This window comes from Chryseobacterium sp. JM1, assembly GCF_000737715.1.
GTDB lineage: Bacteria > Bacteroidota > Bacteroidia > Flavobacteriales > Weeksellaceae > Chryseobacterium.
The window spans coordinates 1-110,690 of the sequence record NZ_JPRN01000015.1 but is presented as its reverse complement, the minus strand read 5'-3'; the positions used below and the strand labels follow the sequence as shown (position 1 = coordinate 110,690).

The 110,690-nt window shown below is 38.7% G+C and carries 101 protein-coding genes; 38 read left to right on the top strand and 63 right to left on the bottom strand.

Annotation, left to right across the window (positions count from 1 at the left end):
• Positions 1 to 192: 192 nt before the first annotated feature.
• The 9 genes from IW22_RS20205 to IW22_RS20165 are packed head-to-tail and all read right to left on the bottom strand — an operon-like array spanning position 193 to position 13,899.
• The gene (locus tag IW22_RS20205; protein WP_034730360.1) at positions 193 to 1,377 is read right to left on the bottom strand and encodes a PepSY-associated TM helix domain-containing protein; all 1,185 of its coding nucleotides are present in this window, start codon (positions 1,375 to 1,377) and stop codon (positions 193 to 195) included.
• 1 nt (position 1,378) lies between these two features.
• Positions 1,379 to 3,817, bottom strand: coding sequence for a TonB-dependent receptor (locus tag IW22_RS20200; RefSeq protein WP_034730358.1), 2,439 nt, complete (start codon positions 3,815 to 3,817; stop codon positions 1,379 to 1,381).
• Complete coding sequence (locus IW22_RS20195) at positions 3,804 to 5,192, bottom strand: AMP-binding protein (protein WP_034730356.1); 1,389 nt, start codon at positions 5,190 to 5,192, stop codon at positions 3,804 to 3,806. The genes IW22_RS20200 and IW22_RS20195 overlap by 14 nt, the downstream gene beginning before the upstream one ends.
• Positions 5,193 to 5,196: 4 nt before the next feature.
• Positions 5,197 to 5,442 (bottom strand): acyl carrier protein, encoded by a 246-nt coding sequence (locus tag IW22_RS20190; protein WP_034730354.1) that lies wholly within the window; start codon positions 5,440 to 5,442, stop codon positions 5,197 to 5,199.
• A gap of 1 nt (position 5,443) precedes the next feature.
• The gene (locus IW22_RS20185) at positions 5,444 to 6,847 is read right to left on the bottom strand and encodes an MATE family efflux transporter (RefSeq protein ID WP_034730352.1); all 1,404 of its coding nucleotides are present in this window, start codon (positions 6,845 to 6,847) and stop codon (positions 5,444 to 5,446) included.
• Positions 6,844 to 8,658: an IucA/IucC family protein gene (locus tag IW22_RS20180; protein WP_034730349.1), complete on the bottom strand. Its 1,815-nt coding sequence runs from the start codon at positions 8,656 to 8,658 to the stop codon at positions 6,844 to 6,846. Before IW22_RS20180 ends, IW22_RS20185 begins: the two co-directional genes overlap by 4 nt.
• Before the next feature lie 7 nt (positions 8,659 to 8,665).
• On the bottom strand, positions 8,666 to 9,982 hold the full coding sequence (locus IW22_RS20175) for a lysine N(6)-hydroxylase/L-ornithine N(5)-oxygenase family protein (RefSeq protein ID WP_081873991.1): 1,317 nt from the start codon (positions 9,980 to 9,982) through the stop codon (positions 8,666 to 8,668).
• The gene (locus IW22_RS20170) at positions 9,975 to 12,401 is read right to left on the bottom strand and encodes a GNAT family N-acetyltransferase (protein ID WP_034730346.1); all 2,427 of its coding nucleotides are present in this window, start codon (positions 12,399 to 12,401) and stop codon (positions 9,975 to 9,977) included. Before IW22_RS20170 ends, IW22_RS20175 begins: the two co-directional genes overlap by 8 nt.
• The gene (locus IW22_RS20165) at positions 12,373 to 13,899 is read right to left on the bottom strand and encodes a pyridoxal phosphate-dependent decarboxylase family protein (RefSeq protein ID WP_034730344.1); all 1,527 of its coding nucleotides are present in this window, start codon (positions 13,897 to 13,899) and stop codon (positions 12,373 to 12,375) included. The genes IW22_RS20170 and IW22_RS20165 overlap by 29 nt, the downstream gene beginning before the upstream one ends.
• 217 nt (positions 13,900 to 14,116) lie before the next feature.
• On the opposite strand from IW22_RS20165, the gene IW22_RS20160 reads away from it, so the two are divergent.
• On the top strand, positions 14,117 to 15,214 hold the full coding sequence (locus IW22_RS20160) for a TauD/TfdA family dioxygenase (protein WP_034730342.1): 1,098 nt from the start codon (positions 14,117 to 14,119) through the stop codon (positions 15,212 to 15,214).
• Between the two features lie 567 nt (positions 15,215 to 15,781).
• Here IW22_RS20160 and IW22_RS20155 read toward each other — a convergent pair.
• The 7 genes from IW22_RS20155 to IW22_RS20125 form a co-directional block, all read right to left on the bottom strand.
• Positions 15,782 to 16,594, bottom strand: coding sequence for an alpha/beta hydrolase (locus IW22_RS20155; protein ID WP_034730340.1), 813 nt, complete (start codon positions 16,592 to 16,594; stop codon positions 15,782 to 15,784).
• Positions 16,595 to 16,741: 147 nt separating this feature from the next.
• The gene (locus IW22_RS20150; protein WP_034730338.1) at positions 16,742 to 17,311 is read right to left on the bottom strand and encodes a Crp/Fnr family transcriptional regulator; all 570 of its coding nucleotides are present in this window, start codon (positions 17,309 to 17,311) and stop codon (positions 16,742 to 16,744) included.
• 12 nt (positions 17,312 to 17,323) lie between these two features.
• The gene (locus IW22_RS20145) at positions 17,324 to 17,848 is read right to left on the bottom strand and encodes a GNAT family N-acetyltransferase (RefSeq protein WP_034730336.1); all 525 of its coding nucleotides are present in this window, start codon (positions 17,846 to 17,848) and stop codon (positions 17,324 to 17,326) included.
• Positions 17,849 to 17,860: 12 nt separating this feature from the next.
• Complete coding sequence (locus tag IW22_RS20140; RefSeq protein WP_034730334.1) at positions 17,861 to 18,439, bottom strand: nucleosidase; 579 nt, start codon at positions 18,437 to 18,439, stop codon at positions 17,861 to 17,863.
• A 386-nt stretch (positions 18,440 to 18,825) separates the two neighbouring features.
• On the bottom strand, positions 18,826 to 19,527 hold the full coding sequence (locus tag IW22_RS20135) for a DsbA family protein (RefSeq protein ID WP_034730332.1): 702 nt from the start codon (positions 19,525 to 19,527) through the stop codon (positions 18,826 to 18,828).
• An 85-nt stretch (positions 19,528 to 19,612) separates the two neighbouring features.
• Positions 19,613 to 20,785, bottom strand: a complete 1,173-nt coding sequence (locus tag IW22_RS20130; protein ID WP_034730323.1) for an MFS transporter — start codon at positions 20,783 to 20,785, stop codon at positions 19,613 to 19,615.
• Positions 20,782 to 21,726: an alpha/beta hydrolase gene (locus IW22_RS20125; protein WP_034730378.1), complete on the bottom strand. Its 945-nt coding sequence runs from the start codon at positions 21,724 to 21,726 to the stop codon at positions 20,782 to 20,784. The genes IW22_RS20130 and IW22_RS20125 overlap by 4 nt, the downstream gene beginning before the upstream one ends.
• A gap of 159 nt (positions 21,727 to 21,885) precedes the next feature.
• Here IW22_RS20125 and IW22_RS20120 point away from each other — a divergent pair, with 159 nt between their 5' ends.
• Positions 21,886 to 22,266: a winged helix-turn-helix transcriptional regulator gene (locus IW22_RS20120; RefSeq protein WP_034730321.1), complete on the top strand. Its 381-nt coding sequence runs from the start codon at positions 21,886 to 21,888 to the stop codon at positions 22,264 to 22,266.
• Here the strand turns inward: IW22_RS20120 and IW22_RS20115 are convergent.
• Entirely contained in the window at positions 22,256 to 23,452 is a 1,197-nt protein-coding gene (locus tag IW22_RS20115) for an MFS transporter (RefSeq protein WP_034730319.1), read from the bottom strand. The genes IW22_RS20120 and IW22_RS20115 overlap by 11 nt on opposite strands.
• 958 nt (positions 23,453 to 24,410) lie before the next feature.
• Between IW22_RS20115 and IW22_RS20110 the strand changes: the two genes are divergently transcribed.
• Together IW22_RS20110 and IW22_RS20105 are read left to right on the top strand one after the other, a co-directional pair.
• Entirely contained in the window at positions 24,411 to 25,160 is a 750-nt protein-coding gene (locus IW22_RS20110) for an NUDIX hydrolase (protein WP_034730318.1), read from the top strand.
• A gap of 75 nt (positions 25,161 to 25,235) precedes the next feature.
• Entirely contained in the window at positions 25,236 to 25,967 is a 732-nt protein-coding gene (locus IW22_RS20105; protein ID WP_034730317.1) for an MBL fold metallo-hydrolase, read from the top strand.
• 19 nt (positions 25,968 to 25,986) lie between these two features.
• Here IW22_RS20105 and IW22_RS20100 read toward each other — a convergent pair whose 3' ends face one another.
• The gene (locus IW22_RS20100) at positions 25,987 to 26,328 is read right to left on the bottom strand and encodes a helix-turn-helix transcriptional regulator (protein WP_051891323.1); all 342 of its coding nucleotides are present in this window, start codon (positions 26,326 to 26,328) and stop codon (positions 25,987 to 25,989) included.
• Between the two features lie 636 nt (positions 26,329 to 26,964).
• Here IW22_RS20100 and IW22_RS20095 point away from each other — a divergent pair.
• Positions 26,965 to 27,558: a Crp/Fnr family transcriptional regulator gene (locus tag IW22_RS20095; protein ID WP_034730316.1), complete on the top strand. Its 594-nt coding sequence runs from the start codon at positions 26,965 to 26,967 to the stop codon at positions 27,556 to 27,558.
• A gap of 50 nt (positions 27,559 to 27,608) precedes the next feature.
• Here IW22_RS20095 and IW22_RS20090 read toward each other — a convergent pair whose 3' ends face one another.
• Positions 27,609 to 28,241, bottom strand: coding sequence for a chloramphenicol acetyltransferase (locus IW22_RS20090; protein ID WP_034730315.1), 633 nt, complete (start codon positions 28,239 to 28,241; stop codon positions 27,609 to 27,611).
• A gap of 251 nt (positions 28,242 to 28,492) precedes the next feature.
• On the opposite strand from IW22_RS20090, the gene IW22_RS20085 reads away from it, so the two are divergent.
• The 4 genes from IW22_RS20085 (at position 28,493) to IW22_RS20070 (ending at position 31,632) form a co-directional block, all read left to right on the top strand.
• Positions 28,493 to 29,338, top strand: a complete 846-nt coding sequence (locus tag IW22_RS20085; RefSeq protein WP_034730314.1) for an NAD(P)-dependent oxidoreductase — start codon at positions 28,493 to 28,495, stop codon at positions 29,336 to 29,338.
• Positions 29,339 to 29,386: 48 nt separating this feature from the next.
• Positions 29,387 to 29,842, top strand: coding sequence for a PPC domain-containing DNA-binding protein (locus IW22_RS20080; RefSeq protein ID WP_034730313.1), 456 nt, complete (start codon positions 29,387 to 29,389; stop codon positions 29,840 to 29,842).
• A gap of 48 nt (positions 29,843 to 29,890) precedes the next feature.
• Positions 29,891 to 30,472 (top strand): Crp/Fnr family transcriptional regulator, encoded by a 582-nt coding sequence (locus IW22_RS20075; protein WP_034730312.1) that lies wholly within the window; start codon positions 29,891 to 29,893, stop codon positions 30,470 to 30,472.
• 83 nt (positions 30,473 to 30,555) lie between these two features.
• Positions 30,556 to 31,632 carry an SDR family oxidoreductase gene (locus tag IW22_RS20070; protein ID WP_034730311.1) on the top strand — a complete coding sequence of 359 codons (1,077 nt, stop codon included), beginning with the start codon at positions 30,556 to 30,558 and terminating at the stop codon, positions 31,630 to 31,632.
• 206 nt (positions 31,633 to 31,838) lie between these two features.
• Here IW22_RS20070 and IW22_RS20065 read toward each other — a convergent pair whose 3' ends face one another.
• From IW22_RS20065 to IW22_RS20025, 10 genes are all read right to left on the bottom strand, one after another.
• Positions 31,839 to 32,642, bottom strand: coding sequence for a helix-turn-helix domain-containing protein (locus tag IW22_RS20065; RefSeq protein WP_034730310.1), 804 nt, complete (start codon positions 32,640 to 32,642; stop codon positions 31,839 to 31,841).
• An 18-nt stretch (positions 32,643 to 32,660) separates the two neighbouring features.
• Entirely contained in the window at positions 32,661 to 33,062 is a 402-nt protein-coding gene (locus tag IW22_RS20060; RefSeq protein ID WP_034730309.1) for a GlcG/HbpS family heme-binding protein, read from the bottom strand.
• A 3-nt stretch (positions 33,063 to 33,065) separates the two neighbouring features.
• The gene (locus tag IW22_RS20055) at positions 33,066 to 33,857 is read right to left on the bottom strand and encodes an SDR family oxidoreductase (protein WP_034730308.1); all 792 of its coding nucleotides are present in this window, start codon (positions 33,855 to 33,857) and stop codon (positions 33,066 to 33,068) included.
• A gap of 710 nt (positions 33,858 to 34,567) precedes the next feature.
• Complete coding sequence (locus tag IW22_RS23830) at positions 34,568 to 35,206, bottom strand: hypothetical protein (protein ID WP_051891322.1); 639 nt, start codon at positions 35,204 to 35,206, stop codon at positions 34,568 to 34,570.
• A 261-nt stretch (positions 35,207 to 35,467) separates the two neighbouring features.
• Positions 35,468 to 35,821, bottom strand: coding sequence for a hypothetical protein (locus IW22_RS20045; RefSeq protein WP_034730306.1), 354 nt, complete (start codon positions 35,819 to 35,821; stop codon positions 35,468 to 35,470).
• 11 nt (positions 35,822 to 35,832) lie between these two features.
• Positions 35,833 to 37,923: an RHS repeat domain-containing protein gene (locus IW22_RS23825; protein WP_051891321.1), complete on the bottom strand. Its 2,091-nt coding sequence runs from the start codon at positions 37,921 to 37,923 to the stop codon at positions 35,833 to 35,835.
• 36 nt (positions 37,924 to 37,959) lie between these two features.
• Positions 37,960 to 39,252, bottom strand: a complete 1,293-nt coding sequence (locus tag IW22_RS23820) for a DUF6443 domain-containing protein (RefSeq protein WP_051891320.1) — start codon at positions 39,250 to 39,252, stop codon at positions 37,960 to 37,962.
• Between the two features lie 10 nt (positions 39,253 to 39,262).
• Positions 39,263 to 39,553: a hypothetical protein gene (locus tag IW22_RS20035; RefSeq protein ID WP_034730303.1), complete on the bottom strand. Its 291-nt coding sequence runs from the start codon at positions 39,551 to 39,553 to the stop codon at positions 39,263 to 39,265.
• 41 nt (positions 39,554 to 39,594) lie between these two features.
• Entirely contained in the window at positions 39,595 to 42,483 is a 2,889-nt protein-coding gene (locus IW22_RS20030) for a hypothetical protein (protein ID WP_034730301.1), read from the bottom strand.
• Between the two features lie 6 nt (positions 42,484 to 42,489).
• Positions 42,490 to 44,055 carry a T9SS type A sorting domain-containing protein gene (locus IW22_RS20025; protein ID WP_034730373.1) on the bottom strand — a complete coding sequence of 522 codons (1,566 nt, stop codon included), beginning with the start codon at positions 44,053 to 44,055 and terminating at the stop codon, positions 42,490 to 42,492.
• Positions 44,056 to 44,412: 357 nt separating this feature from the next.
• Here IW22_RS20025 and IW22_RS20020 point away from each other — a divergent pair, with 357 nt between their 5' ends.
• From IW22_RS20020 to pdeM, 4 genes are all read left to right on the top strand, one after another.
• A complete protein-coding gene (locus IW22_RS20020) occupies positions 44,413 to 45,435 on the top strand; it encodes a ligase-associated DNA damage response exonuclease (protein ID WP_034730299.1) in 1,023 nt (340 codons plus the stop codon).
• Positions 45,432 to 47,012: an ATP-dependent DNA ligase gene (locus IW22_RS20015; protein WP_034730297.1), complete on the top strand. Its 1,581-nt coding sequence runs from the start codon at positions 45,432 to 45,434 to the stop codon at positions 47,010 to 47,012. Before IW22_RS20020 ends, IW22_RS20015 begins: the two co-directional genes overlap by 4 nt.
• Position 47,013: 1 nt before the next feature.
• Entirely contained in the window at positions 47,014 to 49,464 is a 2,451-nt protein-coding gene (locus tag IW22_RS20010) for a ligase-associated DNA damage response DEXH box helicase (protein WP_034730295.1), read from the top strand.
• Between the two features lie 185 nt (positions 49,465 to 49,649).
• Positions 49,650 to 50,294: a ligase-associated DNA damage response endonuclease PdeM gene (gene pdeM, locus IW22_RS20005; RefSeq protein ID WP_034730294.1), complete on the top strand. Its 645-nt coding sequence runs from the start codon at positions 49,650 to 49,652 to the stop codon at positions 50,292 to 50,294.
• 223 nt (positions 50,295 to 50,517) lie between these two features.
• On the opposite strand, the gene IW22_RS20000 is transcribed toward pdeM, so the two are convergent.
• Positions 50,518 to 51,738, bottom strand: coding sequence for an MFS transporter (locus IW22_RS20000; RefSeq protein WP_051891318.1), 1,221 nt, complete (start codon positions 51,736 to 51,738; stop codon positions 50,518 to 50,520).
• Positions 51,739 to 51,891: 153 nt separating this feature from the next.
• On the opposite strand from IW22_RS20000, the gene IW22_RS19995 reads away from it, so the two are divergent.
• From IW22_RS19995 to IW22_RS19980, 4 genes are all read left to right on the top strand, one after another.
• Entirely contained in the window at positions 51,892 to 52,482 is a 591-nt protein-coding gene (locus IW22_RS19995; protein WP_034730293.1) for a TetR/AcrR family transcriptional regulator, read from the top strand.
• 69 nt (positions 52,483 to 52,551) lie between these two features.
• Positions 52,552 to 53,010 carry a hypothetical protein gene (locus IW22_RS19990; RefSeq protein ID WP_034730292.1) on the top strand — a complete coding sequence of 153 codons (459 nt, stop codon included), beginning with the start codon at positions 52,552 to 52,554 and terminating at the stop codon, positions 53,008 to 53,010.
• 2 nt (positions 53,011 to 53,012) lie between these two features.
• Positions 53,013 to 53,315 carry a DUF3817 domain-containing protein gene (locus IW22_RS19985; RefSeq protein ID WP_034730291.1) on the top strand — a complete coding sequence of 101 codons (303 nt, stop codon included), beginning with the start codon at positions 53,013 to 53,015 and terminating at the stop codon, positions 53,313 to 53,315.
• Positions 53,312 to 53,665: a rhodanese-like domain-containing protein gene (locus IW22_RS19980; RefSeq protein ID WP_034730290.1), complete on the top strand. Its 354-nt coding sequence runs from the start codon at positions 53,312 to 53,314 to the stop codon at positions 53,663 to 53,665. The genes IW22_RS19985 and IW22_RS19980 overlap by 4 nt, the downstream gene beginning before the upstream one ends.
• 165 nt (positions 53,666 to 53,830) lie before the next feature.
• On the opposite strand, the gene IW22_RS19975 is transcribed toward IW22_RS19980, so the two are convergent.
• The 3 genes from IW22_RS19975 to IW22_RS19965 all read right to left on the bottom strand — a co-directional run bounded on the left by IW22_RS19975 (position 53,831) and on the right by IW22_RS19965 (position 56,891).
• Positions 53,831 to 54,787 (bottom strand): nitrilase family protein, encoded by a 957-nt coding sequence (locus IW22_RS19975; protein ID WP_034730289.1) that lies wholly within the window; start codon positions 54,785 to 54,787, stop codon positions 53,831 to 53,833.
• 62 nt (positions 54,788 to 54,849) lie between these two features.
• Entirely contained in the window at positions 54,850 to 55,650 is an 801-nt protein-coding gene (locus IW22_RS19970; RefSeq protein ID WP_034730287.1) for a helix-turn-helix domain-containing protein, read from the bottom strand.
• Positions 55,651 to 55,652: 2 nt separating this feature from the next.
• Positions 55,653 to 56,891, bottom strand: a complete 1,239-nt coding sequence (locus IW22_RS19965) for a Na+/H+ antiporter (RefSeq protein WP_034730285.1) — start codon at positions 56,889 to 56,891, stop codon at positions 55,653 to 55,655.
• A gap of 271 nt (positions 56,892 to 57,162) precedes the next feature.
• On the opposite strand from IW22_RS19965, the gene IW22_RS19960 reads away from it, so the two are divergent.
• Positions 57,163 to 57,669 carry a pyridoxamine 5'-phosphate oxidase family protein gene (locus IW22_RS19960; protein WP_034730281.1) on the top strand — a complete coding sequence of 169 codons (507 nt, stop codon included), beginning with the start codon at positions 57,163 to 57,165 and terminating at the stop codon, positions 57,667 to 57,669.
• A gap of 130 nt (positions 57,670 to 57,799) precedes the next feature.
• Here IW22_RS19960 and IW22_RS19955 read toward each other — a convergent pair whose 3' ends face one another.
• Positions 57,800 to 58,684, bottom strand: a complete 885-nt coding sequence (locus tag IW22_RS19955) for a dihydrodipicolinate synthase family protein (RefSeq protein ID WP_034730278.1) — start codon at positions 58,682 to 58,684, stop codon at positions 57,800 to 57,802.
• Between the two features lie 201 nt (positions 58,685 to 58,885).
• The gene (locus IW22_RS19950) at positions 58,886 to 59,341 is read right to left on the bottom strand and encodes a cupin domain-containing protein (RefSeq protein WP_034730275.1); all 456 of its coding nucleotides are present in this window, start codon (positions 59,339 to 59,341) and stop codon (positions 58,886 to 58,888) included.
• A 101-nt stretch (positions 59,342 to 59,442) separates the two neighbouring features.
• On the opposite strand from IW22_RS19950, the gene IW22_RS19945 reads away from it, so the two are divergent.
• Positions 59,443 to 60,888, top strand: a complete 1,446-nt coding sequence (locus IW22_RS19945) for a PLP-dependent aminotransferase family protein (protein ID WP_034730272.1) — start codon at positions 59,443 to 59,445, stop codon at positions 60,886 to 60,888.
• Between the two features lie 212 nt (positions 60,889 to 61,100).
• Here IW22_RS19945 and IW22_RS19940 read toward each other — a convergent pair whose 3' ends face one another.
• Complete coding sequence (locus IW22_RS19940; RefSeq protein WP_034730269.1) at positions 61,101 to 62,246, bottom strand: NAD(P)H:quinone oxidoreductase; 1,146 nt, start codon at positions 62,244 to 62,246, stop codon at positions 61,101 to 61,103.
• Between the two features lie 68 nt (positions 62,247 to 62,314).
• On the opposite strand from IW22_RS19940, the gene IW22_RS19935 reads away from it, so the two are divergent.
• Positions 62,315 to 63,121, top strand: a complete 807-nt coding sequence (locus tag IW22_RS19935) for an AraC family transcriptional regulator (protein ID WP_034730266.1) — start codon at positions 62,315 to 62,317, stop codon at positions 63,119 to 63,121.
• On the opposite strand, the gene IW22_RS19930 is transcribed toward IW22_RS19935, so the two are convergent.
• The 9 genes from IW22_RS19930 to IW22_RS19890 form a co-directional block, all read right to left on the bottom strand.
• Positions 63,118 to 63,798, bottom strand: a complete 681-nt coding sequence (locus IW22_RS19930) for a DUF6766 family protein (RefSeq protein WP_228384079.1) — start codon at positions 63,796 to 63,798, stop codon at positions 63,118 to 63,120. The two genes, IW22_RS19935 and IW22_RS19930, sit on opposite strands and share 4 nt — an antisense overlap.
• Before the next feature lie 61 nt (positions 63,799 to 63,859).
• The gene (locus tag IW22_RS19925) at positions 63,860 to 64,360 is read right to left on the bottom strand and encodes a CinA family protein (protein WP_034730260.1); all 501 of its coding nucleotides are present in this window, start codon (positions 64,358 to 64,360) and stop codon (positions 63,860 to 63,862) included.
• Between the two features lie 39 nt (positions 64,361 to 64,399).
• Positions 64,400 to 66,535 carry a catalase gene (locus tag IW22_RS19920; RefSeq protein ID WP_034730257.1) on the bottom strand — a complete coding sequence of 712 codons (2,136 nt, stop codon included), beginning with the start codon at positions 66,533 to 66,535 and terminating at the stop codon, positions 64,400 to 64,402.
• 55 nt (positions 66,536 to 66,590) lie between these two features.
• A complete protein-coding gene (locus tag IW22_RS19915) occupies positions 66,591 to 66,977 on the bottom strand; it encodes a hypothetical protein (protein ID WP_034730254.1) in 387 nt (128 codons plus the stop codon).
• A gap of 14 nt (positions 66,978 to 66,991) precedes the next feature.
• A complete protein-coding gene (locus IW22_RS19910) occupies positions 66,992 to 67,294 on the bottom strand; it encodes a hypothetical protein (protein ID WP_034730251.1) in 303 nt (100 codons plus the stop codon).
• Positions 67,295 to 67,613: 319 nt separating this feature from the next.
• Positions 67,614 to 68,228 carry a Crp/Fnr family transcriptional regulator gene (locus IW22_RS19905; protein ID WP_228384078.1) on the bottom strand — a complete coding sequence of 205 codons (615 nt, stop codon included), beginning with the start codon at positions 68,226 to 68,228 and terminating at the stop codon, positions 67,614 to 67,616.
• 61 nt (positions 68,229 to 68,289) lie between these two features.
• A complete protein-coding gene (locus IW22_RS19900; RefSeq protein WP_034730246.1) occupies positions 68,290 to 68,886 on the bottom strand; it encodes a Crp/Fnr family transcriptional regulator in 597 nt (198 codons plus the stop codon).
• Between the two features lie 317 nt (positions 68,887 to 69,203).
• Complete coding sequence (locus tag IW22_RS19895; RefSeq protein WP_034730243.1) at positions 69,204 to 69,416, bottom strand: hypothetical protein; 213 nt, start codon at positions 69,414 to 69,416, stop codon at positions 69,204 to 69,206.
• A gap of 86 nt (positions 69,417 to 69,502) precedes the next feature.
• Positions 69,503 to 70,390 carry a DMT family transporter gene (locus IW22_RS19890; protein ID WP_117616596.1) on the bottom strand — a complete coding sequence of 296 codons (888 nt, stop codon included), beginning with the start codon at positions 70,388 to 70,390 and terminating at the stop codon, positions 69,503 to 69,505.
• Positions 70,391 to 70,483: 93 nt separating this feature from the next.
• Here IW22_RS19890 and IW22_RS19885 point away from each other — a divergent pair, with 93 nt between their 5' ends.
• Positions 70,484 to 71,896, top strand: coding sequence for a PLP-dependent aminotransferase family protein (locus tag IW22_RS19885; protein WP_034730237.1), 1,413 nt, complete (start codon positions 70,484 to 70,486; stop codon positions 71,894 to 71,896).
• Positions 71,897 to 71,898: 2 nt separating this feature from the next.
• Here the strand turns inward: IW22_RS19885 and IW22_RS19880 are convergent, their stop codons facing one another.
• From IW22_RS19880 to IW22_RS19860, 5 genes are all read right to left on the bottom strand, one after another.
• A complete protein-coding gene (locus IW22_RS19880; RefSeq protein WP_034730236.1) occupies positions 71,899 to 72,492 on the bottom strand; it encodes a Crp/Fnr family transcriptional regulator in 594 nt (197 codons plus the stop codon).
• The gene (ytxJ, locus tag IW22_RS19875) at positions 72,492 to 72,869 is read right to left on the bottom strand and encodes a bacillithiol system redox-active protein YtxJ (RefSeq protein ID WP_034730233.1); all 378 of its coding nucleotides are present in this window, start codon (positions 72,867 to 72,869) and stop codon (positions 72,492 to 72,494) included. The genes IW22_RS19880 and ytxJ overlap by 1 nt, the downstream gene beginning before the upstream one ends.
• Positions 72,866 to 73,327 (bottom strand): DUF1569 domain-containing protein, encoded by a 462-nt coding sequence (locus tag IW22_RS19870; RefSeq protein ID WP_228384077.1) that lies wholly within the window; start codon positions 73,325 to 73,327, stop codon positions 72,866 to 72,868. Before IW22_RS19870 ends, ytxJ begins: the two co-directional genes overlap by 4 nt.
• Positions 73,321 to 73,857, bottom strand: a complete 537-nt coding sequence (locus IW22_RS19865; RefSeq protein WP_034730231.1) for a YfiT family bacillithiol transferase — start codon at positions 73,855 to 73,857, stop codon at positions 73,321 to 73,323. The genes IW22_RS19870 and IW22_RS19865 overlap by 7 nt, the downstream gene beginning before the upstream one ends.
• Positions 73,858 to 74,408: 551 nt before the next feature.
• Complete coding sequence (locus tag IW22_RS19860; protein ID WP_034730230.1) at positions 74,409 to 75,551, bottom strand: DEAD/DEAH box helicase; 1,143 nt, start codon at positions 75,549 to 75,551, stop codon at positions 74,409 to 74,411.
• A gap of 176 nt (positions 75,552 to 75,727) precedes the next feature.
• On the opposite strand from IW22_RS19860, the gene pncA reads away from it, so the two are divergent.
• Positions 75,728 to 76,333, top strand: a complete 606-nt coding sequence (pncA, locus tag IW22_RS19855; protein ID WP_034730366.1) for a bifunctional nicotinamidase/pyrazinamidase — start codon at positions 75,728 to 75,730, stop codon at positions 76,331 to 76,333.
• 361 nt (positions 76,334 to 76,694) lie between these two features.
• A complete protein-coding gene (locus tag IW22_RS19850) occupies positions 76,695 to 78,257 on the top strand; it encodes an amidase (RefSeq protein ID WP_034730227.1) in 1,563 nt (520 codons plus the stop codon).
• A 454-nt stretch (positions 78,258 to 78,711) separates the two neighbouring features.
• Here IW22_RS19850 and IW22_RS19845 read toward each other — a convergent pair whose 3' ends face one another.
• Positions 78,712 to 79,635, bottom strand: a complete 924-nt coding sequence (locus IW22_RS19845; protein WP_051891325.1) for a pseudouridine synthase — start codon at positions 79,633 to 79,635, stop codon at positions 78,712 to 78,714.
• A gap of 366 nt (positions 79,636 to 80,001) precedes the next feature.
• Here IW22_RS19845 and aroB point away from each other — a divergent pair, with 366 nt between their 5' ends.
• Complete coding sequence (gene aroB, locus IW22_RS19840; RefSeq protein WP_034730220.1) at positions 80,002 to 81,048, top strand: 3-dehydroquinate synthase; 1,047 nt, start codon at positions 80,002 to 80,004, stop codon at positions 81,046 to 81,048.
• Positions 81,049 to 81,179: 131 nt separating this feature from the next.
• On the opposite strand, the gene IW22_RS19835 is transcribed toward aroB, so the two are convergent.
• Positions 81,180 to 81,932 carry a hypothetical protein gene (locus tag IW22_RS19835; RefSeq protein ID WP_131401769.1) on the bottom strand — a complete coding sequence of 251 codons (753 nt, stop codon included), beginning with the start codon at positions 81,930 to 81,932 and terminating at the stop codon, positions 81,180 to 81,182.
• A gap of 400 nt (positions 81,933 to 82,332) precedes the next feature.
• On the opposite strand from IW22_RS19835, the gene IW22_RS19830 reads away from it, so the two are divergent.
• The 4 genes from IW22_RS19830 to IW22_RS19815 all read left to right on the top strand — a co-directional run bounded on the left by IW22_RS19830 (position 82,333) and on the right by IW22_RS19815 (position 85,954).
• Positions 82,333 to 82,968: a porin family protein gene (locus IW22_RS19830; protein WP_034730213.1), complete on the top strand. Its 636-nt coding sequence runs from the start codon at positions 82,333 to 82,335 to the stop codon at positions 82,966 to 82,968.
• Positions 82,969 to 83,295: 327 nt separating this feature from the next.
• Entirely contained in the window at positions 83,296 to 83,985 is a 690-nt protein-coding gene (locus tag IW22_RS19825) for a porin family protein (RefSeq protein WP_034730210.1), read from the top strand.
• A 181-nt stretch (positions 83,986 to 84,166) separates the two neighbouring features.
• A complete protein-coding gene (locus IW22_RS19820) occupies positions 84,167 to 84,859 on the top strand; it encodes a porin family protein (protein ID WP_034730206.1) in 693 nt (230 codons plus the stop codon).
• Positions 84,860 to 85,246: 387 nt separating this feature from the next.
• Entirely contained in the window at positions 85,247 to 85,954 is a 708-nt protein-coding gene (locus tag IW22_RS19815; protein ID WP_051891324.1) for a porin family protein, read from the top strand.
• A 344-nt stretch (positions 85,955 to 86,298) separates the two neighbouring features.
• On the opposite strand, the gene IW22_RS19810 is transcribed toward IW22_RS19815, so the two are convergent.
• From IW22_RS19810 to IW22_RS19780, 7 genes are all read right to left on the bottom strand, one after another.
• Positions 86,299 to 87,246 carry a glycerophosphodiester phosphodiesterase family protein gene (locus IW22_RS19810; RefSeq protein ID WP_034730202.1) on the bottom strand — a complete coding sequence of 316 codons (948 nt, stop codon included), beginning with the start codon at positions 87,244 to 87,246 and terminating at the stop codon, positions 86,299 to 86,301.
• A gap of 144 nt (positions 87,247 to 87,390) precedes the next feature.
• Positions 87,391 to 88,890: an amidophosphoribosyltransferase gene (gene purF / locus IW22_RS19805; RefSeq protein ID WP_034730199.1), complete on the bottom strand. Its 1,500-nt coding sequence runs from the start codon at positions 88,888 to 88,890 to the stop codon at positions 87,391 to 87,393.
• 64 nt (positions 88,891 to 88,954) lie between these two features.
• On the bottom strand, positions 88,955 to 89,314 hold the full coding sequence (locus tag IW22_RS19800) for a four helix bundle protein (RefSeq protein WP_034730197.1): 360 nt from the start codon (positions 89,312 to 89,314) through the stop codon (positions 88,955 to 88,957).
• A 36-nt stretch (positions 89,315 to 89,350) separates the two neighbouring features.
• The gene (gene purC, locus IW22_RS19795; protein ID WP_034730194.1) at positions 89,351 to 90,070 is read right to left on the bottom strand and encodes a phosphoribosylaminoimidazolesuccinocarboxamide synthase; all 720 of its coding nucleotides are present in this window, start codon (positions 90,068 to 90,070) and stop codon (positions 89,351 to 89,353) included.
• 33 nt (positions 90,071 to 90,103) lie between these two features.
• On the bottom strand, positions 90,104 to 90,799 hold the full coding sequence (locus IW22_RS19790; protein ID WP_034730192.1) for a DUF3307 domain-containing protein: 696 nt from the start codon (positions 90,797 to 90,799) through the stop codon (positions 90,104 to 90,106).
• A 2-nt stretch (positions 90,800 to 90,801) separates the two neighbouring features.
• Complete coding sequence (locus IW22_RS19785; RefSeq protein WP_034730188.1) at positions 90,802 to 91,407, bottom strand: SatD family protein; 606 nt, start codon at positions 91,405 to 91,407, stop codon at positions 90,802 to 90,804.
• A 171-nt stretch (positions 91,408 to 91,578) separates the two neighbouring features.
• Positions 91,579 to 93,444, bottom strand: a complete 1,866-nt coding sequence (locus tag IW22_RS19780) for an endonuclease (protein ID WP_034730185.1) — start codon at positions 93,442 to 93,444, stop codon at positions 91,579 to 91,581.
• 193 nt (positions 93,445 to 93,637) lie between these two features.
• Here IW22_RS19780 and IW22_RS19775 point away from each other — a divergent pair, with 193 nt between their 5' ends.
• The 9 genes from IW22_RS19775 to IW22_RS19735 all read left to right on the top strand — a co-directional run bounded on the left by IW22_RS19775 (position 93,638) and on the right by IW22_RS19735 (position 104,035).
• Positions 93,638 to 94,777 carry an acyl-CoA dehydrogenase family protein gene (locus IW22_RS19775; protein WP_034730182.1) on the top strand — a complete coding sequence of 380 codons (1,140 nt, stop codon included), beginning with the start codon at positions 93,638 to 93,640 and terminating at the stop codon, positions 94,775 to 94,777.
• A gap of 238 nt (positions 94,778 to 95,015) precedes the next feature.
• Entirely contained in the window at positions 95,016 to 97,943 is a 2,928-nt protein-coding gene (locus IW22_RS19770) for a reprolysin-like metallopeptidase (RefSeq protein WP_034730179.1), read from the top strand.
• 232 nt (positions 97,944 to 98,175) lie between these two features.
• A complete protein-coding gene (locus IW22_RS19765; RefSeq protein WP_034730176.1) occupies positions 98,176 to 100,410 on the top strand; it encodes a reprolysin-like metallopeptidase in 2,235 nt (744 codons plus the stop codon).
• 463 nt (positions 100,411 to 100,873) lie between these two features.
• On the top strand, positions 100,874 to 101,587 hold the full coding sequence (locus IW22_RS19760; protein ID WP_034730172.1) for a glycohydrolase toxin TNT-related protein: 714 nt from the start codon (positions 100,874 to 100,876) through the stop codon (positions 101,585 to 101,587).
• A gap of 10 nt (positions 101,588 to 101,597) precedes the next feature.
• Positions 101,598 to 102,017, top strand: a complete 420-nt coding sequence (locus IW22_RS19755; RefSeq protein WP_034730170.1) for a hypothetical protein — start codon at positions 101,598 to 101,600, stop codon at positions 102,015 to 102,017.
• A gap of 179 nt (positions 102,018 to 102,196) precedes the next feature.
• Entirely contained in the window at positions 102,197 to 102,664 is a 468-nt protein-coding gene (locus IW22_RS19750; protein ID WP_034730168.1) for a nucleoside triphosphate pyrophosphohydrolase family protein, read from the top strand.
• A gap of 1 nt (position 102,665) precedes the next feature.
• The gene (locus IW22_RS19745) at positions 102,666 to 103,232 is read left to right on the top strand and encodes a TlpA family protein disulfide reductase (RefSeq protein ID WP_034730165.1); all 567 of its coding nucleotides are present in this window, start codon (positions 102,666 to 102,668) and stop codon (positions 103,230 to 103,232) included.
• 2 nt (positions 103,233 to 103,234) lie between these two features.
• Entirely contained in the window at positions 103,235 to 103,840 is a 606-nt protein-coding gene (locus IW22_RS19740) for a DUF4230 domain-containing protein (RefSeq protein ID WP_034730162.1), read from the top strand.
• A 12-nt stretch (positions 103,841 to 103,852) separates the two neighbouring features.
• Positions 103,853 to 104,035, top strand: coding sequence for a hypothetical protein (locus IW22_RS19735; RefSeq protein ID WP_034730159.1), 183 nt, complete (start codon positions 103,853 to 103,855; stop codon positions 104,033 to 104,035).
• 475 nt (positions 104,036 to 104,510) lie between these two features.
• Here IW22_RS19735 and leuB read toward each other — a convergent pair whose 3' ends face one another.
• Genes leuB through IW22_RS19715 form a run of 4 tightly spaced genes read right to left on the bottom strand, consistent with a single transcriptional unit; the run spans position 104,511 to position 108,809 of the window.
• Entirely contained in the window at positions 104,511 to 105,635 is a 1,125-nt protein-coding gene (gene leuB, locus IW22_RS19730) for a 3-isopropylmalate dehydrogenase (RefSeq protein ID WP_034730155.1), read from the bottom strand.
• Positions 105,616 to 106,221, bottom strand: coding sequence for a 3-isopropylmalate dehydratase small subunit (leuD, locus tag IW22_RS19725; protein WP_034730152.1), 606 nt, complete (start codon positions 106,219 to 106,221; stop codon positions 105,616 to 105,618). Before leuD ends, leuB begins: the two co-directional genes overlap by 20 nt.
• Positions 106,222 to 106,235: 14 nt before the next feature.
• Complete coding sequence (leuC, locus tag IW22_RS19720; RefSeq protein ID WP_034730149.1) at positions 106,236 to 107,624, bottom strand: 3-isopropylmalate dehydratase large subunit; 1,389 nt, start codon at positions 107,622 to 107,624, stop codon at positions 106,236 to 106,238.
• Between the two features lie 21 nt (positions 107,625 to 107,645).
• The gene (locus IW22_RS19715) at positions 107,646 to 108,809 is read right to left on the bottom strand and encodes a 2-isopropylmalate synthase (RefSeq protein ID WP_081873989.1); all 1,164 of its coding nucleotides are present in this window, start codon (positions 108,807 to 108,809) and stop codon (positions 107,646 to 107,648) included.
• A gap of 146 nt (positions 108,810 to 108,955) precedes the next feature.
• Between IW22_RS19715 and IW22_RS19710 the strand changes: the two genes are divergently transcribed.
• Complete coding sequence (locus IW22_RS19710; RefSeq protein ID WP_034730146.1) at positions 108,956 to 110,500, top strand: hypothetical protein; 1,545 nt, start codon at positions 108,956 to 108,958, stop codon at positions 110,498 to 110,500.
• Positions 110,501 to 110,690 lie beyond the last annotated feature (190 nt).

Sequence of the window (110,690 nt, the reverse complement as noted above, 5' to 3'; positions counted from 1 at the left end):
GTAGGATTAAAATTTCAGTGAGAAAAAACAGTTTTGTTTTATTGTAAATAAAAATGTAAAATTAACCACAGATGACACGGATTTTCACAGATGTTTGCGTTTTATGAGTTTATGAATTTGTGAATTCTGGAAGATCTTAGGGATAAAAAAAAGTGCAACGGTTAGGTTACACTTATCTATTTTTTTTGTTTTTTAATTTGTGGAGACCAATATCTTCACTTTCTTTTTCTTGGGTTTCTTCTTTTTTCTATTGATATAAATAATGAATCCTGTGATAGGAAGTGAAGCGGCAATCATACCTGCAAATAGATATAAAATCCTGCCTGTCATTCCAAAGATACTTCCTGTATGAAGGTCATAATTTCTTTCTCTTAACGCAGTTCCATTGCCAATGTTTTTGTCATTGTAGGATTGATGTTTTAAGATTTTTCCTGAGTATTGGTCAAAACTGAACTGCTCATTCTGGTATTGCTTATTTCCGTACGTCACCTCAGCATAATAAGTTCCTTCTTCTGTCTTCGGAAAGCTGATGAGTGCAGATTTTTTATCTGCGAGGCTCTGTTCTACCCTGTTTCCGACCATATTCAAAATATTTCCTTTGTCTGAAGGTTCTTCGGAAGGAATGATGCTTTTGGCTTTCTGTTCGGTTTTTGTTGTTCCGTTCAGTGTTTTTTTGACCCATTGATCTACATCCTCAAAATTCCATATCAAAGCAGCGTATGAAATAAGACATAAAGGAATGACTGCATAAAATCCCAGGACATTGTGCATGTCATAATTAACCCTTTTCCATTTGGCGGATGTTTTAATAAAAAACATTCCTTTCAACGCGTTCTTATTCATTTTGCGGGGAAACCAGATCACCAGTCCTGAAAAAAGCATGATCGCTAATATCAGTGTAGAATATCCTGTAATAGTTTTACCAATTTTCTCCCCCAATAAAAGCCTGCGGTGAAGATCCATAACGATCTCAAAAAAATCATTTTTGGCATTTTCCACCTCAAGAACTTTTCCGGTGTAAGGATCTACATACACTCTGTAATAATGAATATAAGAACCCCAATACGTCAGAGCCTCTTTATTCATTTTCAAAGACCTAAAAGTATAGCTTCTGGATGGGTCTGAGGATATTTCTACCCTGCTTACCTTTAAACTGTCCGGAAGTGCCTGTTCAGCTTTTAACTTAAGAACGGAAAACTGCAGCTTTTCTTTTTTTATGGTTTTGACGAAATATTTTTCGGGGTGTATGGCATGTTTCAGCTCTTTTTCAAAAGCGAGAATACATCCTGTCACCGCCATTATGACAACTATAAGCCCGGACGTTAGTCCGAGCCATAGATGTAATTGATATGCTGTCTTTCTTAGTATAGAATTCATATTAAAACTTAAGAGTAACCTCTGCCACAAAGTTACGAGGCATTTGGGCAACTATAACACCCTGCCCTGCGAAATACTGCGCATTTCCTAAATTATTCATTTTAAATCCTAGTCTGTATCTTTCTTTTTCAAGAGATACGGAAGCATTCACTAAAGTATAAGAAGGGAATATAAACTGACCGGTAGTCACGGTGTCTACGCTAACCTGCTCACCCACACGGTTTACCCCAAAACCTAATCCAAGACCTGAAAGTCCCTGGATCGGCAATATGTAGCTCACCCAAGAATTGAATACATTAGCCGGACCTGAAGAAGACGGACGACGGCCATCTACATTGGCAGCAGCTTTTACAAACTTACTGTCGTTATAAGAATATCCTGCCATAATATTCAGACCCTGAATAGGGTTCAGGATGGTTTCAATTTCAATCCCTTTACTTCTCTGCTCTCCGTCCTGGATGGTGACATTGTAGTTTGTTCCGCCACGATTCACAATATCTGCTCTTAACATATTGTTGACTAGAATATCGTAATATCCTACTGTGAAATTCACTCTGTTTCTCCAAAGATTTCCTTTGAATCCTACTTCCCACTGATTAGACCTCTGCGGTTTGAAATCTCCACTATAGTCAGCAAGTGGCTGCGCAACCGGAGCTAAATTACTGAAACCATTCATGTAGTTAGCGTATGCTGACAAACGCTCTTTAATGATCTGATAAGATAAACCAAATTTTGGAGACAATGCATTCTGATTGAATGGCCCCGAATTAGAATTCTTAACCAAATCAAGCTGTCCTTTGCTTTCATAATGGTCAAAACGTAAACTCAACAAAGTAACCAAACGGTCTGTAATATATACTGCATCGGAAATGTAAGCGCCATAAATATTACTTGATGCCGTATTTCGTACTAAAGGTGCTGTAGAAGTCTGAATCTTCTGTAACGCCAAATCTCTGGTTATATTACCATATGTACCTGTTATCGGCGGAGCTATAGGCGCTGTAGGATTTTTAGGATCAATGTAATCATATACAACAATTGGAGAAAGGTTATTATTCATAGACTGGTTTAAATAATCCAGTCCTACAAGAACTTTATTTTTAATTTTTCCTATTTTAAATTCTCCGTTAAAGTTCTGCTGAACGCTGGTAGACGCTCCTTCACCATTCTGCCACTGTACATTACGTTCCAGAAGGTTATCTGTAGCTCCTCTCATGAACTGATACTGATACAATCCTTCCGTTTTCCTGTAATTTCTTGAGATCAAAGTCTGAGAGCTCCACTGATCTGAAATTTTGTAATTAATCTCAGCTTTTACATTGATGGAAGGCGCCTTTAAGCTCATATCATTATTGGAATATGATTTTTTCCAATCGTACCCAAGCTCATCCGGAGTGGTTGCGATGAATGGTCTGGTTCTCGGCAAAAAGATGATCGGCGTATTGGTTCCTTCATAGGTGTAAATCTGAGCTCCCAAATTAAACTTTAACCTGTCATTCACCTGGTAGCTGAATGTAGGCGCCACAAACATGGATTTTCTGAACTCAGAGTCTCTGAATCCGTTTTGGTACTGATAGGCAGCATTCAAACGGAATAAAGTCTTTCTTGATTCCGTGATTGGACCGTATACATCAGCCGTCACACGGTTCAGGTTATAACTTCCCAAAAGATAAGAAGCTTCTCCGCCGAAATAATCTTTAGGCTTTTTCGTCACTACATTTATTAATCCTCCAAAAGAATTCACCGCACCACCGTAAAGCGTTCCGGAAGGTCCTTTAATCACGTCGATACGCTCAATATCCGCAGGATCAATTTCTGAGTTGGTGGTCGCAGGAACACCATCTACCATAGAAACCCTGGTAGGAAACCCTCTTAAATTGTAGTAGAAACTTCCGTCTCCCGCTCTACCCGCACTTCCCTGCATTTTTACAATACCCGGAACGTTTTTTAAAGCATCTGACATATCATATACCAACTGCTCTTTCAGGATCTGCTGGTTGATGCTTGTATACATCTGCGGATTTTCAATGTTTCTCAAAGGCATTTTAGAGATCGAAGTACTGTCTCTGTCCAGAAACTTATTTCTGCTGAAGGCATATACCGTAATCCCTTCAATCACATTGTTTTCTGTTTCAGGATAAATCACCGGAATTTCAAAGACATCTTTTTCAATACGGATCTGCTCACGCATCAATTCAATGTCATTTAAAACTACCTGAAGCGTATATTCTCCCGGTGGCACATTATCAAAATAGTATTCTCCTAAACTGTTGGTCTTAGCCTGATACGGCGTATTAACTAATCTTAAAAGTGCATTCTTCACGGGAACCTTTTCAGACAACATAATCTTTCCGTTAACACGTTCACTCTGCTGGGCAGAAACAAATAATGGAAGACCGACAAGAAATAAAAGTAATATAGGGGTTTTAAATATTTTCATGCTGTAAATTTTGTAACAGGGGATAATTGATTTTGCCGTTTTGTGATAATGGAAATGATTCTATGTGCTCGGTGTGTACATACTGCGGATTAATGCGCAGCTTATTTTTAATGGTTTCTTTAATGGTCTGGGGATCAATTTCGATGTTGTCATACAGAACAATGATCTTTTTGTCATTGCCGTTCAGACAAACCACTGTATTCCCTTCCAGTTCATTCTTAAGGATAAACTCTACCTCATCCAGGTTAAGACGGATTCCGAAAAGCTTCATGATGCGTTTGATTCTTCCTGTGATGTAATACAGTCCGTTCTGCCCTCTTCTTCCCGTGTCTCCTGTATGAAGAAGCTTAGGCTGTTCGTAGGTAGACAGATCTTCAAGCTTGTTGGCATAACCTCCGCTGATGCTTGAATGTAAAAATAGGAGTTCATCTGTTTCTTCATCAATCTGGAAGCTTCCTCCGTGTACAGGAGTACCAATAGACGTTTCCTCTTCAAGAAGTCCGTCTGTGGTAAGATAAGCCATTCTTCCGCCTGCTTCGGTTTGTCCGTATTGGGCAAAGAACTGTTTATCGAACTCAAGGCAGTAATTGAAGATGGTTTTTCTCAATTCTGCATTGATCACCCCTCCCGTATGGGTCATGTATCTCAGGCTGGTGCTGTCTTTTCTGAAGAATCCGATTCTGTTCAGGTTTTCATACAGATACGGAACGCCTCCCAGCGTGCTGTAGCCGTACTCTTCCATTTCATCCCAGAATGCTTTCTGCATGATGTCTTTGTCCGTACAGACTATTCTTCCCGCACGCATACAGTTGGTGGTAAAAATAGAAAAACCGTACACGAAATTAATCGGTACGTTGAGCGGAACTACATCAGATTCCAGGATAGGCATGTATTGAAGGATGCTCACGGCATTCTGATAAAGGTTTTCATCCGAAAGCTTCACCAGTTTTGGAACCCCGGTGGTTCCGGAAGTACTTAAAAGGATTTTGATATCAGGATGAATGGTCACTTCCGGCTGGTAATCTTCTTTAGCAAAAATTTTCACCGTTTCCGAAAACTCCTTCAACGAATATCCCTGAACCTCATCTCTTGAGGGATCAAAGATATATTTGGGACGGTATTCTGCTTCCAGACGTTCTTTAAATTCCGGATGCAATTTCTGTCCCAAAACAGCAATGGCATGTGCGGTTCCATAGAAATTGAGGATCACTTCAATACTGGGCACCTGATTGTCATTGTACAAAAAGATCAACCCTTTTTCTACAGGATTGAGGCCTAAAGAACGGTACAGGGTTCCAACCGGCGTGGAAACACCGGTGGAAGCATCTGTAAACAACAAGTTCTTGTTGGCAATTACATTTTCTAAAATTTTCATATACTTAGTTTTCTACGAGTACATCGTATTTTTTCATTTTTTCGCGGATCTTTCCGACGGTTCCCATTTCAAGGATGTCGTTAAAGTCAAACTTGACACGGTAGAACTGCTCCAAAGCTTCTACAATAAGCAGATGCGACATAGAGTCCCACTCAGGAATCTCCTGATAGGTAAGGTTTTCGTCTACTATTTCTTTTTTCACAGCGATTGCTGATGCGATAATTTCATAAAATTCGTCTGTTGTGTGCATTTTAAATTTTTATAGTTTTCCATTTACCATTTTTGAAGATCATGAGGAACAGTACAGCCAGTACGATTTCCGAAGAAACAATGGCCGTAAATATTCCTTTCAGTTCCCATTGAAGTCTTACCCCAAGCAGGTAAGCCAAAGGAAGCTGAATCACATAGAACATGATCATGTACAGCAGGGTTACCTGCATAATATTGCCGGCTGCATTAAGCGCACGGCTGATCACCATTGTAAAACCGAGTAAGAGATAAGCCATAGATACCACATGGATGTATTGTACCGCATATCGTGCTACCTCAGCTTCCTTGGTGAAGAACGTCACCACATATTCCGCAGCGAACTGCCAGAATATAGCAACTACTACCAGATAGGTCATATTAATTCCTCCGGCTCTCCATACCGTTTTCTCAGCGCGGTCCGGATTTCCGGCTCCTAAATTCTGTCCCGTAAGAACGCCTGCAGCATTTCCTATTCCCCAGGCAGGCATCGTGGCAACAGAAGCAATTCTCTGCGCAATAATGTATCCTGCAAGAGCAGTAGTCCCGAAGGTTGCGATGATTTTAACCATAATCAGCCAGCTTGAAGCAGGAATAATATACTGAACCAGCCCGCCAAAAGTAATTTTCAGGATTTTCTTAATTAAAGGCAGATCAAGATGAAATTTCACAAGGATATTCACACTGGTTTTGCGTGTCAGAAGAATAAAGAACTGATATAAAACTGCCAATAATCGTGATAGTATGGTAGCATAAGCCAATCCCATCAATCCGTAAGCGGGAATAAAACCCAATCCGAAAACAAGAATCACGGCAAAGACCATACTGGAGATATGACAAAGCCAAAGCGACTTCATCGCCAGATCTGCATCCCCTGCTCCTCTGAAAAGACCATTGATGGACAGACGCAAAATCACCAGACCGATACTAAGAAAGACCAGTTTGGAAAAAGGAAGTCCGTTATCTACCATCCCTGTATTGAATCCAAGGAAACTGATGATCTCGCCAGCAAAAAGGAATGACAGACCGCCAATCAGTAATGCAAAAGCAGAGGCCAGCAATATGATATAATGTGCCGTGCGGCTCATACCTTCCTGGTCTTTTTCTCCGGCTCTCCTGGCCGTAAGTGTTGCAGCAGCGATACCTAAACCAATGGCAATCGCATTGGCAAAATTGATATAGTTATCTGCAATTCCCACGAGTCCAAGAACCTTATCTCCTAATCTTGCTATGATTAAAAGATTGATACTGACAAAAACAGATTCCATCACGAGCTCCATCACCATCGGAATGGCAAGGCTGAAGATAGAACGGTTGATACTCCCTGAGGTAAGTTCTACTTTTTTTCCCGCTAAAGCTCCGTACGCAAATACAGAGCCTTCTTTTACAAGATGCAGAAACTTTCTCATACCGTCGCTACAGAGTTTTTATTCGCAATCTGATACAAAGGATTCGGCAGTGCACCGTCTTTCTTTGGAATAGCAAATGCTTTATTTTCACTGTAGCCGTTGTTTTTCAAACGAAGACTGTTGATGTAGAACCTTTTGAATGTAGGAACATACAGGTCATATTTTTCATACCGCTCATTCAGATGAGGATTATGGTTTTTGTAGTTCTCTATACACTCATGAACAAGCGTCCAGAAGGTCTCTTCCTCAAAGTTGGAATGGGTATGCAGAACATTGGATAAATACCTGAAGAATGCATCAAAAACCCCTAAAAGTATAGACAAAGGAACATTTTCCTTGTTGGAAGACTGGATCAGTCCGTCTGCCAGATGATCAGGAAGTTTCTCCCTTGCTTCTGTTGTCAGGACAATATCATCCACAAAATCTTTGATGACAATTCTCTGTGGCACTCCGTTTTTTAATACTACCATGATGTTTTCTCCATGAGGGGTTACACAAAGAGAATGGGTGTAATAAATGTGAAGCAACGGCGTAAGATAAGCATCCAGATAATCTCTGATCCACTGTTGAATACTGATTCCTGCCTGCTCTGCAAAAGCCTGTACCAATGGAATTCCATTCTGATCTACAAAAAGTAAGGAAGCCATTGTAAACATTTCTTCGTCTTCCTGTAAATAGTTGGAAGCACTTTCGCGCCATAAAGCTCCCAGAAATTCGTTATACTGATAAGGAACACCGGCAATCGCGCTGTATTGAGGATGCAGATAAGCAATAGAAGCTTCTTCTCCTAAAAATATGGTTCCTTTTGTTTCAAGATATGCATCACCTTTGATCAGTCCTTTCACCCAGTCTGTAATGGATGGGGCAATTTTCATCTGCTTAGGCGACAGTCCTCTGATATTTCCTGTACTTAAAATAGAAACAGCGGTTTTCAGATATCTTTTTCCAGGATGATCTGTATTGAACAAAGTTCTGATGCTCTGTTGCGGGCTATACACATCATTTCCTTCTCCTAAAAGAATTAAAATACCGGATGCAATATCACCTGCAAAGTGAATTTTCAGTTTATGTTCCCACTGCCATGGATGTACAGGAATTAAATTATAATCCTCAGGAGACTTTCCGGAATCAATCAACCTTTGTTGAAAAGCCTGATACAATTCGTCTCCAATTTCAGAGCGGTAAAATCCTTCCTGATCTATGTGCTCCAGCGACTGGAACGCTGATCTGTCCTTATGAGCAGCCAGCCACAACACTTTTAAATCCTCTCCCGCTTCCGGAGCAAACGTTTCAAGATCAGTAGGAGAAAATCCTAACCTGCTTTTGTTAACGATCACCCAAGGATGGCCCGTCATCTGATGTTCTACCGTTTGGTAATTACTTGATGCCAATTCTTTTGAAGACATAACACCTCTGGATAAGATCAGTGCATCACAATATAACGTATGAAGCAATTCTTCGGTATATCTCGCCAGCGTATTGGCATCTAAATCGAATACGGTCTGCATTTCAAGGAAGAACTGGGGAATATTCAGCGCTGAGGTTGGTACTCCATTCTCTATTTTCGCGATACTGTCTGTATCAATATGCCAGTAATCCATCATCCTTTCCTGTCCGCGGAAATTGTATACTATAGTTTCAATCCCGGTTTCCAGTTTGAAGACTGTAAATCCAGCTTCGTCCTGTGAAACGGCAACAGGTTTTAACCGTTCTTCATGCATTAATTCTGCAATCGTCTTGGCCATAAGATCTCTGTTGGCCTGTAGCCAGATTTCCTGGCTGATTGTATTATTTTTTAAGTTGGTGTTCATTGTTCTGTTATATTTTGACAGTTGATACAGCAGCGTGTTTCTCTACATCAAAATCCTGGAAAGCAATTTTCTTTTCGATTTTATAATGTTCTCTTCCCAAAATGTCATTGATGATATAGGAATTACGGTAGGCCGCCATTCCAAGATCGGTAGAAATGTAACTGTGGGTGTGTACTTCTGCATGAAGCACATAAATTTCACCGCCGTTATGGTCTATGGAATAATTCCTGTTGACCGCAAATAGTCCTGTCGAATCTCTTTTAATTCTGGACTGAATATTTTTCAGGAAAGCAGGTTCATGATAACGGTATCCTGTTCCTACCACCAGATAATCAGCTTCCTGTTCGTACGGAACCTCTTGTTCCAATTGTGTGAATTCAAGGGTCAAATGATCAGGATTGCTGTTGTCTACTCTATCCAACTGACTGTTTGGAATGATGGTAAGGTTTGGATCAGCATTATCAATATTCAGGTCGTAGATGAAATCATAGATCTGGTTGATGAGGTCGTAATTGATTCCTTTGAACTGTGCCTGTTGCTTGCTTAATATTGATTTTCTCGCCGCTTCATCCCTGCTGTAGAAATAATCTACATAATCAGGAGAAGTCAACTCCAGTGTCAGTTTTGAATATTCCATCGGGAAGAAACGGTCCGGACGTGAATACCAGCCCAATTGGGTGTTTTCATCACGGCTTTGCAATAAATCATAAAAAACCTCAGCAGCACTTTGTCCTGAACCGATCACAGCAATTTTTTTACCTTGAGCTAAAAGTTCTTCCTTACGGTATAGATAAGAGCTTGTATGAAGAATACGCGAATCCTCTTTCGGAATAAACGAAGGAATATGAGGCTGTGTCCCTGTTCCCAGGATCAGTCTTTCTGTTCTGAAAACTTCTGTTTCCTTGGTTTTGGTATGAATGGTTGTGATTAAATACAGTCCGTCTTCATACACAATATCAACCACCTGCGTTGAAAAACGGCACTGTGGAAGCTGGCTCACTACCCATTGACAGTAACGGTTGTATTCTTTACGTGGAATGAAAAAATCTTCCCTGATAAAGAATTTGTACAGCCTGTTCGTTTCTTTCAGATAGTTCAGAAGGCTTAAAGGATTCGTAGGATCTGCCATAGATACGCAGTCGCACAGAAAAGGCGTCTGTAGGGTTACGTGGTCAATCATTAATCCCGGATGCCAGTCGAAACCATCTCTCTGGTCAAGGAAAAGTGTTTTTAATTCAGAAATCGGATTGGATAAAGCGGCAAGTCCTAAATTAAAAGGACCAATACCTATTCCGATCACGTTATATATCGTGTCGTTATTCATGTTCAGTGATTTTTACGGTGAATTCTACATCTTTGTTTTGCGGGAATTTTTCCCAGTACCATTCCCTGTAGCAGAAATTAAGATTGGCTTTTTTATGAGGCATTTCTATAACTTTATCTACTTTGAAGCCTACATGGGCTTTATTCATCATAGAAGCCAGAGAATCTACCGAACCTTCTCCTACCATTTTTCCAACCTCAGGCTGGGCAAATACATAATCTACCATAGACTGTGTGGAAGGAGAAACGTATTTCTTCTTCGGATCTGTAGGTGCAATAAATTGGTGGGTTCCGTAATCGGTAGGCAGTACATCATAATAGTCGCCTACAATGTCTCTGCACGGCCAGTATACTTCGATATTGCATGTAGGTTCGTCGTTGCTCATGACGATGTAGCTGTGTGCTTCATCACCCGGCAACATTAAACGGTAATAAGTTTCCAGCTCGTCAATCGGCCAGTTCATCTGCCAGATTTTGATCGCGTGTTCACGGTTGAACCACTCATGAAGCATCTCAAGGTCTTCATCAAGATTAACAGGTCTCATGGTAACCGTGACATCATCTTTCTGGAAATAACGCTTGAAGAAAGTTTCTTTTCCTTTTGGATGGATCAGCTGATCTGAGAAGTAATGGTAGTGAAGAAGATTTGGAACTTTAGCATAAGAAATGGCTGCAGCGCTTGTAATTCCGTCAATTTCATTGGCAACCGCCTTAAAGTTAGTTTTTGTTCCCCAATGACGGTTTTCAAGTGCATAACGCGTAAAATCTGAAGGCATTTCTTGATGAACCTGTTCAAATTCGCTGTGCAGGATATTGATCAGAGTTCTTTCTTTCACCCATCCTGTCTTTCCTAATGACGCCACAAGTGCTGAAAGATTGCTCACCAGAACATGGTAAGAGATAATATCTAAAAGACGCTCATCCCTGATGAAAAGATCTTCAATCTCAGGATACGTTTTGGAAAGCTCTGTATATTGTTCTCTTGCACTTTCTCTTAATAAATATCCCTGTGCATCTCTTACAAAAAGAGTCGTCGGCAGCAACTGATCATCCAGTTGGATCAGAAGATTCTGTTGATGCGCCTCAGGAGCCATGCCGTATTGGCTGTATAAATGGTTTAAAGGAGCAATCAGCAGATGAATATATTTTGAAAACCAAGTGGTCACCGATTCTTCCGGACTGGTTCCCAGTTTTTCAGAAACATCCGTAAAGAACTTTTGGATAAAATTCTGTTCGTCTGCAGGTTCGTCCTGACATAATCTTGCTAAAAGAAGGATTTTGTCTTCCGGCTGGAATGGGTTTTCGCGGATCAGAAGATTAAGGCTTTCAATATTTTTATCCTGATGATAAACGCCTAATGTTACAGGTTCCAAAAGCAGTTTAAACTGGTTGAAATCCTTTTCAAATGCTGCGCCTGCATGTTTTCTCCATAAAGCCGATGCGTAGCCTCTTTTGAGATCTTTCTCCGTATTGATCCTTATCGATCCTGTTAAAAGAACATTTAATGAAAACTTAGGCATCCACGGAATTTGAGGACTGTACATACTTCTGATGGAAGAGGTTGAATAAAATTCTTCCCCAAAAGCCCCGATATGGATTAACGTACGGTCTTTGATCATTTCCGCTCCTTCTTCGATAGACAAAAGATAAGTAGCTTCCCACGGATGACACGGAACCGTATAGAAATCAGAAAGTTTTTCACCTTCTTTAAGGTATTTTGCTTCCAGATCTTCCGGTAATGAAACGATACTCTTCAGAAATTCATGATAAGGCTGCTCTAAAACCGACTGTTCCTGAACACAGCTTTTGTGCACCAGAAAATACTCCAGCTGAATGCCTTTATTGAATTCCGGGCCGTAAAGAAGCTGTTCTGCTCGGGAGAATCCCATTCTTGCTTTTGTGAAAGGATGAAGATTGTGTCCTACAGGAAGCTGTTGTTCAGATTCCAGGAAAGAATACGTCAAAGCATCCTGATCCTGTAAACCTTCTTCCATGATCATTTCCAGATTTCTTAGGCTACTGTGAATCCTTTTGGTAAATAATTCAAGGCCTTTTTCACTGAACTGCTCAGAAAGTTCGCGGTATACCAATTCGGTAAGCTGATCAACATCCGGTTCATAAACCTTCTGATTGTTATGATCAACCACCGACAAAGTCATTCCATAATTGTGGAAAGCACTTTCAGAACGGTAAGAAACCGGAGCGAATAAAAAGATATCGCTTTTCTTTAATTCAAATCTTATATGAAGTGGATAGGTACTGTTTTCCAGCGCCTGAGCCGTAAGGGCGTCATATTTCGGAACTCCCTGATAGAACTTTCCATTTCCAAGCTCACGAAGCATTCCGTTGAGCAGGATTCTGACCGTGATTTCCTGTGCTTTTTCCGTAAGCTTAGTTTGCTGTACCAAAGTCTTCTCCATGCGATTGTATTGTATTTAAAATTTGGTGAACATCTTCTGTCGTGGTGATCGGGTTCAGGAAGGTAAACTTCAGGTAGAAATTCCCATCTACTTTGGTACTTGCCACCAGAATTTCCCCGCTGTAGAAAAGCTTCATTTTGATGTGCTGATTCAAAGCATTCAGGTCTGCAATATCAGGTCTGATATAACGGAAAACCAGAACGCTCAGATCCGTATCGGAAAGCAGTTCGAAATGAGGATTTTCAGTGATCATAGACGCTACGTCTTTGGTAAGGTCTATCACCGTGTCTGTATATTCTGAGAGCTGTTCTTTGCCCATCATTCTTAAAGTAAACCACAGTTTCAGAGCATCGAATCTACGGGTACTCTGAATAATGGATTTGTTGATCTGTGCAGGAATTTCCTCTTCATCCATTTCCGCAGGATTCAGATAGTCTGCATGGTGTTTCAGGATTCTTAATTCCCTTTTGTTTTTAACGATAAAAGCACTGCTGCTGATCGGCTGGAAGAAAGATTTATGATAATCTATCGTCACAGAATCCGCTCTTTCGATACCATTCAGAAGATGACGATACTTTTCGCTCAATAATAAAGCACATCCGTAAGCCGCATCTACGTGCATCCAGATATTGTACTGCTCAGCAATATTGGCAATATCTTCCAGTGGATCTACGTTTCCAAAGTCTGTGGTTCCGGCCGTAGCCACAATTCCGATAGGAATATTTCCCATCTGCTCTTCTCTCTTAATGTATTTCTTCAGTAAACCGATGTCCATACAGAATCTTTCATCTGTAGGAACTTTAACGATACATTTTTCGCCCAATCCCATGATAGAGGCATTCTTTAAGTTGCTGAAATGAGACTTATCAGAAACAAAAATTCTGAATCTGCCCGCTTCCTGTGGAAGGCCATCCAGCTTGATATTATGATTGTATCTCTTCTGGGAAAAGCAGTCGCGCATCATCACAAGCCCCATCAGATTGCTCTGTGATCCACCTGCTGTGAAAACGCCATCGCTTGTTTCTGCATTGTATCCTAACTGCTCTGCGGTCCAGTCGATCAGTTTTCTTTCCATGAAAGTTCCTCCTGCACTCTGGTCGTACGTATCCTGTGAAGAATTGATGGCACTTACAAGGATTTCTCCTGCCAATGCAGGAATAACGATAGGACAGTTAAGGTGTGCCACGTATTGTGGAAGGTGAAAAGCAGTCGCATGCTTTACATATATAGTATCTACCTCTTCAAGTAGCTCCTGGTATGAAGATAGTTTTTGATTAAGGTCTATCTGCTGTACCATGCCTTTCATTTCTTTGGCTTCTATTCCGCTGAAGGGTTTGTCATTTCTGTGAAGAAAAGTTCCTACAAGGTCTAAAGTTTCTTCTACAGCGGAACGATAATGATCATAATTGTCAGTATGAAAAATATTTCCAAAATTCCCCGAAATGTGAGGTAATGAGGCACCCAGGATCTCTCCGGCGGGCATTTGATTGTTGTTCATATGGTATTTGTAAGGTGATTTTTTAAATCAATAAGTTGTGTGAATATTGTATAGTATATAGATGTATATACTTGAGTGTCAAGTTTTTATTTTTTGCATTTTTTCAAGTTTTTTTTTGGTGATTGATAAATTATTCCTAAATTTGACCAAGCTATTGTTATTTAGAATAATTAAAAACAAATATAAAAATTATATTAACACACCAAATATTTTTTTAATGAATTCGCTAGAAATTTTAGATAACGACAGTATTACTGCGGTAAAACTGCTTCCAAGAGTCATTGAGATCACCTCTCAGGAAAGAAGAATGATACAAGATGCGGCGGTGCATCTTCAGAGAAAATATGGCAGCTATGAAAATAGAGACTTCATTACTCACGTTCATCAACTGGCCTCTTATTTTTTGCCGGAAAGAATTCTACATATAGCCGCTGACTTTGCCAGCGACTTCTCAATAAATCAATATGGAGCTCTGGTATTCAGAGGATTAATGGATATCGATCAGGAAAGTATCGGGAATACACCACCGAACTGGCAGTCTGCGGATTATTCTAAATTCAACATCTATGGTTTTGCGTGTGCTTTGATTCACGGAGCACTTCCATCGAAACCTGTACAATACTATTCTCAGCGTAAAGGAGGAGGATTAATGCATGCGATTATCCCTGACGAGAAAATGAGAGAAACACAGACAGGATCGGGGTCTGCAACAGATCTTTATGTGCATACGGAAGATGCCTTCCTGAAACACCAGGCAGACTTTTTAAGCTTTATGTATATCCGTAATGAAGAGCAGGTACCTTCTACCCTATACTCTATCCGTTCTCACGGAGCTATCGGGGAAAATTTCAGACCTCTTTTTGAGCGTATGTATAAAATACCGAAAGATGCCAATTTAGAGACCGGTATGGAGGAAGAAGAGAAACTGGATGCCGTGTTGTATGGTAATTATGAACTGCCTTTTATGAGGTTTGATGCTGCCGAACAGCTATTCAACCCAAGCATTAAGCAGACTGATGATGCCCACAGCCATCTGACAGAATTCTGGGAAGAGGCAAGAGATCTTATCTATTCAGGGTTCACGCCACAGGCTGGAGATGTGATATTGGTGAACAACCACTTATGTGCCCACGGAAGATCAGCTTTCCGTGCCGGAGTAAGAAACATCAACGGCGTAGAACACGAATGCCAAAGAAGAATTATGCTCCGTATGATGAGCAAAGTGAGCCTGATGGAAATGAGAGCCCACACACTTACAGAAGACCCGTTCTTTGTGATAGAAGAACATTTGGGTAAAAATTTCGAAAACATTTAAAATGTTCTATTAGATATTTATTTGATAATAATTATGATGGATCCTTTTAAGCCTTGTGCTTAAAAGGATTTTTTTTGCTGAATACTTTTTTAAACTTTTTGTTGGAAAAGCGCAAAAGGCCGCAAAGAAATTTGAAAAGATGATGCTGTAAGGCGCAAGGATTTTATCTGCGATAAAATTTCAGATCGTTTATTAAATGCTAATGAACTCGTTGAAAATTTTTGATTTCTCTGGGTTATAATATGATCATTTTTATTCTAGTTTTTAAACAGCTTCCCCAAATATTTTTTTAACCTGAAGAAAATATTTAAACCATTAAGAGCATTTAAGTTTTTGAGATAATTAAGGTGAGCTTTGCTTTTAAAGGTATGCCTTAAAAAAATCATTTGATTTTTCTTAACTATTCTTATCATCCTAATTAATCTTAATGGTTTAAAGATTTGAGCCTTTTAACCATGTGAAGGTTCAAAACCTTCAAATGGTTAGGAGATATAGATTTCAGCTTTAAATGAAATAATATAAAGCACTATAATTAAGATAGATATAGTAATTTACATAAACTCAATTTTATGGTTTAAAAAACCGATCAAATAAAGTCAATTGTTCAGATAAAGATCTGCTCCAGTATTTAGGATCATGGATTCCTAGAGACTCAATGTATAGATGCTGAATCTTAAGATCAGTCAGCTTTTTATGAAAATTTCTGTTCATGCCGATCATCTGGGTATCTTCTGTCCCGCAGTCAAAGATGTACTGCTGATCAGCTGAAGCCATTGTCTTCAACTTATTATCTGTAAAAAATTTAGGATTTAAAGAGATCACAGGACCCGCCACTTTATCTACCTGATACTTTGTGTACCCTTCTCCAAATGAGGCCAGATCCAAAGCGCCACAAGAACTTCCAACGATGCCAAACGTTTTATTGTATGTCGTACCAATGTTCACAGCGCCATAACCTCCCATGCTCCATCCCAGAATACCTCGAAATTTTCTGTCGTTTTTCACAGGATAGTTTTTATTGACAAAATTTACAAGCTCCTGCCCGATAAAAGTCTGATACTGTGAATCCTTAACCAACGGACTATCTAAATACCATGAATTGAAATTTCCGTCCGGCAAGACATAGATCATCTTATACTCTTGTGCTTTCTGAACCAGATCAGGAATATCCTGCTTGATCGTTCTGTCTGGATTTCCGCTATACCCGTGAAGAATATAAACCGACGGATAGGTTGCGCCCTGCTGCACATCCGGTGTAATGATAATGGTTTTAATGTTCTTATTCATTCTGGCACTGAACACTTCTTTATGAATGATTTTCTGTGCGGAAAGTTGTGCAGAGACTGTTAATACACAGACAATGCTTACTATATTTTTCATAGGATATAATTTTAAATCTGATAGGACTGCATCCTATCTTAGGCTAAATCGCCACGTTGTGGCTGGCTACCATCCAATTGTTCTTGATTACGGTACAAATATGCGGCCGATACAATAAAAAAGCCTCAACATATGTTGAAGCTTTTGTCAGTTTATTTCTTTTTTTATGCGGCTCAGCTGAGTGGGTGTAATGCCCAGGTAAGAGGCAATATGATGCTGTTTAAGACGGTCATGCAGATGTTTATTCTGCAATAACTGTAAATAGCGCCGTTTGGCTGTTTCATGCTTTAAAGAAATTTCCAGCGGTTCTTTTTTTACGACCCAATTTTTTTCCAGATAATGAATTTGAAATAATGCCAGATCGTGATACCGGTTGATCAACTCTCTGAAAGCCTTTGCCGGATATTTGATCACCGAACAGTCTTCAAGGGCAACAATATTAAAATCACTGGGTTTAACCTTGATCACAGCCGCAGTAGAAGCAACAAAACTCTTTTCTTCAAAGAAAATTTTATACACAGAATCTCCCTGTTCATCCACAGTATAATAGCCCACCAGCCCAGATTTTATAAAGTAATAATATCTCGCGCCAGTTCCGGCTTCCTGAAGAAGATCATTTTTACTGAATTTTTCTTCAGTACAGATATTGATCAGGGCCTCAACTGTTTCTGCTGATAATGGGTAATAGGAATTGATTTCTTCTAAAAATTCTTTCAAAGCTGATGGTTATTAATCTAAAATTTTCTTCATCATCAGATCGGTCTGATCATCATTTCCCAACGTAAAAGTATGACTTCCGAATTCCTCAAAACCATTTTTTCTGTAAAAACTCAGTGCTCTCAGGTTCTTTTCCCACACCCCAAGCCAGAGATAATTTTTACCAAGACTTTGAGCGCTTTCTAATGCTTTGTCATACAGTAATTGCCCTACTTTCTGTCCGTGGTGGCTTTTTTTGACGTAAATACGCTCTATTTCCAGGGAAGTATCATCATCCTTCAGTTCAGTTTGTGCCGCTCTGGAATTTAATTTTAGATAGCCAACAGGATTGTCCTCTTCCCAGGCGATAAAGAAATGAGAATCGGCATTGGCTAATTCTGATTTTACTTTTTCCGTATTGAAACTTTCATCCAGATACGTTTTCATAGCCTCTTCGGAATTACTTTCTGCAAAGGTTTCAGAGAATGTCTGTCTACCCAGACCCTGTATGGTTTCAAGATCTTCAGCCGACGCTGTATTAATGATAATTGATGCCATTTTTCTTTTTTGTTAAAATAATATTTTCTTAAACGCTTCAGAAGCCAGATGTACCTGAACCGCCCAGTCGTCTGCGGCATCACTTCCTGCATCGTCGGAGATATATTTCAGGCACAGGAAAGGGATGTTTTCTTTCTTAGCAATGAGTGCAAGCGGATAGGCTTCCATATCTACAATATTATAATCCGTTTCCGAATGATTCATCTCAAAACTGTCGCCGCTGCCACAAATTCCTTCTTCCAGTCCGTTCATCTGAAGACCGTATTCCAAAACAGGCGGAATTCCGGATAAAGGAGTTTCATAAAGACTGAAGCCGAGACCTCTCACATCCATATCGCGCTGGATAAATTTTGTACAGCAGACCACTTCACCTTTCCCGAAGCTTTTACTTCCTGCAGACCCCAGATTAACGATCAGTTTGGGTTTTCTTAAATGAATTTCTCTGGTCAGTTCAATCGCAGCATTTACTTTTCCTATTCCTGTCACCAGTTTATTTTTTCCTTCAAAAGCCTTTCCAGCCTCCGAATCCAAAGCAAAGACAAACAGCGTTTCAGAAACCGGATAATGAGAATCGGTATTGATTTTTATCATTGAACATAAATATTTAAACAAAAATAAGCATTGAACGGCTAAAACGGGAACCTTTTTCCTGTTTTTTATAATCTGTACTGAACAAAAAAACACCCCGGGTTGAGGTGTTTTTATACTGAATATGCTAAATTATTTTTCATTGAAAACACTAATGTCAATAATCTTTTTTACAAATTCCACGAATGTTGCTGACATTCAATAGTGACATTCGTGAATCTATTAGTGTTATTTGTGGTTAAAAATTTAACCTAATCAGGAAGTTGGAAGAGGCAGGCAACTTTAGCGATTTAAGGAATTAACCTTAAAAATTTAATAAAACGGCATTGTCATTCTGTATTTTGAACCTCAATAACTTCCCTCTTCCAGCTTCAGACTTCCATACATTATTAGACACTGCATCCATCCGTATCACAAGATGCACCTCCTTCTTTCGAAAGATCCTTAAACGGGCTTACCGTTTCTTTATACGTCTGTTGAAGAGCATCTGCAAAAACTTCAGCAGGTTGTGCTCCGGATACAGCGTATTTTCCATTCAGAACAAAGAAAGGAACGCTTGAAATACCATTGTTTTTAGCCTCCTGAATATCCTGGTTAATTTCAGAATCGAATACATCTGATGTTAAAGCCTGTCTCGCCTCATCCTTATCAATCCCTAAATTCTCAGCAAGAGAAACAAGTTCTTCTATATCCCCAACATTTTTTCCGTCGGTAAAATGAGCAATGAAAAGCGCTTCTTCCATTTCATTGGCCTTACCGTATTTTTTAGCAAGATGAAGCAGTTTGTGTGCTGTGAATGTATTGATGATCAAAGCTTTTTCGAAATTAAAATCAATTCCGGCACTTTTCCCCATCTGAGCCACCTGACCAATCATCTGGGATGCCTGTTCTGCAGGAAAACCTTTTTTCTCTTTAAAATATTCAACGGTATTCTGAGGCTTTGAAGCATCTAAACTAGGATCTAACAGGAAGCTCTTCCACTCTACTTCGATTTCGTCTTTAAACGGCAGTTTTTCAAGAGCCTGCTCAAAATTATTCTTTCCGATATAGCAGAACGGACACATAACATCCGACCATATTTCTATTTTCATTTTTTTTGTTTTAATTTTTGATGAAATTAATTAATCCATCAAAATTACTGCTTTTCGCCAATGTAACAAAATTTGTTACAATATATTACGGACACGGAATAATGATCTTCTCCTTTTCAGCTCTTTTCTCCAGAATACTTCTCAGAATGATCATCAAAAATGCTAAAATCCCAAACACAAGGCCTATCCACGGATTGTATGAAGCTCCTTTGGCCACAATCATCCAGCCTCCCAGGGTTGTTCCCAGAGTTACTCCGAGGTTTCCAAAGGAAGTCGCTAAACTGTTGGCAAATTCAAGAGAATCCGGGACGGAAGAAATCATGTAGGAGGACGCATTCTGAAAACTCGGAGAATAAAGAAAGCCCCAAACCGCAATACTGATGATATTCGCAGGCAGACTGTCTCCGGAGAAATACAGTAAGAACGGCATAATGACAGTTCCGGAAAGGAACAGAGCGGTCGTTTTCGGGACATTCCAGCTCAACATTTTTCCCGCAATCCAGTTTGAAAACACACCAATAATTCCGAACAGAAAAAGCATGTAACTAACCATCGTTCCGTCCATTCCTTTCGCTTTATTCAGATAGTCGGCAAAATAACTGTAGGTAGAAAACCAGGCGGTAATCATGAAAAAATTCATGGCTGTACTGATGATAAATGTAGGTTTAGTCAGAATCGTGAGCTGACTTTTATAAGATTTTTTTTCCTGCACAGGCATTGCGGGAAGCAGCAAATAGATCACGGCTAAAGCTACTGTACTCACAATCCCCTGCACGATGAATGAAGATTCCCATATCCATATACTGGCCAGCCACGTCGCAAAAGGAACTGTAGTCACCATAGCCAGAGCTACCCCGATAAAGACAATTCCCATCAGCTTATTCGCCTGTTTTTGATCTGCTCCAGAGACTGCGACAGACAAGGCCGTGGCAATATAGACCGGTTGTAAAAATGCAGGAAGTATTCTCACCAGCATCAGAAGCCAAAACGGTGGCGACATCGCCGAAACCACAGCCGTAAACAGAAAGATCGCAATAGCGGTCAACATCACTTTTTTACGGTCAAATCCGGACATCAGCAAGGTCATAAAAGGCCCCGTTAATGCAATAATCAGTGCAAAAGCACTGAGGAGCCAACCGGCTTTGTCAATTCCTATCTGATAATGTTCTGCAATCTGTGGCAGGATTCCTATTACTCCGAATTCTGTTGTGATGACCGCAATGAATCCTAAGCATCCGATGTAGGCGTACTTTTTCATGCTTCTTTTTCTACAGCTATTTCAAGGTGTTGATGGGCAAAAGCTGCCATTTCATTGGCTGCCCGATCCACTTCATTCAATACTTCTCCCATATGCATAAAACCATGGACCATATCTTTGTAAAAACTGGTACGAACAGAAATCCCGGCATCTTTCATATGCTGTGCTAACAATTCTCCTTCGTCTCTTAAAGCATCATGTTCGGCAATAAGAACCAATGTAGATGGTGTATTTCTGAAATCTTTTATTAATATAGGAACTGCCAATGGATCCGGATTGTTTTTACCATCAGGATAATACCAGTTCCAGGCCTGGATACCTCCTTCTTTATTTAAAACCGGGCCTGTTTCATAGATTTCCCATGATTGAGTACTAAGTTGATTATCAGCTGCCGGATAGATCAGTATCTGGAACTTCAGAAGTTCTCCAATCTGAGTGGAAGCGCTGGCTGCAAGAGCTCCACCGGCACTGTCACCTATAATTCCGATCTGATTTTTATCAATTCCCAGGGATTCTGCATGGTCAACCAACCATTTTACGGTATTAATAGAGTCATTTAATCCCGCAGGAAAAGGATGTTTGGGAGCCAAGCGATAATCAACGAATATCACTGTTGATCCTGTTTTATTGGCCAGTTTACGGACTACAGCATCATGGGTTTCAAAACCACCGGCAATAAACCATCCGCCATGTATGTAGACAATACCTGATGATTTCTGAGTCGTTTTTCCTTTCGGACGGTAGATCCGGATCGGGATCTGGTGGTTTTCGATAGGAATATTCAGTTCTTCGATCATTGCAACGGATTCTTTTTTTCCGTTGAGCTGAAGCGACATCGTATCAAGATATTTCCGGGTATCATCCAACGGATTCTGTACATTAAATGACTGTATTTTTTCTAAATGACTGATGATTTGTTTGATGGGTGATGTAAATTCCATTTTTTTAAATTTTCCTGTTAATACTATTTTCGGGGGAACGTGAGCGCTATTGTTACCCAACTGATGTTTATTTTCAGTTTCTGAGGACAAAATTAATTTTCAAACCTTACATTTGCACTGTATACAGCGAATTGTATGGTACTAACAAATTTGTAAGCTATGGGGAAAATAAAGGAAAATTCGACGAACAACATCAATAAAAAGTACATACAGGAATGTGATCTGTCTTATGCCGTCTGCAAAATCGGAGGAAGATGGAAACTTTTGATTTTAAACAGATTGAAAGACGGAAAACTGCGTTTCAGCGAAGTCCGGGACCGGATCTGCGGAATCACTGAACGGATGCTTACCTTACAGTTGAGAGAACTCGAAAAAGAAGGTCTGGTGAAACGAACCGTACACGCCGAAGTTCCGCCAAGAGTAGACTATGAACTTACGAATATAGCACGGGAACTGATCCCTATCTGGGAAGACCTGGAAAAATGGGGAAATAAGCACAGAGACTTAGTTCAAAGCAGTGAAGTTGAGGCTAAGTTTTAGGCTGAGATGCATTGACTTTATTGCAAAACAGGACGTGAGCAATGATCGCAAGCAGCCCGAAAGATGCCCCTACCAAGCAGACACCAGACCATTGAGCATATTGCCAGGCCACAGAAGCCAGCCATGTCCCCAATGATCCGCCAATAAAATAAGAAACCATATAAACGGTATTTAATCTGTTGACCGCATTGGATTTAATTAAAAAATAATTGGTCTGGTTCATGATATGGCTCGACTGTACCCCAAGATCCACCAGAATAACGCCAACGATCAGTCCCCAATACGTTTCACCCGCAAAATAAGTGAAAGCCCAGCTTCCTACCACAATAAAAAGCGAATACAAAATGATTCGGTTAATGTCCAGATATTTCTGGAGTTTTCCAACTTTTGCAGCCGCCAAAGCGCCTACAGCTCCGGCCAGTCCGAAACTTCCCACTACAGAAGATCCTGCATTAAAAGGCGGTTTTTCCATATGAAAGACCAATGTTGTAAATAAGGCACACATCGATCCGAACGCCATCGCCCCACGGAATGAAGCCAGCTGCAGAATAGGTTGTGTTTTAGCCAGATGAGCTACAGATTTCATTAATTCTCTGTAAGTTCCTTTGAAATTTGGCTGCATTTCAGGTAACATTTTATACACCGCAATCCAAACCAGAATCATCAGCCCTGCCGCAATACCGAACATCGCTCTCCAGCCCCATACATCGCCAACAATTCCACCGATAAAACGGGATAAAAGAATTCCTAACAACAATCCAGACATTACGACTCCGATATTGGAAGATTTTTCTTTATCTGAGGACAATTCAGCGGCGATCGGTATAAATAATTGAGGGATTACAGAAGTAGCTCCAATCAACAGGCTGGCTGCGTACAGCATCCATAGTTGAGTCGCGAATGTCATCCACAATAATGATCCAAAAACCAAAAACAGATCAATCAAGATAAGTTTTTTACGGAAAAATTTATCTCCCAAAGGTACGAGCAGCAACAATCCCAAGGCATATCCTATCTGTGTCAGTACAGAAATCCGGCTTGCAGCACTTTCAGAAACATGTAGATCGTCGGAAATAAGGGCCAGTAAAGGCTGGTTATAATAGTTATTGGCTACCACAAGACCCGAGATGATGGCCATAAGCCAGATTACTGTTCTTGAAATACCGTTCGTATTGCTCGCCTGCATAGTTGAATTAAAATTTGACTTCAAATGTAAGAATAGAATTAATGAATAAGAGGCATTCCAAATTGTTAATCATGAATGATTCAATTAATACATTCAATCGGAAATACCACCTTTTTTTTAAGAAGGACAAAGGTAAAGAAATTAAAAAACTTAGTCTAACTCAATCAAACCTTATCGTTTTGTTATTTAACATATACTTTTTATTTCTTTAACCACAAAAGAGTGACAAAAGCTTTTACTCTTAAGTTAATTGTAGTTTAATACTTTGAATATTAGAAGATCACATAAGCTTGATGAAAAAATCAAAGATTTTTATACCGGACAATATGCGCAAACATCTGTGAAAATCTGTAAAATCAGTGGTTAAAAAAACACAAATGAAGTCACAAAAGCTTTTAACACTTAAGTTACTTGAAGTTTAAATCCTATGAAAATAAGAAGATCACATAAGCTTCAAGAAAAAATCAAAGATTTTTATACTGAATAATATACGAAAACATCTGTGAAAATCTGTGAAATCCGTGGTTAAAAAAACAACCACACAGAAAGTCACAAAAGCTTTAAGAAAAATCAAAGATCTTTATACTGAATAATATGCGAAAACATCTGGGGAATCTGTTAAATCTGCGGGAGATTATTAATAAATTGAGTTAATAATTAATAAAAAAAGAGACCGTTTGGAAACGACCTCTTTCAATCAACTATGGCATTTAATCTTAAAATAATTTACAGGCAGGAATAGAGGGAGATTTTTCGTCATCAACAGCTTTACAGAAAGTCAGCCGCGGGTTTTGTGTATATCTGTAACGGAAAAATAACTGTTAATATTTTATAACGCTATTTTTTTTATTCATTTTATTTAGTCCCAACTATATTAAATACCTTTATTTAAAGGATTTTTGGTGAAAATTCATTTTTTTTTAGCACATTTGTACTAAACACATTTCACACAGGTTCCATGGATTCTAAACAACAGCTTTTACAGCAGTCAATCGCGGCAAAAGAGGTTTTTCTGCCTCATATTTCAGCTGATCCGGTTATTTTCGGGTTTGAGCATAATGAACTTAAAGTTCTTCTTTTGAAAACCAATTACAGACAAAAATGGCTGCTTCCCGGCGGTTACGTAAAAAAGGATGAAGATCTGGATGACGCAGTCAAAAGAATTTTGAAAGAAAGATCGGGAGTAACGGATGTGTATCTTGAAGAATTCGGTGTATTTGGAAAGAAAAACAGAAGTGAGTTTCATTTCGAAGATTTTGATGATACCCTTTTCCAGAAACAGCGCTTTGTTACTGTAGGATATTACGCATTGTACAGTCCTTCAAGGTTTCGCCTGATTCCCGATGAGTTCAGTGAGACCTGCGAATGGGTCTTTATAAGCCAATTGCCAGAGCTGGAATTTGGAATGGATCATTATGAAATTATCCAGAAAGCTTTATTTACCCTGAGACAGAAAATATCCACAAAACCTATTGGCCGAAATCTTCTTCCTGAAAAATTCACCCTTCCGGAACTGCAGAAATTGTACGAAGCTGTTTTAGGAAAAGAGCTGAATCGTGGGAATTTTTACCGTAAAATAAAAAACCTTGGTATTCTTAAAAAACTTGAAGAGCAAAGACGTGGTGGTGCCCACAAAGCACCTGACCTCTACTCTTTTGATGAAGAGAATTACGTTAAAGCTATGGAAAACGGGCTTAACAGCTGGTAACTTCATTGTTTTTTCCGATAGTTTCTATTGAAAAAAAGGTTTTCAGGTTTTAGAAATAATAGGGAAATTTGCAGAATGAAAATTATCCCGCTTAAAGAAGGCAATTTCTCGGCTAGCAGAACAAAAGATTTTACGCTTTTAACTGATGAAAATTTTGATACCGCAAAAGGAATCAGAATGTCTGTGCAGCCGTTTCTGATCATTACAGATCATGATTATATACTTCTTGATGCCGGTATCGGATGGAAAAATGCAGACGGAAAGACCGCAGTCTCTGAATTACTGGAACAAGAAAATATTAAGCCTGAACAAATCACCAAGCTCCTGCTCTCACATCTTCACAAAGATCATATCGACGGCAGTATACAAAAGACTGACAATGGTTTTGTACCCACTTTTCCAAATGCACAAATATATATTCAGAAACGTGAACTGGCTTTTGCCATGGAAAATCAAGGGAATCCTTCTTTTGATTTTGACATTCTGGAAAAGCTGATTACCCTGCCCAATATTGTATGGATGGATGAAGATCAGGGGAAAATCAGTGATGAAATTTCTTTTGAAGTAGTGGGCGGCCATACCCCTTTTATGCAGGTATTCTGGATCTGTGAAAATAATGAGACCGTCTTTTATGGAGCAGATGACCTTCCTCAGGAATCTTATCTGAAATACCATCTGGCATATAAAAGCGATTTCGACGGTAGAAAAGCCATGGAATTAAGGCTGGAATGGCAGAAAAAAGCAGCCGAGGAGCAATGGAAAATACTGCTTTACCATGATCTGGACAAAGCAGTAATCCAAATATAATCTGATTCAAAAATTAGGTTTAAAGATCATTAAACCATTTGTAAATATCCAGATCGGAAGGAATACTGAGTTTTTTCCGTATCCTGTTTTTCCTGTTCTGAATGGCTTTTGGAGTCACAAAAGTATAAGTCGCAATTTCCTTGGTGGTAAAGTTGAGTTTCAGGTAAATGCAGAAAATCAGTTCAGAATTTTTGAGATTGGGATGTACATTCGTGATCTTGTCAAAAAAATCCGGATACACTAATCTGAATTTATTCAACAGGCGCGGAGAATTTTCTTTAGCCAATGCCATGATATCGTCCTGCACTAAAATTTTTTGGTTCAAATCTTCTAAATTGGATTGCGGTTTTTCGTTTTTCATAATATTTTTCTCATCTCTACTTATTTCTGATGCCTTTAAACGGGCAGCACCAGTACAAATTCTTCTTCTCTGGCTATTGTATAACAGCTGTTTTTAAAGGGAGGCTTAAGACTGCATGTTTCCATTTCATTTTTTATAACTCAATAATCTGCGTAATACTTTTTATAGTTTCAACATTTGTTCTTAAAAATTCTCTAACTGAAGTTCTTCTTTTCAATTATTTTTAAAACAAACAAAGAAATAAAAAATGATTAAAATTTTACACAATTAAAATACCACATACATACCACGCCATGCCTATAAACACTGTATTTGTTCTATTTTGAACCGAGTTTTGAAATTGAACTGCTCATTTATTTATTTTAAACAAATTTAGAAGATTGTAAATCCCGTTTTTATGATCCTAATCAATATTTTCCAGGATTTTATTCTATGCCTGGAATAAGATTTACGGATGTTTCCAGGCGAAATTGAAGCTTTATTCTGTGGTATGTAAATGGTACCGGGTTTTGAAAAAACTCATTGAAATTAAACTTTCTTTACATTATTGAAATTTGGGGCTTTTCTGTTGATGACATAATGAAACACATCCATGGTTAAACATTTGTTTAAAATTTTAATTAACCTTTCACATTTATGATTGCTGAAGATGTACTCTTTTCATTTGGAGCAGAAACCAAAGAATATAAACCGGGAGATATTATTTTCCGGGAAGGCGAATTTTCCACGTTTTATTACCAGATTGAAAAGGGGCAGATCAAACTCAACAATTATACAGAAGCTGGAAAGGAATTTATTCAGAATATATTTTCCGGAGGACACAGTTTCGGCGAGTCGCTGCTGTTTGTAGACCGTCCTTATCCTATGAATGCTATTGCCATAAAGGATTCTCATATTATAAGACTTCCCAAATCCAATTTTTTGAATTTAATCAAGGAAAATCAGGACGTTTCCCTGAATGTCTATCAATGTATGGCCGAAAGAATGTACTACAAATACATCATGCTGTATAACCTCTCTTTTCAGAATCCCATGCTGAAACTGAAACAGCTCATGGATTATCTCAAAAGCTATCAGGAAGACAAAAGTCCCTACTCTTTTGAAATCCCGCTTACACGACAGCAGCTGGCTTCCCTTACCGGAGTCCGCGTAGAGACCGTTATCAGAGCTATAAAAACAATGGAAAAAGAGAAGATTCTGAAGATTGAGAAGAGGAAGATTTTGTATTAGTCAGGAAGATGGATGATGGAAGTTATTTATAACCACACATCAATCATAACTTATAACTCCCCATCAAGCTGTCTCTGAAACTCCTCCAGATATTTCGCAAGATGAATACCATCTGCCAGTCCATGGTGGGCTTCCACAGAAACCGGAAGGTACTTTTTACCGTCGCGGATACTGAATTTCCCGAATGTAATTTTTGGGACAGATTCCGAATTATTAAAGCTGGTAGGATGCAGCAGCGCGCTGAAAGAATTCCAAGGAATGGTTGAATGTCTGATGAGATCTTTTCCAAGCTCACCGTTATTCATCCTGATCCCAGATGTCCGCTGTACATCTTCTATTTCTTCCTGCATCACCGCATTAAACACGTTGAAATCTTTTGAAAAAGGGATAAATGCAAAACCGAAAGTACCGTCTGCCCTACCGATCGTAGTTCCGGCGTGAATAGCATCGTATAAAACCACCTGACCATCTACGATTCTCAATTTCAATTCATCTACAGCATTGACCGCTACCATCGACCGGTGAAGATAAGTTGCGAAAAAAGAATGTCCGTTTTCCTTTGCATAGGCATACGCTTTTGTACAGTCCACTTCAGTAGTAAAGCCAAAGTACGGGCTTGCCATTTTGGAGAAAAATTCAAAATGTTCTTTTCGGTTCCAGTTTTCGATGTCTATGATCTTCATTGATTTTATTTGCTGCAAATTTCCGTAAGTTTTCCCGGTTTTAAAAGTTTATCCTGAAAAAATTATAGAAAATAAACATCAGAGATATATTGAAAACTTAATATCTGTTGCTTAATTTTGGTCAGTTTTTTGATGCAGAGAGAACAGGTTTACACTATTAGATCTTATTCTGTACTGTAAATTTCTCGCTAACATTCTTTTGGCTTACTCACTAAAGAAGCCGGATTTAACAATAATTGAACACATACAATATGGAGACAGAAAAAATTGGATTCATCGGATTAGGAAATATGGGCCATCCTATGGCTAAAAATCTTGAAAAAGCAGGATTTCCGCTCTCAGTTTATAACAGATCACCCGAAAAGGCTGAAAGTTTTAAAGAAAAATCAACCGTTTATACTCAAATTTCGGAGCTGGTTCAGAACAACAGCATCATATTCACTATGCTTACTGATGATCGGGCCGCAAAAGCGGTTTATGAAGACGTTTTAAAATCAGATATCAGCGGAAAACTCTTTATCGATATGAGTACTATTTCTCCGCAGGCAACCGGTGAAATTTCGGGAGCCGTGAAAATCAAGGAAGGGTCTTTCATTGATGCTCCGGTAGCAGGAAGCACCACGCCGGCTGCAGAAGGTACGCTGATCATAATGGCCGGTGGTGAGGAAAAAGATCTCCAGAGAGCCATGCCTTATCTGGAAAAACTTGGAAAAGCAGTCAAACATCTGGGCGAAAATGGAAAAGGAATTGCCGGAAAACTGTCGATCAACTATTTTCTTTCTGCTATTTATCAGGGGTTGGCAGAAACCGTTTTGTTTGCTGATAAACTGGGGATTGAACGTACAGCGATGTTGGAAATTATTAATGAAAGTGCAAGCGGAAGCGGTGCCACAAAAGTAAAAACGCCTCTATTGATCAACAATAATTATGATCCTGCATTTGCTTTGGATTTGATGCTTAAAGATATTCTGTTGGCTCAAAATGCAGGTGCAGATTTTCCATTATCAAAGGTTTTAGGTGAAACGTATCAGGCAGCCCACGATGAAGGTTTTGGTAAAGATGATGTGATCGGCATTATCAATTATCTGAAAAAATAAATTACGAAATATTTTTGATCTCAGAAATAGCATTTAACGATAGACAGGATGGATACACAAAATTTTAAAGGAGATAACTGGTCTGCAAGAAAAACAGGACCTATTTATATTGTCAGCATCAAAGACCAATCAAGTATCGTTGAGGCTTTGACTGATTTTGTTAAAAGTCAGAATATACAGGCTGGCGAAATCACGGGTATTGGTGCTGTCAGCGAAGCTACCCTTCGATTTTTTAAACCTTCCGATAAAAAGTATGTCGATAAAACTTTTCATGAGCAGATGGAAGTAACCAATATTTCCGGAAATGTTTCTGAGATCGATGGAAAACCGGCGCTTCATATGCATATTACACTTGGGCGAGAGGATTATACGGCTTTGGCTGGACATCTTTTGGATGCCAGGATTCGCGGTGCCGGAGAATTTATTTTCTATCCGTTAGATACAAGAGTTGTGAAAGTAAAGAATGAAGAAGTCGGGATCAATTTTTATGATTTTGAAAAATGAAAGAACAGACTGCTTTGAATGTAGTATTTTTGAATAAATATTTTCCTGATGTTTGACATCCTTCTTTCCCATATCCAAAACAAAGTTGAGCTTTCCGAAGAACAGAGCCATAAGATCCCATCTTTCTTTACGTCCAAAAAATTACGTAAAAAGCAATATCTGTTACAGGAAGGTGATATTTGCAAATGTCTTTCATTTGTAAGTAAAGGCCTGCTCAAATCTTATGTTTTAGATGAAAAAGGAAACGAACGGATCAATATGTTTGCCTTCGAAGGATGGTGGATTTCTGATTTCAACAGTTTTATTCATCAGGAAAAAGCAATTCTGAATATTGATGCGGTAGAAGAAACGGAAGTATTGATGATCACCCTGGAGGGTTATGAAAGAATGATGCTGGAAATACCTGTAATGGATCGCTATTTCAGGATTCTGTATCAAAACAGTCTGGTCACAAAAGATTACCGACTGATGGTTTCCAACAGCTTTACAGCAGAAGAAAAATATATGCAGTTTGCCCAAAAGAACCCGGAAATCATCAAAAGGGTTCCGCATAATCTTATCGCTTCTTATCTTGGCCTCGCTCCCGAAACCGTAAGCAGAATACGAAAAAAATGGTCCCTGAATACTTGATCTGGATCAATACTAATCCATGACGCAGGTCAAGTGTTTCAAACCTCTCCTGTTCCTAATTTTGTAAAAGAAATTTTACAGAAATGGACCATACAAAAAACATAGCACTGGTAGTGGGTGCGACAGGAATTACAGGCAGCAATCTTGCCGAAGAATTGATCTCACAGGGATGGACCGTTTACGGACTTTCCAGAAATACAAATAACAATATCCCGGAACTTCTTCCGGTAAAGGCTGATCTACTGGATATCGACAGTTTAAATTCAGCATTGGATGGAATCTCTCCTACTCATGTATATTTTACAACATGGATGCGAAATGATACCGAAGAAGAAAACATCCGTGTGAACAGTGCATTGGTGAGAAATCTATTGGATGTTTTGGCTCCAAAAAAATCGGTAAAGCATGTAGCTTTGGTGACAGGTCTGAAACATTATTTAGGGCCTTTTGAAGCGTATGCTAAAGAAGGAAAACTTCCTGAAACTCCGGTCAGAGAAGAACATCCGAGACTTCTCCTCCCCAATTTTTACTATGCGCAGGAAGATGAAGTGTATAAAGCTTCGGAAAGAGATGGATTTACGTGGAGTATTCACAGGCCTCATACGGTAATCGGATATGCGGTGGGTAACCTGATGAATATGGGAACTACTCTTGCGGCATATGCCAGTATCTGCAAGGAAAAAGGACAGAAAATGATCTGGCCGGGATCTGCAGAGCAATGGAACGGTGTTTCAGATGTGACGGATGCCAGAATCTTAGCCCAACAACTCGTCTGGGCTTCTACTACAGAATCTGCAAAAAATCAGGCTTTCAATATTGTGAATGGAGATGTTTTCCGATGGAAATGGCTTTGGAAAAGACTTGCAGACTGGTTTGGTATTGAGGCCGAAGATTTTGACGGAACGGTAAGGCCTTTGGAAAATGTATTGAATCATGAAGGCGAAACCTGGAAAGAAATAGCCAAAAAATATGGTTTGAAAGAGAATAACCTCGACAGACTGGCTTCTGCATGGCACACGGATCTGGATCTCGGAAGACCTCTGGAAGTGATGTCTGATATGGCTAAAAGCAGAAAACTTGGTTTTACAGCGTATCAGAATACGGAAGATTCTTTCACGGAACTGTTTGAAAAACTGAAGGCGGAAAGATTGATTCCTTAATCTGAGTTTAGAAGCTGGAAGAGGGAGGCTGGAAGTTATTCTTGATATCCTTGTCAAGGTGTAAAACCTTGACAAGGATACTTACCCAAATACACAGTCCTGCAGTTCTGGCCGTGGTATCAAGAACTTCCATCTTCCCAACCTCAATATAAGAAAGGAGCAGTTTATCGCTGCTCCTTTTTTATTATTAATGTGTTTTTTTATTGTTAAATCTCACTGGTAGTCATTCCGAACTTCTGTTTGAACGAATAGTAGAAATGAGAAAGATTTTCAAATCCCAGCTCAAGATAAATATCTGACGGTTTTTTATCTCTGTGGCGAATCAAATAATACGCTTCTTCCAGTCTTTTCTCTTTAAGCCACTGTTTGGGGGTTGTATTGAATGCTTTGTTAAAATCACGCTTAAATCCCGACAGACTGCGGCCTGTAAGCCTGGCAAAAGTTTCCACCGATACATTGAACATAAAATTTTTATTCATGTATTCTTTCAGATCAATCTTATGTGGTTCAGAAAAGTCAAAAAGAAGGTTTTTAAAATCAGGATTACTTTGCAGAATGAGTTCTATCGCTTCTTTGATCTTTAAAATAACCAATCTGGAGGTTGCTGTTTTAGTCTTGTCAACATAGGGCAGCAACGAAACAAAATATCCTCTGAAAAACTCATCCGGTTCAAAAAACAGCTTTTCGGTATCGGGAAATCTTTCCGTGGCAGCCATTTTATTTTCAGCAGCGTATTGGCGGAGCGTTTCCTGATCCAGCGTTATGGAAATAAACTGATACTTTTCATTTTTTGAAGGATGTTTTACGGTACGAATCAATTGATTTTTCCGTACCAGAACGACTGTATTTTCTTTTATGATTGTTTTTCCTTTGTCATGAAAAGCATGCGTTTCACCTGACAGCTGGAAACCCAGAAAATGATCCGGAATAAATTCCTCATGTCCCCTGTACATTTCAAAGGCACATGAATACACCAGTTTGTCAAATATGATCTCAGAAGTTCTCTCCATGATACAAATATCTGAAATTTAACCCATAACAGAAGCACCAGCCTCTGCAATCTCTTTGTCCTGCTCGGGAGTTCCCCCGGAAGATGCTATGGCTCCAATGATTTTTCCCTCAGCATCTTTGATCACTACTCCACCGGCAATCGTTAAAAGTCCGCCATTGGAATTCAGCATACCATATCCGTGCATATCTGCTCCGGCAATGATACTTCCCATGACATCGCTGTCAACTCCGAACATTACTGCGGTTTTTGCTTTTTTAAGAGCAAAATCGATAACCCCGTAAACGCTGTCCAGCCGTGCTAATGTCATCAGGTGTCCGCCATTATCTACCACCACAATACTTACCGGAATATTGATGGATCCGGCTTTTTCAATGGCTGCCTGAAGTGCTTTTGCAGCCTGTTTATAAGTGATGCTCATGATTTAACTTTTTGCCGTCCAGGCATCAGCCTGAAGCTGTTTTACAAAATCTTCCGTTTCTTTAGGATGCACGTTTCTGAAATTGGAATTTTCATCCAGTGCTACATTCACAATCACATCAGCCATAGACTGAGGATCCAGCTGATGCGCCAGAGATTCAGCAACGCCATCGAAAGAAGACTCCGGTGTGAAATTCACTTTCGGATCATACCAACGGAAGATAGAATCTACTCCTCTGTCATTGAATCCTGTTCCGAAAACTCCGGGATTACACGTTGCGATCTTGATGTTGAACGGAGCCAGTTCGGTTTTTAAACCTTCTGCAATAGATTCCATAGCGTGTTTTGAAGCACAGTATGCCGCTACATAAGGCACTGTCCATAAACCTCCCATAGAAGTGGTGAACACAATTTTACCCGGTTTTTTCTGCTCAATGAATTTCTTAACGAAACCCTGTGCAAGTTCCAACCCACCGAAAACATTCACATCAAACATAGAACGGATAAATTCCAAAGGCTGCTCTGCAATAGGACCACCTTCCATAATACCTGCATTGCTGATTAAAATATCAATATCATATTTTTGATGGATATAAGCGATATCTCTTGAATTGGTGACGTCCAGTTTATCAACGGTTAGTTCAATTCCCAATTCACCCGCCTCACGTATTAAATCACTTACCTGTGGATAAACCTGTGCGGTTGCGATTACTTTGTGTCCTTTTTTAGCAAGATCAAATGCGGCTATCTTCCCGAAACCGCTTGCTGCACCTGTAATTAAAATAGTTTTGCTCATTTTGTATTTCTTATTGTTACAGATACAAATTTCAGGGATTTTGAAGGGAAGATTGTTGGTGGGTGGTTCAATGTTTTGTTGGTGGGGGGTTCAGGTGAATAGCGCTATATAACCACTAAAAAATAAGCTTTTTGCTATATATTACTGTACATTATACTGTATGGGTTGTAAAACTTTATTTTTATAGGTATCTATACAGCCGGGTCTTATATTTCCCAGATCATTTCAGTGAAATTCTTAGCAAAGAGAATATCCGAAGACTCTTTTTGGCTTAAAATATAATCTCAGAGGCTTATCTGTGATACAAAAAGAATGACGGAAGACTCTTTTAGAGTTAAAATACAGCCTCAAAGATTCATCGAAGATATAAAAAGAATGGCGGAAGACTCTTTTAGTTTATTATTTGAATATAAAAGAGTCAAATTATAGATTTATATAGGGTTCCAGAGAAGTAGGAAAAATATAAAGAGTTATGTGTATAAACTCTTATTCTTGCCTGCTACGTTTCCTACATGGTCTTCTTATTACCAACACATCTGATACATCAACTATGATCTTCAACATTTTAGGCCGCCTATTTTATTGTTTCTTCTGCACTAGCGACCCTAAATATCATTTCAAAATTATATTTTCCTTTCATTTTTAAAACTTAGTGCACTGAAAATCAACACCCTAAATTATTACCAACACATTTGATACATTATCTTAAATCATACCTCCTCATCTTTATTTATTTCAAACTTTCCACCTTTCATGAGGAATCTGTATCCGAAAGGCAATGCTAAATATTTTAAAATATCAGGCCGAGCAAAGGCAACATGATAAAAATGCACCATTTTTAATGATTTAATATCCTCATTATAATCATCTGTGATAAGGTACCATCCACTCTCATCTTGAGGCGAGGCATATCTTATTCCTTCGATATCTTTTCCTTCATAGACACCATCCGATATAACAACTGACTGATTGAAGTTTGGAAAAAGAGGAATAAGATTTTGCTGCCAACATATTTCCCCTTGCTGCCTGACAACTGAAATTGCCGTATCACAACCTTTATTTAAATCACTTCCGTCAGCGTTTGCTTCATATAGATCATAGCAGTTATCATCCTCATCCAGCCTAAATTGTAAAAGCCATGAATAATAGCCAATATTTTGGTTTTCAGAAATAATAGGTTTACTATCTACGATATAATCTATAATATATTTAATAACCTCGATATAGTTTTCGGGCTGATTATTATCAATGGCAACTCTAATTTCTTTAGTTATATAAGAATCTAATCCTTTTGTTTTCACGTAAAGATTATCTACTACATTTATTTGAATTCCTTTATATGTTATCATATATTTATTCTATCAAAAACTTTGGAAGATTACCACCTTTTCTTCTGAAAATCAATTTGAAAATCACGCATCACTAACCTTTGATACACGAGGAATGATCATCAACCATTTAAGATCATTTTTAACGGCTAAAATAAGCAAGAGCAGGATAACCTACCCTCGCTATTTTAATTTTAGAATTGATTTTCAATAAGTTAATTATATAAATTATCCAATCAATAACTTTGGAACATTACCCTGATTACCACCTACCATATCTCATTATTGACAAACATACAAACCTCTGACATATTCAGAGAAATACAATTTGTGACCTGAAGGAAGAATAAAATCATCTACACCCATCATGTAAGTATTTCCATCATTTTGATGAGGAATAGTAATTCGAAACATCATAATATTGTATTTTTTACCCTTATATATTTTTACACCATTATCACAAGTATCTTTTTTATAAGAAAAGAAGTAATCTATCTTTCTTGTCTTCAAATTTTTAAATTTAAAAACATAAGATTTTTCAAATTCAATTATTTTTTTAATTCTTACTTCATTTTCTTGTTGAGCATAAAGAAATGAAGTTAAAATGAGCATTAGAATAAACATTATTTTTTTCATTTTATTATTTTTTAATTTCTTATTCTTACGTCTTTTGCCGTTGCAACAGGAACTTTAGTAACGCTTGTCACCGTCTTTCTCCTATGTGGTTCTCCATTGCTTTTAATTAGCGGTGTTGTTTTTGTTACATTAATATAACTCGTCACTGTTCCAAATTTAGTACCTCCGATAATCACATCCACGGAGTCTGTGGTCTGTGATATGGTATAATTTTTATGCGAAGGATCTAATTTGTTTGCTGCATTATGTGCATCAAGATATGGCTTTTCACTCAAATCCCCTCCAATTCCAAACCCAGGTGCTCCGGGATTATTTTTTCCAGCTATATAAGACTCAAGTATTTCATGTAACACTGTTCCTCCTTTAGGCCTTCCAATAGCATTTTCAATTATTTCTGCTTGATTAGGATTCATAATTTGATTTGTTTGAACAATACCATTATCATCTATTTCACTTCCACCAAAAGCCCCCCCGAAAAGCGGTGTATTATCAATACTATTTGCACTTGTTGCGTCTAAATTAACCATAACAGAAGAATCAACTGTTGCTTCCAATAATTTTAATTCAGCCGCTGTTGCTGTCGCACCACTTTTAATACTTCCAGTAACTTTTCCTTTTGAATTCATTTGTAAATCAAGATTGCCTGATTTTGCTTGAAGTTGTTCAAATGCTTTATCTTTAAGATCCCCTGACATTATAACATCATAATTTTGCATACCATCTGGGTCAATAAATCGAATAGGATTGCTATACGCATAAGTATAAGTACCCCACCTTCTTGAAATTTCTGCCAACGGATCTACTACTCCCCATCTTCCCAAATCAGCCATATACATTCTTGCTCCATAATCATTCCAACCTGTTTCTTTTTGTAGTTCTTTCCCGTTATATCCATATCTATAGCTAGGCAGTTGGGTTGTGTTAAAACCTTCATATTCTAACCCAAAAGGATAATAATTGGCTTCACGGTCTATAGCAACATCTTGGGTAACAGTATCCCAATAGTAAGCCAGTCTTATATTTCCTACATGATCTTCGTAATTGTAGACATACCTTTTCTTCTGGTAATCATAATAGCCTTCGCTGGTAGGGAAAAACTGGAGCGTTATGCTATTTCCCTCCTGGTCATACTGAAAGCCATCCAGATAGTCGGTATTTCGTACCGTAATCCCTCCCTGTGCATTGAAGAACCTGTAGAGTTTTTTCTGCTTTACACCGTCTGCACGGTAGATAAACATAAGCCTGTTCTTGAGATCCGGAAACTTTACCTCATTAGGCAAATTTAAAAAATTATACGAGATAGCCGTTATCCCTTTATCCAAATGATTGGTCATATTCCCATTCAGATCGTAGGTAATGGCATTTCCGCCCCCAATATAGCCTGAGGGGTTCCCTGTCTTATCTTTTACAGATACCATTCTATTCCCCTGATAGATATATTCCAGGTTGTCTATGTAAAGTGGTGTAAGGTTTTGACCCTTGGTATTTCTCTTGAGATTGATAATGTTTCCGTTCAAATCATAATCCAGTTCCTCATTATAGAGCTTATTAAAGGGGGCAGTAGCATTAGGTTCCTGATAATAGGCAGCCCTCATCCTGTTTAGTACATCATAGCTGTAGGTATATCTCTTTAAGGCATCATCTGTACCCATTGTCCTCCAGGTGATTTCCGAAATATTGCCGTTGAACTTAGCATATTGTGAAAGTCCGGGGTTCTGGTATTTGAGTTCATACCCAAAGAGCTGTCCGGGAAGATTGGAAGGATCGTTCACGTTCGTGAGCCAGCCCCTGATATTATACCCATAATTTACAGACTGCAACGGCGTTCCCGAGGTGTTTCCCGTTTTTTTATTGGCAAGCTGGCCCAGCTCATTATAGGTATTCTCAGCAAGAAGTTCCTCCTGGTAGTTTTCTGTGGTATGGTAATGTTTCAGAAGTCTTTTTTGGTCGTCGTAGATAAACCTTTCTTTTACTTTCAAATCACCATCAGTGGGACTTCTTTTGTGCCGGGTAATGATAGATTCTGTTTTTCCGGCAAAATCCAGTTTAAATTCCTTGTCAGTATAGCCACCCAAATGATTGGTGGATTTTGTGGCTATCATCCTTCCGCTGGAATCGTAATAGCTGTAGGTTTTGGTCTATTTGTCGTCTTCTATGTTTTTCACATAAGAGGCAGTAACCAAACTTTTGGTAGAAGCATCATCCGAAGCACTCAATTCCTGCGCCAGTGTGTACTGCCCCTCCACAATTAGAGGTACGCCCGGTGCGTCAGGTGGATAGGTATCGTAGTAGTTTAATGACAATAAGCTAACCCATGCAGGCGATTTGGGATAAGTCCCTTCAGGATTATTATAATAAACATCCATTCCCTGCCTGTTAAAAAAAACAGTCCCAATCCTTTCTACATTATTTGAGTTTTGAAGGTCTGCCAGTGCCTGTTCGTATGATCTGGCCCCGCCTTTACTTAATCCCGTAATGGCAACCCTCCCAAATTTATCATACTTGGTATACAGCCATTGGCTCTTTTTCCTTAGTTCAGCATCCTGGGTGGCTACAAGCCTGTCTTGCTTATCATAGAGCATGTATTCCCAGCCCTTGCCGGGAAGCTTTTTTTCCACCAGCCTGCCTTGCCCGTCATAGCGGTATTGGTAGCACAATTCATTTAATAAGGTTTCGGTTATGGCTTGATTGACGGCTTTAGGGGGAATGACAAATGCCAGTTGGTTGTATTCATTATAAACATAATAAGTGTCTGCATATTCTGCACCGGACAGCATTTTTCTTGATAAAATGGTCTGTCCTTTTCCGTTTTTATATTCATAGGTCTTATTTCCATCTTCATCTGTAACAGCATTTCTATATAACTGGCCTGCTGCATAGGTAGATGAAAAACTTACGCTGGATTTTGTAGCATTATTTTCCGGAACGGTAGTAGTGATAAATTGAAATACATCATTTCCTATATTGACACCATATTCAAATCGAACAGGCTTAGTGCTCCACGCATTTCCTGGATGTTTCTGCTCCAAAATCCGGTCTAACGGAGAGTTTTCAAATACTTTTTCAGAAAAGATTTTTTCTTGTCCGTAAATATCCGGCTGGGTGGCATTAGCTAATGACAAAGGCACTATACCTCCATTCTGTGTTCCTGGCTGGGGAACGGGAAGAAAATCATAGATCTGTCTCCCAAAAGCGTCATATTCTATGTGGGTAACCACATCTCTTCCCAGGGGAGAAGCTTTTACCCCTACGATCTGCTTTGGCCTTCCAAGGCCATCAAAATAGGTGACCGTTTCGGCCCTGCTGCTACAGTCCCCATTGAAACAGGTTTTGGACTGTACGTAGTTTTCTGTGGAAGTCTGTGCCTCTAGCCCTGCTACCAGGAGCAGAAAGAGTACAGACAGCATTTTAAATATTAATGTTTTTTTCATGATCTGTGTTTTATGGTTTGTAATTGTAGCTAAACTGTTTTACGGTTTTATAGGTATAATTTCCGCTGGTGTCTTTTTCGCGTATTTTTACTTCTTTCAGCCTGTTTGCAGTATCATACCCATAAATTTCCCTGATTCCGGATGGAGGGGTGATACTTGTAACCCCAATCATTGGATCATAGGTGTAGGTAGTTACCAGCTTATCTTTCAGGATAACCAGTTTTCTGAATCTTTCGTAGGTATCAAGAAGATTGGCTTCCTGGGCCGGGTCTGCTGCATCCGCATCTGAAGCTGTGGCCATCCATGGCAGGTTAGCCTCTATTTCGGCATAGGTAATGCCTTCTACTTTTGCAATAGGCTCCGTTTGGTTATACCCCCATAGGAAACTACAGGTATCCCTTCCTTTGTAGTGTACTGAAGTAGGTTACCTTTATCATCATACCTGTCATAAGTCACATCGGTAGCAGATACTGTAGGACTTAATATATCGTAAGACTTTTCAGATAAAGGAAGTGCAAAATTGCCGGAAATTGTATTTGGAAGCGACTGTGGATAAATGATTTCTGTTTTGGACAGCATTTTAGTGGAGCCTGCTTCAGTCTGGCTGGATGTGGTTTCCAATGGAATACCTACCATGTTCCTGCTGATCAGAAGAGGGTTGTTTTTCTCATGGGCATAGTTGTATGCCGTTTCATTAATTATCCCATCAGGAAAAGTAGTTTTCTGGCGGCTGAGCTGATAATGTGCAGGGTTAGTATAAAAATATTCTGTTTCCGTTTTAATAGGAACACCATTTAAATAATCAGTTGTTTTCTGGTTTTTCAGATAGGTAAAACGGCTGATATTTTTATAGTATACAGCATCTAAATTTTCAAAGTCATTCCAGGTACTATTCATTAAAACCGGTTCAAACAACTTACGCCGACTTATAGCTCCCATGTATGATGTTCTGGAGGCATCTTCTGCAAAATTATACTCTACTTTTTTTAACGTGGTATTGGCGTTGTCTTTATAAACGGTGAGGATTTCTTTTCCGTTATTCCAGCCAAAATTGGTCCACGGAGCTGATATAATTGGACTTCCCTTGATTAGACTACCCGAGAAATCCTTAACTGCACTGAAATGGTGAATAATTTTTCCCTTCCCTTCAATTTCTTCTTCCACCGTATCATAAAAGATATTGGGATTGGAGGAAAATAATCTTCCGATATTTGACGAAGTAATCGCGGTATAATTAAAAAGAAGGGTTTGTGCGCTGGCAAGAGACCCTGCGCATGTGGAACCGGCATTTCTGTCTTCCTTAAACAAAGGCTCCCGGGTCTGATGAATGGAATATTCTCCCTGATCATTGACATAATTATACTTTCTGGTAACCGGGAGCCCGTCATTCGGGGTATCTACGGTTGATTTAATCCTGTAGCCACCCAAAAGTACATCCTGTAAAACATATTTATCGTCTTCGTTATAATAATAGATCTGCGCGTATGCATCGCAGCAGGCAAACATAGCTGTTAAAACAATTTTGATGGATTGGTTTTTTTGAACATTCACAAAAATTGTACTGCTGTTTCCTAAGGAAGAATCTGCATTTCCTATAAGATTCCCTGCCATATCAAATACTTCTACACTGCCTTTTTGTTTTCCCGTATCAAGGTCAGGGCTGTTCTGGCATGTGCCATAGGGGTACAGATAATTGGCAATCCTTACTTCTACCGGCCCTGTTTTTTGGGGAGTTATGATAATTTGATTCGATGTGGAGTACGTATTTGAGGTATGCGTTGAAATTCCTACATTTATTTTTGGTGCCGGCACCAGAACATTCTCTTTTTTTATATGATTTTCATAGTTTAATAAAGTGTTTCCTCCTGTTGGATAGATGATGTTCTTTAATAATCCATAATACCCAACCTGGGTACTGACACCTTGAATAGCTCCATTATAAACGGGTGCCAATGGATCATCAACTCTAAATATCTGAGGTACAAGAGTGTTATTGCTCATTCCATTATAATAGCCCCACATATCTCTGGAAAAACTTAGTCTTGACGGGAAATTCGCTGGATTGTAATATGAAAACTTATGTGAAGAATTGTTTTTATTGTTACGAATCTCTGTGAGAAATAATCTTGAAGAATTTGTAGTCAGATAATTCAAGGTAACATCGTCTATTACTAAATCATTATGATATTTTTTAATACCTGTCAGTTTTGAATAATCCTCGCTTTGAGTTGAATAGGTAAACTCAATGGAATTATTTTTAGAGTCATATATCTTTTTGATCTGTTTTCCTGATACTTCCTGCTGGGAATCTGCTATAAGGCCGATATTATCTGGTGGCAACGTATAATTAAATACTGGACAGTAACGGATTCCATTTGAGTCTGCATCTAGACCTCCGTACTTTTGTTGCACCCCTTTCGTATAGGTCATACTCTGAGACTGAGAAATAGTATTGGCATAAGATACATCCTGATATTCCAGAGTAAGAGTTTCCCCAGTGACAGTAACCACGGAGGTTAAATACCAGGATTGCGGATATTGTAAAGGCGGCTGATGCTCACCCGTATTCAGAGTTCTGTTCAGGACATGCTCTACCGCATTAAAATTGTACCGTACGCCATTATCTAAAATAATTGAAAATAGATTTCCATTATCATTCCTTCTAATTTTGTAGTCTTTCTGATCAATCATAAAGATATTCCCGGCTTTATTGATCAGAAATTTCACATTATTACCTGCAAAATTGGCGGTGTACAGATCCGGCTCGGAATCAAAATCGTCTATTTCACAGAATTTCAGATATTCTGTCATTTGAGTAGCTGCGTTTTCTAATAATGGAACATCACCACTGTTGTAACTGCTGTCTTCATCCGGTTTGTCCCTTATTGTTCTTGTAATTACTCCTCCCGAAAGAAAGGTCCATCCCAAGCCAACAGCTCCATTCATTTCATCGACGTTAATTCCATTGGAAGAATAATTTAGAGAAATGGGAATACTAACTTCGTCTATGGACAATTCCGTAATAGGGATATTAATGTTAGGGGCTCCCGTAAACATTCCAATGGGAATATTTCCATATTGACTGAATTTAAATGATTGTGGGGATGTAGGTAATATCTTAGAAATATTCTTCCCTGCATCATTTGTATTTTTCGTATAATCCTGATTATTACCCTGACTATATATCAGTGCTGAAAAGGCAATTCCAGCTAGTGTTAAAGATTTTTTCATTTGTGTTTATTTTTTAATCAGTTTTGCACTTGCTGTTTTATTATTATCTGTCTTGACTGTCACCAGATAAGCCCCCTGAATCAAATTCTGGGTATTGATTTTTGTCACCTTATTCTTAGTTTTCAAACTCTGAAGCTGCCTTCCGCCCATATCATACAGGATGATATCCGCTTCCCTGAAATCGAGACCTATTTCTACATAAGCATAGTCGGACACTGGATTTGGGTAGATCTTGATATCCTGTTTTTCAATGAGCTGATCAAGCTGTTTATCTCCAAGTTTCACGATCTTCCAGTTTTCCTTTCCGAGTTCTTCCCCACTGGTTCCTGCGAGGATAATAGAGCCGTCCCGGTTCAGTTTGATATCCGAGAGTCTTTCTTCTTGTTTTCGGGAATTTCCTTTCACATATTCCCTCCATGTCTCATTCCCTAGCTTATCAATATAGAGAAGCCAAAAAGTTTCATCATCTGCTTCGATTTTTTCTTCAGCCTGCGTGTAGCCGCCTAAAAGGAAGCCTTTCGAAGATTTGTCATTGGCTGAATGAAGTGCACTCATACCCATCAAAATATCGCGGTTACCTAAATTGTAAGACTTCTGCCAGATATCATCTCCCCTTTCATTTAAAGAAATAAGCCACAGATCTGTTCCTTCTTCAATTCCAACAGTTTTATTCCCTGATCTTTCAGATCTTGATTCCCCACCGATCAGATATCCTTCTGATGTTAAAGCAAGTGTCCTTAAATGATCATCGCCTTTTCCACCAGAATTCTTTTCCCATTCCACTTTATTGTCTTTTGACAGTTTTATGATCCAATAATCTCCTTCACCAAAATTTTCGGTTTTCTTTGAACCGCCAATATTACTTCTCGAGTATATCCCTAACAATACACCTCCGTCCATAGTTGGGATCATTTTTTCCACTTCATCGAGTCCCTTTCCGCCTAAAATAGATTGGGACAGTTCTTTTCCATCTTTGTCCAGCCTGATGATCAAAACATCTTTTGAACCGTAACCTTTGGATGGATTTTGGACGTTACCGGCAACAAAGAATCCAAGGTCTGTGGTCTGTACAACGGATCTGGCTTCTTCATCAGATTGCGATCCAATTGTTTTCTGCCAAAGTTCGTCACCAAATTCATTGAGCCTGATTAGCCATATATCGGAGCCGCCTTTGGAATTGTCTTTTTTATCCAGACCTTTTCCTGAGTAGGATGTTCCGGCAAGAAGAAACCCTCCTTCTTGGGTAGCTACAGCAGCTGACAGATAATCATGGCTATTTCCGGAGAAATATTTTTCCCACATCCCATTCCCTTGCTGATCAAGTTTGACAAGATGAAAATCGTAGCCGTTGTTTTGCTTTTGGCCATTAGATGCTGAACTCTGGCTGTTCCCGGGGCTTTTCGAAGGATAGATTGAGCTTCCGCTTATCAGGTATTGCTGGTCTATAGTCGTGGTGACCTGGCTGAGGAAATCCTGTGTACCGGATTTAATGTCCTTTTGCCAAACGACTTCTTGAGCGTGTAAGCTCCATAAAGTGCATATTATAAATGCACCTAAATAATTTTTTTTCATAGGCATTTGTATTAATTGTTGAATTTTCGGTGATAAACTTAAAACAAAATGTTATTTCGGGACATCAGGGTTTTCCCCATATTTTATATTAATATTTTTGCCGTGAAATAGGCATTGTTTTACGTAAGCTTTTAACCTTTAACTTATTGTGGCGAAGATATAGCCGCGTAACGACAGAATGTGTCGCATTATATTTCCTTTTTAAAACACGATATTTTTTTTTCGAAATCCTAATTACAGTGAAACAAATCTGAAAAGGGGCTAAATTAAGTTCTAATTGAGTAAACTCTTATAAAATCATTAACTTTCTCCAATTTGGTGGGATTTTTGAATGTAAAATATAAACCAATCACACCATTGAAATTAATCACATTCACAAAAAAAGGCATTTATTGTCCGCAGGGAAAATTTTACATCGATCCCTGGAGACCCGTTGATCTCGCCGTTATTACACACGGACATGCCGATCATGCCCGCTGGGGAATGAAAAAATACCTTTGCCATCATTATACAAAACCAATTCTGTATCAAAGGATTGGAGTAGACATCGAGTGCCAGAGCGTTGAATATGGGGAAACGGTGATGATGAACGGTGTAAAAGTTTCGTTGCATCCTGCCGGACATATCATCGGATCAGCTCAGATCAGACTGGAATACAAAGGATATGTTACCGTTATTTCAGGAGATTATAAGGTACAGGAAGATGGTTTGAGTACTCCATTTGAGTTGGTGAAATGCAATGAATTTGTGACGGAAAGTACTTTCGGACTGCCGATCTACAACTGGCTGGACGTTCCTGATCTCAATAAAAAACTTCAGACCTGGGTGCTTAAAAATCAGGAAAACTCCAAAACCTCAGTATTCATCGGATATTCGTTGGGAAAAGCTCAGCGAATTATGAAAGCTGTGGAGGGCTTAGGAAAAATCTATGTTCACAATTCTATTGGTAGACTCAATGAAGCTTTTGAGTCTGTAGGCATCAACCTTCCGGAATACAAAATCGCTGATTTTAAGGAGAATCCAAAAGAAGTCCAGCACGAAATTGTTATTGTTCCTCCGGCTTTACTGGATAGCAATATCATTAAAAAAATACCGGATGCTGCAACAGCGATCTGTTCAGGATGGATGCAGGTACGCGGAGCCAGAAGATGGCGCAGTGCCGATGCTGGATTTGCCATGAGCGATCACGCCGATTGGAAAGGACTTTTACAGGCCGTAAAAGCTACAGAAGCCGAGATTGTACATGTTACGCACGGACAGACCGAAATCTTCTCAAAATATTTAAATGAAATCGGTATCAAATCCGATGTCGTAGAAACCCTGTTTGGTGAAGACGAAGAAGAATCTGAAAAAGAAATCATTGAAAATCCTGAGCCATGAAACATTTTGCAGATCTAATCAATGCTTTGGAAACGACCAATAAGACCAATGCAAAAATAGATGCCATTATCGATTATCTGGAACGCGCTCCGGATGAGGATAAAGTATGGTTTATTGCATTGTTTACGGGGAAAAGACCTAAAAGAAATGTCAACACCAATTATATGAAAGAATGGGCGCTTGAGATCACAAAACTGCCGTTTTGGTTATTTCAGGAAAGCTATTCTTCAGTGGGAGATCTGGGCGAAACCATTTCCCTGATTCTTCCTCCGCCTTCGGAAAAAATTGACCGTACCCTTTCGCAATGGATGGCAGATATTATCAGTTTGAAGGATAAATCAGAAACAGAAAAGAAAGAATTTGTACTGCAGTCATGGGATGGGTTGGATTATACAGAACGTCTCATCTTTAATAAATTATTGGGCGGAAGTTTCAGAATCGGCGTGTCAGATAAAACGTTAATCAATGCCCTCACCAAATTTTCATCTCAGGAATCCAGTACTTTAATGCACAGTCTGATGGGAAAATGGATACCCGGAGAAGTTTCATTTCAGGAACTGATTTCAGCTGAGAATATCAATCCGGATAATTCAAAACCCTATCCTTTCTGCCTGGCTTATCCGCTTGAAAAAGAACTGGAAGAACTTGGAAATCCTGAAGACTGGCAGATCGAATATAAGTGGGACGGAATCCGCGGACAGATCATTAAAAGAAATGATGAAGTCTTTATCTGGTCGAGAGGCGAAGAACTCGTAACTGATCAGTTTCCGGAAATCAGGGATACCGTACAGGCTATGAAAGGGAACTTTGTTTTAGATGGAGAAATACTTGCGGTAAAGGATTCTAATGTTTTAAATTTTAATGAATTACAGAAAAGGTTAAACAGAAAAACTTTAACTAAAAAAATGCTTGCAGACATTCCGATTGAAGTCTTCGTTTATGATCTTCTGGAACTGGAAGGAACCGATCTCCGCGAAAAATCCATCGCAGCCAGACGGGCCATGCTGGAAGAATTACTGCTGAATGAAACTCCTCAAAATATTAAACTCTCTCAGGTTATTGAGTTTGAAAAATGGGAAGACCTGAATGGAATACGGGAAGGCTCGAGGGACATCAACAGCGAAGGTCTTATGCTGAAACAGAAAAATTCTCCTTATCATTCCGGAAGAAAAAAAGGCGACTGGTGGAAGTGGAAAGTCAGCCCGCTCACGATTGATGCAGTCCTGATTTATGCCCAAAAAGGAAGTGGCCGACGAAGCGCTTACTACACAGATTACACATTCGCCGTAAAAAACGGAGATACTCTGGTGACGATTGCCAAAGCCTATTCGGGACTGACCGATAAAGAAATTATGGAAGTCAGTCGGTTTGTCAACAAAAATGCTATTGAAAAATTCGGACCGGTAAGAACGGTAAAAGCTGAACTGGTCTTTGAAATTGCATTTGAAGGTATTGGTTTCAGCAGCAGGCATAAAAGTGGTGTGGCCCTGAGGTTTCCGAGGATTGTAAGATGGCGGAAAGACAAAACTGTAGAAGAAATAGACGAACTTGAAGAAATAAAAAAACTGATTCAATAATTTGAAAGCATTTGAAAATAGCGACGGATTCAAAGTCATTCAGCAATGGATGGCTGATAAAGGCATTTCCCCTTTCAAATTTCAGATCGACACCTGGCAGAAATTCGGCAGCGGATACAGCGGAATGGTGGTGGCACCTACAGGATTCGGAAAGACATTTTCAGTTTTTCTGGCGCTGGTTTCAGACTTTATGAATCATCCTGAGCATTACAAGAAAGGATTGAAAATGATTTGGATCACTCCCCTGCGTTCCCTGTCCAAAGATATTGCAAAAGCGATGCAGGAAGCTATGGATGAAATTGGCCTCGACTGGACCGTTGGCGTAAGAAACGGAGATACAGACCAGAAAGTAAGGCAACAGCAGATCAGGAATATGCCTGAAATCCTCGTTGTCACTCCTGAAAGTCTTCATCTGCTTTTAGGCCAGAAAAACCACACAAGATTTTTTCAGGAATTGAAATGTGTCGCTGTTGATGAATGGCATGAACTGTTAGGTTCAAAACGCGGTGTCATGGTCGAACTGGCCATTTCTCAGCTAAGAAAATATGTTCCAAAAGTGAAAATATGGGGAATCACAGCTACCATAGGAAATCTGGATGAAGCAATGGATGTTTTAATTCCCTACGACATCAAAAAGACAAAGATTACCGCTAAAGAACATAAGAAAATAGACATCCTTCCGGTTATTCCGGATGAACTGGATATTCTGCCGTGGGCCGGACATTTGGGGGCCAAATTAGCCGATAAAATCGTTCCCATTATTTTGGATTCAAAATCTACGATCGTTTTTACCAATACCCGGAGTCAAAGTGAAATGTGGTATCAGCTTTTGCTCGATGCCTATCCTGATTTTGCAGGCCAGATCGCGATTCACCACAGTTCCATTGATGCCCATCTAAGGATCTGGATCGAAGAAAATTTAAGTGCCGGAAAATTGAAAGCTGTCGTTTCCACTTCTTCTTTAGATCTTGGAATTGATTTTAAACCTGTTGACACTGTGATTCAAATCGGTTCTGCTAAAGGAGTTGCCAGATTTTTACAGCGTGCCGGGCGAAGTGGCCACTCCCCTTTTGAAACCTCCAAAATCTACTGCGTTCCTACCCATTCTCTCGAACTGATCGAAGTGGCTGCTTTGAAAGAAGCCGTGAAACAGAAGGTAATCGAGCCTCGTGAACCCCAGGTTTTGTGTTTTGATGTATTGGTTCAGTTTCTGATGACCTTGGCGGTCGGTGACGGATTTTATCCCGAAGAAACCTTTGAAAGAATCAAAAAAGTATTTGCTTTTCAGGAAATGACCGGTGAAGAGTGGAAAAGTATCCTGGATTTTCTGACCATTGGTGGAAGTGTTTTAAAAAGCTATGAAGAATTCCATAAGATCGTCATCATGGAAGACGGTTTGTATAAAGTCACTTCACGAAAAATTGCCATGCTCCACCGAATGAATATGGGCGTTATCGTAAGTGATGCCATGCTGAAAGTGAAATTTATTTCCGGTGGTTATATCGGAATGGTGGAAGAATATTTTATCTCAAAACTAAAAAAAGAAGAAAAATTTATTCTGGCCGGACGAACCCTTGAAGTTGCGATGATCAAGGATATGACTGTCTACGTTCGCGCTGCAAAAGGAAAGGCAATAGCTCCAAGCTATCTGGGTGGAAGACTGCCTTTGAGTTCTAATTTAGGCCACTTTTTAAGAGAAAAGCTATCCCACGCCTTAAACCCGAAAGCTTCAGAAAAGGAACTGAAATTTTTGCATCCGTTATTGGCCAGTCAGGAAAAAAATTCACACATTCCCAAAGAGGATGAATTTCTCGTTGAACTCATCAAAAACCGAGAAGGTTACCATCTTTTCATGTATCCTTTCGAAGGACGTTTGGTTCATGAAGTAATGGCTGCATTGATCGCTTACCGTATTTCAAAGCTTGCCCCGATTTCTTTTTCCATGGCTATGAATGACTATGGTTTTGAACTTTTCAGCGACAAGGAAATACCTCTGAACGAAGATAATTTAAACCAAATTCTAACCCGCGAAAACCTCATGAATGATGTCATCGCCAGTATCAATTCCGCAGAAATGGCAAGAAGGAAATTCCGCGACATAGCTGTGATTTCCGGAATGGTGATTCAGAATTACGCAGGAAAACAACGCTCGAATAAGTCATTGCAAAGTTCAGCGGGACTTATTTTTAAAGTTCTGGAAGATTATGATCCGAATCATTTCCTTGTCAGACAAGCCTACACCGAAGTTTTCAATATGCAGCTTCAGGAACCGCGGCTGGTAGAAGCTTTTAAAAGAATTGAAAAATCAAAAATCATTTTAAAATATTCCCATACCTTTACTCCACTGAGCTTCCCTATCAAAGTAGACAGTCTAAGGCAGACGCTTTCGAGTGAAAGTCTGGATACGAGAATCAAACGGATGGTGGAACAGGCGAGGAAAAGAGGGTTTTAATTTTAGAGTTTTAGAGTTTTAGAGTTTTAGAGTTTTAGAGTTTTAGAGTTTTAGAGTTCAAAGTTATAAATTATGAGTGATGAGTTTGTTGCGAGATTCGGGCTCTATGTCACAATATAACACTTCTCTTTATCATCTTTCAGGTTCATTAATACATTTTACATCAATACATTTTACAAAAAAAATTGAATATCGCAGTTAAAAATATCACCGTCAACAATGAAGTTTTCACCCTGACCAATCAGCGCGCTGCATTTTGGAAAAAGGAGAAAGCATTGATTTTATCAGATCTTCACATTGGAAAAACCGCCCATTTCAGGAAAAACGGAATTGCTCTGGCCAACCATATCATGAAAAGTGATCTGGAAAGACTTTCTTTTCTGATTGAATATTTTCAGCCGGAAAAATTCATTGTCGTTGGGGATCTGCTTCATGCCGGAGATAACTCGGATGTGGATGAATTCTGCAGTTGGAGAAACCAGTATCCGAATCTTCAGTTTTATCTGATTAAAGGAAATCATGACCGTTTATCGGCTTCGTTGGAAAAGAAATTATGTTTAAATTTTAAATCCGAAATTCTAACCATCGAAGGCTTTACTTTTATCCATGATTTTGACAAAACATTGCCGGAATTTCAGATTACAGGGCACATTCATCCGGGTTTTGTCCTTAATTCTGCCGTAAAGAACATCAGACTTCCATGCTATGTTCAGACGGATAAACAGTTACTGCTTCCCGCATTCAGTGAATTCACAGGACTGGATACCAAAAACATCCCTAAAGGAGGGAAATTTTTCGTATTTACAGATTCTGAGATTCATGAAATATAAGCTTCTAAATATCCATTCAATAGAGATGGGCTTCAGCCCATCTGACCAAGGAAAAACATTTAACGACTTTAGCCAAAACCTGAAAATATAGAATTTATTTCATTTTGATTTCTCGCTGATCTGGCGAATAAAGCAGATTTTAATTTCTGATTAAGGCTGAATACATAAAATAAAAAGACTGCCCAATAGCGGACAGTCCTTGAAAATATAAAAACTGGAAAAATTATTTTTGATTTTTACTTAAACGGATACTGTAAAGTGTGATCAGCACAGTCGCTACTAAAAATAAAGCTCCGATCCACGGTGTACTGGCCAACCCCAATGAAGATGTTACAATAAGACCTCCGGTATAAGATCCAATCGCGATTCCTATATTGAATGCTGCAATATTGATCCCCGACGCTACATCTTCAGTTCCCGGAAGTTCTTTTTCTGCAATCTGCACCACCAAAAGCTGAAGTCCCGGTACAGATGCAAACGATAATCCACCTAAAAGAAACAGGGTAATAATACTTAAGATCTGATTACCTGCTGTGAAATAAAAGGCCAGCAATACCACTCCCTGCGCAGCAAACATCCAGAGAAGTGCCTGTAAAGGATTTTTATTCGCCGTTTTCCCACCTAAAAGATTTCCTAACGCAATTGCAATTCCGTAAATCAGAAGGATAAAAGTTACTGTAGATTCCTGAAACCCTGTGATCTCTTGTAAGATCGGAGATAAGTAGGTAAATACCACAAATGTTCCTCCATATCCCATGGCTGTCATTAAAAAGGCAAAGATCATACGTCTGTTTCCAAATACTTTGGGAAGACTTTTTAAAGAGGCCGTCTGGTCGCTTTTAAGGTTTTTCGGCACCAAAAGCATACTCGCTATTAAACCTATGATTCCAAGAATAGAAACTCCTATGAAAGTGGCTCTCCATCCGAAATGCTGTCCTATAAAAGTTCCCAGTGGAACTCCGGTGACAATCGCAAGGGTAAGACCGGCAAACATGATTGAAATTGCTGTTGCCCTCTTCTCCTCAGGAACCAGTGATGCCGCAATGGTTGAGCCGATGGAGAAATAAACCCCGTGAGCAAATCCGGTCAGAATCCTGGCCATAACTAATGTGATGAACCCTGGAGCAATAGAAGCCAGTCCATTCCCGATCACGAATAAAAGCATGATGGATACGAGTAATGCTTTTCTTGGAATTTTTCCCGTTAATGCAGTCAGTATCGGAGCACCTATTGCTACTCCAATGGCATAGAGACTTACCAAAAGCCCTGCTGACGGAATGCTGATCCCCAGATCTCCTGCTACCGTAGGAAGAAGTCCCACAATCACGAATTCTGTAGTTCCAATTCCAAATGCACTGATGGTTAGTGCCCACAAGGCTGCCGGAAGACCTTTGCTTTTGATGGCAGGTTCCGTTTTGATCTGTATTTCTTTTTGATAATTCATTGCGTTAAAATTTTGTTGAGTTTTGACAGGACAAATTTCCGACGAATTATCGTATTATAAAAATAAGTTAAATTCTAGCAAACTATCAGAATAGTGATAGTTTGTTTTTTTGAACAAAAATTCCGTTCCTTTGCAATAAAGCCAGTTATCCTAATGAAAAAATCGGAAGCCACCCGTATGAATATCCTCCAGAAAGCCTTTGAACTGATCTATGTGAAAGGATATAAAACCACCAGCGTTGATGAGATCATTGCCACTACACAGGTGACAAAAGGGGCCTTTTATTATCATTTTAAAACGAAAGACGAAATGGGACTGGCTATCATCAATGAACTTCTTAAAACCAACTTCAAAAGCACTTTTATTGAGCCTCTCGACAACACGGATCATCCATTAGAAAGTATTTATCAGCTGGTCTACGGGATCTTAATGGAAAATGATCTTCTAAAGGTTGAATATGGATGCCCTACTTCCAATTTAACCCAGGAAATGGCTCCCTGGCATATGGATTTCACCAAAGCACTGAACGAGCTTGCAGAACGTTGGGAAAATGCAATGATCACCTGTATCGAAAACGGAAAGAAAGAAGGTTCCGTAAAAGAACATGTAGACGCCAAAGAAGTTGCGATTTTTGTGATGTCCGGGTATTGGGGTGTAAGAAATTTAGGAAAACTGGAGAATTCAAAATCTGTGTATCTTATTTATTTAAAAGGACTTAAGAATTATTTTCAATCATTGGAATAATTTTTCTCCAAAAAACATACTAGTTAGTATGTTTTTATTCTATCTTTGGTGCGTTCAAAAAAGTTATCCATGTACCAGACCCTTACCTTTTTGCACTCCACATTCCGGTGGATCGTTTTATTAAGTCTTGTTTATGCCTTATGGCGAGCCTATAGAGGATATTTTCATCATAAAACATTTACCAAAACAGATGACTCAGTCAGACACTGGACGGCAACGATTGCTCATATCCAGCTGATATTAGGGATTATTCTCTATGTTAAAAGTCCAATCGTTAAGTATTTCTGGAAGAATTTCAGTGAAGCCAAAGAATCTCTGGACCTGCTTTTCTTCGGACTGATTCACATTTCCCTTATGATTACCGCTATTGTACTGATTACGATTGGTTCCGCATTAGCCAAAAGAAAACCTACAGACCGGAAAAAATTCAAAACGATGCTTATATGGTTCACAGTGGCCCTTGCTGTTATTTTTATAGCGATTCCTTGGCCGTTTTCTCCTTTTGTTAACAGACCTTATTTCAGATAATTATGATACATTTATTAAAAACAAAAATCGGACGCCTGAGAATTCTGGCTATTCTGGAGGGAATCTCTCTGCTGACCCTCGTATTCGTTGCCGTTCCCATGAAATACTGGCTTGGAAACCCTGCGCTTGTTAAGATGATGGGGCCGATCCACGGAACTTTATTTCTTCTCTTCCTGTTTAATACGTTAAGTGTAGGTGTTGAGCAGCACTGGAAATTTAAGGAAACCACCTGGAAAGTGATTCTGGCATGTTTTATTCCTTTCGGGACTTTTTATATTGACAGCAAAATTCTAAGTAAACTATGAAAACGATACTGATATTTTGCGGAGCAGCACTTACCATCTATGTCTTATACCGGGTTTACAAATATCAGACTTTAGATGATGGCCTGGATCAATTGATAAAAAAAGGAGCTGTCATTCTTGATGTAAGAACCGAAAAAGAATATGAAATGGGACATATTGAAGGCTCAGTAAATATTTCTTTGGGAACCATCAGAGAAAGATATGTTGAACTGGATCGTGAAAAAACGTATATCACAGTATGCTCCCACGGACTTCGAAGCGTAAAAGCTGAAAATATTTTAAAAGAAAGAGGATTTAAGCATGTGCATAATGGTGGTGCCTGGACTGATCTTCAGGGATTGATAAAGTAAGGAAGACTAAAGAGGGAGGATGGAAGTTATTGAGGTCTTAAAACAACTACATTTCTATTTTATTAAATTTTTCATTTGGTAAAATATTCTAAGACAGTTTCGGGGAATACCTTTGTCAAGATTTAAAACCTTGACAAAAATATCTTCCCTCTTCCAGCTTCCCAACTAAACAGCACTATCCTTCATCCAAACCACTTTCTGCTCAGAATGATGTTCCATACCAAAGATGTCACGATACAGTTCCGGCCTTCTTGCCTTTACATATCTGCTTCCGCCGGCCTGAGTAAGCTTTTCAGGAGTAAAAACAGCAGTTTCAAAACTGTCATCGAACGAACGGCATTCCGCAATGATATCTCCAAAAGGATCAATAATCATTGAACATCCGTTTTTCAGCTGATCATCATCCATCCCGATCGGATTGGAGAAAACAGCATAAATTCCGTTGTCATAAGCTCTGGCGGGCAGCCATTTCATCAGCCAGTCACGCCCTTTCATTCCGTCAAATTCCAGACGAAGCGATGTAGGATCAGCTACTCTATTTTTCCATAATTCAGGATCTATAAAACCGGCTCCCGGCCTTGTGGAAGGTGTACACATCGTCACATGCGGCATAAAAATAATATCTGCCCCTAAAAGCCTCGTAGCTCTTACATTTTCAACGATATTGTTGTCATAGCAGATCAGGATTCCACATGTCCAGCCATGAATCTCAAAAACACAATACTCGTTTCCGGGCGTCAGATGTGGATTGATAAATGGATGAAGTTTTCTGTATTTGGCTTTCAGTCCGGTTTTATCTACGCAAACGTAGGCTTTGAAAATATGATCATTTTCGTCTTTTTCGAATAACCCTGCCAAAACAGTAATATCATGCTCTGTCGCGATTTGCTGCAATCTTTGAATGCTTTTCCCATCAGGAATGAATTCTGCAACATCCAGAAGCTGGTCTTTGGTTAAATTTCGGGCAAAAGTGTAGCCTGTAATTGAACATTCATGAAAAACAATGACCTGTGAGCCTTTTGAAGCGGCTTCTGCAGCTAATTTTTCTATGACGGATAGATTGTATTCTTTGTCACCGCTTTTATTTTCGAACTGTGCGGTTGAAACTTTAAGATTGTCCATTCTTTTTTTTCTGCAAAGCTAACAGGCACAAACATCCAAAGATTGTACAAAACCGACATTGGCTAGGTAAACGGAATTTCGATAAAATTGACAGCCAGTTTATTTTCTGTTTTCAGATACTGACCGGGTGTCAATCCGATTGTATTTTTAAATTCCCTGATCAGGTGGGATTGGTCTGAATATCCCGCTTCGTAGGAAAGACTGGCGATGCTGTTCTGATCTGTGCTGTTTTTCATCAGACTTAAAAAATGATGAAGACGGATAATGGTACTGTATTTTTTTGGGGATATGCCGATATTTTCATCAAACTTTCTTTCAATATGGCGCTCAGAATATCCAGTGAAGTGCTCCAGTTCTTTCAGAGATAAAGCTCCCTTGTTTTGAAGCATATATTGCTGAACCTTCATGAGCCATGAGTCCGGATTGTTTTTTGTTGAGATCAGCTTCATGAAATAGGTATTCAGGGCCGCTATTATGGATTGCGGATCTTCTTTATTATCCAGCTTTTCCTGAAATGGCAGCAACTGATCTTTTAAAATATCCGAAGCCGAAACGATTTCATTTTTAATGTCTTTAGCAGCCACATCAAACAGCAGATTGAAAAAATAAGGCTGAAAAACGACTGCCAATAAGGAAAATTGACCTTTTGTACTCAAATCTTTATACTTTGTAGGCTGTCCATAAAAAAAGGATAAAGGCAGATTGCTATCCTGCCCGTCGCGCATATTCATATCCGCAGAGATGATTAAGCCTGTATTTCCATCAGCAAATAAGCGCAGATTTTTAGTCATATCTTCCGGATTTTCTAAGAAGATATAGTGTTTGATGTAGTTGGCCAACTGTTTCGGAGGAGAAATCTGCATGATTATAATTTAAGTTTTTTTATAATCCACGGTAAGGTAAGTCCCTGTCCTAAAAGCGAGATCAGCACAACCGCTATGGATAAAAAGACAATTTCACTGCGTAATGGAAAAGGCTCGCCGTCATTTAATGTGGCCGGAAGACCCAGCGCAATGGCTAATGAAACAATTCCACGCATTCCCGACCAGGTAATGATAAAACTTGTTTTAGAGTCAAATAAAGCTTCTTCACTGATTTTTCTTTTTCCCTGAAAGGCTTTCTGAAGATTAAGCTGTTGTAAATAAACCCTTGCCATTCTGATCAGTAAAGTCACCAGTACAATAATGACAGCATATCCGGCATAAGTCCAGACTTGGATATGAGCCATTTTTCTAAGAATAATCGGAAACTCAAGACCGATTAATAGAAATATCAGCCCATTCAGAAGGAAAATAATGATGTCCCAGAAGTTTCTGGACTGCTCTTTTACGTGATCAGGAAATTTATTTCTGCTCAGTTTAGACATTCCCAAACCGAGTACAACCACCGCAATCACGCCTGATACTCCGAAATGTTCTGCAATAAGATAAGTAACGAAGGGCATGAGAAGAATCAAGCTGTTCACCACCATGGCATCTTTACGAAAGAAACCGATGGTAAGAGCCAATGCTTTAAAAATAACCCAACCCACTAAAAGACCGCCTCCCAAAACGACAAAAAACTCCAGTGAGGCTTTCCACGTAACAAAGGTAATTCCGGTGACTGCCGCTACTGCAAAACGATATGCAACCAAAGCTGAAGCGTCATTGATCAGGCTTTCTCCTTCCAGAATCGTCATGGTTCTGTGAGACAGGCCTAATCCTTTTGTGACCCCAACGGCAGCTACAGCATCCGTAGCGGACAGAATAGAACCCAATACAAAAGCCAATGGCCAGGTCATTCCCGGAATTAAATAATACGAAATAACTGCAATTCCGGCTGTCGTTAAAAACACCAGCCCGATAGCTAATGTGCCGATGGTATTGATATTGGTTTTAAACTGCTGAAAAGAAATATTAAAGGCCGCATCATACAAAAGCGGTGGCAGAAACAGCAGCATAATAATCTCGGGATTGATCTCAATTTCAGGCATTGCAGGAACAAAACCGATCATAATGCCGACAATTAAAAGCAGCATTGGTACCGGGATCTTTATTTTACCCGCCAAACCGGATATCCCGATCATTAATGCCATGATCACTAAAATGACCGCGTAGTTTTCCATCAGATTTTATCGTATTGAAATGGTTAGAATTCCTTTTTGAAAGAGGTTCTACCAACAAAAATAATTATTTCTGACGAGCACAAGTCTTTTTTTAGTCTTAAATCTATACTGATCTTCATTCAAATCATTTTGTGAACAATAGTAAAACTGAGATTTTTAATGGCTGTTTTTTACAGTAATATCCTTTTTGGTTAGATTTTTGAACTAAACAAGGTAACAAATGCTGTATTGCATTTCTATTCTAAAATTCCAATCACTAAAATATAATATTATGTCAACAAAAAATTTAACCCACCTCGAGGCCATTAAAAAGATCCAGGAACTGTCTGAAAAGGCAAGAATATGTATGTTCTGTACCGAACTCGGAACCACACCTGTGAATTCCCGGCCTATGACGCTTCAGGAAACGGATGATAGCGGAAATCTATGGTTCATCAGCAGTGCAACCAGCAATAAGAATTTTGAGATCAAAGATGACCGGAACGTACAGCTTTTCTTTATGAACAACAGCGATTCTCAATATCTGTCGGTTTATGGACAGGCTTCTGTTTATAAGGACAAAGCTACGATTGAAGAAAAATGGTCGCCAATGGCCAAGGCTTGGTTTGACGGAAAAGATGATCCGGATGTGAGCATCATTCGTGTAGAACCCAAAGAAACGTATTACTGGGATACCAAAGCAGGGAAATTAGTCAGTCTGTTCAGTTTTGTAGCTTCAGCTCTGACTGGGATTAAAACCAATAACTCCGACGGTGTAGAAGGAAATGCTGTCGTATAAAATAAAGTTGGCTGAGGAAATCCTCAGCCAACTTTTCTACAACATAAATATTAAACTGACATCAAAAAACTGGTGGCTTCGAGAGCCTTAGCCGCCATTTTTTTTATTTTTTCACATCCCTTGAAATTGATTAATTGACAAGGGTTTTAATGATACTTCTAAGTTCTTCCGTTTCTTTTTCGGACAGAGGTTTCAGCGGGCTTCTTAAGCTTCCACCTTCTTCTCCTAAAATATTCAGACCAGCTTTCACAGCCCTTGGAAGGCCTTTATTCACGATGAATTTTAAAAGATCAAACTGTTTGTAGAAAACTTCCTGTGCTTTCTCCATATTTCCTTCTTCAATAGCTTTATACAAACCAACATTAAGTTCAGGAATCAGGTTGGGTGCCGCAGTACACCAGCCTCTTGCTCCGGCAGTAAATGCAGCCAGCGCCAATGGATTGGATCCGTTGTAGAAGGCAGTTTCCTCGCCCAGTTCTTTTCTCAGATAATGCATTCTCTGAATATCTCCAGTACTTTCTTTGATCATGGTAACATTGGAAATCTCCAAAAGCCTTTTCAAAAGTGTCGGAGACATATCTACTCCACTCGTTGCCGGATTGTTATACGCCATGATAGGAATTGAAATCTTACTGGCCACAGCATCATAATGGGCTACGATCTCGTCATCTGTCAGCTTCCAGTAGCTCATGGGAATGATCATCACAGCATCAGCACCAGCTTTTTCTGCAAACTGAGCATGATGAACAGTCTTTTCTGTGGTAAGATTTGACACCCCTACCAATGTGGGTACTCTTCCTTTAGTCTGCTGTATAGAGGCTTCTGTGATTGCTTCTTTTTCTTCATCAGACAGGTAGGGCATTACTCCTGTACTTCCTAGCGGAGCAATTCCGTGGCTTCCTGAAACGATGAGTCTTTCTACAAGTTTTTTAAAAAGAGGAATATCTACTTTCTCATTCTGGTCAAAAGGCGTAATGGGATAAGCAATGATGCCTTTGAATGGAACATTTTTCATGTTTTATTTTTTTAAATTAAATGATAACTGACGATAAAGATTAGGGATTAGGGATTAGGGAAAATTCTTTATTTCCTATTTAAAAAGTGTTTGGTTGGATATGAATGAAGCCGATCAAAGCATTCTTCTGAATCTTAAATTGAATCCACCTAACCCCTAAATCTTATCCTTAGACTTAATCTTGATCTTAACCTTCGAATTCTAAAGGTCTCTTCCTTCTTCTTCTCTCAGTGCAACGCCTAAGTTCTGAAGCTGTGGAGCATTTTCGCAGGCTAAATACTTTGCAGATTCTGTATCGCTAAGATTCTGGTGTTTATGCCAAGCCCAAGAAGGAATATAAACTGCGTCTCCTGCTTCCCAATGTACTCTCTCGTCCTCTACTTCTGTCCATCCTTTTCCTTCGATTACATACAGTACCGTTTCATAGGTATGACGGTGTCTGTTGGTCTGCTGTCCCGGAGTTAATCCACCAATCGTCATACTTACATTTTTACTTGGAAGGTCTACAAAGAAAACCGGGTGCTTTCTTTCTGTTGAAAATTGGTTGTGCTCCCCTGCATTTTCTACATTTTTATGAATCAAATGGCTGGGTTTTACGTACTTTGGTCTTGCAAATGTTTCGTGAAAGTCTTTTGAACTGAAATCTTTTTTGTCCATGATGTTTTAAATTTTAATTGTTTGTGCGTTATTGCATGACAAAATTACCTTATCTTTGGACTGTTTAAATGATTCAGTTTTTACATAAATAGGTAGTCCAGATGCTTCGTCCTTGGAAATTAGAACTTGAAATAAATAAAGAGCTTGAAAAAGCCGTGTATCTGCAGATCGCGGATATCATCATTGCGGACATACGTTCCGGAAGGCTCAATGCCGGGGATGCGCTTCCCGGAAGCCGAAACCTTGCTTTGATGCTGAAGATCAACAGAAATACAGTGGTAGAAGCCTATCAGGTGCTCATCAATGAAGAATGGGTGATCTCCAAAGAAAGAAAAGGAATCTTCGTATCTGACAAACTTCCGGTTTTACAGGAAAGGCAAAGCATAAGGGATCCTGAGGCTGAAGAGGCTTCGTTCGCTTTAAGCAAGCCTATGATCAATTTTGATGATGGGCATCCCGACAGTAAAATAGCCCCGGTAACAGAACTCGCCCGCGCCTACCGCCAGATCTTTAACAGGAAAGCAAAATGGCAGATGATGGGTTACAGCAGTGAACACGGAGATATTGAATTCCGGAAAACCATTTCCCAGATGCTGAATCACCAGCGGGGAATGCATATCAATGAAAATGAAGTTTCAATCACGAGGGGAAGCCAGATGGCGATGTTTCTGACTGCTCAATGCCTGTTAAAACCCGGAGATCAGGTTATTGTAGAAAATCCAGGGTACAAACCCGCATGGAAAGCCTTTGAATATGCCGGAGCAGAACTTCTTCCGGCAGCAGTAGATGAGGAAGGGATTGTTACTAAAGACATAGAAAAGCTTTTAACAGAGAATAAAAATGTAAAAGCAATTTATATTACGCCTCACAGACAATATCCTACAACGGTTACTTTAAGTTTAGCACGAAGACTGGAATTAATTGAATTATCCAACAAACATGGAATGACTGTTATTGAAGATGATTATGACAATGAGTTCCATTTTGGGTACCGGCCTATCCTTCCGGTGTCCAGCTTTGATGAACTCAACAGCTATGTCTACGTGGGTACATTGAGTAAAGTAGTGGCTCCTGCCCTGCGGATCGGTTATCTGGCATCCAAAGATCCTAATTTGATTCAAAAAATAGGAGACTTGAGGAAGATTATTGACGTTCAGGGTGATGTGATTATGGAACAGGCCGTATTGCAACTCATTAAGGAGGGCACTGTGAAAAAGCATATTAAAAAAGCCACCGTCCATTACAGAAATAAAAGGGATCTGGTGAACAGTCTTTTAGAAAAGCATTTGAAAGATGTCGCCGATTTTACCCTTCCCGAAGGAGGTCTAGCCTTCTGGATCGTTCCGAAAGAAAATCTGGATTGGGATGCTGTAACAGCTTCACTGCTTGAAAAAAGCATCAATATCATTCATCCGAAGCAATACAGTTCTGATCATATTATCAATGGATTCAGACTTAGTTATGGATCTCTTTCCGAAGAACAGTTGGAGGATAGTATAAAAATCATTTCTAAGGTTCTGAAATTTCATATCGGCCGGGTAAAATAATTTTATGTTTTCAGGCTTTTGCTAAAGCCGTTGTAAAACGTTTTTTATTATTTAAACGAGCTAAAGCCCATCCCTATTGAATATTCAGAAGGTAATCAGAAATAAAAAAATCTGCTCTATTTGCCAGATCAGCGAGAGATCAAATGAAATTTTCAGTCCATTTTTTCCGCATATAAGCAAATAAAGAAGATTTATATAGGTTTATAAGTGATTTACTCCACTTCAAAAATAGCCTGAATCTCCACAGAAGAATTTACAGGAATAGAGGAAGCTCCCAAGGTAGCTCTCGCATGTTTTCCTTTTTCTCCCAGGATTTCTACCGTCAGGTCTGAAGCTGTATTCATCAGGTCTGCATGCTTTGTATAATCATCTTTTGTATTGAAAATCCCTGTAAGTTGCACACATTGTTTTACTTTATTAAGATCACCGCCTACCGCTTCTTTTAAAACGGCTATAACGTTCAGCATCGTAGCTTTTGTAGCTTCTTTAACCTGCTGTTCATTAACGTCAACCCCTAATTTTCCAGGGTTTAAAATTTTCCCGTCTTTTAAAGCCACCTGATTGATAAACACCAGATTTCCTGCACGCACATAAGGCTTATAATTTCCCGCCGGTTGTGGAACTTTTGGAAGGGTAATGTTTTTCTGTTTCAAAAGAGCGTTGATATCTTCGGATTTTTCTACAGCGGCAACTGCTGTCAGTTTTTTACTGAATGTTCCTTTCAAAGCTAAAGCTGTTTTAGCAAAATTACTTCCCTGAAGTTCTGCCAGCGCGCGTTCATCTTTTGTTGGTCTTTCCACATCTTTCAGTGAGGCCATGCTTGTTACGCCTAGAACCGTATTGCCCTGAGGAATCGCTTTATTGATACTTTCCGTTCCTCTGATTCCATTGGAAACCAATACCATTCCATGAACGGCTAACGTATTCCAGAATGCATTAAGAGCCAGTTCTTTTCCTGCACCACTTCCTGCAGACATAAAAACCGTTGCAGGCATTCCTTCCAGCGCATGATTGGTCCATAAATTAACCGTCTTCGATAAAAATTCACTCATCCCTGTACTGATATTCCCAAAATAAACGGGTGATCCAAAAGCAATTCCATCGTAAGAAGGCAGTTCTTCTACGGATGCTATGGGAATATTTTTCAGTTTTGAGTTTTGTGATTCTTTGACTTGCTTAATGACCGCCGTAGCATTTTTACTGCTTTCGATTCCGGTTGCTATTTCTTTAGCCAATTCATAGGTCCCTCCATTATCTGAATGAATGAGGACCAGTATTTTAGCTTTGTTTTCCTGTGCCATGATTGTGGTGATTTTTAATAATAAAATTAATACAAAAACCGTACTTAGTTTTTTCATTTTTAATAGATAAATAATTACCATACAAAATTAGTATTGTCGTTTTTATTAACTTTGCCAAAAATTCTATGCAGAACGACATCATAAAATGTGGTTTAACGGAACAGACCGACAGCCGATTTGTAGATACCATCGGAAAAGAAGCGTATGTCTGGTGTGAAAAAGGCTGGAAACATGATGATCATGAACATGCCCATCACCGGGCCCAACTTACCTTTGTAGAAGAAGGTTACCAGTATTTCCATATCGATCAGAAGATTTATCTTGTGCCTCAGTATCATGTGATTTGGGTTCCTTCAGGGAAAGCTCACAGAATCTCTTCAGAAGCAAAAACGGTCAATCTGATGGTTTTTTTATTTAAAACTGTTTTTGAGGATGATTTCTATCGGAATGTTCATGTTTTTGCAGTCCCTCCTGTTTTGAAGGAAATGCTTTTGTATGCTTCCAAGTGGAATCAACTGATAGAAGAAGATGAGGAACAGGATCTGTTTTTTAAAGCGATTTTAAAAAGTCTTCCCAATTTCTGCAGAGAAAGCAGTTATCTTGAAATTCCCGTTCCGTCTGATGCAAGGCTTATTCCCGTCTGTACATATATCAATTCCAATTTTAAATACAACCTGAACGCTGATGAACTGGCAGAAAAGGCACAAATGTCTGTCCGAAGCCTCCAAAGAATATTTAAGAATGAAACCGGAATTACCCTTCAGAAATACCATCAGCTTGTAAGAATTCTGAAAAGTATTGAGCTTATCGACACCGGAAACTTTACATTAAGCCAGATCGCTTACAAAGTGGGTTACCAGAGTTTATCAGCGTTTACCTCTTCTTATTATGCCATTATGAAATCTAAACCTAAAGTAAAAAAAGTAAGTTAAGGCGTTTCATCATGTGCCATATCTACCGGCTTAGATTCAGGAGATCCTTTTTCACGAAGCCAGATAGAGAGAATAACAATAGAGAAAACCGCCAGAAATTCACTCTGCCAGTTCTGAAAAGATTCAAACCAAAACCGGGAGTCTGATATATAGTGCATAGCGGAAACCGTGGGTTCATGTTTTACCATCTGTTCTTCATTATAGTCTTTGAGACTGCCATAAAAGTGCATTCCAAAACTTGCCAGAAACAAAAGGGCAAATGCTAAGGATAAGGAATGTTTGTATAGAGCAAGCCACATTCCGCCTTTCTTAACGGGCCACGGAGCTTTTGCATGAGGGTGCGGTTCTTTGTCCACGTCTTCTTTTTCCTCCAGAGATTTTGATTCACTGGAACCTTTTTGTCTTAAAGAAACAGTCAGGACAATATACAGCATCATCTGGAGGAATTCGCTTTCCCAATTCTCAAACGTGGCCTGTATAAAATGTCCGCTGTGAATATAGTCACCCAGACTGAGCATAGAACTTCCCTGTTCTGCCAGTTCTTTATTCAGCGTTTTCCATCCTGTAAAAAACTGCCCCAACAGACAGATAAGCATCAATCCAAGAACAACAATACTTAAACTGTTACGGTAAAAGAAACCTTTTTTGGACATGGTAATGAACTTAAAGTTTAACATTAAATTCAGTATATAGATCTCTGAATTTTTGAGACTGATCTGCTTTACTTTCTTAATGAAATTATTTTAAAATCAACAGCTGATTGATCTCACTTTTAAAACAACCTAAAATAAACTCCGTATAATACATCTGGGCATTCAAAGCCTGTGTTTTGGGATGCAATTCCAGTTTTTTAGTGAGAATAACCTCTCCTTTATATGAAAATGAGAAATACGCGAAAATTTTGTATAATGATTTTCTGATCGGAGTACAATATCCCGTAGTCGCAATGGACCAGTCGGAATTAAAGAGTTTAGCGACATTCAGAGCCATCGTTTTGGCAACATTCTCTGATACACAGTCGCAGTCCTGGGCTTCTTCTTTATCTACCTGAAGCAGTTCTACTTTCTGAGGCAGCGTATAAGTGGTCATCCCTCCTTTGAAAAATAAAGAAGCATTGGGCATCTGTGAAAAAGCCAGCTGAAGGCATCCTGAAGTAACACTTTCTGCGACCGAGATGGTTTCACCTGCGGTCAGAAGCGACTGGCTGATATATTCTAAAAGATTTTTTTGAAATTCCATAATTTTAAATATTTAGTGATGTGAAGGTGTCTGTTGTATCTACGCGTTTCTTTCCGGTTCAAGATCCCAAACCCTGTGTTTGGAAACAGCTTTGATAAACTGCTGATCGGAATTGTTATCTTTCCAGATCACAACTGCCGGATCTTCATGTTTTTTCTGGGCTATATTGCTATTGTTATAAAGTTGTTCCGTCTCTGCTCCAAAATAGACGGCTTTACAGTGTTTATAAGCTTCATTGATGAATTGCAGCACATGATGTTTGTTCTCAGGAGCCATAAGTTCTTTCGTTGATTTTTCTCCGGCACCGATGTATAAGGCATCAAAGCATACACTGGCAATACTGGTAAGTGAATGTTTCGGCGTAAGGGATGATCCATCTTTGGTTTTAACGGGAGCGACACTTGGGGCAACAAGCTCTACTTTTGCTCCTTCCGATTCAAGTCTTGATTGTAAATCATTGAGTGCATTCCCGTCCGTCCCATTGGCTATGATGAAACCTATCTTCCTGCTTTTAATGGTATCTTTTACCGTATCTTTCATACTCAGCGCATCAGAAATCTTAGTTTTAGGCTCTTTTTCTTCGCTCTGAAGTTCAGCTGCATTTGTGTCTGCCGGTATACTTTGGTTCGGTTCTTTCAGTTTTTTAACTTTCACACCTACTTTATCCGCTACTTTCTGAGCCAGATTTTTATCAATAAAAGCAAGCTGTCCTACCATTCTTTCACGGATCTCCGGAATCGTTACTTTTGAAAGTTCAAAAATAAGAGCATTCTGAAGGTGAGTCTGTTCAGGAGCCGACTGGCTGTTGTAAAATAATTTGGCCTGTGAATAATGATCCACAAAACTCTCACTTCTTCTTCTGACCTTTTCACCGGAAACCCTTTCTTCCTGAGAAACAAATCCTCCTTCAGACATCATCGCCTGATAAGGACATCCTCCTCCGATTGAATTGGGTTCATAGCTTACTTTTCCTTTTACAATCTGCTGTCTCATATGCCCGTCACGCTGATTATTGTGAACGGTATTCACAGATCTGTTGATCGGGATCTCATGGAAATTAGGTGATCCCAATCTCGATAACTGGGTATCGGTATAGGAAAACAGTCTTCCCTGAAGTAGAGGGTCATTGGTAAAATCTATGCCGGGAACCAGGTGTCCCGGATGAAAAGCTACCTGCTCGGTTTCAGCAAAAAAGTTGTCTGGATTTCTGTTCAGCGTTAAAGTTCCAAAAATTTCTACAGGAACTTCTTCTTCAGGAATTAATTTGGTAGGATCCAGAAGATCAAAATCAAATAGATGTTCGTCTTCTTCCGGAATCAGCTGTACACCGAAATCCCATTCCGGAAAAGCCCCGTTTTCAATGGCTTCCCATAAATCCCTTTTATGAAAATCAGGATCCACTCCGGATATTCTCTGAGCCTCGTCCCAGGCTACAGAATGCACTCCCAGTTTCGGTTTAAAATGAAACTTAACGAAATGTACTTTACCTTCTTCATTAATGAATTTAAAAGAATGTACCCCGAAACCTTCCATCATCCTCAAACTCCTTGGAATGGCTCTGTCACTCATTACCCACATGATCATGTGCATGCTTTCGGGCATCAGCGAAATAAAGTCCCAGAAGGTGTCATGCGCAGAAGCTGCCTGCGGTATCTCATTATCAGGTTCCGGTTTTACGGCATGGATAAGATCAGGAAATTTCATGGCATCCTGTATAAAAAAGACAGGTACATTATTACCTACAAGGTCATAATTTCCTTCTTCCGTATAAAATTTAATCGCAAAGCCTCTTACATCTCTGGCCAGATCGGTACTTCCTTTACTTCCGGCTACTGTTGAGAATCTTACAAAAACAGGAGTTTCGTCACCTACATTATTCAAAAATTTGGCTTTGGTATACGCTTTAAGACTTTTGTTAAGCTTAAAGACCCCGTGAGCTCCTGAACCTCTTGCATGAACTACTCTTTCAGGAATTCTTTCATGGTCAAAATGGGTGATTTTTTCCCTCAAAATGAAATCTTCCAGCAGTGTGGGACCTCTGTCTCCGGCTTTTAATGAGTCCTGGTTGTTGTTAATCCTGAGTCCCTGATCGGTAGTCAGTTTTTCATTTTCATTAGAGGTACTGTGTGTATTCAGCTGGTCTAACTTTTTATTCTTTTGTGTGTCGTTTTTCATATCAATTTTTTGGGTGGTGTGAAGGGTAAAAAGTCAAACAGTATGGATGAGATATTTATTCCGGCCCTATCCTGTCTTTTTCTAAAGTATTCAGGAGTCTGTTCAGGCATTCTTCTTCTTTTAATACTTTGTAATATGCTGTTTTGGCATATAAAGTAAAAGACGAATTTTCAATTTTAATTTCTGTATCCACTGGTGTTGGAGATACTGTTTTTTCGCCGTGGTATTCACGGATATTCAGGATATACTCTTTGATATAAGTGTCGATCACATTTTTCAGAATATCGCACTTGGCATTGTTTTTTATCTTTTCCAATGATTTGATCAGAAAAGCAGTGACTCCGTAGGAATTGATAACGCTAGGGAATAAAGATTCATTCTCCAGCATATTGTTTTTATCATTCAGCCCGGAATGTTTCAAAGTGTCGTTTTCAAATATCATATGCTCATCGGTTATTAGTTATCAGAAATTTTTAAATATTTCTCAAAATAATGAAGGTCCTCTTTGTCTTTGATCGAAAGATAGAACATGATCTGTTCCGGTTCTTTCAGTCCTATACTGCTGAAACTGTCAAAATGAGCAATCAGCGCCTGAATATTTTCAATCTCAATGTCTTTTAAAATAACAAACAGCAGAAAAATATTATCCTTAATCTCTTTCGCATATACAGCCGCTCCGTCCTCAAACCAGCTTCCTTTATGGGGAACTTTGATGAAGTCTTTGTGCTTCAGGGTTTTTACTATTTTCTGACAGTCCATATCTGAGTATCGTGGTTTATTGGGTTTTCAGATCAACTTATACAGTTTATTCTGAACCAACTTTCTTATTTCAATTCAACCTTTCAGGACAGTGGTCGTCAAAATCTCCAGTATGCTCAACTGAATTTTTATGAGTTAATATGGAATGATGTTTGCAACCCCGCAACGGTTTGGAATCTGATCATCTCACCCGGAAAGCCTTAGCTTTCATGCTGCCCTTACTGAGGTCTTAAGAATTGTATCGAAACTTGATATTTCAAATATACGCTGAAATAATTCACTTTTTTATGACCTTGATCATAATCATAATGGATTCCTATTAATAAACAATTTTCCTGTTTTCAATCGTAATATTTCCTTCCTTTTCCATCTTTTTTAATGCTCTGATTACTGTTTCTACCCGAAGTCCTACCAGATTGGCGATCTGCTGTCTGGTCAGTTCTATCTGAAAACAACTTCCGCAACTATCATCATGATAACTTTTAAGGTAGTCCAGAAGTCCCTTTAGCCTTGAAATGGGGTTCAGTGACGCCATACTCTGCAACATAATCGCTTTAAAATAAAGCCTTTGAGATAAGCACGCATTCATTTCCAAAGACAGATGGGGATGCTTTTTGATCAGGTCCAAAAAACGGTCCTTCGGCACCCTTACAATTTCTGCAGGACTGATACACACTGCATTGGTCGGATAAAATTTATCCACGAAAAGCAATGAATCCCCAAAACTCTGTTTTCCTCCAAAAATGTTGTGGATAAACTCTTTCCCCTCCTCATCATAATTATTGAGTTTCACTTTTCCTTCTTTAATCTGGAAATAATAAAGAGCATGGTCTCCTTCTCTGTATATAAGTTCCCCTTTTTTATATGGTTTCACTTCTCCTCCCGATGAATATAACAGCTCTTCGTCAATATTCATGCAGCTTATTGTTTTCATACGTATCTCTTTAAAATATTTTCAATAAAAAATAGGGAATTTTATTATTGAAACCGCTTTTTTAATATAATATTTTTCGATCTTTAATCTGAACAATTTTATTTTTTTCCATATGTTTGATCGTTCTTATCGCTGTTTCTACCCTTAATCCTGTAAGACTGGCCATTTGCTGCCTTGTTAATGGAACCATGTAGGAATAAGGACTTTCGTCTTCATGAAAGCTTTTAAGATAATCCATGAGCCCCTTAAGTCTTGTCTCAGGATTCTGGGAAGATATATTCTGCATCATGATGAATTTATAATAAAGCCGCTGTGACAAAAAGCTGCTGATCTCGAGGCACAGTTTGGCAGAGGAGTTTAATAAATTAAAAAAAGCAGACTTATGAAGCCTTAAAACCGTACATTCCGTAAGCGCCTGAGCATTCATGGGATAAGGCTTGTCTATAAAAAGAATAGATTCTCCACAACTCTGCCCTTCCGAAAGAATGTTCTGTATAAACTCCTTTCCTTCTTCATTGTAATTGTTCAGTTTCACCTCTCCGTGGGTGATCTGATAATAATAAATTGGGCTTTCTCCCTCGTTGAACAGATAGTCCGAGGGTTTATAATGTCTGATTTCCGCCCCCGCTGAATGTAAAATATTTTCGTCGATAACCATGATAGTTTTTATTTAAGTTTTCTACAATCCTTCTCAATCTTTTCTTAGTAAAAATTTCATTGGGAACTTGGTTCTGTAAAGCACATGCAAATATTGAACCTTATCGATTAAACAAAACGTTAAATAAAGTTAAAATAATTAATAAAATTTATTATAATTAAATTATTGTTTGAATTTTTAACACTAATTTCATTCATAAATTAAAATATCAACAAAAATAAAATTACAACACAAGAAATCGCTCCTCACAGCCAGCCGGAGGATATTAAACCCCGCTTTAATACAAAAACGGGCTTTAAAAATTTATGACGGTAAAATTATTTCTTAATCACTTTTGCAGTGTCCATTTTTTTGGCAGCAGCAGTGTCTTTCATATGTAAAGTATCGGAAGGCATAGGAGCAGCAAGTGTATCAGCAGGCATGGTATCAATAACCACACTGTCTGATTTAGTGGAAGTGTCCACTTTAGTTTCTTTTTTGCAGCTCATTACGGTGAAGCCCAAAGACACAAGTAAAATAGTGTATTTCATAATTATTATATTTTGCAGTTGTGCCCAAATATAATTCAATTCTAAAATGTCATTTTATGATCAGAATCATAATGTTTTATTTTTGATTATTTCACAAACTTTTTGGTTCCTGCAACACATAAGATAACACCAATGGTAACCACCACCATTCCTATGCTTACCTGCTCATGAAGGAAGTATGCAGCAAGGCCCAATCCAAAGAAAGGCTGTAACAGCTGCAGCTGTCCTACCGTGGCAATACCACCCTGCGCCAGGCCTTTGTACCAGAATATAAACCCAATGAACATACTGAAAAGTGAAATATAAGCCATTCCAAACCAGCCCTGAAAACTTACCGTTTCAATATTTTCGGGGAAATAGATGAAAAATAAAGGAATCATCAATGGTAAAGCCAACACCAGCGCCCAGGAAATCACCTGCCAGCCGCCTAATGTTTTGGAAAGCTTTGCCCCTTCTGCGTAGCCCATTCCACATAAAATAACAGCCAGCAACATCAGAACATCGCCCACAGGTGAAGCTGAAATTCCCTGCGAAACCGCATATCCGATCACTAAAAGACTTCCCACAACCGAAAAGAACCAAAATATAGGATGCGGCCGCTCGCCACCACGCAAAACTCCGAATACAGCAGTTGCCAATGGAAGCATTCCCAGAAATACGATAGAATGTGCCGAAGTAAGATACTGAAGTGCCAATGCAGAAAGAAGCGGAAAACCTACCACACAACCGATGGAAACAAGCAACAAAGGAATCAGCTGCTTCTTTTCAGGACGTTTTTCTTTACCGATCCATAAAACCATCAAAGCCAATATCCCTGCAACAGCTGCACGGACTATCGTTACAAAAATCGGGCTCATTTCCATGACCGCTAATTTGGTTGCCGGCAGACCACCACTAAACAGGACTACCCCAATAAAACCGTTGATCCATCCGTTTAAGCTTTCGTCTTTAACTACTATTTTATCTGTCATCATTGTACTATTTATTTAATACGTCAAAATTAGAAAGATGAAATAAATAAACACAGTCTCAGTTTTGTATATTTGCATGAGCACAGTTACAAAAATATGAACAGAGAATTTATATACAATGAGATCGCAGACGGAATAGCTTCCCAGATCAGGAATGGCGTATTGAAAGCCGGAGACAAGCTTCCTTCGGTAAGAATGATGTGTCAGGAACATCAGGTAAGCATGAATACAGCCAAACGTGTGTTCTTGGAACTGGAATCCCAGTCGCTGATAGAATCCAAACCGCAGTCCGGTTATTTTGTCAGCAGATTAATGTCTGTCAAGCTGCCTCTTTCCGAAGTGAGCCGCCCATCGCTGATGGCCAATAATAATGAGCCGGACGAACTCATCAGCAAGGTTTATGAGAATATGGGTAAAAAAGGAATCACTTTTTTCTCTATCGGAATTCCTTCAGGAGACCTTCTGCCACAGGCTAAATTAAAGAAAGAGATCATCAATGCCACCCGTGAATTAAAAGATGGCGGAACGGAATATGAGGAGCTTCAGGGAAATTTAAAGCTCCGGAGAATGATTGCTGTCCGGTCCCTTCAATGGGGCGGAAACCTCAGTGAAAATGATCTCGTGACCACCAACGGCGGGATGAATGCTCTCTCCTTCTGCCTTATGGCTTTGGGGAAACCCGGAGATACGATAGCTATTGAAAGCCCTTGTTATCCGGGAATTCTTCAGCTAGCCAACGGTCTAGGTTTAAACGTCCTTGAACTTCCAACGCACCCGACCACAGGTATTGAAATTGAAGCGTTGAGAAAAGTAATTCCCAAAATCAATCTGTGTTTATTAATCCCGAATTTCAATTCACCACTGGGAAGCTGTATGCCGGATGAAAATAAAAAAGAAATCGTAAGACTTTTGTCAGAAAATAATATTCCCCTGATTGAGGATGATGTGTATGGTGACCTATATTTTGGCTCTACCCGTCCGAAATGCTGTAAATCTTTTGATAAGGATGGAAATGTTCTGTATTGCAGCTCGATTTCAAAGACATTGGCTCCCGGATACCGCGTCGGATGGATTGCTCCCGGCCGTTATAAAGACAAGATCATGAAACTTAAACTGCTCCATTCTACTTCTTCTATTTCGATTGTGAATGAAGCGGTTGCCAATTTTCTCAAATCAGGACGTTATGAGAAGCACCTCCATCAAATGAGAAAGGCCGTTCAGAGTAATTATCAGAATTACGTACAGACCATCGCCGATTATTTCCCTGAAGGTACAAAAACCAGCCGTCCACAGGGAGGTCTGTCTCTCTGGATAGAATTTGACAAAAAAATCCGGACCACTGAGCTGTATGATCTGGCGATTAAACAAAACATCAGTATTGCACCCGGCAGAATGTTTACCCTCCAGGATCAGTTTGAAAACTGCATGCGTCTCTGCATCGGACTTCCATGGACGGAAGAAACAAAGCTCTGTCTGCAGAAGGTCGGAAATCTTGCGAAAAAGATCTGATATTATTTATCCGGAACGAAATTTTTTCTGGCCAGTTCTTTCCTTACCCGGCTTAAGCTCTCAGGTGTGATACCAAGATAGGAAGCAATCATCCATTGCGGGACTCTGAGAAGAAGATCCGGGTACATTTTGATGAATTTCATATACCTTTCTTCCGCCGTTTCGCCCAATAGAGAATTGATCCTGTTCTGAAGACTTCTGATGTGTTTCTGCAATAAGAAATCACTTCTTTCGATACTGTTCGGGAACTGTTCTACCAGTTTGTTGAAGAAATCGGGATGAAGAAACAGAACTTCCGTGTCTTCCACCGCTTCTATATAGTAAATGGATTTTTCGTTAAAATATAAACTGCTTCGGTCAGAAATCAGCCAGCTTTCAGGAGCGAACTGTATGATGTGTTCCTTACCGTTTTTATCGATGGAATACATCTTTAAAAGCCCTTTTTCTACAAAGAATATATGCCTGCATATTTCACCATACTGTAAAAGAAACTGGTTTTTAGGTATTTTCTTTACTTCATAGTGTAAGCTGCACATGTTCACTTTTTCTATGGGAACATTGAGTACTTTAGCTAAATACGTGTTGATATTCTTCATTATACAATCTGGCTTATGGATATATCTTCGTGCGAAGCGCTGTTGATCACCTTCCCGTCTTCAATGATGATCAGCTGCGGGCTTTCATGCCTGATTTCAAGATCCTTGGATATTTTATTTGAAATCGCTCTGTGTTCCAGCAAATCTAGGTAATATAAATCCAGTTTATGATCTAAATTATCTATTTCTCTTTCAAAGTTTTTCAATACCGTTTTGCTGATGAAGCATCGTGTTGAATGTTTGAAAATAGCTATTGTATGGTGATACGAACTTTCAATGGCTTGGGCCAGATCTTCCTCAGATTCTATATTTTTCCAGAAAGATTTACGTTCAGGGGTGCTTTCTTTTCCTCCGAATATTTTATCAAAAAAACTCATACATTAAATTGTTTTAAATGATGATCAAGATGTTTGTACTCTAAAAATCCCCAGTCCTTTTCAGTCATTGCACCGAATAATCTGTGATGGTCCGGAAGCTCTTTTTTTTCAGATGCTGTCCGGAAATCCTTCAGTGTATTCAGCAGATTGGTTTTTGATTCATCAAAATCACATTCAAAATTAACGATTAGTTTTTGAAAAGTGGGCATGTTTCGGGGAATTCCGTTGTTAAAGACCTGCATTTCTATTTTGGTTGCTGCTCCTATCGCCTGAAAAAAGAGGTTAATATGAGGAAGTTCAATTTTCCTCAAAGGTACCTTAAGAACAAGCTCACAGTGCTTTAACATCTGGGAAACATTCATTTTCCCCCACCTTTTCGGAGCGTTTTTATTGAGCAGGGAAATCCTTTGAATGATCTCTTCAAAATAAACCGGATTGTGCAGACTCTTTTTTACCACCCTTTTTCCTTCTTCAGATTTTCGATGTGGGCAAAATGATGGTTGCAGTGCCAAACATATAAAGCAAGATAATTTCTCAGATCATAATTCTGATTTTGCTCGGGGTGATGAAAAGTCCTCTCGAACTGTTTATTGGTAAGGGTTTTAAGCAAAGCCGCCCATCTCTGGTGCGTTCCTTTGATCATTCTCATGGCCGGTTTTATCGGCATATTGGCGCTGTCCTGAAGTTCTGCCCATTTGGCCTCGTCATAAGGTCTTATAGTAGGATTATCCTCCGTTAATGCCAGTTTAAGACGGATAAAACTGTTGATATGACTGTCTGCAATATGGTTGACAAGCTGTCTTACCGTCCATCCTCCTTCTCTGTAAGGCGTGTCCAACTGATCATCAGAGAGGTCTTCTATCAAGGTTTTAAGCTTTTCAGGAAAATTTTTGATGACTTTAATGTATTCATCAAGTTTAATATCGCAGATGTTCTCAGGCTGTTGGTACTCACCTATCGGAAACCTCTTCTGTTCTAAGTTGCTCATTTTGTTAATTTTAATTTTTAAGTCTCAGTTTTTGTCCGGTCATTATTTTTTGGACGTTGTGTAGATGGCAGTTTTTGTAAATTTATCAAAAATCCAAGAATCTAAAATGAAAAAAGCGTTAATTGTATTTATTACGGATCAATTTTAAAAATTGGTGGCCAGGCAAAAATTGAACTAGTCTCAAAACTTAGTTAGCAGATGATCCGATTTGTTTTGCTAACAAAAAAAATATTATAAACATTAAGAAATTAAGATCTTAAAAAGATCGCGTGCTTAAAGAACTTAAAAAAAATCAATTTATTGATTTCTTCATTCTTAGTAATAAACACACTGCTTAAATCCTTAATGTTTAAATTAAGAAATAAACTAAAGTTTATTGAGGTTAAGAAAATTAAGATCAATTTTAAACAGACTCTGATAAGTTTGATTATACTTATTTTATTCCCAAAATTTTGAAACTAAGCCTTCATTACATCGAAATCCGGAATAATTTACTGATAAAAAAAGCTCCAATTCTATTAAAATTGAAGCTTATTATTTAAATCACTGTGCTAGTAACCGTGCAAATCAATGCCCTCGGTTCTTTGTAACGTTATTTTCTTACCCATTTTCTTTTGAATCACTCTGAAATGCTGTAATTCGTCATCTGTCAGAATATTGATCGCCGTTCCTTTTTCATTGGCACGACCTGTTCTACCGATACGGTGAATATAATCTAACGGGGAACGTGGTAACTCATAATTGATCACACATGGTAAAGACTCGATGTGGATACCACGGCCAATAAGATCTGTAGCTACTAAAATCTGAGCTCCGTTTACTTTAAACTCTTCCAGGTTATTTCTACGGGCACCCTGTGATTTCTGACTGTGAATGGCTACTGCCTTAATTTTATTCTTTTTAAGTTTTTCCACTAAATTATCAGCTGATCTTGTAGAGGAAACAAAGATCAACGCTTTTTCCACTTTCTTTTCCTTAATTAAATAACGTAAGAAAGGTCCTTTGTTTTCAGGAGAAACATGATAAGCTAATTGCTCAATATTATCAATTTCAACTTCTTCCTTTTTAATCTCAATCATTGTTGGATTAATGGACAAACGCTCCTTCATTTCAGCTACTTTATCATTTAAAGTTGCCGAAAACAAAGTCGTTTGCCTTCCGACAGGCATCAGGGCGAAAAGTTTATTCATTTCTTCTCCAAAACCTAACTGAAACATTTTATCCGCTTCATCTATAACCAAATGCTGAATTCCTGAAATACTTAAAGCATTATGATCAATCAAATCCAATAAACGGCCCGGTGTGGCAATAAGAACTTCCACCCCAAACATTCCTTTCATCTGCGGATTGATGGAAACCCCTCCATAAACCGCCATCGTACGGATCTCACGCTTCAGATTATCTGTAAAAGCTCTGAAAACTTCATCAATCTGAATCGCCAGCTCGCGGGTAGGAACCAATATTAAAACCTGAACATTACGGTCTTTTTTAACTTCTGCGTTTTGTAATTTCTCTAAAATAGGCATCACAAAACAGGCTGTTTTTCCGGAACCGGTCTGTGCAATTCCCATCAGATCTTTTCCCTGCAAAATAACAGGAATAGCCTGCTCCTGAATCGGGAACGGCTTCAGATACCCTAATTTATTGACAGAACGAATAATATTGTGTGATAATCCTAACGACTCAAATGACATAAAATACTTATTTCCTGCAAAGATAAGCTATTGATATTTGGTTTATATCCCGAAACCGGATGCTGACTGCAATTATTTTCTTTTTAGGGCGAAAAATTTATATTGCCGATTTGTCCGATAATTCAGTTTTGGACGATTTTTTGAGTATTTTTATCCAAAATTCGAGAAATCTCAATATGAAAAAAGCGTTAATAATCGTAGATGTACAGAATGATTTCTGTGAAGGCGGCGCATTAGCAGTTCCGGAAGCGAATGAAGTGATTCCATACATCAATCTTCTGATGGAGGAAAATGAATATGACCAAATCGTTCTTACTCAGGACTGGCATCCTGCCAATCATAAAAGTTTTGCCAGCAATAACAACAGAAAAGTCGGTGAAAGCATTATCCTGAATGGTGTTCCCCAGTTTATGTGGCCTGATCACTGTATCCAGGGAACTTTCGGGGCAGAATTTCATAAAGACTTAAACAGAGATAAAGTCACCCATATCATTCAAAAAGGAAAAAACACTGAAATCGATAGCTACAGCGGGTTTCAGGACAATAATCACTTTATGAAAACAGGACTTGATGATTTCCTTAAATATCATGAAATCCAATTGGTTGAAATTGTAGGTCTTGCGATGGATTACTGTGTGAAATTCACCTGTACAGATGCAGTGGCCAACGGATACATCACTTGTCTTCACTTCAACGGAACAAAAGCCGTTAATGTAAAACCTGAGAATGGTAGAGATGCTATTTATGAAATGATCCAGAAGGGGGTTACGATTTTGGGATAAGCTTGATGATTAGAAATTAATTGGGTGCGGGTTCCGGGTTTCGGTATCTTGCTGCATATTAATTTTCAGTTTATCATTGACTATAAATATTGAAGACGTGGAATTTTTTCTGCGTCTTTTTTGATTGTTGTCTGGGCTGGATTAACTTATCACTTATAACTCATAATACATAACTTTCTAAACTACCCCGTCTTTTTGCTTCGCAAAAATCCACCCCTTCAGGGAAGGGGAATTAGGGTCGAGAACTATTTGTCGTAGGCAGAGAGATATTTCGGAACCCGGAATCCATATCCCGCATCAAACTCATAACTCCTAACCCAGGTTTTCAGATAATTATCTATATTTGAAAGAAATACACCGAATGAAAAAAAGCATTGTATTGGCAGCATTTTTCACTGCTGTTCTGGGAAAAGCTCAAAACACAACCCATAATGAATTTAAATATCTGGAATATGATATCCAGAAAATTCAAAGTCTTTACAAAGACAAAAAAACGACGGTAAAAGAAGTAGTGGAAGCTTATCTGAAGCGCATCAATGATGTTGATAAAAACGGAGTCAAGCTTAATTCAATCATCACCGTCAATCCGGATGCGGTCAGAATTGCAGATTCTTTGGATCATATCAGTTCAAAATTTAAAAATAAACCACTGTTTGGAATTCCTGTTTTACTGAAAGACAATATAGACACCCACGATAAAATGCCGAATACCGCAGGATCTTTGGCATTAAAGAATTCTTTTCCGCTACAGGACAGTTATCTGGTAAAAAAATTAAGAGAAGCCGGCGCCGTTATCATCGGAAAAACCAATCTCAGCGAATGGGCCAATTTCCGGGGAATGAAATCTACCAGCGGCTGGAGCGGACTCGGTGGCCTGACAAAAAATCCATACATTTTAGATAGAAATACCTGCGGATCCAGTGCCGGTTCCGGAGCGGCTATCTCTGCCAATCTGGGTATTGTGGCTATTGGCACGGAAACCAACGGATCTATCGTCTGTCCTTCCAGTATCAATGGAATCGTAGGGCTAAAACCAACGGTGGGATTAATTTCAAGACAGGGAATCATCCCTATTTCAAGTACACAGGACACGCCGGGACCTATGGCAAGAACCGTGAAAGACGTTGCGATAAGTTTGGGAACTATGGTAGGTGAAGATAAAAATGACGTGAAAACCTTTGGAAATACTCCATTTCTTCATAAAGACTACACCCCATTCCTGAATTTAAAAGGATTGAAAGGAAAAAGATTAGGATATGTAAAAGGAATCACCAACGGCGCCAGCAAAAAAGTGGATGAACTGTTTTTACAGACCTTAAAGGTTTTAGAAAGTCAGGGAGCTGTTATCGTAGAAATAGAAAAAGATCTGCTTTCCCAAGAAGTATATGAAAAATCTCTGGAACTGATGATTGATGAATATAAAGATGGAATCAACGATTATCTTGCCTCACTGGGTAAAAATGCACCAGTAAAAAATATAGACGAACTGATTGCTTTCAATAAAAATAATAAAGAAGAGCTAAAATATTTCGGGCAGGAATATCTGGAAATGGCTGCAAAAAGTAATGGCACCAAAGAAGAAGGCTATGCCAAAGCCATAAAAACAGCACAGGAAGGCAGCCGTGAGAAGGGAATTGATCTCGCTATGAAAAAATACAATCTGGATGCGATCATTTCCCCAACAACGACAGAAGCCTGGAAAACCGATTTAATAAACGGAGATCATTACACGTTCGGAAGTGCAGATGCGGCAGCCATTGCGGGATATCCAAGCATTACGCTGACGATGGGCTATATCGACGGACTTCCTGTCGGTATTTTATTTTCTGCCGAAAAATGGAGCGAAGGAAAACTGATTAATATGGCTTATACTTTTGAACAGGCGAGTCCGCAGAGGAAGGTTCCGCAGTTTTTGAAGGAATAACAGGTTGTGGGTTCTGAGAAGATAAGGATTTTATTTTGACTTAAAGTTAATGGGATCAATTTAAAAACTTGAGGAATGGGAAAGCTTTTTTCACGCAAAGGTCTATTTTGATACCGATGATTTAAGGCTGCAAAGAAGGAATCAATTTCATTGATTCGATTAAGCGGATGTTGTAAACCGATCACTTCATAAGTGACGCAGTCAAAGTCTTTGCCTTCCTCAAAACTAAACGTTAGCAAGATGAAGCTTTACGTTAAAAAATTTTACCCGCTCCCCAAATTTTGCAGGTAATCGTTTAATTGATATAAAAAACAAAAAAGCGCGGAAATAAAATTTCCACGCTTTTTATACTTTATAATTCTCTTCTAATGCTTAGAATTCAGCTTTCCATTGTGATTCATAACCCGAATACCGACTTCTCGAAACTCCGTACTACGAATCCCACAACGGGCTATTAAAGCATTTTAAGATTATTAACTTCCAGTTCTGTAAGGATTCTCCAGTGTCCACGTTTGATGTTTTTCTTGGTCATTCCGGCAAACATTACTCTGTCTAAAGCTTCCACTTCGTATCCAAGTCTTTGGAAAATTCTTCTGATAACACGGTTCCATCCGATATGAATTTCAATTCCGATTTCATTTTTAGGTTTCCCTTCAATGAATGAAATCTGATCTACTACCGCGATTCCTTCGTCAAGACGAATTCCTTCTACGATAAGTCTCATGTCTTCATTGGTCAGTTTTTTATCCAGTGTCACATGATAGATCTTTTTAGCATCAAAAGATGGATGCGTCAGTTTTTTCGTCATGTGTCCGTCATTCGTTAAAAGAATAACTCCGGTTGTAGAACGGTCAAGTCTTCCAACAGGGAAAAGACGGTACGGTGATGCATTCGCTACCAGATCCATTACGGTTTTTCTGGCTTTGTCATCTTTAGTGGTAGAAATATATCCTTTCGGTTTATTTAAAAGCACATATACCGGTTTTTCAGGGGTAATACCCTGTCCGTCAAAAACTACTTTATCGGTCTTCTGAACCTGATAGCCCATTTCGTTCACCACTACTCCGTTTACTTCTACCAGCCCCTGCGTGATCAGTTCGTCAGCTTCTCTTCTGCTGCAGATCCCGGAGTTTGCGATATACTTATTAAGACGGATGGTGTCTTTATGAACATCTTTTTCAATCTTGTTTAACCTTCTTTTCTGTACAAAAGATCTTGCCTTATCTTCATTTTTGTCATCTCCACTTGATGGTCTTCTTCCGTACTTCAGGCTGCCTCTTTCATACTTGTCTCTGGCATCAAAACTCTTTGCACCTCCTCTTTTTGCAGCTGGCTTACCAAAAGTCTTTCTCTCACGTCCTTCAGTTGAATTGGTAATGAAAGCTCTGCTTGCCGGTTTTTCACCAGCTTCTTCATCGCTGCTTTTTGCACTGTCATCACTTCTTTTGAAAGGTTTCTGTCCAAACTTTGAATTACCGCCTTTACTGTCGAAATTTCTTTCGCCTGCTTTAGGAAAAGGTTTCTTAAAAGGTTTTGATCCTGAAGAATTTCCAGATCTGGAAGCACGAGAATCATCAGAATTGTTTCTTGTTGAAGTTCTTGGTCTTTTGGGTCTTTCTGAATTATTATTATCTCTGCTCATTTCTAAAAATTTCTGCAAAGATAGTAATTTAGTTACGAGTTAAAAATTAAGAATCATAACTTTGCAGAATAGTTTTATTTTAATTTTAAAGAAACTCCAATAATGATAACAATATTAAACGATGATTTTTCTCAATTAAACAGTTTTCTACACGAAAAATCTTTCAGTAAAATCTTTATTTTAGTTGATGAAAACACCCATGAATATTGTCTTCCGGTCCTTTTGGGCAATATGGAAACAGACTTAGGTTTTGAAATTTTAGAGATTGAGGCGGGTGAGGAAATGAAAAATATCCAGACCGCGAATCAGCTTTGGGAAATTCTTACCGAAATGCAGGCGGACAGAAAAGCATTGGTCATCAATCTTGGTGGCGGTGTGATCACAGATATGGGTGGTTTTATTGCATCTACCTATAAAAGAGGGGTTCAGTTCATCAATATCCCTACTACCCTTTTATCCATGTGTGATGCTTCTATAGGCGGAAAAACTGGAATAGATCTGATGCATTATAAAAATATGGTAGGAACTTTTGCCTTCCCGGAACAGATCTTTATTTATCCTAAATTTTTAAAAACCCTTCCTTTTAAAGAATTACGCAGCGGTTTTGCAGAAATGCTGAAGCACGGTCTTATCGCTGACAAAGCACATTGGGACAGTCTGATTCAGATTCATAAACTGGATGTGGAAACGGTGGTTCCTCATATTCAGACTTCCATGGATATCAAGCAGGACGTTGTAGAAAAGGACTTCCATGAAAAAAACATCAGAAAAACCCTGAATTTCGGGCACACGATAGGACATTCGGTGGAGAGTCTTTGTCTGAGCCAGGGAAATCCTATCCTTCATGGAGAGGCAGTCGCTATGGGAATGATCTGCGAAGCGCATCTGGCCAATCTTGAAGATCTTATTACTGAGGAAGATGCCACTTTTATCATCGAAAATATTAAGAGGTATTATCCTTACCTTGATATCAGCGACTTTACAGACGAGAGTATTACGGAACTTCTGCTTAATGATAAAAAGAATTCTGACAGCAAAATTAATTTCTCCCTGCTTACGGGAATAGGATCATGTACGTATGATTACCAGTGCAGCCAGGAAAACATTTTGAAATCTTTAGAATTTTACAGAAAGCTGGACACAGTTTAAGTTTAAAGTTAGAATCTACAAAAGATTAAGATATGCCAACTAACCATGTCAAGATTTCGAACCTTGACATGGTTCTAATTAACGGAAACTATTAAAATTATCAGCTGATACTCCATCTCCCGCTTCCATTCCTAATTCCCCGATATTTTTCGCTGTAAGCGCCCTTTAATCGTTTGATAAACCTCTTCCAGCTCGTTGGTATCATTATATAAATAAGGAAGGTAAAAACCTACTCCTTCTACTTTAACTCTTATCTTGTTTCCCATCCACTTATCGATTACCATATTGACTGTCAACTGATCTGTAAAATAAGCTTTCTCCATTTTCGTTCGAAAAAACATAGAGACTGCCTGAAAGTTCCGTGTTCCGGTCCCAAAGTCATAGATTGGGAAAAATTCAAAACTATCGTCGTTTATAATAAGCTGTACAATCTTTTTCCTTCGGATGAATAATTTGATTCCGGTGAAAATGCTGTACACTGATGCCAGAAATAAAATAAACAATAAAACCAACATCACAATAAGCGCAGCAGACTTTCCCGTTTGAATTTCTTTTACAATTCCGGGAACCATGGGAAGTAAAAAATAAATAAAAAACGCGGGCAACACGATCATCACCAGACTGAGCGTTGTGCTTCTGTAAGATGAAATAAAGAACAGTTTCTGTTCGCCAGCATCCCGATGAACTGTCGTCAAAGGCGGAGGAACTGCTGTAAAAAAGTCATAAATGAATTTTACCGTCAGGAGCAGGATCACAACACCCACCCCTGACATCACATAAATAGTGAAAGGATATTCAATGATGCCTGAAACCATTACAAACATGGCTGCCACCATTAATACAATAAGGCTTACCGTAAATCTTACTATCTTTTTATGTTCCATCGGAGCCTTTTGTTTATGGTTATATCATATACGAAATCACTGAAATGATTCTTTATCAGGTTTTTCCGACTGAGTACAAATCATTAAAAGCTTTCATTACAATATTACATCTTATTATGAAATAACATTGTTTTTAACTTATTTTAATAGAATCCAGAACAGTTTTAGACAAGTTACAATTTAGATCATTTCTAAACAAACGTTTAATAGGAAATATAAAATACTGTAAATCAAATAATTGAATACTACTAACTTTAAAATATAAGCTACTAAACAACTGACTTTTGTCATGTAAATTATTTTTGGCAAGCAATTTGAAAGATACTCTGCGTTCAACCAAAAAATTGAACGGTAGTAAAATTTAAAATTAAGAATAGTAAAATATTAAAAAATTAAAGTTATGAAAAAGTTAATTTTAGGATTAGCAGTAACTGCAAGTTCACTGGCATTCGCACAACAGACTCCAAAGTCTTCATCTAACCCGGTAACATTTGGTGTAAAAGGTGGGATGAACGTATCTTCTCTTTCTAAAGACGAAGGTTTAGATGATCAAAAATCTAAAATCGGTTTCAATGCAGGTGTATTTGCTAACATTCCAGTTGCAGAATCATTCAGCATTCAGCCGGAGGTTTTATATTCTCAGTACGGTTCAAAAGCAGATTATACTGTATTAGGAAATAAGTATTCTTCTTCAACTAAATTAGATTATATTGCTGTACCGGTAATGTTCCAGTACAACCTGATCCCTAATCTATTTGTAGAGGCAGGTCCTGAGTTTGGTTTTATGGTGAGTGCAAAAAACAAAATCAAAAACGAATCTAACGGAAACTCTACCACTTCTGATAACTACAAAGATGATTTAAAAACATTCAACTTTGGGATCGGTCTTGGAGCAGGATATTACTTCACAGACAACTTCGGAATTACAGCTAGATATGTTGCTGGTTTAACAGATGTAGCTAAAAACAGACCTAACGGATCTGATGCTGTAAGAAACAACACATTCCAGGTAGGATTAGCTTATAAATTCAAATAATAAGCTTTAACATTCAGATAACAAATTTTATATTCAATAGAAAGCCGGACTATGTATTTAGTCCGGTTTTTTTGTGTGGAAAATTTTCTCCATTCAGCATTTTTGGCAAGGAGTTTGCGTATATCAGATAAGCCGGAAGACATTGATGTTTTAATCAGTATCTGAAAGCAAAAAGTTTCTTCATATACAAATTGATTTCAATAGAAAAGGTCAGGTTTATTCATTTAAACCTGACCTTTTCGCGTAAAACATGATATTTATCAGTTTAATCCCTTTGGCGGGAATTTTGCTGCAGTGTGGGAACATAAGTTTAAACTTTAAAAAATCATGAAAAAACTAATTTTAGGATTAGCATTTGCAGGAAGCCTTTTGGTGAATGCACAGGAAAAAACTAAATCTGCATCTGCATCACCAGTAACTTTCGGAGTTAAAGCTGGATTCAACGCTTCTACTCTTAGTAAAGCTGACCAGTATGACAACGATCAGAAACTGAAGCCAGGTTTTAATGCCGGAGTATTTGTAAACATTCCGGTAGCAGAGAAATTCAGCATTCAGCCTGAACTTCTTTTCAGCCAATTGGGTTCAAAAACTGAAGAAAGAGAGCAGTACTACGTTAATTCTGATAAATACAGAAGAGAAGTTGAGTACAAAAAAACACTGAACTATCTTACGGTTCCCGTAATGGTACAGTACAATATCCTACCTCAGCTTTATGTAGAAGCAGGACCTGAGTTCGGATTTCTTTTAGGAGGAAAGGACAAAGGAGATATTACCACGACTGTAACTTCAGGAAACACTACAACTACACAAACAACAAGCTTTTCGGATAAAATTGTTAAAGATCTTCACAATAAATTCAATTTCGGTATCGGTATCGGAGCGGGATATTATTTCACTCAGAACTTTGGGGTAACAGCCAGATTCACTGCAGGTATTACAGATATTTATAAGGACAATAGTTCAGATGCCATTAGAAATAATGCATTCCAGGTGGGTGTAGCTTACAAATTCAAATAATCAATATTTATATCGAAAAATGCTGGAATTTTATTTAATTCAGTGTTGGTAAAAAGAGTACAAAAGGTCAGGTTTATTCGTTTAAGCCTGGTCTTTTGATTTATAATAAGACTTTTTTAAATTTACTCATCTTGATGGGAATTCTACCACAGGCTAAGAAAATAATCTAAACTTCATAATCATGAGAAAAATAATTTTAGGATTGGCCATTTCATTGGGCTCGCTGGCATTTGCACAGGAAAAAACAGAAACTAAATCTAAATCTCCTATTACTTTTGGAGTAAAGGGAGGAATGAACATTTCTTCTCATACCAATGGAAATGAAGATAACTATTATTGGTCAAAATATGAGCGAAATGCAAAAATTGGCTTTAATGCAGGTGTTTTCGTTAATATCCCAATCTCGGGTAAATTCAGTGTTCAGCCGGAAATCTTGTATAACGGACTGGGTTCAAAAATAAAAAGTTCCATCAATTTTGATATTCCTTCAGCCAGAATGGACAATAAAGAAACTCTCTCTTTAAGCTATCTTTCAGTTCCTGTAATGCTGCAGTACAACCTATTACCTGAATTATATGTAGAAGCAGGTCCTGAATTCGGGTTTCTGCTGGGTGGAAAAAGCAAAGGTGACTTTACCCAAACCAGCAATATAGACGGGTCAAGCAGTACACAGAGTTATTCTGATAAAATTGCTATGTCCATGTTCAATAAATTCAATTTCGGAATCGGTATTGGAACAGGATATTACTTTACTCAAAACCTTGCGGTGACGGCGAGATTTACAGCAGGTCTAACCAATGTTTATAATTATGGTAATTCGGATGCGGTTAGAAATAATGCATTTCAGGTAGGCTTAGCATATAAATTCAAATAGAGATATATTATTTTCACCTTAATGTCGGATCTCTTCGGAGGTCCGGCATTTTTTATCTTAACATGATTTCAGAAAGGCTTTGTCGTTTGTAATCTTTTCAAAAGTTTAAAAAATGGATATTAATCATCTTATTTTCCCCGGTTTAATTTCTATATTAAATCATCAACATAAACACGTTTTAGCATAAAATCATGATCAAAAAACTGGATTTCATAATAAAATTTTTCATAAAAATTCGTTAAAAGAAGATAAAACACAATAACCAAAACCCTTCCTAAAGCCCTTCAAATAAGGATTTTCCGAGTTTGGCAAGCATTTTGCAAAATAATTCAAGTCTGATTGAAAAACCGGACACGAAGTACAACAGTAAAATTAAAAAATAAAATTATGAAGAAGTTATTTCTAGGGTTGGCAGTTACTGCTGGCATGATGACATTTGCTCAGGAAACAAAAACAGTAACTCCGGAACCTATCAAAAAAGAAAAACAACCGATCAGATTTGGTATCAAAGCAGGGGGAAACTCTTCTTACTTCAGTGAGCAGAAATTAAGCCTTAATAACCAGAAAGTCGGATTCCATGCTGGGGTTTTAGTTAATATTCCAATTTCTCAGAAATTCAGCTTGCAGCCAGAGGTTTTATACAACCAGTTAGGAGCCAGAAGCGTGATCTCATCTACAGATGTAACTACGGGTGCTACGAACGTTAAAACGAAAAGCGAGTACAAAACTACCATGAACTATATCTCAGTTCCTCTAATGGTACAAATGAGACCTACTGAAAGATTTTATGTAGAGGCAGGTCCTGAATTCAGCTATTTCATCAACGGAAAAAACTCCGGAGACAGCACGATTTCTACGACAACAGGTGGTATTACCACAACTCAGTCGGTATCTAACTCTGAAGACATTAACAAAGATAATGTTAACAAATTTAATTTAGGATTAGGTTTAGGTCTTGGATATGATATTACTCAAAACCTGGGAATCAACGCAAGATACATCAACAGTCTTACGGATATGAGAAACCAAAAGCCTGAGGGTACAGAACCATTGAACCACAGAGCATTTCAGTTAGGTCTGAATTACAAGTTCTAATAAGAGACAATCAATTATTTAACCTATAGTAAAGTCCGGATTTAATTTTTTTAAGTCCGGACTTTCGTTTTTTGGTTAATTATGATTTCAGATGCTAGATTTCACATATTATGGATGGTGGCTTCGAGTGGCCTCAGCCACCAGGTATTTGTCATTTATTCAATGCTTCTCAATGCATTAAACTCTCAAACCCTAAAACCCTAAAACACTCCGACACATAAACCATAAAACACTCCGACACATAAACCATAAAACGCTCCGACACTCCAACATACAAAACCCGCACTTCGCATTCCGAAACTCTCAAACCCTAAAACACTCCCACCCTCAAACCTCTTTACCGGTTATTCAAATATCCGCGGATCATCGCTGATCACTCCGTCTATTCCCATCTCTTTTAATTCTTTTAATCTTTCTTTGGTATTGACGGTCCATGGGATCACTTTCATCCCCAATGCGTGGCATTCCTGTACCAATTTTGAAGTCACAAGTGTATGTTCAGGGCTGTAAATGGTTGGGGTAAAACTCAGAAATTTCATATCTCCTGCCACACCATTCAAATGATTCGGATACTGTTTGAATTTTTCAACAGGTATATTTTCGAAATGAGTCTGCTGCTGGGCTATCTTTTTATCATCGACTTTTTCTACCAGCAAAGCAGTCATGATCTTAGGGTATTCTTTATGGATAATTTCCAGTGTTCTGGGATCAAATGACTGAATAATGACCCGGTCCTGAATGCCTTTTTTGACGATAATCTTCATCATCAGATCGACAAATTCCTTAGGTTCCGGATGAAATATATTGTCGGAAAAAGGACGTGTTTTGGTTTCTATATTATAAAACGGCAAAGGTCTTTTAAGTTCGCGGGAATAAGCCTCACAGGCATCTACTACATCTGCGAAGAGCGGTTTCTGAACCTTCATTTTCTTCTGGTCAGGATAGCGGTCAAGCTTCTTTGAACCTACGTCAAAGGTCTGAATCTTTGCATAGGACATATCATAAATTTTATAGTAAAACCCGGAGTCTTTCGGAATATAAGTTCCGTCCGGTTTTGTTATTAATTCAGGGGAAAGAAAAGCATCATGGGAAAGGATTACTTTTTTGTCTTTCGTGATCGCAAGGTCCATTTCGAGTGTCGTTACATTCATTTTCAGGGCATTCTTCATGGCCGGAATTGTATTTTCAGGATACAGGGACTTTCCGCCACGGTGTGCCTGATTATCAAAAGTCTGAGAGGAATACCATTGGGTCAGTACCAGAAAAGCACCGGTTAAAAATACGTTCTTCATTTTGCTACAGTTTAAGGAAACAAATTTAGAATTTGCCCCTGTACTGTATGATAAAGGAATATTAAGCTTTTGATACATTTATAAAAACAAAAAGAGCCAGACTCAATGCCTGGCTTCTTCTTTTTTATTTCGAATCGTAGATGATTAATTAAATAATTCTATTTCCTCTCCTTTTTCTACCGGATATTCTTCTGTGAAACATCCGAAACAGTGGTTGGAAGATCCTAAAATTTCTTTCAGGTTTTCTGTGCTTAAAAACTCTAATGAGTCCACACCCAGATAATCTCTAAGCTCTTCCGTAGTCATATTGGCTGAAATCAGGTCATCTTTTGACGGAGTATCGATTCCTAAGTAGCACGGAGCAATAATAGGAGGAGAAACACTTCTGAAGTGGATCTCTTTTACGCCTGCATCCTTCAATATTTTCACCAATCTCTTGGAAGTAGTTCCTCTTACGATAGAATCGTCGATGATCACTACTCTTTTATCCTTGATCTCAGAAATAATCGGGTTAAGCTTAAGGTTCACTACCCTTTCTCTCATTTCCTGTGTAGGAACGATGAAACTTCTTCCGATGTATCTGTTTTTGATCAGAACGGGACGGAAAGGTATTCCGGAAGCTTTTGAGAAACCTATGGCAGCCGGAACTCCTGAATCAGGAACCCCGATCACGATATCAGCTTCTACAGGAGCCTGCTCCCAGATCTTTTCACCGGACTTTTCTCTGATTTCATATACGTTGATGTTTTCCAGCGTAGAGTCAGGTCTTGCGAAGTAGATGTATTCAAAAGAACAGATTCTCTGCTTCCCTCTTCCTTCATTCACCATATAAGACTGAAGTTTTCCAGGCTCATTTTCATTGGTGTAAATAATCTCTCCCGGAAGGATATCACGCACATACTGAGCGCCTACAGCATCCAAAGCAACAGATTCGGAAGCTACCACATAAGTATTTTCGTCAACGGCTCCTAAAACCAATGGACGGATCCCATTGAAATCTCTGAATGCAAAGAATTTATTTCTCGTCATCCCTACTACGGAATAAGCACCTTCAATTTTCTCCATGGTAGCTTTGATAGCTCCACGAAGTCCTAAGTCAAGATTTTTCTGGATCAATCTTAAAATAACCTCAGAATCAGAAGTAGCTCTGAAGACAACGCCTTCAGCTTCCAGTTCATTTTTTAATTCTCTCGCATTGGTAAGGTTACCGTTATGCGCTATAGAAAGAATAATCTGGTCGTACTCGTTTTTCGCGAAGAACGGCTGGAAATTATACTTCTTTTTGTCTCCTGCAGTGGTATAACGGGTATGCCCGATCGCAGAATTTCCCATAAAAGCCTCAGGTTCCTGAATTTCTTTATAAACGTCTAAAACCAATCCTTCGTCTTTCATGTTCGTGATTTTCCCGTCTTTTAAAACGGAAATACCGCAGGCTTCCTGTCCTCTGTGCTGGAGGGCAAAAAGTCCGAACTGTGAAAGCGAAAACGTATCGAGATCATTGTCAGAATACAGTCCGAAGATTCCGCACTCCTCATTGGGAGCATCCAGTCTTTCTTCTTCCTGCGTTCTGAAAAGATTCCTCCCGTAGGTCTGGCCTTTAAACTGTTTTAAATATTCACTTTTATGAATGTCTAAACTTTTCATTTCTATTTTTTCTAAATTAGAAGTTAGATATTAGATGTTAGAAATTAGTCTAAGTCAACTTCAATTATAATTTTAAACTTTCTTTTAATGAGTATATCATCTTCTGAATTTCAGCTAAAAGTTCTTTTAAAGGTACTACTTTAGCTTCAGAAATAAAATCCAGATCTATTAACAACTGTAATTGGGTTTGCAGTTCATAGGTAGAACCAAATGCAATTCCAAGAAATTGATAGAACTCATTCTTATTATTTCTTCCAGCTCCTTCAGCAATATTAGAGGGTATTGAAACGGCACATCTTCTGATTTGAGACAGCAGACCAAATTTTTCTTCAGCTGGCAGTTCTGCAGAAACTAAATAAACTTCTTTTACCAAAGCCATTGATTTCTTCCAGACCTTCAAATCTTCTATCCGATGCGATTTCATACTAACTTCTAATATCTAACTTCTAACTTCTCCAATTTACTTACCAAGTAAATTTTTCAGACGGTTGTAGATCTCTACGTAAGCTTCCGTCACTTCTCCAAGATCTCTTCTGAATCTGTCTTTATCCAGTTTCTTCATGGTATCTTTATCCCAAAGTCTGCATGTATCAGGAGAAATTTCGTCAGCAAGGATGATTTCCCCGTCTGCCGTTTTTCCTAATTCAATTTTGAAATCAACCAGGATGATGTTCATTTTATCAAAAAGATCGATCAGGATTTCGTTGATGTCAGAAGTCAATTCATACATTTCATCCAATTCCTCATACGTTGCTGCTCCTAAGAAAACGGCATGGTGATCGTTGATAAGCGGATCTCCCAACTCGTCTTTTTTGTAGCAGATATCGAAGATGGTCACCGGAGATTTAATTCCTTCTTCTACTCCTAATCTTTGAGCCATACTTCCTGCAGAGTAGTTTCTTACCACCATTTCCAATGGAATGATGGATACTTTTTTTACCAGCTGCTCTCTCTCGTCTAATTGTTTGATGAAATGAGTTTTAATCCCTTTTTCATTTAAGTATTCAAAAATCAGCGTAGTGATCGCGTTGTTCATTTCGCCTTTCAAATCAACAGACCCTCTTTTTTGAGCGTTAAATGCTGTAGCGTCGTCTTTAAAACGTACCACTACTTCATTAGGATTATCGGTAGCAAATACCTGTTTTGCTTTACCTTCGTACAACATTTCTTTCTTTTCCATTTCTAAATTCTTGTTAGTTAGATTTATTTTATATTACTTTATTAAAATTCCTGTTAAAACAGCTAATCCGAAACTCAACAATGTTCCGATCAGTACATATTCTGTAAGTTTCCGTTGTTTAGCCTGTGCCAGATCACTGAATCTGAAAACCGATTTGGCAGCCACCATAAAACCTACGCCTTCCCAATGGTTCACCATAATAAAAGTGAAAACCAGAAGACGTTCCAATATTCCGATATATTTTCCTGCACTCGACAGCGATTCGGTCTGTAAACTGCTTTGTGTCTCCGGAACCGGAGTCCATGAAGACAATAATATTTTGATAAAGATGGATGCTGGTGTTGACAGAAACAATGCCGCCATCCCAATTTTTAAAACTTCCTGATTGCTCAGAAAATCAAAATTGAATTCTTTGAAATAGAATGAGATGCCCAGAATAACCAGAATATGCAGCATCTGATCAATGAAAAACCATCTCTTCTTATTCTTTACGTTTTGAAAGATCAGTTTTGAAGCATCAATAATAAGATGCGTGATCCCAACCAAAATGGAAACCCACCAAAGATCTGTATTCCAAAGGAAAACAAAACTTAAAATAGTATGGATTAGAACATGCAGGTACAAATACGGGCTTTTCAGCTTACGGCGTTCTTTATCTGCAACCCAAGAATCTGGCTGAAGAATAAAATCTCCGAATAGATGTGCCAATATGAGTTTAGTAAAGATCATGCTTACAGTTCTGAGATTTTCTTTCTAAAATATTGATTAGTTTCTACGATAAGTTCGTAGTTGGCGCGTTTCAGCCTCTGACTTACGGAGGACTGTGAAATGGCAAATTTCTTAGCGAGATCTTCCTGTGTGATATCCTGATTCATGATCATTTCGTGAATGATCTCTGCCGTGGCTACCGTCCAGCTGTCGAAATCTTTGGAAGACCATTTCAGGAGGATATTTAAATCTCTGTCTACGGCTTCGTTGGAGGTTTTTATAGAAACGGTGTGTCCGTCACTCTTAAGGTCGTTGAGCAGTCGTCCGGAATGTACATAAGCCGTTCCATTGGATTCGGTGATTTTTTCAGAGGAAAAATTCTCTTCACCAATGCCTATAGCAATTCTTACATCTAAATTTTCCTGACTTCTTATGAGGGACTTTATGGCTAGAAAACGCCAGAACACTTCATCAATGCTACACTTAAACTGGAACTCGTCTCCTCTGTAGATTTCCCATGCGAGCGGTGAACTTCCCCAATTTTCCAGGAGATTCTTGAGTCTGGTGATCCAAACTTCCGTGTCTGCATGCTGTGAATTTATAATATCACCGGTTATGACCGCTATCATTGTGCAAATATAAGCATAATTACTTATAAATAAAAAATATAAGCAGAAACACTTATAGATATTGATTATTAGTGAATCTGCTTATATCAATTATGTATTGTTTATAAGCTTTTTAGCAAATATTGATGAGATTGCATCGCTTCGCTCGCAATGACTGGTTGGGTGTATTTTTTATTTTTTGATAAACTGATACACTTTTTCATCAAGTTTTAAGAAATAAAAACCTGCAGAAAGATTCTGAAGAGAAATATTCTTCTTGTTTCTGAACGGATCTTTTTCAGTATAAATTATTTTTCCTGAAACGTCCAATACCTGAGCCATCTTAATATCCTGAGTTTCTCCGCTTACAAAAAGATCGTCATGAATCGGGTTCGGATATATTTTAAATTCTTTATTTGAAGTGATAAGATCAGTCGTAGATAAAGTTCCTCCAAGATTCTGGCAATAATTCACAGGATAGGAATCCCACTCTCCTAAAGTAAATGTGCTTGTTGGCTGGTTGATGGTACTTTTTCTGTAAAGAGAAATATCTCCATATGAATTGCTTACGAATTTACTTCCTATAGCATCAACCGTTGTTGATTTATAGGCCAGCTCTACATATTGGGTTCCTGCAAAAGTCAATGCTTCACCTGCTGTAAGAAAACGTGCATCATCATTGGTGTAACATGATAATGCAGATTTAGGGTTCATAATGACAAAATTTTGGTTATTGGATATTTTTCCCTCAAGTTCAAAACTGTTGCCATAATAATAAGAACCACTTGAATTGTTGTAGTACTGCACTCTTATGCTGTAATTTTTTAAGTCTACCTCATGACCTGTCTTGTTTACAATTTCCAGAGCCTTGCTATTTCCTGTCCCTTCAATATATTTAATTATAAAAAGATCTTTAGAATTGGTATCAGGAGCTATTGTAGGTGCCGTAACCGCATTACTGTCAATAGATTGCAGGTAGCCTTGATCATATGCTTTTACTGTAAAAGAATAAGAGGTAGAAGGTGTCAGATGATCAATTACTATTGATGTAGATTTTGTGGTGGCCACTAAAACACCATTCTGATAAATATTATATCCTATAACATCTGAACTTGTACTTGGTGACCAATTTAAATTGGCAAAATAAGCTCCGGTCTGCGAAACCGTAAGATTAACTGGAGCCTGAGGTGATACTGCATCCGGAGTCTGTACCCAAATAGCGTTCACCCACTGTGGATTATCAATGAGAGGATTTCTGTTTTTCTGAATGGCATATATAGCATTATTTCTGTCAATCTCCCGCTGAGAAACAGGATCCTGAGTATGCCATTGAAGTAACATTGCAATATATTCCGGGTCGAAAGCCCTTTCTGCCGTTCCATCAAAAGGAGATCTGTCTATCGCAGGATTAATATTGGTGAAATAATTAAATGATGGCAGCTTATTTTCATATCGTATCGCAAAATATAAGAGCATTCGTGCAATATCACCTCTAAATTCAGCAACCGGCTCATAAACCCTATTGGTATATGCATAATTAGGAATCGCACTGTTAGCAATTCTGGACGTGTTTGTAAAGGTATAATGTACGGTAGAATTACCCACCCCGTAAGGATAATTATTCCGTAACTGATTAATTCTTGCATCTGTAGGAATCACAAAGTGTAAATCAGAATACATTGGATAGTTACTGTTAAAAGTACTTTGCGGCACAGCATGTTCCCTGTTGTATCCCAATCCTTCAGCTCCTGATGTACTTATTAAGTTGGCCGATGTATACTCATAAGCATCAGCTCCGGTAGGGATTTCGGAATACATATCAAGCAAGATCGTAGTATTACTTGGTCCATGATCATAATATTTATCTAAATCTGTCTGATTATACAGGTTGGGTAAATCACTGTAGTTCCAGTTGACATTCTTTTCAGCAATAATATCATGCAACTTAGACTTCAGCGCATAGCCGCTAAGTCCCACTGTTCCGTCATAATATCCCGCCGGAGCCTGGGCGGAAATAAATGAGGAGATTAAAATAATAGGTAGTAGAAGTTTTTTCATTCCTTAAAAATTGGGAGGCTAAAATAGTAAATTAAAACACTTAAAGTTCTGAAAAATTTATTAAAAAATCATTAATTATTAAAATATAAAAAATTGATTATTAAAATATTGCGTAAACAATGCTATGAGCTCAATAATTATTTTTGGCTTTCCGTCAATTTAATTATCTTTGGGAACTAACTATTTTATCTATATGAACACAGAGACTATTGACAACATTAAAATGATAGCGGAGACAGCAAGAGAATTTGCTGAGAAAAATATCAGACCGAATATTATGGAGTGGGACGAGAGCCAAACATTTCCAAAAGACTTATTTCACCAGTTAGGAGAGATGGGATTTATGGGGATCGTAGTTCCTGAGCAGTACGGAGGTTCCGGTCTGGGTTATCATGAATATGTTACCATTCTGGATGAAATCTCTCAGGTAGACCCTTCTATCGGTCTTTCTGTAGCAGCTCATAATTCACTTTGTACCAATCATATCTATGAGTTCGGAAATGAGGAGCAGAGACACAGATGGCTTCCACAGCTTGCTTCAGGAAAAGTGATCGGCGCATGGGGACTTACAGAGCACAATACAGGTTCTGATTCAGGAGGTATGTCTACAACTGCTGTAAAAGACGGTGATGACTGGGTGATCAACGGTGCTAAAAACTTCATCACGCACGCGATTTCAGGAGATATTGCCGTAGTAATGACCAGAACAGGTGAAATAGGAGCTAAAAATAACTCTACTGCTTTTGTTCTGGAAAAAGGAATGCCTGGCTTCACATCAGGAAAAAAAGAAAATAAATTAGGAATGCGTGCTTCTGAAACGGCTGAACTTATTTTCGACAGCGTTCGTGTACCGGATTCTCACAGATTAGGTGAAGTAGGTGAAGGTTTCAAGCAGGCTATGAAAATCTTAGATGGTGGTAGAATTTCTATCGCTGCTTTAAGTTTAGGAACAGCAAGAGGAGCTTACAAAGCGGCTTTAAAATATGCTAAAGAAAGACACCAGTTTGGAAAAGCAATTGCTGAATTCCAGGCCATCAACTTTATGCTTGCTGATATGGCAACAGAAATTGATGCTGCTGAACTTCTGATCCAAAGAGCATCTACATTGAAAAATGCTAAACAAAAAATGACCAAAGAAGGAGCAATGGCTAAACTGTACGCTTCTGAGGCATGTGTAAGAATTTCCAACAATGCCGTACAGATCTTCGGAGGTTACGGATATACAAAGGACTTCCCTGCTGAGAAATTCTACAGAGATTCTAAATTATGCACCATCGGTGAAGGAACTTCAGAAATCCAGAGAATGGTAATCGGAAGAGATATTACAAAATAACTGATCATTTTCAAGTTCTGACCTAAAAATCAGATTGAGAATTATTTTATGAATAAACCAATAGCATACGTATTTTGCGTATGCTATTTTCTTTTTATGAGATAATGTGTTTTCAATAATATTCAATGTATTGCATAATATATTAAATGAATACTCTAAATTTTTCTTAAATAATTTTGTTTTTCGTAACATAAAAATTATTAGCTTTGATATTCCACAACCAAAACAAATAATTAATATGAAAAAACAATTATCCATGATTGGAATGCTTCTCATTACGGGCATTTCTTTCGCGCAGACTGACCGTCTCTGGAGCGAAGGTTCAAAAAAAGCACCTTCAGACATTTTTGAAAACAAAACCCAAATCAATAATCCGAAGATTTACAGCTTAGATTTTGACGGATTAAAGAATGCACTTGCCAAGGCTCCCAAAAGATTAGCTGCGGGAGAAAAATCAGAAACCATCATTTCTTTCCCTAATTCTGAAGGGAAGATGGAAAACTTTAAAGTAAGGGAAAATTCAAACTTCGACCCTCAGCTTGCCGCGAAATATCCGGATATCAAATCTTATGTAGGCGAAGGCCTTAACGATCCCAATTCAACAGTTTATTTCAGTATTTCTTCACTCGGACTTTCTTCTATGGAGATTTACGGTGATAAATCTGCTGTTTTCATTGAACCGTATGCTAAAGATCTTTCGTCTTATGTAGTATACAGAAAATCAGACAAAAAAGACAACCTCAACAAATTCGAATGTACCGTTATTGATGTGGCTCAAAAAGGAGTATCCAACACCAATATCGCTGCAAGACCCAACGCAGACGATGCCAAACTTAGAACATTCAGACTGGCGCTTTCCACTACCGGAGAATACACTGTATATTTCGGAGGGACTAAAGCCAATGCGCTGGCAGCCATCAACAACACCATGACGCGTGTAAACGGTGTGTTTGAAAAAGATTTTGCCGCAAGAATGGTCCTGATCGCCAATAACGACACTGTAATCTATACCAACGCTTCCACAGACCCTTACTCTGCCTCTTCAGGAATGAGCAGCTGGAATTCGCAGCTTCAAAGCACCCTGACTTCAGTGATCGGTGAAGCCAACTATGATATCGGACATTTATTCGGAGCTTCCGGAGGTGGCGGAAACGCTGGCTGCATCGGATGTATCTGTACCAACGGTTCTAAAGGGAGCGGATATACTTCTCCGGCAGATGCTATTCCTTCAGGAGACAATTTCGATATTGACTATGTTGCCCACGAAATGGGACATCAGTTCGGAGGAAATCATACTTTCTCTCACGGTAATGAAGGTACCGGTGTCAATATGGAACCGGGCTCAGGATCTACTATCATGGGATATGCGGGAATTACCGGCCAGGATGTTCAGCCTCATTCGGACGCGTTCTTCCATGCAGTAAGTATTCAACAGATTACCAATAATATTAAAGCTAAAACCTGTCCGGTAAGCACTTCTACAGGAAATGCCATTCCTACAGCCAATGCAGGTCTTGATTATACGATTCCAAAAGGAACGCCATTTATGCTGACAGGAACAGGAACTGACGCTAATGGGGATTCATTAACCTATATCTGGGAACAGATGGATAATGCTTCATCGTCACAAACCGGAGCGAGCTCTGCCGCAAGTGCTACGAAAGCATCAGGTCCTACTTTCAGATCATGGACTCCAACAACTTCCCCGGTACGATATTTCCCTAGAATGTCATCTATCTTAACAGGAGGTACTACTACTGCCGGCACAGAGATCGCAGTGGAAGCATTGTCCAATGTAGCCAGATCATTAAACTTCAGATTTACTGTTCGTGACAACCGAGCAGGAGGTTCAGGAAACAATTCAGACGATGCACTGGTTACTGTAAACGCAACTGCGGGACCATTCAGTGTATCTTCCCAAAACTCAGCCATATCTTATGCGGGTGGAAGTTCCCAGACCGTTACATGGAACGTAGCAGGAACAACAGCTAATAATGTGAATGCTGCGAATGTAGACATTCTTTGGTCTACCGACAGCGGAAATACATGGACTACCCTTCTTGCCGGAACTCCTAATGACGGATCTCAGGCGGTAACGATTCCAAATTCATCTACTACGACAGGAAGAATTATGGTAAAAGGCTCCAATCACATCTTCTTTGATGTGAACAATGCCAATATTACCGTTAATGCAGGTTCAGGTACAGATACCGTAGCTCCTACAGCTCCTACCCTTGCTGCTTCCGGAACTACAGCAACGACCACTAATCTTTCCTGGAGCGGCGCTACCGACAACGTAGGCGTTACAGGATATGATGTGTATATGAACGGATCTGTGATTGGTAACACAGCGTCTACTACTTATACTGTAACCAGCTTAACCCCTGCAACCACTTACAGCTTCACTGTTAAATCTAAAGATGCGGCAGGAAATGTATCGCCTTCAAGTAACACAGTAAGCGTAACAACCCTTACAGGAGGAACTGTAACTTACTGTTCTGCTTCTGCTAATAATACTGCGGACGAAAGAATCGGAAACGTGAAATTCGGAACCATCAACAATACTTCAACAGGCACTGCAGGATATGAGAACTTCACATCCGTTTCTACTAATGTAACAAGAGGAAGCGCATACACCATCTCAGTAACTCCAACGTGGACTTCAACGGTTTACAGCGAGGCTTATGCAGTATATATCGATTACAACGGTGACGGCGACTTTACAGACAGCGGAGAGCTAGCATGGACTAAAGCAGGTTCTACCACCACTCCGGTAACGGGAAGTATTACGATTCCTGCGACTGCAACCATTGGCTCTACAAGAATGAGAGTAATGATGCAGTACAGCTCCGTTCCGACATCTTCATGTGGTTCATATACTTATGGTCAGGTTGAAGATTACACGCTTAATATCGTTTCTTCAGGCAGAGGAGAACTTTCTGACACCAAAGATTTAATTGCCGGATTCAGACTGTATCCAAACCCTGTAAAAGATGTATTATATATTTCAAACACAGCATCTGAAGAGTATAAGATCTTCGATATGGGTGGAAAACTAATCAACTCAGGAAAACTGGAAAAAGGCAGCGTGAATGTAAGCGGACTTATCAAAGGAGCTTATATGATCCAGATTGAAGACCATGCCAAGAGATTCATTAAAAACTAATAACCACAAACCTATTTATTCAATACTGCCTCATTCGGGGCAGTATTTTTTTTGAATTTTTTTAACCATTTAAATCAAATTTAGTGTATTTTTTTCGGTAATGTAAAATTTGAATTATTATTCAACATTAAAAAACACAAATTAATGAATGGCAGTATAAAATGTTGTAGATGAGCGATTTTCATATAATTTTATTCACTAATTTTAGATTTACCAATTATAATATATTTATATGAAACAACAATTATTCATGATCGGGATGCTTATGATGACAGGCATCACTTTCGCTCAAACAGACCGCGTATGGTCTCAGGCTTCACTCAAAAATTCTTCTGAAGTACTCGAAGACAAAACAGGTATTGAAGATCCAAGAATCTTCAGACTTGACATCAATGGATTAAAGAATACGCTGTCTGCTGCTCCTAAAAGACTGGTCGTAGGGCAGAAATCAGAAATTATTATTTCTTTCCCCAATTCTGAAGGGAAGATGGAAAATTTCAAGGTAGCCGAAAATTCAAACCTCGCTCCTGAGCTGGCTGCAAAATATCCGGACATCAAGTCTTACGTGGGACAAGGTATCAATGACGCCAGTTCTACCGTCTATTTCAGTATCTCTCCATTAGGATTATCATCAATGGAAATTTATGGTGATAAGTCGGCTGTTTTCATTGAACCTTACACCAAAGACCTTTCTACGTATGTGGTTTACAAAAAATCAGACAAGAAGGAAAGTCTCAACAAGTTCGAATGCACGGTGCTTGATGTAGCACAAAAGGGAACTGCTGTTGCGGCTAAAAATGCCAACGATTCTACTCTGAGAACTTTCAGACTGGCATTGTCGTGTACAGGAGAATACACCACCTATTTCGGAGGAGCTAAAGCCGATGCATTGGCAGCCATGAACAATACCATGACCCGTGTGAATGGTGTTTTTGAAAAAGATTTTGCGGCAAGAATGGTTTTGATTGCCAATAATGACGACGTCATTTACACCAATGCATCTACGGATCCTTATTCAGCATCCTCACAAAAGCAGAAATGGAGCTATGAGCTGATGCAAACTTTAAATTCTACCATCGGAAATGCAAATTTTGATATAGGCCACGTATTCGGGAAAGATGGCGGCGGCGGAAACGCAGGATGCATCGGTTGTCTATGCAGTAATGACACTTCCTATACAACACAGTCTGGTGTAAGATATCCCAATAATTACAAAGGCAGTGGTTATACCTCCCCAGCCAATGGGGTTCCATCGGGAGATACTTTTGACATCGATTATGTTGCCCACGAAATGGGACATCAGTTTGGTGGAAATCACACCTGGTCTTACTCTACACAAGATGGACTACAGCCTGTTGAGCCTGGTTCAGGATCTACGATTATGGGATATGCCGGAATTACCGACTATGACGTTCAGCCAAATTCGGATGCCTTTTTCCATGCATTGAGTATTGAGCAGATTACCAACAATATTAAATCAAAAACCTGTTCAGCTGATACCGCTACAGGAAATTCAATACCTACAGCCAATGCAGGAGCAGATTACACCATTCCTAAAAGCACACCGTTTATGCTGACCGGAATTGGAGCTGACGCCAATGCAGGAGATGTTCTTACTTATATCTGGGAACAGATGGATAAAGGAACCTCTTCCCAAACAGGAGCCACTTCCGCTGCAACTGCTACGAAAACAGCAGGCCCTACTTTCAGATCATGGACGCCAACAGCTTCTCCGGTAAGATATTTCCCGAGAATGGCATCTGTTTTAGCAGGTTCTACCACCACTGCGGGCACCGACATCAATGTAGAAGCCTTGTCATCAGTAGCCAGAACATTAAACTTCAGATTTACCGTTCGTGACAACAGAGCCGGAGGAGCAGGAAACAGTTCAGATGATACAAAAATCACAGTGAACGGAACCGCAGGACCATTTAATATCACTACTCAAAATTCAGCAGTAACTTACACCGGAGGAACTTCTCAAACAGTAAGCTGGAATGTGGCAGGAACAACAGCCAATGGCGTAAATGCAGCGAATGTAGATATCTTATGGTCAACAAACAGCGGAAGCACATGGACTACCCTACTTGCAGCAACGCCAAATGATGGATCTCAGGCGGTAACCATTCCTAATGTAGCCACTACAACAGGAAGAATTATGGTGAAAGGTTCGAATCATATTTTCTTTGATGTCAACAATGCGAACATTAAAGTCAATGCAAGTGCTGCAAAAGCCGTTCAGGAAACTAAAGAAGTCCTTACAGACATTAAAGTATATCCAAATCCTGTAAAAGATGTCCTGAATATTTCCAATACCACATCTGAAGACTATAAGATCTTCGATATGTCCGGAAAAGTCATCAGTTCAGGAAAACTGGAAAGAGGCAGCGTGAATGTAAGCCAACTGATCAAAGGAGCTTATGTGATCCAGATTGGAGAAACTGCGAAGCGATTTATAAAAAACTAACTACATTTTAATATTCTTTGAAAGGCCGTTCAGCAATGAGCGGTCTTTTTTCATGAATGATGATTGATAAAATATAAATAAAAACAGAAAATGATATTACAATAGCTTTCATCTTCCAACTCAGCAGATAAATATTTATTGTTAAAAATGAATCAATTAACAGATTTTACGCAGTGATAATATTTTATTTTAAAAACATCCACTAAAATTTGATTTTTTGCTTTAAATTTATCACTCAAAATCATCTTCAATTGTACCCTTGAACCCGCTTCTATATAAAGGAAGTTCAAAACTGAATTTTCTTCAGTGATTGCATTTGTAATTTCTGACAGGTATAATAAATTCAGCACCTTTACTTTTTCTATGTAGGCTTTTCACCTACTTTCTCATTCTCACCAATAGGAACCGGAAGGATGAATACTACACTTCTTCAAAAAAAACTAAAACCATAAAAACTTTTACCATGAAACACTTATTTAAGTACATTTTCTTTTTGGCAATTGCTACGTTTTCGATTGCCTGTAGCTCCGATAACGATGAGGTCATCATCAATCCGGGAGGCGTTACCCACGTATTTTACAAAAACGCAGATGAATTTGCTTTAACCTATGATACGGCAGGAACCGTAAGTCAGACCATCAGAAATCAGGCATTTGATTTATATAAACAAGGTCAATGGAGCGCTCTGGAAGCTCTTTTTAATGCCAATAACCTGAATGGCGGCTGGCCTCCTGCCAACGGCGGATACAATATCTATGATGATGTTCCTTTTCTGACCGGACAAAAATTTGACAGGTACAGTGGTGCAGTCGGTAACTATGACGGAAACGGAATTCCTACTTTAGGAGGCAGTTTTACCAGTCCGATCACCAACGGATATGTTTATACTTTCACTCAAAGAGCATTAAACCAGCCTGAGAACAAGTATGATTTTTATTATGAAATTGATGTTCTGAATAATTTACTCCCTTTCAAATCTCAGGTAGCAGATGTTATTCCTTGGTTTAATCAAGCGGGAGGCGGAAAACAGACGATGTGGAAAATCCCGATCGATATAACCACAGGCTATCAGAAAACATGGAATAAACTGGCACAGGAAGGTTATATAAAAATTACCATTAAGAAAAGTCCCAGCGGAAAATATAATAACTTAGTGGGCACAGTTATTCAGCAATAAATAAACGTACATGTATTCAATCTCAAAAAAAATAAGTATTGGCCCGCAGGCTCTTATCGCCAAGAATTTTTTCAGCAATGAAGAAATCATTCCGGCTGCTGTAACGACATTCACGTGTTATGATTGCGGGCATGCCAATACCTTTACAATAAGGCCTTACGAATCCGGATTTCCGATCTTTCAGATTTACAGTGAGGACAAAGTATTATCAAAAACGGAATTATTAAAAAACAAAATGGTCACCGAAACTTCAGCCAGGATGATTCATTCCGGAGCATTAACGGTTATGGATTTACCCACTTTATACTTCGGAACCCAATGCGAATCCTGTCATTCAAAATACATCATAGTATTCAGTTATGGGGAAAAGCAACCGGGACTGACGGTCTTAAACATCTCAGGTGTCTGGAAATATGAAGATTCGGAATAATTCATTTTGAATACAATAGGCAAAATTTCTTCCTGGATACTTGAAATTCAGAAGATCATTCATAACAAATCCACAGTTTTCACGCTGTGGATTTTTCATGGACCTATGGCCACAATATGCAGTCTCCATTACAAATTTTCCAAAATCGTTTTCTATCTTTGCTGTAAATAATAAAATTCATGGATAAAATTGATAGTCTGAACCAAGTTGCAGAATTCCACACCACTTTTAAAGCCCCTATTTTAGATACACCACAGATCCCTTCTCAGGAAAGATGCAATCTTAGAGTTGAACTTTTGCAGGAAGAATTAAATGAACTGAAGCAGGCTATTGCTGATAATGATATCGTAGAAATTGCTGATGCCCTGTGTGATCTTCAGTATGTACTGAGCGGTGCTGTCCTTGAATTCGGACTTGGCAGTAAATTTGTAGAGCTATTCAACGAAGTACAGCGTTCCAATATGTCTAAAGCCTGCGACAATGAAGAACAGGCAGAGGAAACTGTAGCATTTTATAAAGAAAAAGGAGTAGAATCTTTTTATGAAAAATCAGGAGAGAAATTTAATGTCTACAGAAAAGCAGACCATAAAGTTCTTAAGAATAAGTACTACTCCCCTGCAGATTTAAAAACAATCATCGAAAAATAATATGAAAAAATTTATTACCAATATTGTTGCCGTTTCAGGTCTTTTTCTGGCTTCACAGCAGTTCAGCGCCCAGAAAGTGGTGATGAACCGTGAAGTGGAAACTCAGAATGATGGCAAAATGCTTTTAGGAAACCAATTCAAAGAGCAGTTTCTAAAAGCGCCATATGCAGACTGGTATGTGAAAGAGCATGATGAATATGCTGTAGATCAGAAAGCTATAGATCAACTGAGAAAGGCCAAATTCAATACTTATTCACTGGTTGTTTTTATGGGAACCTGGTGCGAGGACAGTCACAGAGATTTTCCAAGGCTGATGAAGATCCTGGAAGATTTAAAATATCCTGACAATAAGGTAACCATCATTGCTGTTAACCGTAAAAAAGAGTCTCCTACCGGAGATGAAGTACGTTACAATATTCAGAAAGTTCCGACTATTATCGTAGAAAAATATGGTACAGAGATTGGAAGAATCATAGAAATGCCAACCTCCGGATATATTGAAAGAGATCTGGTTGAAATTGTGAAAAAAGATGACAGTTCTGTAATCAAAGAAATCTTTGGCAAATAGTGTTGAGAAATTATAAAGTAATTATATCATTCGCAGCGGGAATTCTCGTGATGCTGATTCTGTTTTTCGGACTAAAATCATGTTTTAATCTAAGCGAAAAGACGGAAAAGTCAGATTATTATATCCTGACCAACCAAATTTCCAAGATGAACAAAATGGTGGTCATGGAACAGGACATCTCCAGCATGCAGAAAACTAAAATGGGCTACGAGGTGTTTGGAAAAGAAATTTCAAACAACAGCATTATCACGTACACCAAAACCAATGCACAGGTTTCCTATGATCTTAACAAAATGAAGATCGAAGTGGATTCTATCAACAAAAAACTGGTGATTACGGCACTTCCTGACGCAGATATCAGAATTACGCCAAGCGTTGAGATTCAGTCGATGGATGATTCTTTTATCAACAGAATTTCTGAAAAAGATATTAAAAATGTAACCCAGAAAGCAAAGGAAACCGCAATTAATTCCGTTAATCAGAATCAATTGAGAACCGAAGGGCGCAAACAATTAATGGAAAATCTTAATAATATTTTCGTTTTGGCAAAAGCTTTGAATTATACCATAGAAGATGAAACCGGCAAGCTCGGTGTTCTAGGACTCTAAAAATTTTAAGCTATGAATTCAGAAGACAACAAAAAAAAGGAATCTGCCAATTCAGCAGAAACGAAAAAACAGAATCAGGATTTTCAGAATATTCCTGCTTCCTCAGAAAAAAGCAACCCGCCTGATATTGACAAAGAAGATGTTCAGAAGTCTTCTAAAAACAAATCAGGGAAAACGGATAATACTAAAAAATAAACCAAAAGGTTCTGCTCATTTGAGTGGAACCTTTTTATTGATTTTTTTTAACCACAAAAGTCACAAAAGCTTTTTGAACACTTAAGTTTATTTCAAGTTTAAATTCAAGCTGCAGAGAAGAGCACTTAAGTTTTATAAAAATCGAAGATTTTTACTGATGACAGCTAAAAAACACATGATCTGTGTAATCTGATGGAAAGAGAATCTTAAACCATTAAGGCTCATTAAGGTTATAAGAATATTAAGGTTTAGCTTCGCTTTAAGATTTACGGCTTAAAAAATCATTTGATTTTTTCTTAACTTACCTTATATCCTTCACTGATCTTAATGTTTAAAAAAGCTTGAAATGAAAATCTGTGTCACCTGAGAAATCTGCGGGAGATAAGAAAAGTAAGCCGACAGAAACAGAAAGATTCCGCTCAAATACATGAACAGAACCTTTCTTACTAATCTATTATTATATGGACTTAAATGATCATACGATGGTGGATTTTCCGATTTTAATATTCTCGAAATTGTAATAGGATTTCTCAGAATACTTAATATAATCTGCGATAAAACTTCCCACTTCACTGGTGGAATAATGCTGCTCCGAATTAAGATCTATGGTCACATACCTGTTTTCTATAGCATGCTCCACCGCTCTTCTCAATTTTTCTGCAGCTTCCGGGAGTTCAAGATAATCAAGCATCATAGCTGTACTTAAGATTGATGCTACAGGATTGGCAATACCTTTTCCTTTTGCCTGGGGATAAGACCCGTGAATAGGCTCAAACAATGCATTCTCCTCACCTATCGACGCAGAAGGTAAAAGTCCGATAGAGCCACCGATAACGCTCGCTTCATCAGAAATAATGTCTCCGAACATATTTTCTGTCAGAATCACATCAAATTGCTTCGGATTAAGGATCAGCTGCATCGCTGCATTATCTACAAACAAATAATCCAGCTGCACATCAGGATATTGAGACGCTATTTTCTGGCAGGTTTTTCTCCAAAGCCTAGAAGTATCCAAAACATTAGCTTTGTCGATAAGGGTCAGTTTTTTATTTCTTTTTTCTGCTTCTCTAAAGGCCATGTGTGCGATAGGAATAATCTCTTCTGTGCTGTATTTACAGACATCATAAGCGTATTTTCCATCAGGATCTGTAAATTTTTCACCGAAATAGATTCCGCTCACGAGTTCCCTGAAGATCTGAATATCCGTTCCTTCAATAATATCTCTTTTTAAAGGACTCTTGTCAATCAGTGATGCATAGGTTTTCAAAGGTCTGATGTTCGCATATAGTCCCAGTTCTTTACGAAGTTTCAATAAACCCTGTTCAGGTCTTACTTTAGCTTCAGGATTATTGTCGAAAACCGGATCTCCGATGGCTCCGAACAGAACTGCATCAGAATCTCTGCAGATGTTCAATGTCTCATCAGGCAGCGGATCGCCCGTTTTAAAAATAGCTTCAGCACCCATTAATCCATAGGAAAACTGAAAATTACATTTAAAAACTTCCGCCACAGCATCCAGTATTTTAATGCTTTCGCCGACTACTTCTGGCCCAATCCCGTCTCCGGGAAGGACCGCAATTTTAAAATAACTGTTGCTCATACTTTTGTGTTTTTAGTTCAAACTGTTTTATCGCCTGTTTTTTGCTGATTAAAAAATCAATATCATCATAGCCGTTGAGAAGGCATATTTTTTTATAGGAATCAAGTTCAAAAGTTTCTGTTTTTCCATTAAAACTGATCGTTTGCTGTTCTACATCCACATCAATTTCAGATTCAGGATTTTCTGTAGTATTTTTTAAAATTTCTTTTAAAAATTCTTCTGAAACTTTTACAGGAAGAAGTCCGTTGTTTAAGGCGTTACCTTTAAAAATATCCGCAAAATAACTTGATACAATGACTTTAAATCCATAATCCGTCAAAGACCACGCGGCATGTTCCCTGCTGCTTCCACAACCGAAATTATTTCCTGCAACCAGGATTTCCCCGCTGTATCTGGTATTGTTCAACACAAAATCAGGATTAGGTTCTCCTGTGTGCATATTAAACCTCCAGTCTCTGAAAAGATTTTCTCCAAAGCCTTTTCTGTCAATGCTTTTCAGGAATCTGGCAGGAATAATCTGGTCTGTATCTATATTTTCCGCCGGCAATGGTACCGCGCGGGATGTTATATGTTTTAATTTTTGCATTACGTCTTGATCTTTTAGTTTAAGCTTTCAAAAGCTGAAATTCTACCTTCTATCGCTGCTTTGGCTGCGGTAAGCGGACTGGCGAGGATCGTTCTTGCTCCTTGTCCCTGTCTGCCTTCGAAATTCCGGTTGGAGGTAGAAACACAATATTCACCTTCCGGAATTTTATCATCATTCATAGCTAAACAGGCTGAACATCCCGGCTGGCGTATCTGAAATCCTGCATCATTGAAAATTTTATCCAAACCTTCTTCATAAATCTGTTTAACGACCTGCTGAGAACCCGGAACGATCAGGGCTTTTACATTCTCTGATTTATTTTTCCCTTTAATATACTGAGCGGCAGAACGGAAATCTTCTATCCTCGCATTGGTACAGCTTCCGATAAATACATGATGAACCTTAATCCCTGAAACCTCCTGTCCGGCTTTCAGTCCCATATACTGAAGAGCTTTTTCTTCAGATTCATTCTGTGGGACCGGAATAACTTCATGGACTGAAATTCCCATTCCCGGGTTGGTTCCGTAAGTAATCATTGGAAATATCTCTGAGGCATCAAAGGTTAATTCTTTGTCAAAAACGGCTCCTTCATCGGTTTTCAGCGTTTTCCAATATTCCAGTTTATCAGTCCACTCCTCACCTTTTGGCGCAAATGTTCTTCCTTTTACATATTCAAACGTGGTTTCGTCCGGTGCGATCATTCCGCCTCTGGCTCCCATTTCAATGCTCATATTGCAGACGGTCATTCTTCCTTCCATGGACATCTCTTCGAAAACGTTTCCGGCGTATTCGCAGAAATATCCTGTTCCGCCATCGGTTCCGATTTTAGAAATAATATACAGAATCACATCTTTTGACTGAACATTTTCATTCAGCTTTCCATTGACGGTGATTCTCATAGATTTAGGTTTATTGAGTAACAGACACTGACTGGCAAAAACCTGCGCCACCTGACTGGTTCCGATACCGAAAGCAATAGCGCCAAAAGCACCATGCGTAGAAGTATGACTGTCTCCGCAAACGATACTCATTCCCGGCTGAGTAATACCCAGTTCTGGGGCAATAATGTGTACAATTCCCTGGTACTGATGCCCCAATCCGAATAATTCAACATTATTCTTTTTACAGTTTTCCGTAAGCTGCTCCACCTGGTTTCTTGATAACTCATCCCGGATCGGCTGCTCCTGATTCAGAGTCGGAACATTGTGATCTGCCGTAGCAACGATCTGTTTAGGTCTGAAAACTTCAAGATTTCTGGCTTCAAGTTCAGCAAAAGCCTGAGGACTGGTTACCTCATGAATCAGATGTTTGTCTATATAAATGATTTGAGGTCCGTCCGGAACCGTTTCCACAACGTGAGCATCCCAAACTTTATCAAAAAGTGTCTTTCTATTATTATCCATATTCAATATTAAAATCAATCCCTATACTATTTTACGGCTGCAGACTTCCATGATCATGTACAGATCGTCGTTTTTCACTTCTTTTTTCATATCGGCAACCTTTAAAAACTCCTGATATAAGAAATCAAGTTCGTTTTTCGTGATATCGAAACCGATGTGCTTGAAACGGTAAGCTAATGCTGAACGACCGCTTCTCGCGGTAAGAATAATCGATGAAGCATTTACGCCTACTTCCGCAGGATCTATAATTTCGTACGTTTCTCTGTTTTTAATCACCCCATCCTGGTGAATTCCTGAACTGTGGGCAAAAGCATTGGCTCCGACAATAGCTTTGTTAGGCTGAACCGGCATTCCCATCAAATCAGAAACCATCACACTCATTTCATTCAGCATTTTTGAATTGATATCGGTATGAAAGTTTAAATCTTTATGCTGCTTTAAGATCATCACCACTTCTTCCAAAGCTGTGTTTCCGGCTCTTTCCCCCAATCCGTTGATGGTACATTCGATCTGGCGGGCTCCGTTGACCGCTCCTGCAATGGAATTAGCGGTAGCAAGTCCCAGATCATTATGACAATGGCACGAAATAATTGCTTTTTCAATGCCTTTTACATTTTCTTTCAGGTATTTGATTTTCTGACCATATTCTTCCGGAAGGCAATATCCTGTAGTATCAGGAATATTTAAAACGGTGGCTCCTGCTTTGATCACTTCTTCACAAACCCTTGCCAGATAGGCATTGTCTGTTCTTCCGGCATCTTCAGCATAAAATTCCACATCTTCTACGTAGCTTTTGGCATATTTTACAGCTTCTACAGCACGTTCCAGAATATTTTCACGGGTTGAATTGAATTTAAACTGAATATGAGAATCTGAGGTACCGATTCCTGTATGGATGCGCGGCCTTTTAGCATATCGCAATGCTTCCGCGGCTACATCTATGTCTTTTTTATTGGCTCTTGTCAGTCCGCAGACCTTCGCATTTTTGACCAGCTTTGAAATTTCTGAAACCGATTCAAAATCTCCGGGACTTGAAATCGGGAAACCAGCTTCTATTACATCAATCCCTAGCTTATCGAGCCTCTCTGCGATCATCAGCTTTTGCTTTGTATTCAGTTTACATCCGGGAACCTGTTCCCCATCCCTCAGCGTAGTATCAAAAATTTCGATTTTTTCGGAATTCATAATGAAGTTTTTTACTTAATTTTGATCAAAACTACAGCTTACAATATTTTTGCGTTTTCATCTTTTCTGAAAATTACAATATTCAACAGCCGATCAAATAGCCGCATTTATTTAATAATCAATTTATTACATTTTATAAATTTACAATGGCAGAATTGCAGAAAGATTTTTTGTTTGTCCTGATTAAGTCATTAACCACTTCTGAAAAACGTCAGTTCAGGCTCTACGTGAACCGTCTCGGCATTAATGTCGATGCTAAATTTCTGCTCCTTTTTTCGGAACTGGATAAGATGAAGGAATATGATGAACAGATCATCATCGAGAAAAAAATCTCTACCAAACAGCAGCTTTCCAACCTGAAAGCTCATTTATACAAACAGATTCTCGTGAGCTTACGAATGAATCCAAGTCATCAGAACTACAGGATACAGCTTCGGGAACAGCTTGATTTTGCCAATATCCTTTACCAGAAAGGGCTTTATAAACAGGCTTTAAAAATACTGGACAAAACCAAACAGTCTGCCCTGGAGCTGGATGAAAAAAGCATTGCATCAGAGATCATCAATCTTGAAAAAGTCATTGAATCACAATTCATTACCAGAAGTATTGAAGGCCGTGCCTATGAACTGATCGAGCAGTCTACAGAAATCAGCCGACAGAATCATTATGCGACAGAACTGTCTAATCTTTCGCTGAAACTATACAGTGAAATGCTGACCTATGGCTATGTAAAAAATGATACGGACCGGGAAAAGGTATTACACCTGTTCAATGATCAGATTCAGAAAATTAAACTTGATAAACTGAATTTCACGGAAAAACTTTGGTACTTCAAAGCCCATGTCTGGAAAAACCAGTTGCTTCAGGATTACAAATACACGCTGAAATACGCCTATCAGTGGGTAGATCTGTTTCATAAAAAACCTGAGATGATCATCAGTCATCCGGTGTGGTATATCAAAGGAAACACTTATCTGTTGAAAATCCTGTTCCTGTACGGAAATATTGATATTCTGGAGGAGCATTTTGAGAATTTCAATGCGATGGTGAACTCCCAGAATTTTGCCCAGAATGAAAACCTGCAGTCCCTGATCTTTCTTACCCATTACAATACTTTAATGAACATTCATTTTGTAAAAGGTGAATTTTTTACAGGAACTAAACTTATTCCTGAAATAGAGCTGAAGATGGAAAGACTTCGGGAAAGGATTGATGAGCACCATTTTATGATTCTTTATCTGAAAATGGCAGCCATGTTTTTCGGAAGCAAAAAGTTTAAAAAATCAATCGAATATTCCATGAAGGTTGTTGAGTGTAAAGGCAACGTTCAGGAAGACCTTCTGTTCCACACAAGAATCCTGATCTTAATGGCGAAATATGAATCAGGCAACGATGAAGACTATGATGAATTCATCAATTCTACCCGGAAGTTTGCCCGAAAGATGAAAAAACCTGAAGCATTTCATTTTGAAAGCATTGAGTTTTTCAAAAACATTAACAACCTGGTATTAGATCAGCACCAGAAAGCTTTTGAGGCTTTTGATGAAGTGCTTGACGGATTCTCTAAAAATGAATACTACAGGAGATCACTGTTCTATATTGACATCCATGGATGGGTGCAGTCTAAGGTGAAAAATGTGGATGTAATTGAGATTATTAAGCAGAAAGTAAAGTATAAGAGGAAGAGTTAAAAACGGTCTTTGCTGAAGTGGTATGGTGGCTTCGAGTCCCTCCTTTAGATTAGCAGAGGATAAAAGTTATTAATTTTAGAGAAAGAGAAAGCATTTAATTAAACTAAGAGTGCCTCCGAATAAGATTCATGGGCTGATAAAGAATTAAATGCTTTATTCATTTAAAACTCAAATAGAAATACGGGATTAA

Excerpts from the sequence above, each read along its gene's own strand:
- IW22_RS19925 (WP_034730260.1), bottom strand. The coding sequence starts at position 64,360 with ATGGAATTTCAAAAAAATCTTTTAGAATATATCAGCCAGTCGCTTCTG.
- IW22_RS20200 (WP_034730358.1), bottom strand. The coding sequence starts at position 3,817 with ATGAAAATATTTAAAACCCCTATATTACTTTTATTTCTTGTCGGTCTT.
- IW22_RS20025 (WP_034730373.1), bottom strand. The coding sequence starts at position 44,055 with ATGAAAAAAAATTATTTAGGTGCATTTATAATATGCACTTTATGGAGC.
- IW22_RS19860 (WP_034730230.1), bottom strand. The coding sequence starts at position 75,551 with ATGTCATTTGAGTCGTTAGGATTATCACACAATATTATTCGTTCTGTC.
- IW22_RS20195 (WP_034730356.1), bottom strand. The coding sequence starts at position 5,192 with ATGAAAATTTTAGAAAATGTAATTGCCAACAAGAACTTGTTGTTTACA.
- IW22_RS20180 (WP_034730349.1), bottom strand. The coding sequence starts at position 8,658 with ATGAACACCAACTTAAAAAATAATACAATCAGCCAGGAAATCTGGCTA.
- IW22_RS20075 (WP_034730312.1), top strand. The coding sequence starts at position 29,891 with ATGTTTGACATCCTTCTTTCCCATATCCAAAACAAAGTTGAGCTTTCC.
- IW22_RS20175 (WP_081873991.1), bottom strand. The coding sequence starts at position 9,982 with ATGAATAACGACACGATATATAACGTGATCGGAATAGGTATTGGTCCT.
- IW22_RS19950 (WP_034730275.1), bottom strand. The coding sequence starts at position 59,341 with ATGGACAAAAAAGATTTCAGTTCAAAAGACTTTCACGAAACATTTGCA.
- IW22_RS19715 (WP_081873989.1), bottom strand. The coding sequence starts at position 108,809 with ATGAATTCCGAAAAAATCGAAATTTTTGATACTACGCTGAGGGATGGG.
- IW22_RS20140 (WP_034730334.1), bottom strand. The coding sequence starts at position 18,439 with ATGATAAAAATCAATACCGATTCTCATTATCCGGTTTCTGAAACGCTG.
- IW22_RS19710 (WP_034730146.1), top strand. The coding sequence starts at position 108,956 with ATGGCAGAATTGCAGAAAGATTTTTTGTTTGTCCTGATTAAGTCATTA.
- IW22_RS19965 (WP_034730285.1), bottom strand. The coding sequence starts at position 56,891 with ATGGAAAACTACGCGGTCATTTTAGTGATCATGGCATTAATGATCGGG.
- IW22_RS20145 (WP_034730336.1), bottom strand. The coding sequence starts at position 17,848 with ATGGCATCAATTATCATTAATACAGCGTCGGCTGAAGATCTTGAAACC.
- IW22_RS19820 (WP_034730206.1), top strand. The coding sequence starts at position 84,167 with ATGAGAAAAATAATTTTAGGATTGGCCATTTCATTGGGCTCGCTGGCA.
- IW22_RS20160 (WP_034730342.1), top strand. The coding sequence starts at position 14,117 with ATGAATTCGCTAGAAATTTTAGATAACGACAGTATTACTGCGGTAAAA.
- IW22_RS19975 (WP_034730289.1), bottom strand. The coding sequence starts at position 54,787 with ATGGACAATCTTAAAGTTTCAACCGCACAGTTCGAAAATAAAAGCGGT.
- IW22_RS20165 (WP_034730344.1), bottom strand. The coding sequence starts at position 13,899 with ATGAACAACAATCAAATGCCCGCCGGAGAGATCCTGGGTGCCTCATTA.
- IW22_RS19810 (WP_034730202.1), bottom strand. The coding sequence starts at position 87,246 with ATGAAGAACGTATTTTTAACCGGTGCTTTTCTGGTACTGACCCAATGG.
- IW22_RS19955 (WP_034730278.1), bottom strand. The coding sequence starts at position 58,684 with ATGAAAAATGTTCCATTCAAAGGCATCATTGCTTATCCCATTACGCCT.
- IW22_RS19890 (WP_117616596.1), bottom strand. The coding sequence starts at position 70,390 with ATGATGACAGATAAAATAGTAGTTAAAGACGAAAGCTTAAACGGATGG.
- IW22_RS19945 (WP_034730272.1), top strand. The coding sequence starts at position 59,443 with ATGCTTCGTCCTTGGAAATTAGAACTTGAAATAAATAAAGAGCTTGAA.
- IW22_RS19735 (WP_034730159.1), top strand. The coding sequence starts at position 103,853 with ATGAATTCAGAAGACAACAAAAAAAAGGAATCTGCCAATTCAGCAGAA.
- IW22_RS20155 (WP_034730340.1), bottom strand. The coding sequence starts at position 16,594 with ATGAAAAATATAGTAAGCATTGTCTGTGTATTAACAGTCTCTGCACAA.
- IW22_RS20185 (WP_034730352.1), bottom strand. The coding sequence starts at position 6,847 with ATGAGAAAGTTTCTGCATCTTGTAAAAGAAGGCTCTGTATTTGCGTAC.
- IW22_RS19885 (WP_034730237.1), top strand. The coding sequence starts at position 70,484 with ATGAACAGAGAATTTATATACAATGAGATCGCAGACGGAATAGCTTCC.
- IW22_RS20030 (WP_034730301.1), bottom strand. The coding sequence starts at position 42,483 with ATGAAAAAATCTTTAACACTAGCTGGAATTGCCTTTTCAGCACTGATA.
- IW22_RS19880 (WP_034730236.1), bottom strand. The coding sequence starts at position 72,492 with ATGAAGAATATCAACACGTATTTAGCTAAAGTACTCAATGTTCCCATA.
- IW22_RS19775 (WP_034730182.1), top strand. The coding sequence starts at position 93,638 with ATGAACACAGAGACTATTGACAACATTAAAATGATAGCGGAGACAGCA.
- IW22_RS19835 (WP_131401769.1), bottom strand. The coding sequence starts at position 81,932 with ATGGAACATAAAAAGATAGTAAGATTTACGGTAAGCCTTATTGTATTA.
- IW22_RS19900 (WP_034730246.1), bottom strand. The coding sequence starts at position 68,886 with ATGGTTATCGACGAAAATATTTTACATTCAGCGGGGGCGGAAATCAGA.
- IW22_RS19830 (WP_034730213.1), top strand. The coding sequence starts at position 82,333 with ATGAAAAAGTTAATTTTAGGATTAGCAGTAACTGCAAGTTCACTGGCA.
- IW22_RS20205 (WP_034730360.1), bottom strand. The coding sequence starts at position 1,377 with ATGAATTCTATACTAAGAAAGACAGCATATCAATTACATCTATGGCTC.
- IW22_RS20125 (WP_034730378.1), bottom strand. The coding sequence starts at position 21,726 with ATGGAATTTACATCACCCATCAAACAAATCATCAGTCATTTAGAAAAA.
- IW22_RS19910 (WP_034730251.1), bottom strand. The coding sequence starts at position 67,294 with ATGGACTGTCAGAAAATAGTAAAAACCCTGAAGCACAAAGACTTCATC.
- aroB (WP_034730220.1), top strand. The coding sequence starts at position 80,002 with ATGATAACAATATTAAACGATGATTTTTCTCAATTAAACAGTTTTCTA.
- IW22_RS19920 (WP_034730257.1), bottom strand. The coding sequence starts at position 66,535 with ATGAAAAACGACACACAAAAGAATAAAAAGTTAGACCAGCTGAATACA.
- leuD (WP_034730152.1), bottom strand. The coding sequence starts at position 106,221 with ATGCAAAAATTAAAACATATAACATCCCGCGCGGTACCATTGCCGGCG.
- IW22_RS19935 (WP_034730266.1), top strand. The coding sequence starts at position 62,315 with ATGCAGAACGACATCATAAAATGTGGTTTAACGGAACAGACCGACAGC.
- IW22_RS19800 (WP_034730197.1), bottom strand. The coding sequence starts at position 89,314 with ATGAAATCGCATCGGATAGAAGATTTGAAGGTCTGGAAGAAATCAATG.
- IW22_RS20095 (WP_034730316.1), top strand. The coding sequence starts at position 26,965 with ATGATTGCTGAAGATGTACTCTTTTCATTTGGAGCAGAAACCAAAGAA.
- IW22_RS19995 (WP_034730293.1), top strand. The coding sequence starts at position 51,892 with ATGAAAAAATCGGAAGCCACCCGTATGAATATCCTCCAGAAAGCCTTT.
- IW22_RS20080 (WP_034730313.1), top strand. The coding sequence starts at position 29,387 with ATGGATACACAAAATTTTAAAGGAGATAACTGGTCTGCAAGAAAAACA.
- IW22_RS20060 (WP_034730309.1), bottom strand. The coding sequence starts at position 33,062 with ATGAGCATCACTTATAAACAGGCTGCAAAAGCACTTCAGGCAGCCATT.
- IW22_RS20015 (WP_034730297.1), top strand. The coding sequence starts at position 45,432 with ATGAAACATTTTGCAGATCTAATCAATGCTTTGGAAACGACCAATAAG.
- IW22_RS20000 (WP_051891318.1), bottom strand. The coding sequence starts at position 51,738 with ATGAATTATCAAAAAGAAATACAGATCAAAACGGAACCTGCCATCAAA.
- IW22_RS19980 (WP_034730290.1), top strand. The coding sequence starts at position 53,312 with ATGAAAACGATACTGATATTTTGCGGAGCAGCACTTACCATCTATGTC.
- IW22_RS23825 (WP_051891321.1), bottom strand. The coding sequence starts at position 37,923 with ATGATAGCCACAAAATCCACCAATCATTTGGGTGGCTATACTGACAAG.
- IW22_RS20105 (WP_034730317.1), top strand. The coding sequence starts at position 25,236 with ATGAAAATTATCCCGCTTAAAGAAGGCAATTTCTCGGCTAGCAGAACA.
- purF (WP_034730199.1), bottom strand. The coding sequence starts at position 88,890 with ATGAAAAGTTTAGACATTCATAAAAGTGAATATTTAAAACAGTTTAAA.
- IW22_RS20130 (WP_034730323.1), bottom strand. The coding sequence starts at position 20,785 with ATGAAAAAGTACGCCTACATCGGATGCTTAGGATTCATTGCGGTCATC.
- IW22_RS19770 (WP_034730179.1), top strand. The coding sequence starts at position 95,016 with ATGAAAAAACAATTATCCATGATTGGAATGCTTCTCATTACGGGCATT.
- IW22_RS19905 (WP_228384078.1), bottom strand. The coding sequence starts at position 68,228 with ATGAAAACAATAAGCTGCATGAATATTGACGAAGAGCTGTTATATTCA.
- IW22_RS20055 (WP_034730308.1), bottom strand. The coding sequence starts at position 33,857 with ATGAGCAAAACTATTTTAATTACAGGTGCAGCAAGCGGTTTCGGGAAG.
- IW22_RS20085 (WP_034730314.1), top strand. The coding sequence starts at position 28,493 with ATGGAGACAGAAAAAATTGGATTCATCGGATTAGGAAATATGGGCCAT.
- IW22_RS19940 (WP_034730269.1), bottom strand. The coding sequence starts at position 62,246 with ATGAAAAAACTAAGTACGGTTTTTGTATTAATTTTATTATTAAAAATC.
- IW22_RS20135 (WP_034730332.1), bottom strand. The coding sequence starts at position 19,527 with ATGAAAATAGAAATATGGTCGGATGTTATGTGTCCGTTCTGCTATATC.
- leuC (WP_034730149.1), bottom strand. The coding sequence starts at position 107,624 with ATGGATAATAATAGAAAGACACTTTTTGATAAAGTTTGGGATGCTCAC.
- IW22_RS19930 (WP_228384079.1), bottom strand. The coding sequence starts at position 63,798 with ATGTTAAACTTTAAGTTCATTACCATGTCCAAAAAAGGTTTCTTTTAC.
- IW22_RS19985 (WP_034730291.1), top strand. The coding sequence starts at position 53,013 with ATGATACATTTATTAAAAACAAAAATCGGACGCCTGAGAATTCTGGCT.
- IW22_RS19755 (WP_034730170.1), top strand. The coding sequence starts at position 101,598 with ATGTATTCAATCTCAAAAAAAATAAGTATTGGCCCGCAGGCTCTTATC.
- IW22_RS19785 (WP_034730188.1), bottom strand. The coding sequence starts at position 91,407 with ATGATAGCGGTCATAACCGGTGATATTATAAATTCACAGCATGCAGAC.
- IW22_RS19750 (WP_034730168.1), top strand. The coding sequence starts at position 102,197 with ATGGATAAAATTGATAGTCTGAACCAAGTTGCAGAATTCCACACCACT.
- IW22_RS20045 (WP_034730306.1), bottom strand. The coding sequence starts at position 35,821 with ATGAAAAAAATAATGTTTATTCTAATGCTCATTTTAACTTCATTTCTT.
- IW22_RS20110 (WP_034730318.1), top strand. The coding sequence starts at position 24,411 with ATGGATTCTAAACAACAGCTTTTACAGCAGTCAATCGCGGCAAAAGAG.
- IW22_RS19780 (WP_034730185.1), bottom strand. The coding sequence starts at position 93,444 with ATGAAAAAACTTCTACTACCTATTATTTTAATCTCCTCATTTATTTCC.
- IW22_RS19760 (WP_034730172.1), top strand. The coding sequence starts at position 100,874 with ATGAAACACTTATTTAAGTACATTTTCTTTTTGGCAATTGCTACGTTT.
- IW22_RS19895 (WP_034730243.1), bottom strand. The coding sequence starts at position 69,416 with ATGAAATACACTATTTTACTTGTGTCTTTGGGCTTCACCGTAATGAGC.
- IW22_RS20170 (WP_034730346.1), bottom strand. The coding sequence starts at position 12,401 with ATGGAGAAGACTTTGGTACAGCAAACTAAGCTTACGGAAAAAGCACAG.
- IW22_RS19790 (WP_034730192.1), bottom strand. The coding sequence starts at position 90,799 with ATGATCTTTACTAAACTCATATTGGCACATCTATTCGGAGATTTTATT.
- IW22_RS19970 (WP_034730287.1), bottom strand. The coding sequence starts at position 55,650 with ATGCAGATTTCTCCTCCGAAACAGTTGGCCAACTACATCAAACACTAT.
- IW22_RS19745 (WP_034730165.1), top strand. The coding sequence starts at position 102,666 with ATGAAAAAATTTATTACCAATATTGTTGCCGTTTCAGGTCTTTTTCTG.
- IW22_RS20120 (WP_034730321.1), top strand. The coding sequence starts at position 21,886 with ATGGGGAAAATAAAGGAAAATTCGACGAACAACATCAATAAAAAGTAC.
- IW22_RS20090 (WP_034730315.1), bottom strand. The coding sequence starts at position 28,241 with ATGAAGATCATAGACATCGAAAACTGGAACCGAAAAGAACATTTTGAA.
- IW22_RS20115 (WP_034730319.1), bottom strand. The coding sequence starts at position 23,452 with ATGCAGGCGAGCAATACGAACGGTATTTCAAGAACAGTAATCTGGCTT.
- IW22_RS19825 (WP_034730210.1), top strand. The coding sequence starts at position 83,296 with ATGAAAAAACTAATTTTAGGATTAGCATTTGCAGGAAGCCTTTTGGTG.
- IW22_RS20100 (WP_051891323.1), bottom strand. The coding sequence starts at position 26,328 with ATGAAAAACGAAAAACCGCAATCCAATTTAGAAGATTTGAACCAAAAA.
- IW22_RS19915 (WP_034730254.1), bottom strand. The coding sequence starts at position 66,977 with ATGATATTTGAAAACGACACTTTGAAACATTCCGGGCTGAATGATAAA.
- IW22_RS19865 (WP_034730231.1), bottom strand. The coding sequence starts at position 73,857 with ATGAGCAACTTAGAACAGAAGAGGTTTCCGATAGGTGAGTACCAACAG.
- IW22_RS19815 (WP_051891324.1), top strand. The coding sequence starts at position 85,247 with ATGAAGAAGTTATTTCTAGGGTTGGCAGTTACTGCTGGCATGATGACA.
- IW22_RS20065 (WP_034730310.1), bottom strand. The coding sequence starts at position 32,642 with ATGGAGAGAACTTCTGAGATCATATTTGACAAACTGGTGTATTCATGT.
- ytxJ (WP_034730233.1), bottom strand. The coding sequence starts at position 72,869 with ATGAGTTTTTTTGATAAAATATTCGGAGGAAAAGAAAGCACCCCTGAA.
- IW22_RS19765 (WP_034730176.1), top strand. The coding sequence starts at position 98,176 with ATGAAACAACAATTATTCATGATCGGGATGCTTATGATGACAGGCATC.
- IW22_RS20035 (WP_034730303.1), bottom strand. The coding sequence starts at position 39,553 with ATGGCCACAGCTTCAGATGCGGATGCAGCAGACCCGGCCCAGGAAGCC.
- pncA (WP_034730366.1), top strand. The coding sequence starts at position 75,728 with ATGAAAAAAGCGTTAATAATCGTAGATGTACAGAATGATTTCTGTGAA.
- IW22_RS20070 (WP_034730311.1), top strand. The coding sequence starts at position 30,556 with ATGGACCATACAAAAAACATAGCACTGGTAGTGGGTGCGACAGGAATT.
- purC (WP_034730194.1), bottom strand. The coding sequence starts at position 90,070 with ATGGAAAAGAAAGAAATGTTGTACGAAGGTAAAGCAAAACAGGTATTT.
- IW22_RS23830 (WP_051891322.1), bottom strand. The coding sequence starts at position 35,206 with ATGATAACATATAAAGGAATTCAAATAAATGTAGTAGATAATCTTTAC.
- IW22_RS19990 (WP_034730292.1), top strand. The coding sequence starts at position 52,552 with ATGTACCAGACCCTTACCTTTTTGCACTCCACATTCCGGTGGATCGTT.
- leuB (WP_034730155.1), bottom strand. The coding sequence starts at position 105,635 with ATGAGCAACAGTTATTTTAAAATTGCGGTCCTTCCCGGAGACGGGATT.
- IW22_RS23820 (WP_051891320.1), bottom strand. The coding sequence starts at position 39,252 with ATGAAAAAAACATTAATATTTAAAATGCTGTCTGTACTCTTTCTGCTC.
- IW22_RS20190 (WP_034730354.1), bottom strand. The coding sequence starts at position 5,442 with ATGCACACAACAGACGAATTTTATGAAATTATCGCATCAGCAATCGCT.
- IW22_RS19960 (WP_034730281.1), top strand. The coding sequence starts at position 57,163 with ATGTCAACAAAAAATTTAACCCACCTCGAGGCCATTAAAAAGATCCAG.
- IW22_RS19850 (WP_034730227.1), top strand. The coding sequence starts at position 76,695 with ATGAAAAAAAGCATTGTATTGGCAGCATTTTTCACTGCTGTTCTGGGA.